Source organism: Streptomyces beigongshangae (genome assembly GCF_019710745.1).
Lineage (GTDB): Bacteria > Actinomycetota > Actinomycetes > Streptomycetales > Streptomycetaceae > Streptomyces > Streptomyces beigongshangae.
The window spans coordinates 57472-152653 of the sequence record NZ_JAHKJW010000021.1 but is presented as its reverse complement, the minus strand read 5'-3'; the positions used below and the strand labels follow the sequence as shown (position 1 = coordinate 152653).

At 74.3% G+C, this 95182-nt stretch carries 53 protein-coding genes and 2 pseudogenes (1 of these 55 cut by a window edge); 26 read left to right on the top strand and 29 right to left on the bottom strand.

The annotated features are described in order from the left end of the window. Positions 1 to 278 precede the first annotated feature (278 nt). From KM933_RS18635 to KM933_RS18615, 5 genes are read right to left on the bottom strand one after another with little or no spacing between them, the layout of a single operon-like run. On the bottom strand, positions 279 to 1427 hold the full coding sequence (locus KM933_RS18635; protein WP_221353583.1) for an FAD-dependent oxidoreductase: 1149 nt from the start codon (positions 1425 to 1427) through the stop codon (positions 279 to 281). Then, positions 1424 to 3508, bottom strand: coding sequence for a type I polyketide synthase (locus tag KM933_RS18630; protein ID WP_221353581.1), 2085 nt, complete (start codon positions 3506 to 3508; stop codon positions 1424 to 1426). Before KM933_RS18630 ends, KM933_RS18635 begins: the two co-directional genes overlap by 4 nt. Before the next feature lie 30 nt (positions 3509 to 3538). Next, entirely contained in the window at positions 3539 to 4102 is a 564-nt protein-coding gene (locus tag KM933_RS18625) for an FcoT family thioesterase (RefSeq protein WP_221353579.1), read from the bottom strand. Further along, positions 4099 to 14697 carry an SDR family NAD(P)-dependent oxidoreductase gene (locus KM933_RS18620; RefSeq protein ID WP_430727337.1) on the bottom strand — a complete coding sequence of 3533 codons (10599 nt, stop codon included), beginning with the start codon at positions 14695 to 14697 and terminating at the stop codon, positions 4099 to 4101. Before KM933_RS18620 ends, KM933_RS18625 begins: the two co-directional genes overlap by 4 nt. A gap of 32 nt (positions 14698 to 14729) precedes the next feature. After that, positions 14730 to 16328: an AMP-binding protein gene (locus tag KM933_RS18615; protein ID WP_221353575.1), complete on the bottom strand. Its 1599-nt coding sequence runs from the start codon at positions 16326 to 16328 to the stop codon at positions 14730 to 14732. A gap of 222 nt (positions 16329 to 16550) precedes the next feature. Between KM933_RS18615 and KM933_RS18610 the strand changes: the two genes are divergently transcribed. Next, positions 16551 to 17492, top strand: coding sequence for an ACP S-malonyltransferase (locus tag KM933_RS18610; protein WP_221353573.1), 942 nt, complete (start codon positions 16551 to 16553; stop codon positions 17490 to 17492). A gap of 17 nt (positions 17493 to 17509) precedes the next feature. Here the strand turns inward: KM933_RS18610 and KM933_RS18605 are convergent, their stop codons facing one another. Next, positions 17510 to 17746 carry an acyl carrier protein gene (locus KM933_RS18605; protein ID WP_221353571.1) on the bottom strand — a complete coding sequence of 79 codons (237 nt, stop codon included), beginning with the start codon at positions 17744 to 17746 and terminating at the stop codon, positions 17510 to 17512. Between the two features lie 119 nt (positions 17747 to 17865). Between KM933_RS18605 and KM933_RS18600 the strand changes: the two genes are divergently transcribed. Then, the gene (locus KM933_RS18600; RefSeq protein ID WP_221353569.1) at positions 17866 to 19380 is read left to right on the top strand and encodes an amino acid adenylation domain-containing protein; all 1515 of its coding nucleotides are present in this window, start codon (positions 17866 to 17868) and stop codon (positions 19378 to 19380) included. A 7-nt stretch (positions 19381 to 19387) separates the two neighbouring features. On the opposite strand, the gene KM933_RS18595 is transcribed toward KM933_RS18600, so the two are convergent. Beyond that, entirely contained in the window at positions 19388 to 19984 is a 597-nt protein-coding gene (locus tag KM933_RS18595) for a TetR/AcrR family transcriptional regulator (RefSeq protein WP_221353567.1), read from the bottom strand. Positions 19985 to 20084: 100 nt separating this feature from the next. Here KM933_RS18595 and KM933_RS18590 point away from each other — a divergent pair, with 100 nt between their 5' ends. Next, positions 20085 to 21701 (top strand): MFS transporter, encoded by a 1617-nt coding sequence (locus tag KM933_RS18590; protein WP_221353564.1) that lies wholly within the window; start codon positions 20085 to 20087, stop codon positions 21699 to 21701. Between the two features lie 434 nt (positions 21702 to 22135). On the opposite strand, the gene KM933_RS18585 is transcribed toward KM933_RS18590, so the two are convergent. The 6 genes from KM933_RS18585 to KM933_RS18560 all read right to left on the bottom strand — a co-directional run bounded on the left by KM933_RS18585 (position 22136) and on the right by KM933_RS18560 (position 55706). Further along, the gene (locus tag KM933_RS18585) at positions 22136 to 23371 is read right to left on the bottom strand and encodes a cytochrome P450 (RefSeq protein ID WP_308013447.1); all 1236 of its coding nucleotides are present in this window, start codon (positions 23369 to 23371) and stop codon (positions 22136 to 22138) included. A 47-nt stretch (positions 23372 to 23418) separates the two neighbouring features. Then, positions 23419 to 33597, bottom strand: coding sequence for a type I polyketide synthase (locus KM933_RS18580; protein ID WP_221353562.1), 10179 nt, complete (start codon positions 33595 to 33597; stop codon positions 23419 to 23421). Positions 33598 to 33604: 7 nt separating this feature from the next. Further along, positions 33605 to 34540: a proline iminopeptidase-family hydrolase gene (locus KM933_RS18575; RefSeq protein ID WP_221353561.1), complete on the bottom strand. Its 936-nt coding sequence runs from the start codon at positions 34538 to 34540 to the stop codon at positions 33605 to 33607. A gap of 99 nt (positions 34541 to 34639) precedes the next feature. After that, entirely contained in the window at positions 34640 to 40594 is a 5955-nt protein-coding gene (locus KM933_RS18570) for a type I polyketide synthase (RefSeq protein ID WP_430727340.1), read from the bottom strand. Between the two features lie 40 nt (positions 40595 to 40634). Then, positions 40635 to 50774 carry an SDR family NAD(P)-dependent oxidoreductase gene (locus KM933_RS18565; RefSeq protein WP_430727336.1) on the bottom strand — a complete coding sequence of 3380 codons (10140 nt, stop codon included), beginning with the start codon at positions 50772 to 50774 and terminating at the stop codon, positions 40635 to 40637. Positions 50775 to 50828: 54 nt separating this feature from the next. Further along, positions 50829 to 55706, bottom strand: a complete 4878-nt coding sequence (locus KM933_RS18560) for an SDR family NAD(P)-dependent oxidoreductase (protein ID WP_221353556.1) — start codon at positions 55704 to 55706, stop codon at positions 50829 to 50831. A 284-nt stretch (positions 55707 to 55990) separates the two neighbouring features. On the opposite strand from KM933_RS18560, the gene KM933_RS18555 reads away from it, so the two are divergent. Then, positions 55991 to 56767 carry a thioesterase II family protein gene (locus KM933_RS18555; protein WP_221353554.1) on the top strand — a complete coding sequence of 259 codons (777 nt, stop codon included), beginning with the start codon at positions 55991 to 55993 and terminating at the stop codon, positions 56765 to 56767. A gap of 85 nt (positions 56768 to 56852) precedes the next feature. Here KM933_RS18555 and KM933_RS18550 read toward each other — a convergent pair whose 3' ends face one another. The 4 genes from KM933_RS18550 to KM933_RS18535 form a co-directional block, all read right to left on the bottom strand. Further along, the gene (locus tag KM933_RS18550) at positions 56853 to 58142 is read right to left on the bottom strand and encodes a sensor histidine kinase (protein WP_221353552.1); all 1290 of its coding nucleotides are present in this window, start codon (positions 58140 to 58142) and stop codon (positions 56853 to 56855) included. A gap of 1217 nt (positions 58143 to 59359) precedes the next feature. Next, positions 59360 to 59632, bottom strand: a complete 273-nt coding sequence (locus KM933_RS18545) for a hypothetical protein (RefSeq protein ID WP_221353550.1) — start codon at positions 59630 to 59632, stop codon at positions 59360 to 59362. A 392-nt stretch (positions 59633 to 60024) separates the two neighbouring features. Then, entirely contained in the window at positions 60025 to 60270 is a 246-nt protein-coding gene (locus KM933_RS18540; protein WP_221353548.1) for a DUF5133 domain-containing protein, read from the bottom strand. Between the two features lie 225 nt (positions 60271 to 60495). Further along, a complete protein-coding gene (locus KM933_RS18535; RefSeq protein ID WP_221353546.1) occupies positions 60496 to 61176 on the bottom strand; it encodes a TetR/AcrR family transcriptional regulator in 681 nt (226 codons plus the stop codon). A gap of 105 nt (positions 61177 to 61281) precedes the next feature. Here KM933_RS18535 and KM933_RS18530 point away from each other — a divergent pair, with 105 nt between their 5' ends. Together KM933_RS18530 and KM933_RS18525 are read left to right on the top strand one after the other, a co-directional pair. Beyond that, positions 61282 to 62262 (top strand): NAD(P)-dependent alcohol dehydrogenase, encoded by a 981-nt coding sequence (locus KM933_RS18530; protein ID WP_221353544.1) that lies wholly within the window; start codon positions 61282 to 61284, stop codon positions 62260 to 62262. 39 nt (positions 62263 to 62301) lie between these two features. Next, positions 62302 to 62736 (top strand): VOC family protein, encoded by a 435-nt coding sequence (locus tag KM933_RS18525; protein WP_221353542.1) that lies wholly within the window; start codon positions 62302 to 62304, stop codon positions 62734 to 62736. A gap of 97 nt (positions 62737 to 62833) precedes the next feature. Here KM933_RS18525 and KM933_RS18520 read toward each other — a convergent pair whose 3' ends face one another. After that, positions 62834 to 63214, bottom strand: coding sequence for a hypothetical protein (locus KM933_RS18520; protein ID WP_221353540.1), 381 nt, complete (start codon positions 63212 to 63214; stop codon positions 62834 to 62836). A 491-nt stretch (positions 63215 to 63705) separates the two neighbouring features. On the opposite strand from KM933_RS18520, the pseudogene KM933_RS18510 reads away from it, so the two are divergent. Continuing rightward, a pseudogene (locus KM933_RS18510) lies at positions 63706 to 64095 on the top strand (oxygenase MpaB family protein); the annotation flags it as partial. A gap of 19 nt (positions 64096 to 64114) precedes the next feature. Here KM933_RS18510 and KM933_RS18505 read toward each other — a convergent pair. Then, on the bottom strand, positions 64115 to 64516 hold the full coding sequence (locus KM933_RS18505) for an STAS domain-containing protein (protein ID WP_308013446.1): 402 nt from the start codon (positions 64514 to 64516) through the stop codon (positions 64115 to 64117). 336 nt (positions 64517 to 64852) lie between these two features. On the opposite strand from KM933_RS18505, the gene KM933_RS18500 reads away from it, so the two are divergent. Beyond that, positions 64853 to 66784, top strand: coding sequence for a DUF2264 domain-containing protein (locus KM933_RS18500; RefSeq protein ID WP_221353538.1), 1932 nt, complete (start codon positions 64853 to 64855; stop codon positions 66782 to 66784). Positions 66785 to 67068: 284 nt separating this feature from the next. Next, positions 67069 to 67701, top strand: a complete 633-nt coding sequence (locus KM933_RS18495; RefSeq protein WP_221353536.1) for a hypothetical protein — start codon at positions 67069 to 67071, stop codon at positions 67699 to 67701. 19 nt (positions 67702 to 67720) lie between these two features. Here the strand turns inward: KM933_RS18495 and KM933_RS18490 are convergent. Then, positions 67721 to 68077: pseudogene (locus KM933_RS18490) on the bottom strand (nuclear transport factor 2 family protein); the annotation flags it as partial. 182 nt (positions 68078 to 68259) lie between these two features. On the opposite strand from KM933_RS18490, the gene KM933_RS18485 reads away from it, so the two are divergent. After that, positions 68260 to 69156, top strand: a complete 897-nt coding sequence (locus tag KM933_RS18485; RefSeq protein ID WP_221353534.1) for a LysR family transcriptional regulator — start codon at positions 68260 to 68262, stop codon at positions 69154 to 69156. A gap of 117 nt (positions 69157 to 69273) precedes the next feature. Here the strand turns inward: KM933_RS18485 and KM933_RS18480 are convergent, their stop codons facing one another. Next, entirely contained in the window at positions 69274 to 69723 is a 450-nt protein-coding gene (locus KM933_RS18480; RefSeq protein ID WP_221353532.1) for a spore-associated protein, read from the bottom strand. Between the two features lie 595 nt (positions 69724 to 70318). Here KM933_RS18480 and KM933_RS18475 point away from each other — a divergent pair. The 14 genes from KM933_RS18475 (at position 70319) to KM933_RS18410 (ending at position 84935) form a co-directional block, all read left to right on the top strand. Continuing rightward, positions 70319 to 71284: a TauD/TfdA dioxygenase family protein gene (locus tag KM933_RS18475; RefSeq protein WP_308013449.1), complete on the top strand. Its 966-nt coding sequence runs from the start codon at positions 70319 to 70321 to the stop codon at positions 71282 to 71284. A gap of 414 nt (positions 71285 to 71698) precedes the next feature. Beyond that, a complete protein-coding gene (locus tag KM933_RS18470; protein ID WP_221353528.1) occupies positions 71699 to 73027 on the top strand; it encodes an inositol-3-phosphate synthase in 1329 nt (442 codons plus the stop codon). Then, positions 73024 to 74010, top strand: a complete 987-nt coding sequence (locus tag KM933_RS18465) for a hypothetical protein (protein WP_221353526.1) — start codon at positions 73024 to 73026, stop codon at positions 74008 to 74010. The genes KM933_RS18470 and KM933_RS18465 overlap by 4 nt, the downstream gene beginning before the upstream one ends. Beyond that, positions 74007 to 75218, top strand: a complete 1212-nt coding sequence (locus tag KM933_RS40290; protein ID WP_221353524.1) for a class I SAM-dependent methyltransferase — start codon at positions 74007 to 74009, stop codon at positions 75216 to 75218. The genes KM933_RS18465 and KM933_RS40290 overlap by 4 nt, the downstream gene beginning before the upstream one ends. Beyond that, positions 75215 to 76438 (top strand): Gfo/Idh/MocA family protein, encoded by a 1224-nt coding sequence (locus KM933_RS18455; RefSeq protein ID WP_221353522.1) that lies wholly within the window; start codon positions 75215 to 75217, stop codon positions 76436 to 76438. The genes KM933_RS40290 and KM933_RS18455 overlap by 4 nt, the downstream gene beginning before the upstream one ends. Continuing rightward, entirely contained in the window at positions 76435 to 77262 is an 828-nt protein-coding gene (locus tag KM933_RS18450) for an MBL fold metallo-hydrolase (protein WP_221353520.1), read from the top strand. Before KM933_RS18455 ends, KM933_RS18450 begins: the two co-directional genes overlap by 4 nt. Continuing rightward, positions 77259 to 78860 carry a YcaO-like family protein gene (locus KM933_RS18445; RefSeq protein WP_221353518.1) on the top strand — a complete coding sequence of 534 codons (1602 nt, stop codon included), beginning with the start codon at positions 77259 to 77261 and terminating at the stop codon, positions 78858 to 78860. The genes KM933_RS18450 and KM933_RS18445 overlap by 4 nt, the downstream gene beginning before the upstream one ends. Further along, positions 78857 to 79801 carry a sugar phosphate isomerase/epimerase family protein gene (locus tag KM933_RS18440; protein ID WP_308013445.1) on the top strand — a complete coding sequence of 315 codons (945 nt, stop codon included), beginning with the start codon at positions 78857 to 78859 and terminating at the stop codon, positions 79799 to 79801. Before KM933_RS18445 ends, KM933_RS18440 begins: the two co-directional genes overlap by 4 nt. Then, positions 79798 to 81252, top strand: coding sequence for a glycosyltransferase family 4 protein (locus KM933_RS18435; RefSeq protein ID WP_221353516.1), 1455 nt, complete (start codon positions 79798 to 79800; stop codon positions 81250 to 81252). Before KM933_RS18440 ends, KM933_RS18435 begins: the two co-directional genes overlap by 4 nt. A gap of 8 nt (positions 81253 to 81260) precedes the next feature. Continuing rightward, on the top strand, positions 81261 to 82124 hold the full coding sequence (locus KM933_RS18430; protein ID WP_221353515.1) for a PIG-L deacetylase family protein: 864 nt from the start codon (positions 81261 to 81263) through the stop codon (positions 82122 to 82124). Between the two features lie 119 nt (positions 82125 to 82243). Then, positions 82244 to 83335 carry a YihY/virulence factor BrkB family protein gene (locus KM933_RS18425; RefSeq protein WP_221353513.1) on the top strand — a complete coding sequence of 364 codons (1092 nt, stop codon included), beginning with the start codon at positions 82244 to 82246 and terminating at the stop codon, positions 83333 to 83335. A 257-nt stretch (positions 83336 to 83592) separates the two neighbouring features. Further along, positions 83593 to 83964 carry a phage holin family protein gene (locus tag KM933_RS18420; RefSeq protein ID WP_221353511.1) on the top strand — a complete coding sequence of 124 codons (372 nt, stop codon included), beginning with the start codon at positions 83593 to 83595 and terminating at the stop codon, positions 83962 to 83964. Continuing rightward, entirely contained in the window at positions 83961 to 84386 is a 426-nt protein-coding gene (locus KM933_RS18415; protein WP_221353509.1) for a DUF3618 domain-containing protein, read from the top strand. The genes KM933_RS18420 and KM933_RS18415 overlap by 4 nt, the downstream gene beginning before the upstream one ends. 276 nt (positions 84387 to 84662) lie before the next feature. After that, on the top strand, positions 84663 to 84935 hold the full coding sequence (locus tag KM933_RS18410) for a hypothetical protein (protein ID WP_221353507.1): 273 nt from the start codon (positions 84663 to 84665) through the stop codon (positions 84933 to 84935). 59 nt (positions 84936 to 84994) lie between these two features. Here KM933_RS18410 and KM933_RS18405 read toward each other — a convergent pair whose 3' ends face one another. Both KM933_RS18405 and KM933_RS18400 read right to left on the bottom strand, forming a co-directional pair. Further along, complete coding sequence (locus tag KM933_RS18405; protein ID WP_221353506.1) at positions 84995 to 85660, bottom strand: hypothetical protein; 666 nt, start codon at positions 85658 to 85660, stop codon at positions 84995 to 84997. Then, positions 85657 to 86760 (bottom strand): M20/M25/M40 family metallo-hydrolase, encoded by a 1104-nt coding sequence (locus tag KM933_RS18400; protein ID WP_221353504.1) that lies wholly within the window; start codon positions 86758 to 86760, stop codon positions 85657 to 85659. Before KM933_RS18400 ends, KM933_RS18405 begins: the two co-directional genes overlap by 4 nt. 267 nt (positions 86761 to 87027) lie before the next feature. On the opposite strand from KM933_RS18400, the gene KM933_RS18395 reads away from it, so the two are divergent. Next, on the top strand, positions 87028 to 88059 hold the full coding sequence (locus KM933_RS18395; protein ID WP_308013448.1) for a LysR family transcriptional regulator: 1032 nt from the start codon (positions 87028 to 87030) through the stop codon (positions 88057 to 88059). On the opposite strand, the gene KM933_RS18390 is transcribed toward KM933_RS18395, so the two are convergent. Together KM933_RS18390 and KM933_RS18385 are read right to left on the bottom strand one after the other, a co-directional pair. Then, on the bottom strand, positions 87986 to 89257 hold the full coding sequence (locus KM933_RS18390) for a cation:proton antiporter (RefSeq protein ID WP_221353502.1): 1272 nt from the start codon (positions 89255 to 89257) through the stop codon (positions 87986 to 87988). The genes KM933_RS18395 and KM933_RS18390 overlap by 74 nt on opposite strands. A 241-nt stretch (positions 89258 to 89498) precedes the next feature. After that, positions 89499 to 90101, bottom strand: coding sequence for a TetR/AcrR family transcriptional regulator (locus KM933_RS18385; protein WP_221353500.1), 603 nt, complete (start codon positions 90099 to 90101; stop codon positions 89499 to 89501). Between the two features lie 169 nt (positions 90102 to 90270). Here KM933_RS18385 and KM933_RS18380 point away from each other — a divergent pair, with 169 nt between their 5' ends. After that, on the top strand, positions 90271 to 90831 hold the full coding sequence (locus KM933_RS18380; RefSeq protein WP_221353498.1) for a TetR/AcrR family transcriptional regulator: 561 nt from the start codon (positions 90271 to 90273) through the stop codon (positions 90829 to 90831). 88 nt (positions 90832 to 90919) lie between these two features. Here KM933_RS18380 and KM933_RS18375 read toward each other — a convergent pair whose 3' ends face one another. The 4 genes from KM933_RS18375 to KM933_RS18360 form a co-directional block, all read right to left on the bottom strand. Continuing rightward, positions 90920 to 92377 (bottom strand): GH1 family beta-glucosidase, encoded by a 1458-nt coding sequence (locus tag KM933_RS18375; RefSeq protein ID WP_221353496.1) that lies wholly within the window; start codon positions 92375 to 92377, stop codon positions 90920 to 90922. Between the two features lie 112 nt (positions 92378 to 92489). Next, positions 92490 to 93431 (bottom strand): carbohydrate ABC transporter permease, encoded by a 942-nt coding sequence (locus KM933_RS18370; protein ID WP_221353494.1) that lies wholly within the window; start codon positions 93429 to 93431, stop codon positions 92490 to 92492. A gap of 13 nt (positions 93432 to 93444) precedes the next feature. Beyond that, the gene (locus KM933_RS18365; protein ID WP_430727339.1) at positions 93445 to 94434 is read right to left on the bottom strand and encodes a carbohydrate ABC transporter permease; all 990 of its coding nucleotides are present in this window, start codon (positions 94432 to 94434) and stop codon (positions 93445 to 93447) included. Positions 94435 to 94550: 116 nt separating this feature from the next. After that, positions 94551 to 95182 carry the end of an extracellular solute-binding protein gene (locus tag KM933_RS18360; protein ID WP_221353490.1) on the bottom strand. It continues 682 nt past the right edge of the window, so only the last 632 of its 1314 coding nucleotides appear in the window; the start codon falls outside the window, past its right edge — the gene reads right to left on this strand; its stop codon occupies positions 94551 to 94553.

The following is a 95182-nucleotide window of genomic DNA, read 5'->3' as shown; positions in this document are numbered from 1 at the left end:
GGGCGGGCGCGGGGCGGTCCCGCCGGATGCGGCCCGCCCAGGGCGGCTCCGGCGGCCGGGGCGGGCGCGGGGCGGTCAGCCTGGACGCGGCCCGCGGGACGGCCCGCTCTGCTCGGGGCTCAGGCTCGGGGCTCGGGGCTCGGGGCTCGGGCAAGGCGTACGCGGCTCCGGTACGGGCCCGGGCCCGTACCGGAGCCCTCCGTCCGGGCCCCGCCCGGACATGACGTCGCCCCCCTCTCCGGGCGGAGAGGGGGGCGACGTCATGTCCGCCGGAGCGGTCAGGAGAAGCGGAGCGGGGTGAACGGCAGCACCACGGGGTCCGGGTCGGTGTCGGTGAGGTAGGAGACCATCGCGTCCGCGGTGACCGGCGCCAGCTGGACGCCCATGCGGAAGTGGCCGGAGGCCAGGTAGACGTCGGGGACGGTCGTCGGGCCGATGACGGGCAGGTCGTCGGGCGAGCCGGGCCGCAGCCCCGCGCTGATCTCCGCGAAGCGGAGGGTGNGCAGGTCGTCGGGCGAGCCGGGCCGCAGCCCCGCGCTGATCTCCGCGAAGCGGAGGGTGCCCGCGCTCGGTATCACCTCGGCCACACGGGCCAGCAGGCCGAAGGTGCCGTCGGCGGTGACGGTCTCGTCGTAGCCGCGCTCCTCGTAGGTGGAGCCGATGACCAGTTCGCCGCCCAGCCGGGGCACCAGGTAGAGCGACGAGCCCTTGGAGAAGGCGCGGGTCGTCACGTTGAGCACCGGGGGGTCCGAGTGCAGGCGCAGGATCTGGCCCTTGACGGGGCGGATCTCCGGGACGACGCCCTCGGGCAGGCCCTCGATCTGGTGCGTCCAGCAGCCGGCGGCCAGGACGAGGCGGTCGAAGGCCACCGTGTCGCCGTTGTCGAGGGTGACGGTGTGGTCGCCGACGCGGACGGCGCTGCGGCGGACGACGGTGCCGCCCAGGGCCTCGATGGCGGTGATCAGCGCCGCGTTGAGCACGCGCGGGTCGACGGAGCCGTCGTCGGGCGACAGCAGGCCGCCGAGGGCGGGCGCGAGGTTCGGCTCCAGCTCGCTGCACTCCTGCGGGCCGAGCCGCTGGGTGCGGATGCCGAGCGACTCCTGGAGGGCCTCCTGCCGTTCGAGGCCCTCCAGGGCGTCCTCGTCGAAGGCGGCGTCCAGCACGCCGTCGCGCCGGAAGCCCGCGGGCGCGAACTCCTCCAGCTCGGCCACGAAGGACGGGTAGCGATCGCGGGAGGTCATGCACAGCCGCAGGACGTGCTCCTGCTTGAGGAGTTCCTCGTGGCCGGGCGGCAGCATGCCCGCCGAGGCGTGGGACGCCTTCGAGGCGGGGGCCGGGTCGATCACCGTGACGGTGATGCCCCGGAGCGCGGCCCGCCAGGCGGTGGCCAGGCCGATGACCCCACCGCCCACGACAACGGTGTTCATGATGCACTCTCCTGGAGAAGTCGCCGCAGGTGGGAAGCCAGGTCTGCGGGGGTCGGATGGTCGAAGACGACGGTCGCCGGAAGCTGCAGCCCGGTGCCGGCCGCCAGGCGGCGGCTGAGTTCGAGGTTGCCGATGGAGTCCAGGCCGACGGCGTTGAACTCCCGGTCGGCGTCGATGTCGTCGGAGCTGTCGTAGCCGAGGACGGCGGCCGCCGACTCGCGGACGAACTCCAGGACGGCGCCGTCGCGTTCGGCCTCCGGCAGGTCGGCCAGGCGCAGGTGCAGCGTGTCGGCGGACTTGCCGGCGGGGGCGGCCGGCGCCAGGTCGGCCAGGACGGGCGGGACGTTCCCGGTGAGGGCCGCCTCGTTCAGCCGTACGGGGGCGAGCACGCTCTCGTCGCCGGCGAGCGCGGCGTCGAAGAGGGCCAGGCCCTGTTCGTGCCCGAGCGGCGCGAAGCCGGAGCGCTTGATGCGGTTGAGGTCCGCGGCGGACAGCTCGGACCCCATGCCGCCCTCGCTCTCCCACAGGCCCCAGGCGAGGGAGAGACCGCGCAGGCCCAGCGAGCGGCGGCGGTGCGCGAGCGCGTCGAGGACGGAGTTGGCGGCGGCGTAGTTGGCCTGTCCCGAGTTGCCGACCAGTCCCGCGACGGACGAGAACATCACGAACTCGCAGTCCGGGTCCTGGATCAGGTCGTGCAGGTGCAGCGCCGTGTCGACCTTGGGGCTCAGGACCTGGTCGAGCCGGTGCGGGGTGAGGGTGTCGACGGCGCCGTCGGACAGCCGGCCGGCGGTGTGGATGACGGCGGAGGGCGCCGGGAGGTCCGCCAGGGCGTCCTCCAGTGCCGAACGGTCGGTGACGTCGCAGGCCACCACGTCGACGCGGGCGCCGAGCCCGGTGAGTTCAGTGCTCAGGTCGGCGGCCCCGGGCGCGTCGGGACCCCGGCGGCTGAGCAGGACGAGGTGCTGGACGCCGTGGCGGGTGACCAGGTGCCGGGCGAGCAGCCGGCCCAGCGCGCCGGTGCCGCCGGTGATCACGACGGTCCCGGTGAGGCCGGCCCGCCGGGACGGCGGCGCGTGGCGGACGAGGCGGGGCCGGAACAGGGCGCCGTGCCGTACCGCCAGCTGCGGTTCGCCGGAGGCCGCCGCGGCGACGAGGGCGCGGCCGGAGTCGTCGGGGTCGTCGACGTCGACCAGGACGAAGCGGCCGGGGTGTTCGGACTGGGCGCTGCGCACCAGTCCCCAGACGGCCGCGCCCGGCAGGTCGGACAGGTCCTCGTGGCCGCGGGCCGCCACGGCGCCGTTGCTGACCAGCAGCAGCCGGGCCCCGGCCAGGCGTTCGTCGGCCGTCCACTCCTGCACGAGCATGAGGGCGCGCTGTGCGGCGGAGCGCACCGGCGAGTCCTGGTCCGTGCACGAGACCACGACCACGTCGGGCACGGGGGCGCCGTCGCGCAGCGCGGCGTCCAGGGCGGCGAGCGAGGAGTAGGAGTCGAACGAACGGCGGACGGACTTCAGCGCGCCGGTGAGACCGATGTGGTCGGTGCCCAGGAGCGCCCAGTGCGTGTGGTCGGCGGTGACGGACTGCTGCTCGACGCTCTTCCACACGACGCGCAGCAGCCGGGTGCGCTGCGCGGCGGCGTCGAGCTGGTCGGCGGAGACGGCCCGCCTGACGAGGGTGCCGACCGTGACGACCGGTTCGCCGTCGCCGCCGGTGAGGGCCAGGGAGATGCCCTCCTCGTTCGGCACGGTGTGGACGTCGACGGCGCTGGCGCCCGCCCGGTGGAGGCGGATCCCGCGCAGCGCGAAGGGGAGGAAGGTGCCTCCCTCGCTGTCGAGGCCCGGCACCAGCGCGGCCTGCAGCGCGGCGTCGAACAGCGCCGGGTGCAGGAGGTAGTCGTCACCGCCGGTGGCGTTCTCCAGACCGGCCTCGGCGTAGACCTCCTCCCCGTGCGACCACACGGACCGCAGGTTCCGGAAGGCCGGGCCGTACCGCAGGCCGCGGTCGGCCAGCCGGTCGTATATGTGCTCGATGTCGACCTGCCGCGCTCCCTCGGGAAGCCCAGGCCGTTTCGTACTGCTCATCGTCGCTTCCTCCGCGGTGGCCGGGCCGGATCAGTTCTCGGGCGGGTTGGTGATGGCGGCGGCGATCTCGCCGTGGCTCTCGCCGCCCTGCTCGTCCCAGTAGCGGCACCGGGTCCGCAGCATGATCAGGGCGTCGCGCAGGTCGTTGCCGTCCCAGTTCGCGATGTCGGTGATCTCCAGCCGGCCGCGGAAGTTGCGGCCGTTCATGGCGGTGCGGAAGCTGCTCTTGAAGTCGGTGATGAACACGTCGGCGAGCTGGCGGTCCCAGAACTGCTCCAGCGTCCAGCGGGAGAACGGCTCGATCAGCGACTCCTTCACCGCCATGGCCATCAGGTAGTACGACATCTGGTTGAAGCAGATGTTGAACTCGACCGAGTTGAAGTGGCCCGTGTCGTCGATGTAGCAGGACTCGGGGATCATGAAGGAGCACTCGGCGGTGAGGACCTCGCCGCCGCGGCCGTCGTCCTTGAGGCCGACCGTGGCGGAGGTGAGGTACTCGCACTTCTTGGCCCGGTACGGGGTCAGGACGCGGTGCAGCAGTTCCTTGTCCGTGTCGTAGACACGCCGTTCGGTGGCGTCGAGCAGTTGGGTCATGACGGATCTCCTGATCCTCGCGCGGTACGGAGCAGCTCGGCCAGACTCATGTTCTGGATCGCCGCGGTGCGGTCCTCGACGTCCTCGGCCGGCTCCGGTTCCGGGGCCGTCTCCGGTTCACCGAGCGCCAGGGTGTCCAGCAGGTGCCGGGTGAGGGCGAGTGAGGTCGGGTGGTCGAAGACGAGCGTCGAGGGCAGGCGTTCCCCGACGATCTCGTTGAGGGTGTTGCGGAACCGGACGGCGGCCAGGGAGTCGAAGCCCATGTCGCGGAACGAGCGTTCCGCGTCGACCTCCTCGGCGTCGGCGAAGCCGAGGGTGGCCGCGGCCTGGGTGCGGACGATGTCGAGGAGGGCCTGCTCCCGGCGGGCGGGCGTCAGGCCGGCCAGCCGTTCGCCCAGGCTCTGCGCGGGCTCGGGGGCGGCGGCGGTCTCGGCGGCGCGCCGGGCCGGGCCGCGCACCAGGTCGCGCAGCGGGTACGGCACGTCGGAGCGCCGCAGACCGGTCAGGTCGAGCCGCAGGGGCACCAGGAACGCCCGGTCGAGCGCCCCGGCGGCGTCCATCAGTGCCAGGCCCTCGTCCGAGGCGATGGGCAGGACGCCGTCGCGCCGCATGTCGGCGAGGTCGGACTCGTCCAGCGCCCCGGTCATCCCGCTGGCCTGCTCCCACAGGCCCCAGGCCAGCGACTGCGCGGGCAGCCCGTGGGCGCGCCGGTGGGCGGCGAGGCCGTCGAGGAAGGAGTTGGCGGCGGCGTAGTTGCCCTGTCCCGCGCCGCCGGTCACACCGGCGGCGGACGAGAACAGCACGAACGCCGAGAGGTCCTGGTCCGCCGTCAGCTCGTGCAGGTTGAGCGCCGCGTCCACCTTGGGGCGCAGTACCGCGGCCGTCCGCTCCGGGGTCAGGGAGGAGATGGTCCCGTCGTCGAGGATGCCCGCGGTGTGCACGACCCCGGCGAGGACGCGGCCGGAGAGCACGGCGGCCAGGGCGTCCCGGTCGGCGGCGTCGCAGGCGGCGGTCTCCACCCGGGCGCCCAGTGCGGTGAGTTCGGCGGTCAGTTCGGCGGCGCCGGGTGCGTCGGGGCCCCGGCGGCTGGTGAGCAGCAGGTCGGTGACGCCGTGGGCGGTGACCAGGTGGCGGGCCACCAGGCTGCCCAGGGTGCCCGTGCCGCCGGTGATCAGCACGGTGCCGGGCCGGTCGCCGAAGACGGTGGCGGGGGTCCCGGTCCCGGTCCCGGCCGCGCGGGTCAGGCGCGGGCGGTACGGGGTGCCGGAGCGCACGGCGAGCTGTTCCTCGCCCGTGGCCACCAGCCCGGCGGGGTCGGCCGCCGCGTCGTCGGTGCCGTCCGGATCGAGGTCGATGAGGACGACGCGTCCCGGGTTCTCCGTCTGGGCGCTGCGGACCAGTCCCCACACCGCCGCTCCGGCGAGGTCGGTGACGTCCTCGCCGTCGACCGACACGGCGCCCCGGGTGACGACCGACAGCACGTCGTCGCGGTCCTCCGCCAGCCAGGACTGCAGGAGGTCGAGGACCTCGGCGGTCCGCGCGTGCACCTCCTGCGCGGTCGTGCCGGGCTCGCAGCGGTGCACGACCGTCGGGGACGCGGTGGCGGCCCGCTCGACGGGGGTCCAGCCGAGCTCGAACAGCGAGTCGTGGGACACGTCCGTGCGCACCAGTCCGCCGGCGGCCACCGGGCGCAGGACGAGGGACTCGGCGGAGGCCACGGGGCGGCCCGCGGGGTCGGTCAGGCGCAGCGCGACCTCGTCCTCGCCGAGGCGGGTCATCCGCAGCCTGAGTCCGGCGGCCCCCGCGGCGTGCAGGTCGACCCCCGTCCACAGGAACGGGAGCGTGATCCGTTCGGCGTCGGTGGCGAGCAGCGCGGTGGCGTGCAGGGCCGCGTCGAGCACGGCCGGGTGCAGCCCGTACCGTCCGGCCTCGGCGGCGGTCCGCTCGGGCGGCGCGATCTCCGCGAAGACCTCGTCGCCGGACCGCCAGGCCGCGTGCAGGCCCTGGAACGCGGGCCCGTAGCGCAGGCCGTCCTCGGAGGCGGGCTCGTAGAAGCCGGTGAGGTCGACGGGTTCGGCGCCCGGCGGCGGCCAGGCGGCCGGCTCGTGCGCCGGTTCGGGGCCCGCCTCGGCGAGCGTGCCCTGGGCGTGCCGGGTCCAGGCGCCGTGCGCGGGGGCGTCGTCGGGCCGTGAGTGGACCGACACGGTGCGCAGGTCCGCGTCGACGACGACCTGGATGGCCACGCCGCCGCGCTCCGGCAGGACGAGGGGTGCCTCCAGCGTCAGCTCCTCCAGGCGTCCGCGGCCGACCTCGTCACCGGCGCGTACGGCCAGCTCGACGAAGCCGGAGCCGGGGAACAGGACGGTGGCGCCGACGGCGTGGTCGGCCAGCCAGGGCTGGGCGGAGAGCGACAGGCGGCCGGTGAGGAGCACTCCCCCGGTCCCGGCGACCGACACCGCGGCGCCCAGCAGCGGGTGGTCGGTGGAGACCTGCCCGTTGGCCAGCGGGTCGCCGGTGTGCTCGGCGGGCTCCAGCCAGTACCGCCTGCGCTGGAACGCGTACGTGGGCAGGTCCACGCGCCGGGCGCCGGTCCCGGCGAACCGGGTCTCCCAGTCGACGGTCGCGCCCCGTACGTACGCCTCGGCCAGCGAGGTGAGGAACTTGCGCGGGCCGCCGTCCATGCGGCGCAGCGTGCCGACGAGGGTGGCGGCCACGCCTGCCGCCTCGGCGGTCTCGCCGAGCCCGGCGAGCAGGCCCGGGTGCGGGCTGGCCTCGACGAAGATCTCGAAGCCGTCGTCCAGCAGCGCCCGCGTGGTCTCCTCGAAGCGGACCGGCCGGCGCAGGTTGGTGTACCAGTACTCGGCGTCGAGGCCCGCGGTGTCCAGCGGCTGCGCGGTGACGGTGGAGTAGAACGGCACGGACGAGGTCCGCGGCGCCAGGCCGGTCAGCTCGGTGAGCAGCCGGTCGCGGATCTCCTCCACGAACACCGAGTGGGAGGCGTAGTCCACGGGGATGCGGCGGGCCTGGACGCCGTCGGCGTCCAGCCGGGCCCGCAGCTCGTCGAGGGCCTCCGGCTCGCCGCACACGACCACGGATCCGGGGCCGTTGAGGACCGCCAGCTGGAGGCGGCCGTCCCAGTCGGCCAGGAGTTCGGCCGTGCGGTCGGCGGGCAGGGCCACGGACATCATGCCGCCGCGGCCCGCCAGGTCCTGGCGGATGATCCTGCTGCGCAGGGCGACGACGCGGGCGCCGTCCTCCAGCGACAGCGCGCCCGCGACGCAGGCCGCGGCGATCTCGCCCTGGGAGTGGCCGACGACGGCGGCGGGCTCGACGCCGGCGGCGCGCCACGCCTCGGCCAGCGACACCATCACCGCCCAGAGGGCGGGCTGGACGACGTCGACGTCGTCCAGGGGCGGTGCGCCGGGCACCCCGTGCAGCACGTCGAGCAGGTCCCACTCGACGTACGGCTCCAGGGCCTTCGCGCATTCGCCGAGGCGGGCCGCGAAGGCCGGCGAGTACGCCAGCAGGTCCACGCCCATGCTCTGCCACTGCGAGCCCTGGCCGGGGAAGACGAACACCGTCCGCGAGTCGCCGCGCTGCACGCCCTCCACCACGGAGGCGGGCGACTTGCCGCTCGCCAGCGCGTCGAGTCCGGCGAGCAGGCCCTCGCGGTCGGTGTCCACGATCACGGCCCGGTGCTCCAGGGCGGCGCGGCCGCGGACGAGCGAGGCGGCGACGTCCAGTTCGTCCAGGTCCTCGTGCGCGCGCAGATGGGCGGCGATCCGGGCCGCCTGGGCGCGCAGCGCCTCGGCGGACGTCCCCGACACCGTCAGCGGCAGGGCCGGGGGCCGCTCGCCGCGCGGTTCCTCCGGGCCCGGCGGCGGCGCCTCCTCGATGATCACGTGGGCGTTGGTGCCGCTGACGCCGAACGAGGACACCGCGGCGCGGCGCGGGCGGCCGTGCGCGGGCCACTGCCTGGCCTCGTCGAGCAGTTCGACGGCGCCCTCGGTCCAGTCGATGTGCGGGGAGGGCGTGCCGGCGTGGAGGGTGCGGGGCAGTACGCCGTTGCGTATCGCCATCACCATCTTGACCACGCCGGCGACACCGGCGGCGGCCTGGGTGTGCCCGATGTTGGTCTTGACCGACCCCAGCCACAGCGGGTCGCCGTTCGCGCGTTCCTGCCCGTACGTGGCCATCAGCGCCTGGGCCTCGATCGGGTCGCCGAGGGTGGTGCCGGTGCCGTGGCCCTCGACCGCGTCGATGTCGGCGAGGGTCAGGCCGGCGGAGGCGACGGCCTGCCGGATCACGCGCTGCTGGGCCGGGCCGTTGGGCGCGGACAGCCCGTTGGAGGCGCCGTCCTGGTTGATCGCGGAGCCGCGGAGCACCGCCAGCACCGGGTGCCCGGCGCGGCGGGCGTCCGACAGGCGCTCAAGGAGCAGCAGTCCGGCGCCCTCGCCCCAGCCGGTGCCGTCGGCGTCCGCGCCGTACGCCTTGCAGCGCCCGTCGGCGGACAGGCCGCTCTGCAGGCTCATGCCGACGAACGTCTCGGGGGTGGCCATCACGGTGACGCCGCCCGCCAGGGCGAGCGAGCACTCGCCCTGGCGCAGGGCCTGCATGGCCCAGTGCATGGCCACCAGGGAGGAGGAGCACGCGGTGTCGATGGTGACCGCCGGGCCCTGCAGTCCGAGGGTGTAGGCGATGCGGCCGGAGGCGACGCTGCCCATGCCGCCGCCCGCGGTGAACCCGGCGAGGTCCTCGGGCACGGTGGCGGAGAGGGTCGTCCAGTCGTGGTTCATGACGCCGGCGAAGACGCCGGTGGAGGTGCCCTTCAGGGAGTGCGGGTCGATGCCCGCCCGTTCGGCGGCCTCCCAGGCGGTCTCCAGGAGCAGGCGGTGCTGGGGGTCCATCGCCTGGGCCTCCTTCGGGCTGATGCCGAAGAAGGTGGGGTCGAAGTCGGCGGCGTCGTAGAGGAATCCGCCCTCGCGCGTGTAGGTGGTGCCGTGCTTGCCGGGCTCAGGGTCGTAGATCTCCTCGGTGTTCCAGCCCCGGTCCTCGGGGAAGGTGCCGATGGCGTCGGTGCCGGCGGCGACCAGTTCCCAGAGCTCCTGCGCGGAGGTCACCCCGCCCGGGTAGCGGCAGGCCATCGACACGATCGCGATGGGCTCGTCCGCCGCGGCCCGCGCGGTGGTCCGCGCCGGGGTGGCGGCGGGGGCGGCGCCGCTCACCTTGTCGAGCACGTGCTCGATCAGGTCGCGGGGGGTGGGGTGGTCGAAGATCAGGGTGGAGGTGAGCCGCAGTCCGGCGGCCGTGCCGAGCGCGTTGCGCAGTTCGACGGCGGTCAGGGAGTCGAAGCCCAGCTCGGTGAAGGCGCGGCGGGGGTCGATCGCGGTGCCGTTGCGGTGGCCGAGGACCGTGGCGATCTGCGTGCGGACCAGGTCGGAGACGATCCGTTCGCGTTCGGCGTCCGGCTTCCCGGCGAGCTGGTCGGCCAGGGTGCCGCCGGGGCCGCTCGCGGCCGCCGCGGCGGCGGTCCGGCGGGCGGGTGCGCGGACCAGTCCGCGCAGCACCGGCGGGATGCCCTCGGGACGGGCGCGCAGCGCGGCGGCCTCGATGCGCAGCGGCACCAGGGCCGGTTCGGCGGTGGCCAGGGCCCGGTCGAGGAGGGCGAGGTTCTCCTCGGTGCCCAGGGCGGGCAGGCCGGAGCGCTCGGCGCGGCGCAGGGTCACCTCGTCCAGGCGGGCGCCCATGCCCGCGTCGCCCGCCCACAGGTTCCAGGCCAGGGACGTGGCCGGCAGGCCCTGGGCGACGCGGTGGACGGCCAGCGCGTCGAGGAAGGCGTTGGCGGCGGCGTAGTTGCCCTGCCCCGGTCCGCCCAGGGCGCCGGCGGCGGAGGAGAACAGCACGAACGCGGCCAGCGGGAGGTCGCGGGTCAGCTCGTGCAGGTGCCAGGCGCCGTCCGCCTTGCCGTGGAAGACGGTGCGGACCTGCTCGGGGATGAGGGTGGCGGCCAGTCCGTCGTCGACGACCCCGGCGCAGTGGACCACGCCGGTCAGCGGGCGTCCTTCGGGGACCGTCGCGAGCAGTGCCGCCAGGGCCTCGCGGTCGGCGACGTCGCAGGCCGCCACCGTCGCCTCGGCGCCCGCCTCGGCGAGTTCGGCGACCAGTTCGGCCGTGCCGGGCCCGTCCGGGCCGCGGCGGCCGGTGAGCAGCAGGTGCCTGACGCCGTGCCGGCGCACGAGGTGGCGGGCGACCAGGCCGCCGAGGCCGCCGGTGCCGCCGGTGATCAGCACCGTGCCGTCCGGGTGCCAGGGGGCGGGCCGCGGCTCCTCCGGCACGGGCGTGCGGACCAGGCGCGGTATGAGCAGCGCGCCGTCGCGCAGGATCAGTTGCGGCTCCCCGGCGGACAGGGCGGCGCGCAGTTCGGACTCGGGGACGTCGCGGTCCGTGCCGATGAGCACGAACCGCCCGGGGTTCTCGGCCTGCGCCGAGCGCGTCAGTGCCCACAGGGGGGCGAACGCCGGGTCGTCGGGTGCGTCGCGCGTGACGATCGCCAGCCGGGTGTCGTCGCGCAGCGCGTCCTGGATCAGCTGCAGGACGTGCAGCGTCGCCGCCCGGCCGGCCTCCACGGGGGAACCGGGGAACGAGCGGGGCACGAACTCCAGGCGGAACTCCGCCGCCTCGGCGTCCGGCGCGGACGGGACCTGGATCCCGGTCCACTCCAGGTGCAGCAGGGAGCCGTCCCGCGCGCCGGACGGCCGTACGCCGTCCATCGCCACGGGCCGCTGGACGAGCGACCGTACGGTGGCGACCGGTGCGCCGGTGGGGTCGGCGAGCTCGACCGCGACCTCGTCCGGGGCCGTCCGCAGGAGGCGGACGCGTACGTCCGTGGCGCCGGCCGCGTGCAGTTCGACGCCGAGCCAGGCGAACGGGAGCCGCACCTGGCCCTCGTCCTCCGGTCCTTCGAGGGCGTGCAGGGAGGCGTCGAGGAGGGCCGGGTGCAGCCCGAAGCGCTCGCCCCCCTCGTCGGCGAGGGCGACCTCGGCGAAGACCTCGTCGCCGCGGCGCCAGGCGGCGCGCACGCACTGGAACGCCGGGCCGTAGCCGTACCCCTGGGCGATGTGGCGCTCGTAGAGTCCGGTGACGTCGATCGGCTCGGCGTCGGCCGGCGGCCACTGGGCGAACACGGCCGGGTCGGCCGCCGGGCCCTGTCCGTGCTCGGCGAGCACCCCGCTGGCGTGCCGGGTCCACTCCTCCTCGCTCCGCGCGGGCCGCGCGTGGATCTCGACGGTGCGGCGGCCCGTCGTGTCGGGCGCGCCGACGACGACCTGGACGTCCGCCCCGGCCTCCGTGGTCAGCGCCAGCGGTGTCTCCAGGGTGAGGTCCTCCACCACTCCGCAGCCCGCCTCGTCGCCGGCCCGGACGGCCAGTTCGACCAGACCGGTGCCGGGCACCAGGACGACCCCCGCGATGACGTGGTCGGCCAGCCACGGCTGCGCCCGGGTGGACAGCCGGCCCGTCAGGACCAGGGTGTCGGTGCCCGCGAGGCCGACGGCCGCGTCGAGCATCGGGTGCCCGATCGTGCCCGGCGTGTTCCCGGCGTCCAGCCAGTACCGCTCGCGCTGGAACGCGTAGGTGGGCAGCGGGACGCGGCGGGCGCCGCGGCCCGCGAAGAAGCGCTCCCAGTCGACGGGGACGCCGTGGGCGTGTGCCAGGCCGAGCGCGGTGACGGCCTGGCGCTCCTCGTCGTGCCCGTCGCGCAGCAGCGTGGCGAACACGGCGTCGGCACCCTCGTCGGTCAGGCAGTCCCGTCCCATCGCCGACAGGACCCCGTCGGGTCCCAGCTCCAGATAGGTGTCGACGCCGTGGGACTCCAGCCAGGCCATGCCGTCGGCGAACCGCACCGGCTCGCGCACGTGCCGCACCCAGTAGTCGGCGTCGAACGCGGTGACGGGCTCCCCGGTCAGGTTGGACACCACCGGGACGGCCGGCGGCAGGTAGGTCAGGGTCTCGGCGACCCGGCGGAAGTCGTCGAGCATCGGGTCCATCAGCGGGGAGTGGAACGCGTGCGAGACGCGCAGCCGCCGGGTCTTGCGTCCCTGCTCGGAGAAGCGGGCCGCGACGGCCAGTACGGCGTCCTCCTCGCCGGAGAGCACGATCGCGGACGGACCGTTGACGGCGGCGAGGGCCACCTTGTCGGTCAGGTACGGGACGACCTCCGCCTCCGCCGCCCGGACCGCGACCATCGCGCCGCCCTCGGGCAGTTCGTCCATGAGCGTGCCGCGCGCGCCGACCAGCAGGGCCGCGTCGGCCAGGGACATGGCTCCGGCGACGTGCGCGGCAGCGATCTCGCCGATGGAGTGCCCGGCGACCAGGCCCGGGGTGACGCCCCAGGACTCCAGCAGCCGGAACAGCGCCACCTCGACGGCGAAGAGCGCGGCCTGCGCGTACCGGGTCCGGTTCAGCAGGTCGGCCTGCGGCGAGCCGGGTTCGGCGAACAGGACCTCGCCCAGGGGTTCGTCGAGGTGGAGGTCGAGGTGGTCGGCGGCCTCCTGCAGCGCCTTCGCGAACACCGGGAAGGCGCGGACCAGTTCGCGGCCCATGCCGGGGCGCTGGCTCCCCTGGCCGGTGAACAGGAACGCGGTCCGGCCGGTGGCCAGGGTCGTTCCGGTGAGCAGTCCGGGCGCGGTGGTGCCCTCGGCGAGGGCCGTCAGGGCACCGCGCAGTTCGTCGTGGTCGGCGGCGACGACCGTGGCGCGGTCGCGCAGCGCGGCGCGGGTGGTGGCGGCCGAGTAGGCGAGGTCCGGCAGGGACACCCCGCCGGCGGTCTCCAGGAGCCGTTCGGCCTGGGCGCGCAGCGCCTGCCCGCCCTGGGCCGACAGGACGACCGGCACGGGGCGGCCGGCGGCGGGCGGGGTCGTGGCCCCGGGGTCCCCGGCGCTCTCGCGGGCGGCGGCGGGCGGTTCCTCGATGATGACGTGGGCGTTGGTGCCGCTCGCGCCGAACGAGGAGATGCCGGCGCGGCGCGGGGTGTCCGAGGCGGGCCAGGGGACGGGCTCGGTCAGCAGCCGGACGGTGCCCTGCGACCAGTCGACGTGCGTGGTCGGCTCGTCGACGTGCAGGGTGCGCGGCAGGGTGCCGTGGTGCATCGCCTGGACCATCTTGATGATGCCGGCGGCTCCCGCCGCGGCGCCGGTGTGCCCGATGTTGGACTTCACCGACCCCAGCCACAGGGGCTTCTCGGGTGAGCGTTCGCGTCCGTAGGCGGCGACCAGGGCCTGGCCCTCGATGGGGTCGCCGAGCATGGTGCCGGTGCCGTGGGCCTCGACCGCGTCGACGTCCTCGGGGACCAGGCCCGCGTCGGCGAGCGCGCTGCGGATGACGCGCTGCTGGGCCAGGCCGTTGGGCGCGGTGAGGCTGACGCTCGCGCCGTCCTGGTTGATGGCGGTGCCGCGGACCACGGCCAGCACCCGGTGCCCGTCGCGCAGCGCGTCGGTCAGCCGGGTGAGGACGAACACGCCCGCGCCCTCGGCGAAGCAGGTGCCGTCCGCCGCCGCGGCGAACGCCTTGATGCGTCCGTCCGGTGCCAGGCCGCGCTGGCGGCTGAACGTGGTGAACGTGCCGGGGCTGGAGATCACGGTGACGCCGCCCGCCAGCGCCAGCCCGCACTCGCCGCGCTGGAGGGACTGCACGGCCAGGTGGAGGGCGGTGAGGGAGCCCGAGCAGGCGGTGTCGACGGTGAGGGTGGGTCCTTCGAGACCGAGCGTGTAGGCGATGCGGCCGGAGACGACGCTGGGCAGGTTGCCGCCCATGAGGTAGCCGTCGAGGCCGTCCGGGGCCTCGTGCGTGCGGGGTCCGTACTCGTGCGGCTCCACGCCGATGAACACGCCCGACGGGGTGCCGCGCAGGCGGCCCGGGTCGATGCCCGCGCGTTCGAGGGCCTCCCAGGAGGTCTCCAGCAGCAGCCGCTGCTGGGGGTCCATGGCCAGCGCCTCTTTGGGGTTGATCTGGAAGAAGTCCGCGTCGAAGTCGGCGGCGTCCGGCAGGAACCCGCCGCGCTTCACATAGCTGGTCCCGGCCACGGACGGGTCGGGGTCGTACAGGCGCTCCAGGTCCCAGCCCCGGTCGTCGGGGAAGTCGGTGAGGACGTGGGTCCCGTCGTCCAGGAGCCGCCACAGGTCCTCGGGCGAGGTCACCCCGCCCGGGTAGCGGCAGCCGATGCCGACGATCGCGATCGGCTCGTCGAACACCGCGGGCACGGCGGGCCGGACGGCCGCCGCGGGGTCCCCGGCCCCCTCCTGGCCGGCGGTGCCGTGCACCACCTCCACCAGGTGGCGGGCCAGGGCCGCCGGCGTCGGGTGGTCGAACCCGACGGTGACGGGCAGCTGCACCCCCAGTTCCTCGGTGAGCCGCCGGTGCAGCTGGACCAGGCCCAGCGAGTCCAGGCCCACCGAGAGGAACGGGCGGTCGGCCGCCACGCCGGTGGTCCCGTCCCCGTGGGCGTCGGGGTCGGCGGCCCGCAGCACGGCGGCTGTCTCCGCCAGGACCAGTTCCAGCATCGCGGCCCTTGACTGCTCGGTCATGTGCATACTCCGCAACGAAGATGAGGCGTGGAGGCCATCGGGGGTGGTCAGGACGTCGCGAGGGCGGTCAGGACGGCACGGTCGACCTTCCCGTTGACGGTGAGCGGGAACTCGTCCACCGTGTGCAGCCGGTGGGGAACCATGTAGCCGGGCAGTCCGGCACGGCAGAACGCGATGACGTCCTTGGTGGACGGCTTGGGGCCGTCGGGGGCGTGGGTGACGAACGCGTGCAGCCACGGGTCGTCGTTCTCGCGCGGCAGGAGCATCGCGACCGCGCCGGTGACGCCCGGCACCTGGGCGATGCGGCGCTCCACCTCGCCCAGTTCGACGCGGTTGCCGCGGATCTGCACCTGGGAGTCGGCGCGGCCGTGGAAGTACAGCTCGCCCTCGGGGCCCACGGAGGCCAGGTCGCCGGTCTTGAACACCAGCTGCGCCGAGCCGGGGTCGAGCGGGTCGGGGACGACGACGGCGCGGGTGGCCTCCGGGTCGCGCCAGTAGCCGGAGAACAGCGACGGGGTGCGCAGGTATATCTCGCCCAGCACGCCGGGCTCGTCCACGGGGGTGCCGTCGGGGGCGACGAGCGTCATCTCCGCGCCCGCGACCGCGTGACCGATCGACAGGCGCTCGGTCTCGGGGGGCAGCGGGTTGGGGACCTCGGTGATGGACGCGGCCATCGTCTCGGTGGCGCCGTAGCCGTTGATGAACCGGACCTTGGGCCACAGCTCCTGGAGGCGCCTGAGCTCGTCCAGCGGGAAGTTCTCCCCCGTGAAGACGATGCTGCGCAGGGCGCCCTCCTCGGCGAGCTCGGCCAGCAGGCCGGGCTCGTGCTGCAGCGCCGGGCGCCAGGCCGAGGGGACGCTGTCGACCTGGGTCACCCCGGCCTCGCGCAGGTACGACAGGTAGCGGCGGGGCCAGTTGAGCCGGTCGCGCGGTACGGGCACCAGCGCGGCGCCGTGGCTGAGGGTGAAGCCGATGTCGAACAGCGCGAAGTCGAACTGGAGCGGCGCCGTGCTCGCCACCCGGTCCTCGGGGGTGATGAGTTCGGCGGCCTGCGCGCCCCGCAGGAACGCGATGACCCCGCGGTGGCTCATCACCACGCCCTTGGGCCGGCCCGTCGTGCCCGAGGTGAAGGTGATGTACGCGGTGTCGACGGGCGTCACCGTGCGGCGGCGGCGGACCCGGGGAGCGGGCGGCCGCTCCACGGTGAGGCCGTCGGGGCCGAACCGGGCGGTGCCGACCGGCTCGGGGACGCCGTCGCGCCGGCCGCGCACGGACTGCACGTACAGCGCGGGCTCGGCGGTGTCGACGACCGTCAGGAGCCGCTCGTCGGGGGCCTCGGGGCTGACCGGGACGAAGGGCAGTCCGAGGGTGGCGCAGGCCAGCAGGAGCGCCACGGCGTCGGCGTCGGTGTCGGACTCCAGGATGACGCGGTCGCCGACGTCGAGGCCGAGGGCGTCGAGTCCGGCGGCGTAGCGGTCGGTGCGCCGTTCCAGTTCGCCGTAGGTGATCGTCTCCAGACCGCCGCCGGCCGCGACCTGGACGACGGCCGGCCGGTCGGGGGTCGTCGCGGCCGCGGCCAGCAGGTACGTCCGCAGGTTGTCCACCGACGCGTGCGCCCGAGCCGGACGCGCTCCATTCGGACTCATGCGCCACCCTTCCATTCGGTTTTCCCCACCTATGCCAGGCCGTTTCTAACAGGGTGTTTTTACACCCCACAAGAACCCCTGGCCGATCACCGGCGATCTAGGGGGCCATAGGGGTTATGCCGTCATGAGGGGTCGGGCGAGGATGACCGGAAACGATAGGATCGAGCCGTCCGGCTTTACAAGAGGCAGGTCGCGGACGTGACAAATGGAGAGGGCGATAATATGTCGGCGATTGTCTTTCCCGGAATCGGCCCGACGCGGTTCGCCGAATTGGCGCGTTTCCTGGTGGCCCATCCCGTGGCCCGCCGGTTCGTCGCCGAGGCGGACCGGGCGCTGGGGTATTCCCTGGTGGACCGGTACCGGGAGGCCGAGAGCCGGGGCGACCAGGGGGCGTTCCCCGAGCCGACGCGCCTGGCCTTCCTGGTCTCCTGCCTGGCGCTGGCCGAGTGCGCGGTCGACGGGCAGGACACCCCGCCGGTCGCCTGCGCGGGAGCCAGCTTCGGCGGCATCCCGGCGGCGGTGCGCTCCGGGGCGCTGCCGTTCCCCGAGGCCGTGACGATGACGGTCGAGTGGGGCCGTCGCGTGGACGCCTACTTCGCCGCCCACCACCGCGACATCGTCACCCAGTCGTTCGCCCGCGTCCCGCTCGACCGGCTCGCCGAGATCCGCGCCGAACTGGACGCGCGCGGCGAGTGGAACGAGGTGGCCTGCCACGTCGACCACGACTTCCACATGCTGTCGGTGCGCGAGGACTCGGTGGAGTGGCTGGAGAAGCGGCTGCGGGCGGCGGGCGGCCTGCCGCTGTACGTCATGCGGCCCCCGATGCACTCGGCGCTCTTCGAGGGGCTGCGCGAGGAGATCGCGGCCGAGGTCGTCGCGAAGGCCCCGTTCTCCGACCCCTCCACCGTCATCGTGTCGGACCACGACGGGTCCCTGGTACGGACGGCGGACGGCGTGCGCTCGCTGCTGCTGAACGCGGTGACGCGCACGGTGCGGTGGCCCCTGGTCGCCGAGACCCTCAAGGGCCTCGGGGTCGAGCGGGTGCACGTGGCCGGGCACGACGCGCTGTGGGGCCGGGTGGCGGTCATGACCGACGCGTTCCGGGTGGTGGCGGTGCGCCCGGACACGGCTATGCGACCGCGCCGGCGCAGCACGATCGCATAGCCCGGACGGAGACCGGGTCAGCGCATGTCCGACAGGGTCTTCCAGAGGGTCGCGGGGGTGGCGAAGTTGTCGAGGCCGAGGGCGTCGTCGACGAAACGCACACCGTACGCGGACTCCAGCGCGGACAGCGTCGCGACCATTCCCATGGAATCGAGACCGTGATCACGCAGGCTCAGATCGGCGGTGATCTCGTCCTCCGGTTCCAGCAGAGGAAGATTCTTGCGCAGAATTTCCTCGAAAGAATTGTCCCACATACGCGCTCCCGTATTTCTGACGACGATCGCCGAATAGTCGACTGCGCGGCCACCATAAGTCCCGTGCCGCACGGGTCGGCACCCCTACCCACCCCTTTCCTTCCCGCGGAGCAAGGACAATGATCGAATCAGCCGTCACCGGACGCGGTCTGCACGAACGATTTCTGCGCGGCCTGGAGCTGTCGCCGGGCCGGACCGCGGTCCGTGTGGACGCCGAGAGCCTGACGTACGAGGCCATGCACGAGCTGGCGCTGCGCCGGGCGGGGGCGCTGCTGGCCATGGCACCGCAGCCGCCGCGGGCCGTCGCCGTGCTGGCGGACAAGAGCCCGTTCGCGTACGTCGGGATCCTGGCGGCGATGTACGCCGGCGTCACGGTCGTACCGCTCAACCCGCGGTTCCCGGCCGAGCGCACCCGCCGGATGCTCGTCGCGGCCGGGGTGTCCGCGGTCCTCGCCGACGCGGCCGGCCGGGCCTCCCTCGCGGAGACCGGCCTCGACCTGCCCGTCCTGGACGAGTCCGCGCCCGCCCCCGCGCTCGACGCGCCGGCGGCCGTCCGGCCGTCCGACGTCGCGTACATACTCTTCACGTCGGGCTCGACGGGCCGCCCCAAGGGCGTGCCGATCACGCACGCCGCCAACGACCACTACTTCACCCTGCTGGACAAGCGCTACGACTTCGGCCCCGAGGACGTGTTCTGCCAGAACGTCGACCTCAACTTCGACTGCGCGATGTTCGAGATGTTCTGCGCCTGGGGCAACGGGGCCGCGGTGCACGCGATCCCCCCGGCGGCCCACCGGGACCTGCCCGCGTTCTTCGCCGAGCGGCGGATGACCGTGTGGTTCTCCACCCCGAGCGGCATCTCCTTCATCAAGCGGATGGGCGGCCTGACCCCGGGCTCGATGCCCACGCTGCGGTGGAGCTTCTTCGCGGGCGAGGCGCTGCTGTGCGAGGACGCCGCCGCCTGGCAGGTCGCCGCGCCCCGGTCGAGGATCGAGAACCTGTACGGGCCGACCGAGGGCACCGTGACCATCACCGGGCACCGCTGGTCGCCGGAGACCTCACCGGCCCTGGCGGTGAACGGGGTCGTCCCGATCGGCCGGGTGCACGAGGGCCACGAGCACATCCTGCTCGACGAGGGCACCGAGTCGCAGACCGAGGGCGAACTGTGCATCAGCGGCCCGCAGATGACGTCCGGTTACCTGGACCCCGAGGACGACCACGGCCGGTTCCTGGAGCGCGACGGCCGGCGCTGGTACCGGACGGGCGACCGGGTGCGGCGCCTGGCCGACGGCGAGCTGGTCTACCTGGGCCGCCTGGACGCCCAGGTGCAGATCCACGGCTTCCGGATCGAACTGGCCGAGATCGACCATGTCGTCCGGCAGTACCCGGGCGTCCAGAACGCGGCCGCCGTGACCCGCCCCGCGGCGCACGGCGGGCTGGAGCTCGTCGTCTACTACACCGGCGACCGGGTCCCGCCGGCGGCCCTGCGCCAGGCGCTGGCCACCCACCTCCCCGACGCCATGCTGCCCAAGGCGTTCCTGCACGTGGCGGAGTTCCCGCTGAACTCCAACCGCAAGGTGGACCGGGCCCGGCTGGCGCGCGAGGCGGCCGCGCTCTCGGACGGCGCTTCCTGACGCACCCTCAGACGGCGCTTCCCGACCCGAACCGCCGCGCGTCCTCCATGACCGCCCGCAGCGCCTCGGCGAGCGACCTGCCCGTCGGGGCGTGTTCGGGGTCCACCACCCACTGCATCATCACACCGCTGAGCAGTGCGTGGTAGAACTGCCCGACCGCCGTCTCGGTGCCCGCGGGCGGGGCGCCGCCGCGCCAGAGGAGGTCGACCAGCCCCTTCTTCGCCTGCTGCTGCGCCTCGACGAAGAAGGTGCGGACCCTGGGCACGTGGTCGAGCTGGGAGATCGCGTCGAACTGGGCCGACCAGACCGGCCGGTGCCGTTCGAACAGCTCGATCACGCGCGTCCAGACCGACTCGAACCGCTCGACGGGGTCGTCGGGCAGGTCCGCCACGTCGGCCAGGGCGCCCTTGAGCTCCTGGGCCCACTCCTCCAGCGCCTCGATGATCGCCGCGTTGAGGAGTGCCTCCTTGGTGCCGTAGTGGTAGCCGATCGAGGCCAGGTTCGCGCCCGACGCCTCGACGATGTCCCGTGCCGTGGTGCGGGCGTACCCCTTCTGGTACAGACAGCGCTTCGCCCCGGCCAGCAGGTCCTCTCGGTGTCCCATGGGCAGAGTCTAGGGAACCCGCCGGAGAAATGTATTATACAAGCGTATTAGACAGAATCTGACATAGACAGATGACTTATACAAATCTAGAGTCACGGTCATGAGCCCCGAACGTGCGACCTTGAAGGAGTGGGTCGGCCTCGCCGTCCTCGTGGTCCCCGTCCTGATGATGTCGATGGACATGACCGTCCTGTACTTCGCGCTGCCCTTCCTCAGCGCCTCCCTGGAACCCAGCGCCACACAGCAGTTGTGGATCGTGGACATCTACGCGTTCATGCTCGCCGGACTGCTGATCGCCATGGGCACCCTCGGCGACCACATAGGCCGCCGGCGACTCCTGATGATCGGCGCGGTGGTCTTCGGCGCCTCGTCCTTCGCCGCCGCCCACGCGAGCAGCGCCGAGCTGCTGATCCTCGCGCGCGCCGTCCTCGGTATGTCCGGGGCCGTGCTCGCGCCCTCCACCCTCGCCCTGATCCGCAACATGTTCCGCGACCCCACCCAGCGCCGCACCGCCATCGCGGTGTGGACCGCCGGCCTCTCCGGCGGCGCCGCGCTGGGCCCGATCGTGTCGGGCCTGCTGCTGGAGGAGTTCTGGTGGGGTTCGGTCTTCCTCATCAACATCCCGGTCACGGTCCTGATCCTGGTCCTCGGCCCCCTGCTCCTGCCGGAGCACCGCGACCCGCAGCCGGGCCGCTTCGACTTCCTCGGCGCCGTCCTGTCCCTGGGCGCCCTGCTGCCGGTCATCTACGGCATCAAGGAGCTGGCCGACGACGGCTTCTCCTGGACGTACGTGGCCGTCCTGGCCCTCGGCGTCGCGGTGGGCGTGCTGTTCGTCCTGCGCCAGCGCACGGCACCGAATCCGCTGATCGACCTGAGCCTGTTCCGGGACCGCGGATTCAGCGCGTCCATCGGCGTCAACCTGGTGGCCCTGTTCGCGATGGTCGGCTTCCTGCTCTTCGCCACCCAGTGGATCCAGCTGGTGCACGGGCTGAGCCCGCTGGAGGCCGGACTGTGGACCCTGCCCGCGCCGGTGGCGGTGGCGGTGACGACCTCGGTGGCCGCCGTGCTGGCCAAGACGGTGCGGCCCGGCCACATCATCGGCGCCGGCATGGTGATCACGGCGGCCGGTTTCGCGATCATGACGCAGTTGCGGGCCGATTCGAGCCTGGCCATGGCGGTGATCGGCGCGAGCGTGCTGTCGGCCGGGGTGGGCATGGCGATCCCCCTGACCGCCGACCTGATCGTCTCCGCGGCCCCGCCGGAGCGCGTCGGCGCGGCCGCCGCGCTGCCGGAGACCAGCAACCAGCTCGGCGGCGCGCTGGGCGTGGCGATCCTCGGCAGCATCGGCGCCGCCGTCTACACCCGTGATGTCACCGACGCGACGGCGGGGCTGCCGCCGGACGCGGCCGAGGCCGCCGAGGGTTCGCTCGGCGGCGCGACGGAGGTGGCCGGTCACCTGCCGGGCGGCGCGGGCGACACCCTGCTGGACGCCGCGAGGGAGGCGTTCACCCGCGGCATGAACCTCAGCGCCGTGGTGGGGGGCGCCGTCATGCTGGTGGGCGCGGTGGGCGCGGTACTGCTCCTGCGCCACGTCAGGACGCCCGCCGGGTCCGCACCGGCCGCCGACGGGGCGGCCGCCGACGCGGCCGGGCCCACGGAGACGGCCGAGCCGACCGGGACTGCCGAGACAGCTGAGACGGCGGCAGCGAAGAAGTAACGGCCACGACAGCCGGACGGTCCGGAAGGCGCGGATCCGGCCGCCCCGTATCCGGGGCGGCCGGATCCGCGTCCGCGTTCGGGGGCCGTGCCCGCGCCCGGATACGGATACGGGTCCGAGTCCGGGAGGGCCTGGTCCGCACCCGTGTCCGGGAGGGCCGCAGCCAGGCCCGGCCCGCTCCCGGGACAACCGGGTTCGCTTCCGTATGCGGGAGGGCCGGGACCGCACCCCGCGCCCGCGCCCGGGAGGGCCGAATCCGGAGCCGGGCCCGGGACGACCGGGCCCGCACCCGGCCTCCGCTCCGGTCCCGGGCGGGGCCCGCCCGGGCGGGGAACCGTCGGTGCCGGACCGGTGCCGGCCATGCAGGAGGCCCTGCGCGACCTTCGCGCAGGGCCTCCTCTTCGTACGGAGTCGTCCGGGTGCCGGACGGCCGGTCAGCGGCGCAGGATCACCGGGAGCGACGTGTAGCCGGTCAGGCCCATGATGGCGCGGCGGTCGGGGGTGCCGGCCGGCTCGATGACGGAGAACGTGTCGATCAGCTTCGGGAAGAGCTCGGCGCCCTCGATACGGGCCAGGCTGCCGCCGAAGCAGTAGTGGCCTCCGGCGCTGAAGCTCAGGTGGGGGCCGTTGTTGCGGGTCAGGTCCAGGCGGTGCGGGTCCGGGAAGCGCCGCGGGTCGCGGTTGGCGGCGGCCAGCAGGGTCAGCACGAGGACGCCCTCGGGGATCTCGGTGCCGCCGATGGTGACGGGCCGCGTGGTGAGGCGGCTCGACGAGGTGGTGTGGGCGGTGTGGCGCAGCAGCTCCTCCACGGCCGACGCCGTGATGCTCTTGTCCTCGCGCCAGCGCTTCAGCTCGTCGGGGTGCTCCACGAGCGCGAGCACCCCGGTCGCGATGAGGTTGGTGGTGGCGGCGAAGCCGGCGGTGAACAGGAAGAGGATGAGCGCCAGCAGCTCGTCCTCGTCGATCTTGCCGTTGGACGCCTCCTGGACGAGCGAGGACATCAGGTCCTCGCGCGGCTGGGCGCGGAGGGTCTCGATCACCTCACGGAAGTAGCCGGTCAGCTCCTCGGCCGCGGCGTTGGCGGCGGCCAGGTCCTCGTCGTTGTAGATGCCGGAGAAGACGCGGGACCAGTCGTCGGCCAGCTTCCACAGGTGCTTGCCGTCCTCGAAGGGGAGGCCGAGCATGTCGCTGATGACCGCGACGGGGAAGGGGTTGGCCAGCAGGTCGACCAGGTCGACCGGCTCACCGTCGGCCGACTGCTTGACGAGGTCCTCGATGAGGGCGTCGGTGAGCCGCTCCACCGAGGGCTGCATCTTCTTGATCTTGCTGGGGGTGAAGACACGGCTGGCCAGACCGCGGACCCGGCCGTGGTCGGGCGCGTTGAGCGTGACCATCGAGTTCAGGTACATGCGCAGGGAGAGGTGGTTGCCCCAGTCCTCGCGCATCTGGGCGGCGGCCCGGGCGCCGCTGTGGACGTCGGGCAGCTTCAGGAACTCGGTCACCTCCTCGTACCCGGACAGCGCGTAGATCCCCAGTGAGGAGCTGTGGACACGGTTCGACGACTGCAGGGTCTCGTAGAGGGGGAACGGGTCGTCCGGGAACGGCGGCGAGAGAAGCGTGATCAACGCGTCGTCGGCCTGCTGGTGCGTGGGGGTCGTTTCGGTGGCCACTTGGGTGATCTCCTCGTTCATCAATGGTGATTCCGGTCCGGTCGCTTTCACGGCGCGGACCGTGTGTCCAGCTCGCCGTCGAGGACGTCGAACAGTTCGTCGGCCGAGAGGGAGTCGAGATCGCTCTGCGCTTCCTCGTCCGGCCGGTGGGTCTCGATCCAGTGGGTCGTCAGGGCGCGCAGGCGGTCCGCGACCCTGCCGTACGCCTCCTCGTCGGGGGTCGCCGATGCCAGCACCGTCTCCAGGCGGGCCAGTTCCGTCTCCAGCGGCGACACCGCGGGCCCGCCGCCCTCGCCGAGCTGCTCGCGCAGCCGGCCGACGACCGCGGCGGGTGTCGGGTGGTCGAACACCAGGGTGGCGGGCAGTTTCAGGCCGGTCAGCGTGCGCAGGCCGTTGCGCAGTTCCACGGCCGTGAGCGAGTCGAACCCGAGGTCCTTGAAGGCCCGTTCGGGGCGCACCGCGTCGGTGCCCTCGTGGCCGAGCACCGCCGCGACCTGCGTACGCACCAGGTCGAGCAGGAGCTGGTCGCGCTCGGCGTCGTCGGCCAGGGCCGCGAGCCTGCGCCGCAGCTCCGCGCCGCCGTCGGCGGCGCCCGCCGCGCCCGGTTCCTCGGTGCGGCGGCGCCCGGCGGGCACCAGGCCGCGCAGCAGGTGCGGCAGACGGTCGGCGCCGCGGGCCCGCAGGGCGGCCGTGTCCAGACCGAACGGGGCCAGGGCCGGCTGCCGGGTGCGCAGCGCGTCGTCCAGCAGCGCCAGGCCCTCCTCCTGCGACAGGGCGGGCAGGCCCATGCGCAGCATGCGCGTCCGGTCGGCCTCGGTCAGCTCGCCGAGGCCGGTCTCGGCCTCCCACAGGCCGAACGCCAGGGAGGTCGCCGGGAGTCCGGCCCGGTGGCGGTGCAGGGCGAGCGCGTCCAGGAACGCGTTCGCCGCGGCGTAGTTGCCCTGTCCCGCGGCCAGCAGGGAACCGCCGAGCGAGGAGAACAGCACGAACGCCGACAGGTCGCGGCCGGCCGTCAGTTCGTGCAGGTTCCAGGCGCCGTCCACCTTGGGCCGCAGTACGTCCGCCGTGCGCTGCGGCGTCAGGTCCCGGACCAGTCCGTTGTCCACGACGCCGGCCGCGTGCACGACCGCGTCGACGGGATGGCGGGCCAGCACTCCGGCGAGCGCGGCGCGGTCGGCGACGTCGCACGCCTCGATGCCCACCTGCGCGCCGTGGGCGGACAGTTCGGCGCGCAGTTCCGCCGCGCCGGGCGCGTCCTCGCCCCGGCGGCTGGTCAGGACCAGCCGCCGGACGCCGTGCGCCGTCACCAGGTGACGGGCGACCAGGGCGCCGAGACCGCTGGTCCCGCCGGTGATCAGCACCGTCGACTCCGGGGTCCAGGGTGTGTGCTCGCCGTCCACCGCGGCGGCGGGGACGCGGGCGAACCGCGGGACGAGGAGTCCGCCCCCGCGCAGCGCCGCCTCGGGTTCGTCGACGGGCGGGGGCACGGCCGCCCCGTCGTCGAGGTCGAGCAGGGCGAAGCGGCCGGGGTGCTCCGCCGCGGCGGCCCGTACCAGGCCCCAGACGGGTGCCTGGACCGGGTCGACGTCCTCGTCGGCGACCTGTACCGCGTTGCGGGTGACGACCGTGAGCCGCTCCTCGCTCCCGGCGGTGCCGGCCAGCCACTCCTGGAGGTGTGCGAGCACCCGCCCGGTGACCGCGTGCGCGGCCCCGGGTGTGTCGCCGTCCGCCCGCGGGGCCTCGTACACCGTGACGGGCACCGTCGGCGCGGACCGCCCGGCGGCCTCGGTCCAGGTGAGGGCGAACAGCGACTCGCGGTGGTCCCCGCCGGCCCGCAGCTGTTCGGCCGACACGGGCCGCGACGTGAGGGCCTCGACGGTCAGCACGGGCCTGCCGGTCTCGTCGGCGACGAGCACCTCGGTGCCCTCGCCCTTGTCGTCGTCCACCAGGCGCACACGCAGCACCGAGGCGCCGGCGCGGTGCAGCGAGACGCCGTTCCAGGAGAACGGCAGCTCCGGTGCCTCGGTGCCGTCGGCCTGGATCAGCCCCACGTGCATGGCCGCGTCGAGCAGCGCCGGGTGCAGGCCGAACCGGGCGGCCTCCGCCCCTTCCGGGAGCGCGACCTCGGCGAACACCTCGCCGGTGCTCCGCCGCCAGGCGGCCCGCAGGCCCCGGAAGGTCGGCCCGTAGTCGTAGCCGCGGGCGAGCAGGCGCTCGTAGGCGCCCTCGACCGGCAGCGGCGTCGCGTCGCCCGGCGGCCACTGCGTCAGGTCCGCCGCGGGCGGCGGGACGGACGGGGTGACGGTGCCGGACGCGTTGCGGGTCCAGGTCTCGTCGTCGAGGGACGAGTAGATCTCCACGGTGCGGGCGTCGGAGCCGTCCGGGCCGCCGACGACGACCCGGACGGCGACCCCGCCGTTCTCGGGGACGATCAGCGGTGCGGCGAGGGTCAGTTCCTCGACCGTCGCGCATCCCGTCTCCCGGGCGGCCTGCAGTGCCAGCTCGACCAGACCGGTGCCGGGCAGCAGCAGGGTGCCCAGTACGTCGTGGTCGGCGAGCCAGGGGTGGGAGTCCAGGGAGAGCCGGCCGGTGAGGACGGCCCCGCCGGTGTCCGGCAGCCCGACCATCGCGGTCAGCAACGGGTGCTCGACCGTGTCCAGTCCGGCGGCGGCCCTGGGCGGTTCGGCCACCCAGTACCGCTCCCGCTCGAAGGGGTAGGTGGGCAGGTCGACGCGGTGTGCGCCGCGTCCGGCGAGGACGGCGCTCCAGTCGACCGTCACGCCCGCCGCGTACAGCCGTGCGACCCCGGTCAGCAGGCTCTCCGTCTCGGGGCGGTCGCGGCGCAGCGTGGCCGCGGTCACCCCTTCGGCGTTCTGCTGCGCCAGGGCGGTCAGGACACCGTCCGGGCCGATCTCCAGGAACCGCGTCACGCCCTCGTCGTGCAGCCGGCGTACGTCGTCGGCGAAGCGGACGGCGTCGCGCACGTGCCCCACCCAGTACGCGGCCGAGGCCACGTCCTTGACGAGCCGGATCCGCGGTTCGTGGTAGGTGACGCTCTCCGCGACCTTGCGGAAGTCGGCCAGCATCGGCTCCATGAGCGGCGAGTGGAACGCGTGCGAGACGGAGAGGCGGTTCCTCTTGCGGTCGGTGAAGTGCTCGGCGAGCGCCGCCACCGCGTCCTCGGTGCCCGAGACGACCACCGAGCTGGGGCCGTTGACCGCCGCGACGCCCACCTCCTCGGTGAGCAGCGGCGTGACCTCCTCCTCCGTGGCCTGGATCGCCACCATCGCCCCGCCGGGCGGCAGCGCCTGCATCAGCCGGCCCCGTTCGACCACCAGGCGGGCCGCGTCGCCGAGGTCGAGGACCCCCGCCACGTGGGCCGCCGCGAGCTCGCCGATCGAGTGCCCGGCCAGGAGGTCGGGCCTGATGCCCCAGGACCGCACCAGCCGGAAGAGGGCGACCTCCAGGGCGAAGACCGCGGGCTGGGTGAACTCCGTGGTGTTCAGGGCCTCCTCGTCGCCCCACATCACGTCCTTGAGGGGCAGGCCCGTCGCCTCGCACACCTCGTCGAACGCCGTCGCGAAGGCCGGGAAGACCTCGTACAGCTCCCGGCCCATGCCCAGGCGCTGGCTGCCCTGTCCGGTGAACAGGAACGCGGTCCTGCCGTCGGTGACCTCCTCGGTGACCGTCTCGGGACCGAGGAGCACGGCCCGGTGTTCGAGGGCGGCGCGGCCGGTCGCGGCGGACCAGGCCACGTCGAGCGGGTCGTGGTCCGCGGCGGCCGCGCCGATCCGCTCGATCTGGGCCCGCAGCGCCCCGGGCGTCCTGGCCGAGACGGCGATCGGCACGACCGGCAGGGCGTGGCGCTCCCCGGGCTCCTCCCGGGCCGGCGGCGCCGACTCGATGATCACGTGCGCGTTCGTCCCGCTGATGCCGAACGAGGACACGCCCGCACGGCGCGGACGGCCGTCGTCGGGCCACTCGCGGGCCTCGGTCAGCAGCCGGACGTCGCCCGCCTCCCAGTCCACCTGCCGCGTGGGCTCCGCCACGTGCAGTGTCCTGGGGAGCGTGGCGTGCCGCATGGCCTGCACCATCTTGATGATCCCCGCGACGCCGGCCGCCGCCTGGGTGTGCCCCAGGTTCGACTTGACCGACCCGAGCCACAGCGGGCGCCCTTCGGGGCGGTCCTGTCCGTACGTGGCGAGCAGGGCCTGCACCTCGATCGGGTCACCCAGGGTGGTGCCGGTGCCGTGCGCCTCGACGGCGTCGACCTCGGCCGGCGACAGGCCCGCGTTGGCCAGCGCCTGCTGGATGACCCGCTGCTGGGAGGGGCCGTTGGGCGCGGTCAGGCCGTTGCTGGCGCCGTCCTGGTTCAGGGCGCTGCCGCGGACCACCGCGAGGACCGGGTGGCCGTTGCGGCGGGCGTCCGAGAGCCGCTCGACGACCAGGAGGCCGGCGCCCTCGCCCCAGGAGGTGCCGTCGGTGGAGGACGAGAAGGACTTGCAGCGGCCGTCGGCGGCCAGTCCGCGCTGCTCGCTGAAGTCGATGAACGACTGCGGGGTGCTCATGACGGTCACGCCGCCGACGAGGGCGAGGGAGCACTCCCCCGAGCGCAGCGCCTGGGCCGCCCAGTGCAGGGCCACCAGCGAGGACGAGCAGGCCGTGTCCACGGTCACCGCGGGTCCTTCGAGACCGAGGGTGTAGGAGACGCGGCCCGAGACGAGGCTGCCGCCGCCGTTGCCGCCCGCGTAGTCGTGGTACATGACGCCCGCGTACACGCCCGTCGGGGTGCCCTTCAGCGCGGTGGGGGCGATCCCGGCACGCTCCAGCGCCTCCCACGACACCTCGAGGAGCAGCCGCTGCTGCGGGTCCATGTCCCGGGCCTCGCGCGGGCTGATGCCGAAGAAGTCCGCGTCGAAGCGGGCGGCGTCGTGCAGGAACCCGCCTTCACGGACATAGGTCCGGCCGGGCTTGCCCGGCTCGGGGTCGTAGATGCCCTCGACGTCCCAGCCCCGGTCGGAGGGGAACGGCGACACCGCGTCGACGCCCTCCTCGACCAGCCGCCACAGCCCCTCGGGCGAGTCCACGCCGCCCGGGTAGCGGCACGCCATCGCGACGACGGCGATCGGTTCGTCGTCCGCCGCGCCCACCGCGGAGACGGCGGAGGTGCGGGTCACGGCCCCGGACAGCTGCTCCAGGAGGTGCCGCGCCAGGTCCGTGGGGGTCGGGTAGTCGAAGACGAGGGTGGCGGGCAGCCGGATCCCGGTGACGGTGCTCAGCAGGTTGCGCAGCTCGATCGCGGTGAGCGAGTCGAACCCGAGGTCGCGGAAGCTCAGGTCGGGGTCGAGGGCGTCGGCTCCCGAGTGGCGCAGGACGGCCGCGGCCTGGGAGCGGACGATGCCGACGAGTTCGGCGACGCGCTCGTCCTCGGGGAGCCCGGCCAGCCTGCGCAGCAGGGTGTCGGCCGCCGGTGCGGCGGCGTCGGAGACGCGGCGGGACCGGCCGCGGACGATCGCGCGCAGGACCGGCGGGGGCGTGTCGAAGGCCGCCGGGTCGAACCGGGCGGGTACGAGCGCCGGTTCGGCGGTGCCGGCGGCCGCGTCGAACAGCGCCAGTGCCTCGTCCTGCGCCAGGGGGCGCAGGCCGCCCTGGTCGAGGCCGTCCGCCATGCCGCTCCCGGCCCACGGCCCCCAGGCCAGGGACAGGGCGGGCAGTCCGTCGGCGTGCCGGCGGCGCGCGAGGGCGTCGAGGAACGCGTTGGCGGCGCCGTAGTTGCCCTGTCCGGGGGCGCCGAGGACACCGGCGACGGACGAGAAGACGACGAACGCGGTCAGCTCCGCGTCACGGGTGAGTTCGTGCAGGTGCCAGGCCGCGTCGGCCTTCGGCCGCAGGACCTCGTCGACGCGCTCGGGCGTCAGCGAGGGGATCACGCCGTCGTCCAGCACGCCCGCCGTGTGCACGATCCCGCCGAGGTGCCGCCCGTCGAGCAGGGCGGCCAGCGCGTCGCGGTCCGCCACGTCGCAGGCGGCCACCTCGACCCGGGCGCCCAGGTCGGTGAGTTCCGCCGTGAGTTCGGCGGCTCCCGGCGCGTCCGGGCCGCGGCGGCCGGTGAGCAGCAGGTGGCGCACCCCGTGCCGGGTGACGAGGTGGCGGGCGACGGCGGCGCCGAGGGCGCCGGTCCCGCCGGTGACGAGGACGGTGCGGTCGGGGTCCCAGACAGGGGTGTCCGTGCCAGGGGTGTCCGTGCCGGAGGTGTCCGTGCCAGGGGTGTCCGTGCCGGAGGTGTCCGCGCCGGAGGTGTCCGCGCCGAGCGGGGCGCGGGCCAGTCGCGGCACCGTCACCTCGCCCCCGCGGACGCGCAGTTCGGGCTCGCCGTACGCCAGGACGGCGGCCGGCTCGACGGGGGCGTCGGTGTCGACCAGCACGAAACGGCCGGGGTTCTCGCTCTCGGCCGCGCGCACCAGCCCCTGGGCGGCGGCATGGCCGAGGTCGGAGCCGTCGGCGGCGCCGTGGGTGACGACGACGAGGACGGCGTCGCCGTCGAGGGCGTTCTGCACGGCCTCCAGCACACCGGCCGTCACCGCGCGCACCGCGGCGGGCGTGTCGCCCTCGGTCGGCGGGCAGTGGTGGACGAGCGCCCCGGTGCCATCGGCGGGCGCGTGCCCGCCGGTGGCCGGGACCCACTCCACACGGAACAGCGCGTCCGCGACCCGGGCCCGGGCGGGCGCCAGATCGCCGGCGGTGAAGGGGCGCAGCGCCACCGAGCCGACGGAGGCGATCGGGCGGCCGGTGACGTCGGCCAGCTCCAGGGCCACCGAGTCGCCGTTGCCGGGGCGCAGGCGGACCCGCGCGGTCGTGGCGCCCTCGGCGTGCAGGGTGACGTCCGACCAGGAGAACGGCAGCGCCGTCGCGTCCTCGTTCGTCAGGTCGAGCGCGTGCAGCGCCGAGTCGAGCAGGGCGGGGTGCAGGCCGAAGTCCCCGGCGCCGACGCCCTCCGGGAGGCTGATCTCGGCGAACAGGTCGTCGCCGCGCCGCCAGGCGGTGCGCAGCCCGCGGAAGGTGGGCCCGTACTCCAGCCGTTCGTAGAGGCCCTCGACGGAGAGGGGCTCGGCGTCGCGCGGCGGCCACACGGCGAGGTCCCCGGACGGCTCGTCCGCGCCGGCGGTCAGGGTGCCCTCGGCGTGCAGGACCCATTCGCGGTCGAGCGGGGCGTCGTCGGCGCGGGAGTACACGGACACCGGGCGGCGTCCCGAGGCGTCGGGTGCCCCGACGGCGACCTGGAGGTGGACGCCGCCGTGCTCGGGCAGGATCAGCGGCACGCCCAGGGCGAGGTCCTCGACGCGGCGGCAGCCCACCTGGTCGCCGGCGCGTACGGCCAGGTCCACGTAGGCGGTGCCGGGCAGCAGGACGGAGCCGGCCACGGTGTGGTCGGTCAGCCAGGGGTGCGCTCCGGCGGACAGGCGTCCGGTGAACACCACTCCGTCGGAGCCGGGCAGGTGCACCAGCGCGCCGAGCAGCGGGTGGCCGGGCCGGTCCAGGCCGGCGGACGCGACGTCGCCGCCCAGGCCGCTCTTGTCGAGCCAGTAGCGGGCGCGCTGGAAGGGGTAGGTGGGCAGGTCCACGCGGCGCGCGCCGCGCCCGTCGAACACGGCCGTCCAGTCGACGCGCAGGCCCGCGCCGTGCAGGCGGCCCAGGGCGGTGAGGGCGGCGACGGCCTCGGGCTCGCGGCGGCGCTGCGCCGGGACCAGTACGGCGGTGTCGGCGGTGGTGGTGAGGCACCCGCGGGCCATGGCGGTCAGGACGCCGTCGGGGCCCAGTTCCAGGTAGCGGGTGACGCCCTCGGCCTCCAGGCGGGTCACCGCGTCGGCGAACCGCACCGCCTCGCGCACGTGCCGCACCCAGTGCTCCGCGTCGGTCACCTCGCCGGCCGCGACGACCGGCACCCGCGGCTCGGTGTACGTCACGTTCCGCGCGACCTCGCGGAACTCCGCCAGCATCGGGTCCATCAGCGGCGAGTGGAAGGCGTGGGAGACCTTCAGCCGGTTCGTCCTGCGTCCGTCCAGCCGTGCCACGGCGGCGGCGACGGCGTCCTCGGTCCCGGAGAGCACCACGGCGGTGGGGCCGTTGACGGCGGCGATGCCGACGCCCTCGCCCAGCAGCGGGAGCACCTCCTCCTCGGTGGCCTCGACGGCCACCATCGCGCCGCCGGGCGGCAGCGCGCCCATCAGCCGGCCCCGCGCCGTGATCAGCGCGGCGGCGTCCGGCAGGGAGAACACCCCGGCGACGTGCGCGGCGGCCAGTTCGCCGATGGAGTGCCCGGCCACGAAGTCGGGCCGCACGCCCCAGGACTCGAAGAGCCGGAACTGCGCCACCTGCACGGCGAAGATCGCCGGCTGGGTGGACTCCGTACGGGCCAGGGCGGCCTCGTCGCCCCACATCACCTCGCGCACCGCGGGGTCCAGCAGGGCGCACACCTCGTCGAAGGCGCGCGCGAACACGGGGAACGCCTCGTACAGCTCGCGGCCCATGCCGAGCCGCTGGCTGCCCTGCCCGGTGAACAGGAAGGCGGTCAGCCCGCCCGCCCGGGCGGTGCCGTCGAGGGGGGCGTCCTGCGCCAGCGCGTCCAGCGCGCCGAGGAGCTCGGCGCGGTCGCGGCCGACCACGACGGCGCGGCGGGCGAGCCCGGCGCGGCTGGTGGCCAGGGTGAACCCCACGTCCACGGGGTCCGGGGCGGGGGTGGTCCGCAGGTGGTCGGCGAGCTGCCGGGCCGCGGCCCGCAGCGCGGGCTCGCTCTTCGCCGACAGCGGCAGCGGCACGGGCACGCCGGACACCGGGCGCGGTGCGGCGGGCGCGGGCTCCGGTGCCGTCTCCGGCTCCGCCTGCTCGATGATCACGTGGGCGTTGGTGCCGCTGACGCCGAACGAGGAGACGGCGGCGCGGCGCGGACGGCCGGCGTCGGGCCACTCGCGGGGCTCGGTGAGCAGCCGGACGTCCCCGGCCGCCCAGTCCACCTGCGAGGACGCCTCGTCGGCGTGCAGGGTCCTGGGCAGCGTGCCGTGCCGGATGGCCTCGACCGTCTTGATGACGCCCGCGACTCCGGCGGCGGCCTGGGAGTGGCCGATGTTCGACTTGATCGAGCCCAGCCACAGCGGCCGGCCCTCGGGGCGGCCCTGGCCGTACGTGGCCAGCAGGGCCTGTGCCTCGATGGGGTCGCCGAGCGAGGTGCCGGTGCCGTGGCCCTCCATGAGGTCGATGTCGGCGGCCGTCAGCCCGGCCTCGGTGAGCGCCTGCTGGATCACCCGGCGCTGGGAGGGGCCGTTGGGCGCGCTGAACCCGTTGGACGCGCCGTCCTGGTTGACCGCCGTCCCGCGGACGACGGCCAGCACGGGGTGTCCGTTGCGGCGGGCGTCGGACAGCTTCTCCAGCAGCAGGACGCCCGCGCCCTCGCTCCAGCCGGTGCCGTCGGCCGCGTCCGCGAAGGAGCGGCAGCGGCCGTCGGGCGACAGCCCGCGCTGCTCGCTGAACTCGATGAACGTCTCGGGCGTGGCCATGACGCTGACACCGCCGGCCAGCGCCAGGGTGCACTCCCCAGCGCGCAGGGACCGCGACGCCCACTGGAGGGCCACCAGGGACGAGGAGCAGGCCGTGTCGACGGTGACCGCCGGGCCCTCCAGGCCGAGGGTGTAGGCGACGCGGCCGGAGACCAGGCTGCCGTCGCTGCTGGTGATGCCGTAGTCGTGGTACATGGCGCCGGCGAACACGCCGGTGCGGCTGCCGCGCAGGGACACCGGGTCCAGGCCGGCCCGCTCCACGGCCTCCCAGGTGATCTCCAGCAGGAGCCGCTGCTGGGGGTCCATGGTGAGCGCCTCGCGCGGGCTGATCCCGAAGAACTCGGGGTCGAACAGCGCCGCCTGGTGCAGGAACCCGCCGTGGCGGACGTAGCTCTTGCCGGGCTTGCCGGGCTCGGGGTCGTACAGCGTGCTCAGGTCCCAGCCGCGGTCGACGGGGAACGGGCCGATGGCGTCACGGCCCTCGTCGACCAGCGACCACAGCTGCTCCGGGGAGTCGGCCCCGCCGGGGAAGCGGCAGGCCATACCGATGATCGCGACGGGCTCGGCGGCCTCGTCCGCCGCGGCGCGCAGGCTCTCGTTGTCCTGTCGCAGGCGTTCGTTCTCGACCAGCGAGCCGCGCAGCGCCTCGACGATCTCCTCGACCTTGGCATCCACCGTCGTCTCAGCCTCCGCTCACCGTCGTGGCCCGCGCGCCGATCGCGCCGACCGAGTCGAGGAATGCGCCGAGCACCGCGTAGAACCGTTCCGGTTCCTCGAAGTGCGGGGAGTGGCTGGAGTCCTCGAGGATCTCCCAGTGGGCGTTCGGGATGAGCTCCTGGAAGGGGCGCACCGTGACCGGGGTGGCCTCGTCGTGGCGGCCGGAGATGATGAGGGTGGGCGCCTCGATGCGGTGCAGGCAGTCGATCACCGACCAGTCCCGCAGGCTGCCGATGACGTGGAACTCGTTGGGGCCGTTCATGGTGCGGTAGACCGTCGGGTCGGCGGCGGCCTCCAGGTAGGAGGCCATGAGGTCGTCGGGCCACGGTTCGACGCGGCAGACGTGCCGGCTGTAGAAGACCAGCATCGCCTCCAGGTACTCCTCGCTGTCGGTGGTGCCCGCGGCCTCGTGGCGCCGCAGCGTGTCGTCCACGCCCGGTGGCAGCTGGGCGCGCAGCACGTCCATCTCCGACAGCCACAGCGGGTACGAGGCCGGGGAGTCGGCGATGACCAGTCCGCGCAGTCCGGCGGGGCGGTCCGAGGCGTGCCAGGCGGACAGCATCCCGCCCCACGACTGCCCGAACAGGACGTAGTCGTCGGCGACGCCGAGCCGCTCCAGCAGGTTCTCCAGCTCGTCCCGGAACAGCTGCGGGTTCCAGAAGGAGGGGTCGGCGTCCGGCAGGTGGGTGGATCCCCCGTTGCCGAGCTGGTCGTAGAGGACCACGGTCCAGCCGCGTTCGGCGTAGACGGACAGGCCCTTCAGGTAGTCGTGCGTGGAGCCGGGTCCGCCGTGCACGACGACCAGGGCCGGACGGCCCGGCCCGGGCTGCCCGGTCATGCGGTACCAGGTCTTGTACTCCCGGAAGGGAACGGTTCCCTGGGACGTGGGCGTGGACGCCATTCTCAAACCACCTAAGTTCGGGTCGTTCTCTCTGCAGCGGTGCCGCGTCCCCCGTACGCGGCGTGCACATCCCCCGGGGGCACCTGGTGTCGGCCTCGCTCAGTCGGGCGTCACCAGCCACTCCTCGATGACCCGGGCGGTCACCGGGGCGTGCTCCTGTCCGAGGGAGAAGTGGTGGCCCTCGACGGTGCGCAGGGTGTGCGCGGGGTCCCAGGGCCGGGCCCGCAGCTGTGCCGGGTCGACGCCCTCGGGCGGTTCGACGAACGGCTCGGACGCCTGGACGAACAGGGTCGGCACGGGCAGGGGGACGGGGTCGAAGTCCGCCAGTACCTGCTGGAAGTAGTAGGGCATCGCGGACAGGCGGGTGGCGTCGTAGCTGCCGAAGGTCGACTCCATCGTCAGCACCTCGCCCATCAGGCGGCCGAATCCGACGTCCATCGCCGTGTCCTCGACGCGGAAGGTGTCGACGAGGACGAGTCCGGCGGGCGGTGCCCCGACCTCCTCCACCAGGTGGCGGGCGAGGACGTGCCCGATGAGGCCGCCGGAGGAGTAGCCGAGCAGGACGAACGGCTCGCCCTCGGCCGCCTCCAGCACGGCCTCGCCCAGGACCCGCGCCAGCGCCTCGGCGGACTCGGGCAGCGGTTCGTCGCGCTGGAACCCGGGCAGCGGCATCGCCGACACGTGCCGGATGTCGCGGAACTCCGAGCCCAGCCGCGCGTGCTGGTGCACACCGCCGGCCGCCATGGGCGTGGCCAGGCAGATCAGCCGGGGGCGGCGCGGGCCGTCGGCCATCTGCACCGCCCTCGGGAGGCGGCCGAGGCCGGCCGGCGAGGAGAACCGGGGCCGCAGGGCGGCGACCGCCGCCAGCAGGGTCATCCCGCCCGAGGTGTCGCCGTCCCGGACCGCCTGGCGGAACAGCTCGGTCACGGTCTCCTCCCGGTCAGCCGGGGCCTCGGCGGCGGGGCTGTCGGCGCGGGCGGGTCCGGACGCCAGTTCGTCGGCGACCAGGCGGGCCAGACCCGCCGGGTTCTTGCTGTCGAACACCGCCATCGTGGGGAGTGTCAGCCCGGTGGCGGCGTTGAGCGTGGTGCGCAGTTCCATCGCGGTGAGCGAGTCGAACCCGGTCTCCATGAAGTCGCGGTCGGGGTCGACCGCCTCGGGGCCCGCGTGTCCGAGCACGGTGGCGGCGAGGCCCAGCACCAGGTCGCGCAGGGCCGCCTCCCGGCGCTCCTGCGGCATGGCCGCCAGCTCGCGCCGCAGCGCCTGCGGGTCGGGGCCCGCGGCGCGGCGCCGCCCGGCCGGGACCAGGCCGCGCAGCAGCACGGGCAGTTCGTCCTCGGACCCGCCGCGCAGCACCCGCAGGTCCAGGCCCATCAGGACCGGGGCCGCCTCGGGTCCCGCGGTCGCCGCGTCGAACAGCGCGAGGCCGTCGGCCGAGGACAGCGCGGGCATGCCCTGGCGGCGCAGCCGCCGCAGGTCGGCCTCCGCGAGACCGCCCGCCATGCCGCCGGTCTCCGCCCACAGGCCCCAGGCGAGGGACTGTCCGGGCAGTCCCTCGGCGCGGCGGCGCAGGGCGAGCGCGTCGAGGAACGTGTTGGCGGCGGCGTAGTTGCCCTGGCCGGGCGAGCCGAGCACACCGGCCGCCGACGAGAACAGCACGAAGGCGCCCAGGTCCTGGTCGCGGGTGAGGTCGTGCAGGTTGAGCGCGCCGTCCACCTTGGGACGCAGTACGCGTTCGAGGCTGTCCGGCGTCAGGTTGGCGACGAGCGCGTCGGCCAGCACACCGGCCGTGTGCACGACGGCGGCGAGGGTGCGGCCGGTCAGCAGTGTCCGCAGGGCGTCCCGGTCGGCCACGTCGCACGCGGCGATCTCGACCGTCGCGCCGAGGCCGGTCAGTTCCCGGTGCAGGTCGGCGGCGCCTTCGGCGTCGATGCCGCGGCGGCTGGTGAGCAGCAGGTCCCGGACGCCGTACCGGGTCACCAGGTGACGGGCGACGAGCGCGCCGAGCCCTCCGGTGCCGCCGGTGACGAGCACGGTGCCGGGCCGGTCCCAGGGGGTTTCCCCCGTGGGTTCCGCCGGGGCGCGGGTCAGCCGCGGGATCAGCAGCTGCCCGTCCTGCGCCCGCAGTTCGGGCTCGTCGCAGGCGGCGGCGCGGCCGATCGTCTCCGGGTCCCCGTCGTCCGTCTCCAGCAGCGCCAGGCGCCGCGGGTCCTCCGCGCGGGCGGCGCGGACCAGGCCCCACGCGCCGGCGTGCGCGAGCTCGTCGGCGCGGGTGACGACCAGGAGCCTGCTGTCGGCGAACCGTTCGTCCGCGAACCATGTCTGCAGGGCCCGCAGGACCGTGGCGGTGACGGTCCTGACGTCCTGGGCGGTGTCACCCGTACCGCCGGGCAGCGTCAGCGCGACCGTGGCGGGCACGGGGCCGGAGAGCTGCGCGAGGTCGGTGACCGGCGTCCAGTCGGCGTCGGCCGCACCGGCGGTGACGGGCGTCCAGGCGAGGCGCAGGAGGGAGTCGCCGGACCGGGAGCGCGCGGACGCCAGCTGTTCGGCCGACACCTCCCGGGAGAGCAGCGCCTCCACGGAGGCGACGGGACGGCCCTGGCCGTCGGCGACGAGGATGCGGGTGCCGCCCTCGCCGTCGGGCGTCAGCCGCACCCGTGCGGCCGTGGCGCCGGAGGCGTGCAGCCGCACGCCCTTCCAGGCGAACGGCAGCGACGTCGCGTCGTCCTCGCCCGCGCCGAGGATGACCGCGTGCAGGGCGGAGTCGAGCAGGGCCGGGTGCAGGACGAAGCTCTCGGTGCCGCCGACGTCGTCGAGCGCCACCTCGGCGAACGTCTCGTCGCCGACGCGCCAGGCCGCCCTGAGCCCCTGGAAGGCCGGGCCGTACGCGTAGCCGAGGTCCCGGAAGCGTTCGTAGGCGTCCTCGGTGGCGATGCGCGCCGTCTCGTCCGGCGGCCATGCGCCCAGGTCGAAGGAGGCCGGGACGCCGGACTCCCCGGGGGCGCCGGGATCTTCGGATGCCAGTACGCCTTCCGCGTGCAGGGTCCAGCCGGTGCCGTCGTCGGCGTCCTCCTCGCGCGAGTGGATACCGAGGGGGCGCCGGCCCGTGTCCGCGTCCGGTGCCCCGACCGTCAGCCGCAGCCGTACGCCGCCCTCCTCGGGCAGGGCCAGCGGCGCCCGCAGGGTCAGTTCCTCCAGGACCCGGTGGCCGACCTGGTCACCGGCCCGCACGGCCAGTTCGACGAACGCCGTCCCCGGCAGCAGGGTCGCGCCGAGCACCTCGTGGTCGGCCAGCCAGGGCTGGGTGTCCGTCGACAGCCGCCCGGTGAAGACCACGGTGTCCGCGCCGGGCACCGCTATCTCGGCGCTCAGCAGGGGGTGGTCGAGCGCGGTGAGGCCCATGGCCGCCGCGTTGGCACCCTCCCAGCTCAGCGGCTCCTGGAGCCAGTAGCGGCTGCGCTGGAAGGCGTAGGTGGGCAGGTCGACGCGGCGGGCCGCCCGGTCCGCGAAGAACGCGGTCCAGTCCGGTGGGGCGCCGGTGGTGTGCAGGCGGGCGAGGGCCGTCAGCAGCGTGCCGGTCTCGGGGCGGTCGCGGCGCAGGGCGGCCACCGCGGTGGCGTCCGGCACGGTCTGCCGGGCCATGGCGGTGAGGATGCCGTCCGGCCCGATCTCCAGGAACCGGGTCACGCCCTCGCCGGCCAGCCGCCGTACGTCGTCGGCGAACCGCACGGCCTCCCGTACGTGCCGCACCCAGTAGTCCGCCGACGTCACGTCCTTGGCCAGCCGGATCACCGGCCGGTGGTAGGTGACGCTCTCGGCGACCTTGCGGAAGTCCTCCAGCATCGGCTCCATGAGCGGCGAGTGGAAGGCGTGCGACACGGACAGCCGGCTCATCTTGCGCCCGGCGAACCGTGCGGCGACCGCGGCCACCTCGTCCTCGGCGCCGGAGAGCACCACCGAGGAGGGGCTGTTGACCGCGGCGATCCCCATCCCGTCGGTCAGCAGCGGTGCCACCTCCTCCTCCGTGGCCTCGACCGCCACCATCGCGCCGCCCTCCGGCAGCGCCTGCATCAGCCGTCCGCGCGCGGTGATCAGCCGTGCCGCGTCCGCCAGCTCCAGCACTCCCCCGACGTGCGCGGCCGCCAGCTCGCCGATGGAGTGCCCGGCCAGGAAGTCCGGGCGCACCCCCCAGGACTCCAGCAGCCGGAACAGCGCCACCTCCAGGGCGAAGATCGCCGGCTGGGTGAACTCCGTACGGCCGAGGGTCTCCCCCTCGCCCCACACCACGTCCCGCAGGGGCAGCCCCGTCGCCTCGCACACCGCGTCGAACGCGGCGGCGTACACCGGGAACGCCTCGTACAGCTCCCGGCCCATGCCGGGGCGCTGGCTCCCCTGGCCGGTGAACAGGAAGGCCGTCTTCCCCTCGTGCCTCTTGCCGGTGACGACGGAGGGCGAGGGGGTTCCCCCGGCCAGTGCGGTGAGGCCCGCGAGCAGGGCCGTACGGTCGTCGGCGACGACGGCCGCGCGGTGTTCGAGGGCCGCGCGTCCCGTCGCCAGCGAGAGGCCCACGTCCGCGGGGGCCAGCTCCGGCCGTTCCGCCAGGTGGGCGTGGAGGCGTTCGGCCTGGGCGCGCAGCGCTTCGGGGCTGCGGGCCGACAGGGTCCACAGGAGGGGTCCCGCGGTGGTCGCGGCCGACGGCGCGGCCTTCCCCGCGACCGGCTCGGTGGACGATTCGCCGGCCGGCCCGGTGGGCGGCGCCTCCTCGATGATCACGTGGGCGTTGGTGCCGCTGATGCCGAAGGACGAGACGCCCGCGCGGCGCGGACGCCCTGCGTCCGGCCAGTGCCGTGCCTCCGTGAGCAGCCGGACCTCGCCCGCCGTCCAGTCCACCTGTCCGGACGGCTCGTCCACGTGGAGGGTGCGCGGCATGACGCCGTGCCGGATGGCCTGGACCACCTTGATGATGCCCGCGACGCCCGCGGCGGCCTGGGTGTGGCCGATGTTGGACTTGATGGAGCCGAGCCACAGCGGCTGGTCCCGGTCGCGCCCGTAGGTGGCGAGCAGGGCCTGTGCCTCGATCGGGTCGCCGAGCGTGGTGCCCGTGCCGTGGCCCTCGACCAGGTCGACCTGGTCGGCGGAGAGCCGGGCGTTGGCCAGCGCCTGCTTGATCACCCGCTGCTGGGAGGGGCCATTGGGCGCGCTGAAGCCGTTGGACGCGCCGTCCTGGTTGATCGCCGTCCCGCGGACGACGGCCAGCACGGGGTGCCCGTTGCGGCGGGCGTCCGACAGCCGCTCGACGAGCAGCATGCCCACGCCCTCGCCCCAGCCGGTGCCGTCGGCCGCGTCCGCGTACGACTTGCAGCGGCCGTCGGTCGCCAGTCCGCGCTGGTGGCTGAACTCGATGAACGTCTCGGGCGTCGCCATCACCGTCACGCCGCCGACGAGGGCGAGCGAGCACTCGCCCGACCGCAGGGCCTGGATCGCCCAGTGCAGGGCGACCAGGGACGAGGAGCAGGCGGTGTCGACGGTGACCGCGGGGCCTTCGAGCCCCAGGGTGTAGGCGACCCGGCCGGAGGCGAGGGCGCCCGTGCTGTTGTTGTAGGTGTAGTCGTGGTACATCATCCCGGCGAACACACCGGTCGCACTGCCCTTGAGCGTGGTCGGGTCGATGCCCGCGCGCTCCAGGACCTCCCAGGACGCCTCCAGGAGCAGCCGCTGCTGCGGGTCCATGACCAGCGCCTCGTTCGGCGCGATCCCGAAGAACTCGGGGTCGAACTCGGCGGCGTCGTACAGGAACCCGCCCTCGCGGGCATAGGTCTTGCCGGGCTTGCCGGGTTCGGGGTCGTAGATGCCCGCCTCGTCCCAGCCGCGGTCGGTCGGGAACCGTGAGACGGCGTCCGTCCCGCCGTCGACCAGCTGCCACAGCTGCTCGGGCGAGGCCGCGCCGGGGTAGCGGCAGCTCATCGCCACGATCGCCACCGGTTCGCGGGAGGCTGCCTGCAGGGCGCGGTTGCGCGTCCGCAGGTTCTCGGTCTCCTTGAGCGACGCGCGCAGCGCCGCGACGAGTTTCTGGTCGGTGTCGGCCATCGTGTCCTCAGACTTCTCGCGTCGCGTCGTCCAAGTCGCTGTCCTGCAGCGCCATGCTGATCAAGGCTTCGGCATCCATCACGTCGATCGAGTCCTGCTCTTCCTCTTCCGGCGCGGCCGTGGTGGGGGCGGCACCGGCGAGTTCGAGCAGTGCCTCCATCAGGCCCGCGTCGTGCAGCCGGGTGAGCGGGATCGACCCGAGCAGGCGGCGGATCCGCTGCTCGTGGGGGTCCGCGCCGCCGTCGTGGTCGGGTGCCAGCTCGGTGTCGAGGTGTTCGGCCAGTGCCCTGGCGGTCGGGTAGTCGAAGATCATGGTCGGTGGCAGCCGCAGTCCGGTGGCGCCGTTGAGGGTGTTGCGGAACTCGACGGCGCTCAGCGAGTCGAATCCCAGGTCGCCGAAGGCCCGCTCCGGTTCCACGGCGTCCGCTCCCGCGTGGCCCAGCACGGCCGCCGCCTGGGCCCGGACGAGGCCGAGCAGTTCGTCGAGCCGTTCACCGGCGGACAGCCCGGCCAGGCGCTGCCGCAGCGCGGCCGCCCCGCCCGCCTGGTCCGCCGACGCGACGCGCCGTGCGGAGCCGCGTGCCAGGCCCCGCAGGACCGGGGGCACCTCGGCGGCGTTCAGTGTCCTGGTGTCCAGGTTCATGGGGACCAGCGCCGGCGCGGTCAGTGCGCCCGCCGTGTCGAGGAGCCGCAGTCCCTGCTCGGGTGACAGCCCCATCAGGCCCGCGCGGTCCATCCGCTGCCGGTCGCCGTCCGTCAGGTCCCCGGCCATGCCGTCGTCGGTCGTCCACAGGCCCCAGGCCAGGGACTGGGCGGGCAGGCCGGCTGCCCGGCGGTGCGCGGCCAGCGCGTCGAGGAAGGCGTTGGCCGCCGCGTAGTTGCCCTGCCCGGGGGTGCCGATCACCCCGGCGACGGAGGAGAAGAGGACGAACGCGCCCAGGTCCATGTCGCGGGTCAGCTCGTGCAGGTGCAGGGCCGCCCGTGCCTTGGGCGCCAGGACCCGGTCCAGGCGGTCGGGGGTCAGCGAGGAGACCATCCCGTCGTCCAGGGCGCCCGCCGCGTGCACCACGCCGGTGAGCGCGCGCCCGGCGAGGAGGTCCGCCAGCGCGTCGCGGTCGGAGACGTCGCAGGCGACGACCTCCGCCTCGGCGCCCAGGGCGGTCAGTTCGTCCGCCAGCTCCGCCGCGCCGGGCGCGGCCGGGCCCCGCCGACTGGTCAGCAGGAGTCTGCGCACCCCGTGTGCGGTGACCAGGTGCCGGGCGACCAGGCCGCCCAGCGCCCCGGAGGCGCCCGTGACGAGCACGGTGTCGCCGAAGACCGAAGAGGGTCCCGACTCCGGCTCCGGGCCGGAGGCGGCCCGCAGCCTCGGCACGTGCACCTTCCCGTCCCGCACGGCCACCTGGGGCTCGCCCGCCGCCAGTGCCAGGGCCAGGTCCGCCTCCTCGTCCGCCGTGCCGGCGCCGTCGGCCAGGTCGACCAGCACGAACCGGCCCGGGTCCTCCGACTGGGCGCTGCGGACCAGGCCCCAGGCCGCCGCGCCCGCCAGGTCGGTCACGTCCTCGCCGTCGACCGACACCGCACCCCGGGTGACGACCGCCAGGGTCCCGGTCTCCGTCTGTACGGCCTTGAGCAGCGGGTGCAGCGCGGCGGACAGGTCGTCGCCCTCGACGTGCCAGACCTTCGTCCCGTCGGCCGCGGCGCCGCGCGGGGTCACGGCCGTCCACTCCAGCTGGAACAGCGAGTCGACGCGGGTGAGCGACTGCGCGGCCATCGGCCGCAGCGACAGGGAGCCGACGGAGACGACCGGCTGTCCCGCGCCGTCCACGGCTTCGAGGCTCACCTGGTCCTGGCCCGAGGAGGTCAGCCGCACCCGCAGTTCGGCGGCGCCGGTGGCGTGCAGTCCGACGTCCGACCAGGAGAACGGCAGGACGACGCGGTCGTCGTCCGACAGCAGCGGGATGGTGTGCAGGGCCGCGTCGAGGAGCGCCGGGTGCAGTCCGAAGCGGTCCGGTTCCCCGGCCAGGGCGACCTCGGCGAACGTCTCCTCGCCGCGGCGCCAGACCGCCTTCAGGCCCTGGAACGCGGGGCCGTACTCGACCCCGGCCGCCGCCAGGCCCTCGTACAGTCCCCCGATCTCCACGGGCTCCGCGCCGGGCGGCGGCCACTGCGCCGTCGTCACCGGCGGTGCGGCCGCGGCGCCCTCGGTCAGGGTTCCGGCGGCGTGGCGGGTCCAGGGCTGCCGGATCCCGTCCTCCTCGCGGGAGTACACCTCGACCGGCCGGCGGCCGGATCCGTCGTCGGGGCCGACCACGACCTGGACGGCGGTGGCCGCCCGTCCGGCGAGGACCAGCGGTGCCTCGATGGTCAGTTCCTCCAGCCGGCCGCAGCCCGCCTCGTCGCCGGCGCGGACGGCCAGTTCGACGAAGCCGGTGCCGGGGAAGAGCGGTGTGCCGGCGACCGCGTGGTCGGCGAGCCACGGCTGCGCGCCGGCCGACAGCCGTCCGCTCAGCACGGTGCGGTCCGCCCCGGCGACGGTGACCACCGAGTCCAGCAGCGGGTGGTCGGAGGGGTCCGACGCCTGTCCCGGCTCGATCCAGAACGACTGGCGCTGGAAGGGGTAGGTGGGCAGGTCGACCCGGCGGGCGCCGCGTCCGTCGAACACGGCGTTCCAGTCGACCGGGACACCGGCCGTGAACAGCTTGCCCACCCCGGCGAACAGGGTCTCCGTGCTGGGGCGGTCCCGGCGCAGCGTGGCCGCCATGACGCCCTCGGCGCTCTGCCCCGCCATCGCGGTCAGCACGCTGTCCGGCCCGATCTCCAGGAACCGCGTGACGCCCTGCTCCCGGAGGCCGCGCACGTCGTCGGCGAAGCGCACGGTCTCCCGCACGTGCCGCACCCAGTAGTCCGCCGAGCCCACGTCCTTCACCAGCGGGATGTCCGGCTCGTGGTACGTGACGTCCTCGGCGATCTTGCGGAAGTCCTCCAGCATCGGGTCCATCAGCGGCGAGTGGAAGGCGTGCGACACCTTCAGCCGGCTCTTCCTGCGGTCCGCGAACAGCTCCACGACCGCGGTCACCGCCTCCTCCGCGCCGGAGAGCACCACGGAGTCGGGGGTGTTCACCGCGCCGAGGCTTACTCCCGCGCCCAGCAGCGGGGTGACCTCCTCCTCCGATACCTGGAGCGCCACCATCGCGCCGCCCGCGGGCAGTTGCTGCATCAGCCGGCCGCGCGCCGTGATCAGCCGGGCTGCGTCCTCCAGGGTGAGCACACCGGCCACGTGTGCCGCGGCCAGTTCACCGATGGAGTGTCCCGCGAGCACGTCGGGCCGCACTCCCCACGAGCGCACCAGCCGGAACAGCGCCACCTCCAGGGCGAAGATCGCCGGCTGGGTGAACTCCGTACGGCCCAGCGCCTCCGCGTCGTTCCACATCACCTCGCGCACCGCCGGGTCCAGCTCGGCGCACACCTCGTCGAGGGCCTGCGCGAACACCGGGAACGTGTCGTACAGTTCCCGGCCCATGCCCGCCCACTGGCTGCCCTGTCCGGTGAACAGGAACGCGGTCCTGCCCTCGGCGACCGAGCCGGTGACCGTCTGCGAGCCGACCACCACCGCGCGGTGCTCGTGCACGGCGCGGCCGGTCGCCGCCGAGTACGCCACGTCCAGGGCGTCCCCCTCGACGGAGGCCATCCGCTCCAGCTGGGCCCGCAGGGCCTCGCTGGTGCGCGCGGAGACCACCAGCGGGACGGCCGGCAGCTCGCGGCGCTCCACGGCCGGTTCCTCCGGTGCCGCCGGTGCCTCCTCGATGATGACGTGGGCGTTGGTGCCGCTGATCCCGAAGGACGAGACACCCGCGCGGCGCGGACGCTCCCCCTTCGGCCACTCCTGTTCCCGCGTCAGCAGCCGTACGTCCCCGGCCGTCCAGTCCACCTGCGGGGTCGGCTCGTCCACGTGCAGCGTCCTCGGCAGCTTCTCCCGCCGGACGGCCTGGACCATCTTGATGACCCCGGCCACCCCGGCCGCCGCCTGCGCGTGGCCGATGTTGGACTTGATGGAGCCCAGCCACAGCGGCCGCTCCTCGGGGCGGTCCTGTCCGTACGTGGCGAGCACGGCCTGTGCCTCGATCGGGTCACCCAGGGTGGTGCCGGTGCCGTGCGCCTCGACGGCGTCGACCTCGGCCGCCGACAGGCCGGCGTTGGCCAGCGCCTGCTTGATGACGCGCTGCTGGGAGGGGCCGTTGGGCGCGGTCAGGCCGTTGGACGCGCCGTCCTGGTTGACCGCCGTGCCGCGCACCACCGCGAGGACCGGGTGGCCGTTGCGGCGGGCGTCCGACAGGCGCTCGACGAGCAGCATGCCCACGCCCTCGCTCCAGCCGGCGCCGTCGGCCGCAGCCGCGAAGGACCTGCACCGGCCGTCCTTGGACAGGCCCCGCTGCTCGCTGAACTCGATGAAGTTGTCCGGGGCGGCCATCACGGTGACGCCGCCCGCCAGGGCCAGGGTGCACTCGCCCGACCGCAGGGCCTGGGCCGCCAGGTGCAGGGCGACCAGGGAGGAGGAGCAGGCGGTGTCGACGGTGACCGCCGGGCCCTCCAGGCCGAGGGTGTACGAGACGCGGCCGGAGGCGATGGCGCCGGTGCTGCTGTTGTGCGTGTAGTCGTGGTACATCATCCCGGCGAACACACCGGTGGGACTGCCCTTGAGCGTGGTCGGGTCGATGCCCGCGCGCTCCAGGGCCTCCCAGGACGCCTCCAGGAGCAGCCGCTGCTGCGGGTCCATGACCAGCGCCTCGTTCGGCGCGATCCCGAAGAAGTTCGGGTCGAACTCGGCGGCGTCGTACAGGAACCCGCCCTTGTCGACGTACGTGGTCCGCGGCCGGGTGCCGGTGGGGTCGTAGATGCGTTCCAGGTTCCAGCCCCGGTCGGCGGGGAAGTCCGAGATCGCGTCGGTGCCGCTGTCCACCAGCCGCCACAGGTCCTCGGGCGAGTTCACACCGCCCGGGTACCGGCAGGCCATGCCGATGATCGCGATCGGGTCGTCGCCGGCCGGGACGGCGGCCGCGGTGACACGGCTGTCGCCCGTCGTTCCTGAGACCTCCTCCAGCAGGTGGCGCGCGAGCACGGCGGAGTTGGGGTAGTCGAACACGAGCGTGACCGGGAGCCGCAGGCCCGTCGTCCGGCCGAGTCCGTTGCGCAGTTCCATCGCCGCCAGCGAGTCGACGCCCAGGTCGCGGAACGCGCGTTCCGGGTGGACGGCCTCCGGTCCGGCGTAGCCGAGCGTGGTGGCCGCCTGGGTGCGGACCAGGGTCAGCAGCCTCTCGGCTCGCTGCTCCTCGGTCAGGCCGGCGAGCTGCTGGAGGAACCCGTCCGCGTCGGTGTCGCTGCGGGCGGCGGCGCGTGTGACGACGGGGACCAGGCCGCGCAGCAGTTCGGGCACCGGGCCGCCGGCCCGGACGGCCGCGAGGTCCAGCTTCACGGGTACGAGCGCGGCGGGTTCCTGCGCGCGCGTGGCCGCGTCGAAGAGCGCCAGGCCCTCCTCGTGGGACAGCGGGAGGATGCCGCCGCGTTCCATGCGGGACCGGTCGGTCCCGGTGAGGTTCGACGCCATGCCGGTGCTGGTCCGCCACACGCCCCAGGCCAGCGACTGGGCGGGCAGGCCGCTCGCGCGGCGGTGTGCGGCCAGCGCGTCGAGGAAGGCGTTGGCCGCCGCGTAGTTGCCCTGCCCGGGCGAGCCGACCGCGCCGGCCGCGGAGGAGAACAGGACGAACGCCCGGAGGTCCATGTCACGGGTCAGCTCGTGCAGGTGGAGGGCGGCGTCCGCCTTCGGGCGCATCACCCGGTCCACCCGCTCGGGCGTCAGGGACGCGATCACCCCGTCGTCCAGGGCGCCCGCCGCGTGCACCACGCCGGTGAGCGCGCGCCCCGCGAGGAGGTCCGCCAGCGCGTCGCGGTCGGAGACGTCGCAGGCGACGACCTCCACCTCGGCGCCCAGGGCGGTCAGTTCGTCCGCCAGCTCCGCCGCGCCGGGCGCCGCCGGGCCCTGGCGGCCGGTCAGCAGCAGCCGCCGCACCCCGTACCCGGTGACCAGGTGCCGGGCGACCAGGCCGCCCAGCACACCCGTGCCGCCGGTGATGAGGACCGTGTCGCCGAACGCCTGCGCCGGCTCGTCCGCGGGCTCCGCCTCCGGCGCCACCGCGGTCCGGGCCAGCCGGGGGACGAGGGCCACGCCGTCGCGTACGACCACCCGGGGCTCGCCGGTCGCCAGTGCCAGCGCGACGGCTGTGGTCTCGTCGGTCTCGTCGGCGCCGTCGGCCAGGTCGACCAGGACGAACCGGTCGGGGTCCTCGGTCTGGGCGCTGCGGACCAGGCCCCAGACCGCCGCGGCGGCCAGGTCGGCGACGTCCTCGCCGGCCACGGGGACGGCGCCGCGGGTGACCACCGTCAGGCGTCCGGCCGCGGCCTGCAGCGCCTCCAGCGTCCGGTTGACGGCGGTGCGCACGTCGGAGCCGCCGGGAACGCGGAACACCTCCGTGTCCGCGGCGGGCGCCTCGGCCCCGGCGGCCCGGGTGGCGACGGGGACCGGGGTCAGGGCCACGTGGTAGAGCGATTCCGTGCGGGGCCTGGCGCTCGCGGCGGTGAGGGGCCGCAGCACCAGGGACTCGACCGTCGCGACGGGCCGGCCGGTGACGTCGGCGATGGCCAGGGACGCCACGCCGTCCTGCACGGGGGTGACGCGCACCCGCAGCGCCGTCGCGCCGGAGGCGTGCAGTTCCACGCCCGACCAGGAGAACGGCAGCATGGCGGTGTCGTCGGACCCGGCGGCGGACAGCCCGATGGTGTGCAGGCCCGCGTCGAGGAGGGCCGGGTGCAGCCCGAAGGCGTCCGCCCGGGCGCCGTCCGGCAGGCTGATCTCGGCGAACACCTCGTCGCCTGCCCGCCAGGCCGCCCGCAGGCCGCGGAAGGTGGGTCCGTAGGCCAGGCCCACCGCGACCAGTTCCTCGTAGAGGGTGTCGACGTCCAGGTCCAGCGGCTCGGCCCCGGGCGGCGGCCAGGCGCTGAGGTCGCTGCCGCCGCCGGGGGTGCCGGGGGCGAGCAGACCGGTGGCGTGCCGGTTCCAGGGCAGGTCGATCGCGTCCTGCTCACGGGAGTACACCGTGACCTCGCGGCGGCCCGCCTCGTCGGCGGCGCCCACGACGACCTGCATGGCCGCCCCGCCGCGTTCGGCGAGGACCAGGGGCTCGTGGAGGGTGAGTTCCTCGATGCGGCCGCAGCCGACCTCGTCACCGGCCCGTACCGCCAGTTCCACGAATCCGGTGCCGGGGAAGAAAATGGACCCCTGGACGACGTGGTCGGCCAGCCAGGGCAGGGTGCCGACCGACAGGCGTCCGGTGAGCACCACCTGCTCGGAGTCCGCGAGCATGACCGCCGCGCCGAGCAGCGGGTGCCCCAGCGCGCCCAGGCCCATCGAGGCGGGGTCGGCGCCCGCCGTCCGGTCGGTCAGCCAGTACCGGGTGTGCTGGAAGGGGGTCGTCGGCAACTCCGCCCGCCGGGCCCCGCTCCCCTCGAAGACCTTCTCCCAGTCGACGTCCACGCCGTGGGTGTGGGCCTCGGCCAGGACGGCCAGGAAGCGGTCGAGACCGCCGGTGTTGCGGCGCAGGGTGCCGATCGTGGTCTGTTCCATGCTCGGCGCCAGCACGGGGTGCGGGCTGGCCTCGACGAACAGGTCCATGCCGCGCTCGGTCAGCAGCCGGACCACCCGGTCGAACTCCACGGTCTGGCGCAGATTGCGGTACCAGTAGCCGGCGTCGAGTTCGGTGGTGTCCAGCAGCGCGCCGGTCACGGTGGAGTAGAAGGGGATCTGCGCGGCGCGCGGCCGTACGGGTGCCAGGACGTCGAGCAGTTCCTGCTCGATGCTCTCCACCTGGGCGGAGTGCGAGGCGTAGTCCACCGGGATCCGGCGGGCCCGCACGCCGTCCGCCTCGCAGGCGGCCAGCAGTTCCTCGAGGGCTTCGACCTCGCCCGAGACCACCGTCGACGTACCGCCGTTGACCACCGCGACGGAGGTCCGCTTCCCCCAGCGCCCGATCCGCCGCTCGGTCTCCTCGCGGGGCAGCGCCACCGACACCATGCCGCCCTGGCCGGACAGGGCCAGCAGCGCCCTGCTGCGCAGCGCCACCACCCGGGCGGCGTCCTCCAGCGACAGCGCCCCGGCCACGGCCGCCGCGGCGATCTCCCCCTGGGAGTGGCCCACCACGGCCACGGGCTCGACCCCGTAGTGCCGCCACAGGCCGGCCAGCGACACCATCACGGCCCACAGGACCGGCTGGACCACGTCCACCCGTTCCAGCAGGGCCTCGTCGTCGAGCGCCGCGCTCAGCGACCAGTCCACGAACGGCGCCAGCGCCTCCTCGCACTCGGCCATCCGCCGCGCGAACACCGGGGACGCCGCGATGAGTTCGCTGGCCATCCCGACCCACTGCGAGCCCTGGCCGGGGAACAGCATGACCGGGCCCGTACCGGGCCGGGCCTGGATCACGGGGGCCTCCCCGCCGGCCAGCGCGGCGAGGCCGCGGGCCAGTTCCGCCGCGTCGGCCCCCACGACGGCGGCACGGTACTCGCGTCCGGCCCGCAGCGCCGCCAGCGACCGGCCGACGTCCGCCGGCCGTGCGTCCGCCGTCAGGTCCTGCAGCCGCCGCGCGTACGCGCGGACCCCCGCCTCGGTCTTCCCCGAGACGAGCCAGGGCACCGCCGGAAGGGCGGTGCCCTCCTGCGGCTCCGCCTCCTCCTCGACGGGGACGGCCTCCTCCAGGACGATGTGCGCGTTGGTGCCGCTGGCCCCGAACGAGGAGACGGCGGCGCGGCGCGGGCCCTCGCCCCGCGGCCACGGGCGGGCCTCGGTCAGCAGCCGGACCTCGCCGGCCGACCAGTCCACCTGGCCCGTCGGCTCGTCCACGTGCAGGGTCTTCGGCAGGGTCCCGTGCCGCAGCGCCTGGACCATCTTGATGATGCCGGCGACGCCCGCGGCGGCCTGGGTGTGGCCGATGTTCGACTTCACCGACCCCAGCCACAGCGGCCGGTCGGCGTCGCGTTCCTGGCCGTACGTGGCGAGCAGGGCCTGCGCCTCGATGGGGTCGCCCAGCGTGGTGCCGGTGCCGTGCGCCTCCACGACGTCCACGTCGGCGGCGGACAGGTCCGCGTTGGCCAGGGCCTGCTGGATCACCCGGCGCTGCGAGGGGCCGTTGGGTGCGGTGATGCCGTTGCTGGCGCCGTCCTGGTTGACCGCCGTGCCGCGGATGACCGCCAGTACGGGGTGGCCGTTGCGGCGGGCGTCGGCCAGCCGCTCGACCACCAGCATGCCCACGCCCTCGCCCCAGCCGGTGCCGTCGGCGCCGGCGGCGAACGCCTTGCAGCGCCCGTCCGTCGACAGGCCCCGCTGCCGGCTGAACTCCACGAACGTCACCGGTGACGACATGACCGTCACACCGCCGGCCAGCGCCAGGGAGCACTCCCTCGCGCGCAGCGCCCTGACGGCCAGGTCCAGCGCGACCAGCGACGACGAGCAGGCGGTGTCGACCGTCACCGCGGGTCCTTCGAGACCCATGGTGTAGGCCACCCGGCCGGAGACCAGCGCCCCGGTCACGCTGCTGCTCGGATAGTCGTGGTAGACCAGCCCGGCGTACACGCCCGTCGCGCTGTTCTTCAGCGACAGCGGGTCGATCCCGGCCCGCTCCACCGCCTCCCAGGAGGTCTCGAGCAGCAGTCGCTGCTGGGGGTCCATCGCCTCCGCCTCCAGCGGGCTGATCCCGAAGAACTCGGGGTCGAAGTCGCCCGCGCCCTCCAGGAAGCTGCCGCGGTCGACGTAGCTGGTGTTCTCGCCCGCCCCTTCGGGGTCGTACAGCCGGTCCAGGTCCCAGCCCCGGTCGGTGGGGAAGTCGCCCACCGTCTCGCGGCCCTCGGCGACCAGGTCCCACAGTCCCTCCGGGGAGGTCGCGCCGCCGGGGAAGCGGCACGCCATCCCGACGATCGCGACCGGTTCCCGCTCCCGGTCCTCCACCTCGCGCAGACGCCGCCGAGTCTGCTGCAACTCACCGGTGGCAAGCCGCAGATACTCGCGGAGCCGGTCGTCGTTGGAGTCCTTCGACATCGTCATCAACCCATTCGTAAAAGTTCACAGGCAGAGGTACGGGCAGAGGTGGGGCAGGGTCCGTCAGGACAGTCCCAGTTCCTTGTTCAGCACCTCGAACAGCTCGTCGTCGGAGGCGGGCACCGCGCCGTCGGCCGGTGTGTCCGCTCCGCTCCGGGCGTCCCGCGCCCGCCGTGACACCGCTTCGAGCCGGGCGGTCACCCTGGAGTGGGCCTCCTCGTCCGACGCGAGGTCGGCCACGGCCGCCTCCAGCCGGTTCAGTTCGGCCAGCAGCTCCGCCACCCGGTCGGTCTCCTCCGGCCGCAGCCCGTCGTACAGGAGGTCGGCGATGGCGAGGCAGGTCGGGTAGTCGTAGGCGAGGGTCGGGGGCAGCGACAGCCCGCTGTCGGCGTTGAGGGCGTTGCGCAGTTCGACCGCCCCCAGGGAGGTGAGGCCGAGTTCGTTCAGCGCGCGGTGCGGTTCCACCTCGTCGCCGCCGCCGTGCCCGAGGGCGCGGGCCACATGGCCGCGGACGAGCTCCAGCAGGAACTTCCTGCGCTCCGCCTCGTCCAGTCCGGCCAGCCGCTCCCAGGTGGCCCGGCCGGATCCTGCGGAGGCGCGGCGGGCCTGGACGCGCACCAGGGCGCCGAACACGGCGGAGAGCGTCCCGGCCTCCGCCTGCGTCCGCATCGCCGCCAGGTCGAACCGGACCGGGACCACCGCCGGGGGCCGTCCGGGCAGCAGCGCGGCGTCCAGCAGCGCCAGCCCCTCGTCCGGGGACAGCGGCGACAGCCCGGAGCGCTGCATCCGACGCAGCTCGGCGTCGTCCAGCCGGTCCGCCATGCCGCCGACCTCGGTCCAGGGCCCCCAGCCGAGGGTCACCGCGGGCAGTCCCTCGGCGGCGCGGTGCCGGGCGAAGGCGTCCAGCCAGGCGTTCGCGGCGGCGTAGTTGGCCTGTCCGGCGCCACCGAGCGTGCCGGCCACGGACGAGAAGATCACGAACGCCGAGAGGCCGTGGTCGCGGGTGAGTTCGTGCAGGTGCCAGGCGGCGTCCACCTTCGGCCGCATGACCGCGTCCAGCCGCTCGGGGGTCAGCTCCCCGATCAGCACGTCGTCGAGCACACCGGCCGAGTGCACGACGGCCGTCAGGGGCCGTTCGGCCAGCAGCGCGGCCAGGGCGTCCCGGTCGGTGACGTCGCAGGCGGCCACCTCCACCTCGGCGCCGGCCCCGGTCAGTTCCGCCACCAGTTCGGCCGCGCCCGGCGTGTCCATGCCGCGCCTGCTGGTCAGCAGGAGGCTCTTCACGCCGTGCCCGGACGCCAGGTGCCGGGCGGTCAGGGCGCCGAGTCCGTTCAGGCCGCCGGTCACCAGGACCGTGCCGTGCGCGCCCCAGTCCGGGGTCCCGGCGTCCGTCGCCGGGACCCGGGCCAGCCTCGCCACCAGGATCTCGCCGTCGCGGACGGCGATCTCGGGCTCGTCGAGGCGCAGCGCCTCCTCGGGGAGTTCGGCGCCGGCCTCCAGGTCCACCAGGACGAACCGGCCGGGGTGCTCGGACTCCGCGGCGCGCACCAGGCCCCACACCGCCGCGTGCCCGAGGTCGCCGCCGTCGGTCGCGCCGCGGGTGACGACCACGAACCGGGAGGACGCGGACCGTTCGCCGGCCAGCCACTGCCGGACGGCGGTGAGCACCTGCCCGGCGAGTGCGCGGAACCCCTGCGGGGTGGCCTCGTCCGGCGGCGGGCACTCGTAGAGCACCTGGTCGGGCGCCTCGGCGGCGGGGGCCGGGGCGGGGAGCCAGGTGAGGTGGTAGAGCGACTCGCGGCCACCGGTGTACGCGCGCACCTCGTCCGCGGAGACGGCGCGGGTCCCGACGGAGTCCACCGACAGGACGGGACGGCCCTCCCCGTCGAGCTGCACCGACGCCCCGCGCCAGGTGTGGGCCAGGGTCCGTCCGCCGTCCGAGGACAGGCCGGCTTCCCGTGCCGCGTCGTCGAGCAGCGCGGCGTACGTCTCGTCGTCACGCGGCCAGGGGGTTCCGCCGGTCCCGGCGGTCAGGGTGCCGGTGGCGTGCTTCACCCAGGGTGCCTGGTCGTCGCGGCGCGCGTACACCCCGACGGTCCCGGCCTCGTCGGCCAGCACCCGCAGGGTCACGGTGTCCTCGGCGTCGGCCATGACCAGGGGTGCGTGGACGTCGAGTTCCCCGACCCGGCCGTGGCCGGTCCGCTCGGCGGCGAACAGCGCCAGCTCCAGGAACACCTCTCCGGGCACCACGACCACGCCGAGGGCGTCGTGGTCGGCGAGCCGGGGCTGGGCGGCCACGGAGAGCCGTCCGGTGAGGACGATCCCGCCGCCGTCCGGCAGGGCGACCCCCGCGCCCAGCAGGGGATGCTCGACGGACTCCAGCCCGGCGGACGCGAGGCTCTTCTCGGCCGTGCGCCAGTAGCGCTTGTGCTGGAAGGGGTAGGTGGGCAGGTCGACCCGGCGGGCGCCGCGTCCGTCGAACACGGCGTTCCAGTCGACCGGGACACCGGTGGTGAACAGCCTTCCGACCCCGGTGAACAGGCTCTCCGTGCTGGGCCGGTCGCGGCGCAGGGTGGCCGCCATCGTGCCGTCGGCGCTCTGTCCCGCCATCGCGGTCAGCACGCTGTCCGGGCCGATCTCCAGGAACCGGGTGACCCCGCGCTCCTGGAGGCTGCGCACGTCGTCGGCGAACCGCACCGCCTCCCGTACGTGCCGCACCCAGTACTCCGCCGATCCCACGTCCTTGGTGAGGTGGATGACCGGCTCGTGGTACGTGACGCTCTCGGCGACCTTGCGGAAGTCCTCCAGCATCGGGTCCATGAGCGGCGAGTGGAAGGCGTGCGAGACCTTCAGCCGGCTGGTCCTGCGGCCGGTGAACAGCTCGACGACCGCGGACACCGCGTCCTCCGCGCCCGAGATCACCACGGAGTCGGGCGTGTTGACGGCCGCGATGCCCACCCGGTCACCGAGCAGGGGCGCGACCTCCTCCTCGGCCGCCTGCACCGCCACCATCGCCCCGCCGGACGGCAGTTGCTGCATCAGCCGGCCCCGTGCCCCGATCAGCCGTGCCGCGTCCTGCAGGGTGAGCACACCGGCGACGTGCGCGGCCGCGAGCTCTCCGATGGAGTGCCCGGCCAGCAGGTCGGGCCTGACGCCCCACGACTCCACGAGCCGGAACAGCGCCACCTCCAGAGCGAAGATCGCGGGCTGGGTGAACTCGGTGCGGCGCAGGGCCTCCTCGTCGTGCCACATCACCTCGCGCACGTCGAGCAGGGCGCAGACCTCGTCGAACGCCGCCGCGAACACCGGGAAGGTCTCGTACAGTTCGCGGCCCATCCCGACCCACTGACTGCCCTGGCCGGTGAACAGGAAGGCCAGCTTGCCCTCGGTGACCGAGCCGATCACGGTCTCGGACCCGACCCGTACCGCGCGGTGCTCGAACAGGGCACGGCCCGTCGCGGCCGAGTACGCCACGTCCAGGGCGTCCCCGTCGACGGAGGCCAGCAGGTCGAGCTGGGCCTGCAGCGCGGCGGGGGTCCTGGCGGACACCACCAGCGGGACGGCGGGCAGTTCCCGGCGTTCCGCCGGTTCCTCCTCGGCCGCCGCCGGCGCCTCCTCGATGATGACGTGGGCGTTGGTGCCGCTGATCCCGAAGGAGGACACCCCGGCCCGGCGCGGACGCTCGCCGCGCGGCCACTCCCGCGCCTCGGTCAGCAGCCGGACGTCGCCCGCCTCCCAGTCCACCTGGGGCGTCGGCTCGTCCACGTGCAGGGTCCTGGGCATCGTGCCGTGCCGCAGCGCCTGCACCGTCTTGATGATGCCCGCGACGCCGGCCGCGGCCTGCGTGTGCCCCATGTTCGACTTGATCGACCCCAGCCACAGCGACTCCGTACGGTCCTGCCCGTACGTCGCCAGCAGGGCCTGCGCCTCGATCGGGTCACCCAGGGTCGTGCCCGTGCCGTGCGCCTCGATCAGGTCCACGTCGGCCGCGGACAGGTTCGCGTCGGCCAGGGCCTGCTGGATCACGCGCTGCTGGGCGGGGCCGTTGGGTGCGGTGAGGCCGTTGCTGGCGCCGTCCTGGTTGACCGCCGTGCCGCGCACCACCGCCAGTACGGGGTGGCCGTTGCGCCGTGCGTCGGAGAGCCGCTCCAGCATCAGGACCCCGACGCCCTCGGAGCAGCCGATGCCGTTGGCGGACGCGTCGAAGGACTTGCAGCGGCCGTCCGTCGCCATGCCGCGCTGCTCGCTGAAGTAGACGAACATCTCGGGGGTCGACATCACCGTCACCCCGCCGGCCAGCGCGAGCGAGCAGTCCCCCGCACGCAGTGACCGGATCGCCGTGTGCAGGGCGACCAGCGACGAGGAGCAGGCGGTGTCCAGGGTCACCGCGGGTCCTTCGAGGCCCAGCGTGTAGGCGACGCGGCCCGAGACGATGCTGCCGCCGTTGCTGCCGCCCGCGTAGTCGTGGTACATGACCCCGGCGAACACGCCGGTCGGGGTGCCCTTCAGCGAGGTCGGGTCGATCCCGGCCCGCTCCACCGCCTCCCACGACACTTCGAGCAGCAGCCGCTGCTGGGCGTCGAGCTCGACGGCCTCGCGCGGGCTGATGCCGAAGAGCTCGGCGTCGAAGTCGCCCGCGTCGTAGAGGAACCCGCCTTCGCGGGCCGCCGTCTTCCCGGGCTTGCCGGGCTCCGGGTCGTAGATGTCCTCGACGTCCCAGCCCCGGTCGGACGGGAAGTCCGACACCGCGTCGACCCCTCGGTCGACCAGGTCCCACAGGCCCTCGGGCGAGGTCACGCCGCCCGGGTAGCGGCACGCCATCGCGACGATCGCAATGGGTTCCCGCTCACGTTCCTCTATCTCCGCGATGCGTCTACGGGCTGCACGCAGATCCGTAGTCGCGCGCTTGAGGTAGTCAAGAAGTTTCTCCTGGTCACCCACAAAGCCACCCCGGGTCGAATGGCGTCGATCACCTCGACGCGCGCTTGCAGGGAACGCTACGCAGGGTGATGAGGGGCCCCAACCCCTGATCGCCCCTAACGTGCCCGCCCGTTCCGGCCGCTCCGGTTTCGCGGTTTCCCCGGGCTTCTCCCGGCTTCTCCCGGCGCCCCGCGACGGCCCGCCCCTTAGGGGCGGTTAAGGGCTTGCCGTCCCCTCCGGGGACATGAACGCTGGGCGCAGGCTTGAGGCGGAGGCTTCAGTCGGACCGATCCAAGGAATGCCCGATGTCTGTCACTTCCCCTTCCAGCTCCCCTTACAACGCCTCGGACTGGATCCGCGATTTCCATCCGGCGGACCCGGCGGCCCCGAGGATGATCTGCTTCCCCCACGCGGGCGGCGCGGCGAGCTACTACTTCCCGGTCTCGCGGGCACTGGCCGGCCGGGTCGAGGTCCTCGCCGTCCAGTACCCGGGGCGCCAGGACCGGCACACGGAACCGCCCCTCACCGACGTCCACGCCCTCGCGGCACACGCCTTCCGCGAGCTCCCGCGGGACGGGCTCGACCGGACCTGGCTCTTCGGGCACAGCATGGGGGCCGCGGTCGCCTTCGAGGTGGCCCTGCTGATGGAGCGTGAGCACGGCGTGTCCCCCGCCGGGCTGATCGTCTCCGGTCGCCGCGCCCCGTCCCGGTTCCGCGGCGAGACGGTCCACCGCCAGGGCGACGAGGCGCTCATCGCCTCCGTCAAGGCGCTCAACGGCACCGATCCGTCCGTCTTCGCCGACCCCGAGACCCGGCGCCTGGTCCTGCCGACCCTGCGGGCCGACTACCAGGCCATCGAGACCTACCGGCCGGCCGGTGTCCCGCGCGTCGCGTGCCCGCTCTTCGCCTTCCTCGGCGACGCCGACCCGCTGACCACGATCGACGAGGCCGAGGACTGGCGCCGCCACACCGAGGGCCCGTTCACCCTCCGCGTCTTCGAGGGCAACCACTTCTATCTGACGCCGCGCGCCGGCGAGGTCGTCGCCGAGATCTCCCGGCTGATCGTGCCGCCGCAGGCGTAGGCGCGCGTCCGCCCCACCCTGCCCCGCCCCGGTCGGCCGCCCGACGGCCTCCTCGCACCGGCGCGGACCGGTGCGGAGACCGCGGTCAGGACGGCTGCTGCACCGAGGACGGGCGGGCGGGCGGGGCGGGAACCCCGCTGGGCAGCTCGATGACGGCGGTGGTGGGCCCGCCGGGCGGGCTGGTCACGGAGAGGCTGCCGTCGAAGGCCCCGAGCCGGCGCTCGATGCCCGTCAGGCCGCTGCCCCCCGCCGGGTCCGCGCCGCCCCTGCCGTCGTCGATCACCGTGATCCGCAGCATCCCGTCCTGGTGGCGCATGTCGATCCACGCCCGGCTCGCCCGGGCGTGCTTGGCCACGTTGGTCAGCATCTCGGACACCGAGAAGTACGCGGCCGCCTCCACCGGTGCGGCCATCCGCCCGATCGGACCGATGTCCACCTCGCACCGCACCGGGCTGCGCAGGGCGAGCGCCCGCACCGCGTCCCCCAGGCCGCGCTCGGCCAGCACCGGCGGGTGGATGCCCCGCACCAGCTGGCGCAGTTCCTCCAGCGCCTCCACTGACGACCTGCGGGTCTCGGCCACCAGTTGCGCGGCCTTCTCCGGGTTCGTGCGCAGCAGGTGCTCGATGGTGCCGAGGCTCATCCCCACCGCCACCAGCCGGGCCTGCGCCCCGTCGTGCAGGTCGCGCTCGATGCGGCGCAGTTCGGCGGCGGACACGTCCACCGCGTCCGCCCTGGACTCCTGCAGCCGCTCGATCCGCATCTGCAGCCGCCGTTCGTGGGTGGGCGCGAGGAACGCCCGGGTGAGCAGGCCGTGCACCCGCAGGAGGGCGGGGTCGTAGCGCACTCCCAGCGCGATCAGCACGGCTCCGAGGCCCGCCGCGGCCAGCGCGCTGAGCTGGTCGTCCACCGGGACGAACCCGTACCAGTAACCCACGTCGCGCAGCGGCCACCACAGTCCGGCCGCCAGGACGAACCCGAGTGCCCCGTACCCCACGAGCCCCAGTGCGAGGATGCCGAGCGTGAACCCCGCGACCGGGTCGACGATCATCCAGGTCAGGTCCCGCCACGTCGCCGGGTCCCTCAGCAGCCACCGGCAGCGCTGCACCTGCCCGACGAGTCCGCCCTCCACCGGCGGCAGCGGCCGGTAGGGCACCTCGATGTCGACCCCGCACCACTGGCGGGCCAGCAGGCGCCGTAAGTCGGCGTTGGCGCGGGCCACGTGGGTCACCCACGGTGTGGTGAGGACGCCCAGCCCCAGCGGGAGCAGTACGAGCGAGACCACCGTCAGGCAGAACAGCACCAGCGAGCACACCATCGACAACATCGCCAGGCCCAGACCCCTCACCGCGGCCATCAAACCGGCCCGCACGTCCATCTTGCTCCCGCCTCTTTCCCGTACCGGCATCACATGAGCGCACCCCGGCACCCGCCGGGTCGCAGTCAACCACTGTCGCACCCCGCACCCCTGCGCCGGCACCGGTTCCGGACCCCTAACCACCGGTGTATTCAGGCTGGTCGGGCTCGCCGGGTGCCGCGAACCGGGTGCCGCGGGACGTGGAGCCGTTTTTGTGCGCGCGAATTGGACTTGATCCGAAGGTTTTCGCAAGGTGTACACCGAGGGCTTACGGCATGTCCCCGTCCCGTCCCCGCACAGCGGAGGCTCCTTGCGCCGCTCCGCGGCACGCTGAAACCTGGCGGGCCGGGCTGCGGCGGAGCACCGGCGGCGGCCGGACGGCGCAGGCAACTGCTCCGGAGGTCCCCGTGTTCGAGTCCGCCGCCCGTGTGTTCGCGCGGCCCAGTACCGACGAGCCCGTCACGGGGACCCGGACGCTGCTGGGGAAGGCCGTGGTGCTGGGCGGGGGTCTCGCCGGGCTGCTGGCCGCGCGGGTGTTCTCGGACCACGCCGAGAGCGTGGCGGTCGTCGAGCGGGGCACCCTGCCCCCGGCCGCGGCTCCCCGGCCGGGCACCCCGCACGACGGACAGCTGCACCAGCAGCGTGACGCCGGTGGCGAAGAGCAGCGACAGGAAGACCTTGAAGGCCCCGGACGGCAGCAGGACGGCCATGGTGCGGCGGGGACACCTCCGAGTCACCCTGCCTGCCGGAGGCGTTCCCGTAGGAGACGATCAGCAGGAACCACACCCCGACCAGCGCGGCGGTGAGCAGGGACTCGGCGGTGAGCCCGGGAGGGTGGGGCTGAGGAGGACGGGCACGGCGTCGAGCGCGGTGACGGCCGCGTAGGCGACGACGAGGCCGGTCGGGGACTCCAGCCAGACGACGCACCGCTCCCCCGGAATGATCCCACGGGAGTGCGGGGCGGTGGCGGTGCGGGCGGCGGCGTCCGCGATGTCGCCCGGCGCGATCCGCTCGTCCTCGGCGGCGACGATGATCGGCCGGTGGTCGACGATCCAGGGCTCGGCGTCACTGGGCAGAGCCAGCAGCTTGTCGAAGATCAGGGGTGGCCTCTTCTGGGGCGGCCGTGGTGGGCGACGGGCGGCTGCGCGGCGGGGATCCCATGACGGGGTCCGGCGCGGTGCCGGAGCGGATCACACCGGAGGCGGATCGCGCCGGAGACGGATCACACCGGAGGCAGATCACAGGGGAACGAGTTCCAGCAGCTCGTAGACCACCGGACCCTCCGGTTCCCGCACCGTGGTGGCGGCGACCGGTGTCAGGGCCTGGGCCTCGGCCGCCGCCGGCCGCGCCAGTTCGGCGTGGCCGGCCCGGCTGCTCAGCGCGATCAGCACCCTGCCGCCGGGGGCCGTGTGGTGCCGGGCCTCGCGGAAGTACCTCCGGTGCGCCTCGTACCCGGGGTCGGCACAGGCCGCCTCGTGCACGTTGACGGCGAGTTCCGGCGGCGCCCACATGTTGTTGGAGTGCCAGTAGACGACATCGAAGGCGGGCGCGTCGCGCAGCCCGTCGAAAGAGGTCGCTCTCGACGCAGGTCACCTTGTCCGCGACGGCGAAGCGCTCCGCGTTTCTTCCGATCCGCCTTTCGGCACTTCCCTCATTCGACCTCTGTTCATGGGACGGAGAACGGGAGAACGGGGAACCGGCGAAAGGCTGGACGGCCCGACGCGCGGACAGCGTCCGCACAGCACTGGAACAATTAATTCCGTTTCAGCGCCGGACGGCGCCCGGGCATGCGTGTGCCGGGCCTGTCGGAGAACAGGGAAGCGATCCCTGTTCTCCGACAGGCCCGGCAGACGGGCTCCGGCCGCTCCGGTCGGCGGCCGGCCGTTCCCGGTGTCCTCGCCCGCTACGCGGCCAGCGTCTCGTCCTCCTGGGCGAGGCCCTGCCGGTTGGTGCGGTACTGCTCCAGCACCAGGTCGGCCCTGCGCAGGGCCTCTTCGACGGTCCGCGAGGCGGTCATGACGCACAGCGTGTAGGTGGAGTCCTCCAGGGCGCGGCTGGTGCGGCCCGTGGGGCGCACGTCGTGCTCGATCCGCGCCTCGGCGAACTGGGCCAGTACTGTACGCAATTCCTTCTCCGCCGGCACCATCATGGTGTTTCCTCTCCACACAGCACAGCTCGCACATGGGCGACCGCCACGGCGAGAATCCATACTTTCATCAGTGGCATCTTTGACACTGCGCGACACCGAGGGGCGTCGGGTACACCCCTAGTGCCCCGCACTCAAGGGTCTATACCTGCACCGGCCGAACATCCGCCACAGGAGTGAAGCCCGAGCCGGTCGAGCCGGTCCGGCGGGGACGGACGCCGCTTCGCGTCAGCCCCTGGAGGTCCGCTGCCCCGGAGGCTCCCCGGACGCGAGCGGAAAACTGCTCAGCGACAGGTCGCTCGGCGGTGGCAGCGCCCCGCGCGCCGGTCCGGCGCGGAACGACTGGAGCAGGTACGCCACCAGACGCCGGGACGCCGCGCGGTCACCCGGCAGCGCGGTGACCAGACCGCAGTGGGACAGCAGGGCCACGGAGAGGTCGGAGGGGTGGAAGTCGGGTCGCAGCGCACCCGCCGCCTGCGCCCTGCGGACCAGGGTCGCGAGGTCCCGCTCGGCCTGTTCCCGCACCCGCGCGTGTTCCGTCCTGCCGCTCGGGAAGGCCGCGACGAAGGCTGCCGGGAACCCCCGTTCCTCCCGCTGGAGTTCGCAGACCGTCTCGACGAACCGCTGGAAGCCCCGCCACGGGTCGGGGTCGGCCAGCGCCTCGGTGAGCGCCCGGCCGCAGATCTCCGTCTGCTGCGCGAACGCGGCCCGTACCAGGTCGTCCCGGGTCGGGAACCGCCGGTACAGCGTCGCCACGCCGACCCCGGCCCGGCGTGCCACGGCCGCCACGGGCGCGTCGATCCCGTGCTCGGCGAAGACCGCGCGGGCGGCGACGAGGATGCGCGCCCGGTTGCGCCGGGCATCCGCCCGCAACCCGCCGGGACCCGCGATCCGAGAGGATTCCCCCACCGCTGTCTCTCACCTCCGCTTCCGAGGGGCGGTCCCGCCCGTCCGGCAGCCTACGCTCGGCGCCCTGATCCCCCGTGAGGCCGCTGACAGGTGAAGGTGAGAACGATGGAGGACCGCACGATGAAAGCCGTGCTGTTCGACCGCTTCGGCGGTCCCGAGGTGCTCTACGTGGGCCGGGTGCCGCGCCCCCGGCCGGCACCCGGTGAGGTACTCGTGCGCGTGCGTGCGTTCAGTGTCAACGGTGGTGAACTGGCGGCCCGTTCCGGCCGCGTCCGGATCGTCACCGGCCGGAGGTTCCCGCAGCGCGTCGGGCTGGACTTCACCGGGGAGGTCGCCGCGCTCGGCGCCGGTGCGACGGGCGTCGCGGTCGGCGACCGGGTGTGGGGCGTCCTGGGCCGCTCCGCCGGTTTCGGCAGCGCCGCCGAGTACGTCACCGTGCCGGCCGAGCGGCTCGGCCGGGTCCCGGACGCACTGGACCTGGTGGCCGCCGCCGCACTGCCGGTGGCCACCACGGCCGTCACCGCACTCCGTGACAGGGCGGCACTGCGTCCCGGCGAACGGCTGCTCGTACGGGGCGCGGCGGGCGGCGTCGGCAGCGCCGCCGTCCAGCTCGGGCGGGCGTACGGCGCCGAGGTCACGGGCCTGGCCCGCGCCGCCAACCTGGACTTCGTGCGTGCGCTCGGCGCCCACCACGCCGTCGACCACCGGACCGTTCCGCCGGCGGAGCTGGGCCGGCCGGGCCCGTTCGACGTGGTCCTGGACACGGCGGGCACCGGCCTGCGTGCCTTCCGGCGTCTGCTCGGTCCGGGCGGGCGCATGGTCGCCATCGCCTTCGACCTGACACGGCCCGCCGCCTCACTGGGGTACATCGCCGCCAGCGCGGTGCACGGCCGCGGCCGGGTCCGCTTCTTCAGCGGCAACCCCCGGCGAGCGCTCTTCGACGACCTCGCCCGCGAGGTGACGGAGGGGAATCTGCGCCCGTCGGTGGACAGGGTCTTCCCCCTGGAGGAGACGGCGGAGGCGCACCGGGCGCTGGAGGCGGGCGGGGTGAGGGGCAAGTACGTGGTCAGGGTCGACCGGGGCTGACGCCCCACCGACGAAGACCCCGTTTGCCAGGGTGCGCCGATGTCACCGGTCAGGCGGTTCCAGGTCACCTTCGACTGCGCGGAGCCCGAGCGCGTCGCCCGCTTCTGGTGCGAGGTGCTGGGGTACGTCGTACCGCCGCCGCCGGAGGGGTTCGCCGGCCGGGACGATTTCGACCGCTCCCTGCCGGCCGAGCAGCAGGGTTCGGCGTTCGCCTGCGTCGATCCCTCAGGGGTGGGCCCGCGGCTGTTCTTCCAACGCGTCCCCGAGGGCAAGGCCGCCAAGAACCGGCTGCATCTCGACGTACGGGTCGGCACCGGGCTCGTCGGCCAGGAGCGCCTCGCCGCCCTCGAAGCCGAGTGCGCGCGGCTGGTGGCGCTCGGCGCGACACGGGTGCGCGTGCTGCTCGCCGACGGCTACGACGAGTCGTGCATCGTGATGCAGGACATCGAGGGCAACGAGTTCTGTCTCGACTGAGCGGCCCGTCGGCGGTACCGGCGGGCCGTCGCGCGATGCGGGGTCCGGGCGACGGGGTGGACTCCCCCTCGGTGCGGGGACCGGCCGCCCGGGGCGGTCACCAGCAGGGGCTGCCGTCGTCCTCGCGCCAGGACACGTCCGTGACGGACACCGGCGTGGTGAAGTAGCTGCCGTGGTGCCTGCTGACACATCCCGTGTACGTGGGCCCCTGGCCCCCGTCCCGCACGAGGGTGTACGTCATCGTCATGTCCCGGGACGTGTTGTTGTAGTAGATGTGACCGCGGGCGCTGCCGGACCATTCACCGTCGGTCACCAGCGACGGGGGCATATCGGTGTCGCCGTACCAATACTCGGGCCAGACGCAGAACGTGCCGTCCGCGCAGTTTCCAGGGGACCAGGCCGACGCGCTGGGGGCGGCGGCCATGACACCGAGGAAGGCTGCGGGTATTGCCGCGAGGGCGATTGACTTCAGACGCATGGAAACTCCCATTCTGAAAGATCTCCCGCACGCTAACAGCGTGGATATTGAAAGGTCAAGCATCGAGTTTCCGCCCTTCGGACGCCCCTGCACCCCCTGAACAGGGGTGAATTGGACGCGCCGGACGACCGCACGCGAAAGTCTGTGGTCATCCCTGGAAAATCGCGGACCGGCACCCCGGGACGGTCGTTCCGAAATATCCGCTTCAAGGGCCTTCGCCAGAACATTGCCGACCGATTTCGGTCTGCCGCACCGCGGAAATACGCACGGTCGAGCGATTCGCTCACCCGATCGTGAATTCTTCCGTTTTCGCGTGCGGTATCCGCAATGCTCGGAAAGGCGGCGCGTGACCGGTGCCGCCCGGACCGGCAGCAGGTGGGGGAGCGCATGTCGCAGGAAGCGGGACGACACACGGGCGTGGACGGCCGGGGGCTGCTGCTCGCGGCCGGGCTGGCCGATCTGGCGGTGAGCACGGTGGGATCGGCCCTCGGGGCGTGCACCTGACCCGCCAGCTGATCGACCTGTAAGAGGAGGTGGTGCCCGGCACCCTCCTCGACCCGGTCGTCGGCGCCCTCGTCCGTCACCTCGTCGGCGACACCTGCGCCGACTGGCTCCAGGTCCCCCGCACCCGGTGGGACACGGCGGTCAAGGCCGTGCCCCACCTCCTCGGCGTCCTGGAGTCCGTCGAGGACGGCTCCCCGTTCGGCGCGTGAGCCCTGGACCGCCTCGGCCACCTCACCACCGTCCTCGAACTGTCCTCCCTGACCCGCGGACGCGTCATGCACTACGCCATCCCCGAGCAGCTCAAGAAGGACTACGGCTGCTCCGGCGCGGTGCCGCGCACCCGCCGGTGGACCCCGCCGGCGGCCACGGTCTCCTGACGCGGTCAGCGGTCAGCGGTCAGGTGTCGGAGGCGGGTGCGGACGTGGGGAGCGCGTCCGGCACGGTCGGGTACACGCGCAGTACCGCGTCGGCGCCGACCAGTTCCAGCAGCCGCACCACCTGGCCGGGGGCGGCGGCCAGTCGCAGGTCCGTGGCGCGGCACAGCATCAGCAGCAGGTTGAGGAAGGTGGAGTCGGCGAAGGTCACCGCGGCCAGGTCCAGGACCAGGACGGGGACGGCGGCCGCCGTCGACTCCAGCCGGGTGCGCTGCCTGGCCAGCGAATCGATGTCGAGATCGCCGCGGACCGTCACCACCCAGGCGCCGTTGCGGGCGTACTGCTCCCCCAGGACGGCGAAGGACGCGGCCCGCGGCAGCGGAGCACGACTGCCGTAGGCGGAGGCCGGGGTCTGGGGATCCACCCGCTCAGTATGCTGCAACACGCCTGCCCGCCGCACCCGAGTCGCGGCGCGGAAGGGGCGGTCTCCCACCCGACGCGACCCTCCCGTACTCCGCGGTACGCCACCCCCGCAACTCTGTTCGCCGGGTCATCCGTGGTCGTACGTCCCGACGCGTGCGCGTGGGGCGGGACGTGCCGGTCGTCGGGGTGGACCGGATCGCCCGAACGCCCCGTTGACCGTTCGGCCGCGGGCGTCGACCATTCCCGTGTCCCGAACAGCCCGTTCCGCGGGAACGCGCCGGGTGTCCGGCGCCGGCTTCCTCCGCCCCGTACGACGCGAAAGGTCGGCGTTCCTGGCATGAGCATCCGCATCCCCTTCGAACTCCCTCCCGAGGACCGGGTGTCGAGCCCGTGCACCGGTTTCACCCGGGTCCACTGGGAGGCCGTCGCGGACGGGCTCCTGGCCGCCGCGTGGCAGTGGGGCACGCCCGGCTGTGCCCTGCTCGACCTGCCGGGACGGCCTTCGCGTTCGGGGGTGCGCTCCGACGGTCTGGAGGGCTTCGCCCGGACGTTCCTCGCGGCCGGCTTCCGGGTCGCGGGCGCCGGCGGCGACGACCCGCACGGCTGGCTGGAGCGGTACGCGCGGGGCCTGGCCGCGGGCACCCGCTCCCCGGGCCGCGACGACGCCGAGTCCTGGCCGCTGATCCTCGACCACGACGTCCAGGGCCAGCCCATGGTCGAGTCGGCGTCGGTCGCGCTCGGTCTGCGCCTGACCGCGCCCTGGCTCTGGGAGCGCCTGGACCCCGGCGTCCAGGACCGGGTCGAGGAGTGGCTGCGCGGGTCCCTGCGGCACGTGCCCGCGCCCAACAACTGGTACCTCTTCCCGTACGCGGTCGCCGGGTTCCTGGAGTCGGTCGGACGCGGCGACGCCGGGACGGCCGCGGCGCGGCAGCGGGCGCTGGAGCTGATGGAGGGCTGGTACCGGGGCGAGGGCTGGTACGCCGACGGGGACGGCCGCGCCTTCGACCACTACAACGGCTGGGCGCTGCACCTGTATCCGGTGCTCGACGCCCTTCTCGGCGCGGACACGGCCCTCCTGGCCCGGTACGGCGGCCGGCTGCGCGAGTACCTCGACGGCTTCGGGCTGATGTTCGGCGCGGACGGGGCGCCGCTGCACTTCGGCCGGTCGCTCGTGTACCGCTTCGCCGCCTCCGCGGCGGTGGGGCTGGGCGCGCTGACCGGGTACACGCCGCTGACGCCGGGCGCCTCGCGCCGGCTGGCCGGCGGGAACCTGCGCCACTTCCTGGAGCGCGGGGCGCTGACCGGGGACGGCCTGCTGAGTCCTGGCTGGTACGGCCCGCACGAGGCCACCCTGCAGTCGTACTCGGGCCCGGCCTCGCCCTACTGGGCGTCGAAGGCGTTCGTCGCGCTCCTCGCGCCCGCCGGCCACCCGCTGTGGACCGCGACCGAGGAGCCCGCACCGGTGGAGGAGGCCGACCGGGTGCTGGCCCTGACCGCGCCCGGACTGCTCCTACAGGCGACGCGCGACGACGGGATCGTACGGCTGCACAACCACGGCAGCGACCATGTACGGCCGCACGAGGGGGAGTCGGCCGCCGGGGACGACCCGCACTACGGCCGGCAGGCCTACTCGACCCGGACGGGACCCACCGCGCCCGGGAACACCGCGGACAACCACCTCTCGGTGGAGGTGGACGGCCGGCGCAGTGTGCGGCGCCGCATCCGTCCGCTCGGCGCGGGGCACGGCGACGGGTGGGGCTGGGCGGCGTCGTGGCACCGGCCCGTCTTCGCCGGCGGCCCTCCGATGGTCCCGGGACTGCGGGTGGAGAGCGTGACGATGGTGCGGGGGGCGTACGAACTGCGGGTGCACCGCGTGCTGGGGGCGCCGCCGGGAACGCGCCTCACCCACACCGGGTGGGCCACCGGCCCCCGGGAGCCGCTGGTCTCGGCGCTGCACGGCCTGCACGGCTGGGATCCCGGACCGGAGACGGTCCGTGCCCCGCAGGGCACCGCCTATGTGCCGTGGGCGCTGATGCCCCGTCTCGGCGGCACGGCGAACGGCACCACTTCCCTGCACGTGTGCCTGGCCGTCCTCAGCGGTGCCTGCGGCCCCGGTGGTCCCGCTCCCCTCGCGGAGGCGGTCACGCGCGTGGCCGCCGACGGCACCGGTGTCGAGGTGGCCTGGGCGGAGGACGGTGCGTGCACACGGGTTTCCTTCGACCCGGTCCGGGTGACGCACGGGACGGGCCGGGTCCCGTCGGACGGCTGAGCCGGGACACGGTCCGTGCGGCGGAGGACGATGGCTCCACCGACCGTGCGCCGTGCGACGCTTCCGTGCGCCGGGGCGTGCGACTGGATTCGCTCCGGCGTCCGGGGCGGGGAACCGCACGCCGGGTATTTGTCCCGCGAGGACGGGAACAGCGGGGTCGGCGGAGGGCTGTCACTGTGACACATGTGCCGTGGTCGTCCGACCCCCCAGACGCTTCGCGACCGTCCCGGTCGACCCGGTCGACCGGGTCCGCCCGGTCCGCCCGGTCGAGCAGACGGCACACCGTGCGCCGGTTGCGGGCCCAGGGGCTGTACGGGCCCAGGTTCCGTGACGTCCTGCCCGGCTTCGCCGGTGCGGCGGTGGTCGTGTGCGCCACGGCCGCCGGTCTCGCCGCGGGATACCGTGCCGTCGGGATCGCCGCCCCGGTCACCGGTGTCGCCCTCCTGGCCTTCGCCGTCGCGGTGGAGATCCGGCGCCGGCGGCCGGACGCACGCCGGCGGCGTGGTCGCTACACCGCGGACGAGCTGCGTGAACTCGACGTCCAGGGCCTCGCGGTGGCCGTCGCGCGGATGCTGCTCAGGGACGGCTGGCGGGTCCGGCTGCTGCCGGCGCCGGACCGGCCGCGGCTGTACGCGCGGGACGCGGACGGCCGGCGGCTCGACGTCGCCTTCCGGCCGGTGGCGGAACCCCTGCCCGACGAGGACCGCCCGCGTTCCCCCACGCGCCGGAGCGGCGCCGAACCGGATCTGTGCCTGGTGGTGCACCGGGGCACCTTCCGGACGCGCGACGTCCGCTGGGCACAGCGCCAGGGGAGGACCCGTCTCCTCGACGGCCCCGCGCTGGAACGCTGGGCGCAGGGCGCGAGCCTGCACGAACTGCTCGCGCCGGGACCGCGGGACGGGACGCCGGCGAACTGAACCGCGCCGCTCCGGACCCTCAGGTGTGCCGGTGGTAGACCTTGTTGGCGATGCGCCAGCTGTCGTCGACGCGGACCAGCAGGAAGAGGTCGGTGAAGGTGTCGCCGCCGTGCCGGAGCGTCATGGCCGCGCTCGCGACGGTGCCGTGGACGTCGACGGTGTCGACGCGGCGGGAGCGGGCCGGCTCGTCCGGCGCCGGGCGGCCCCGGAAGAGGGCGCAGTACTCGTCCAGGGACCACGAGACGAACGCGCCGTCCCGGACGCCCTCGATATGGGCGGTGGGCAGGAACGCCTCGCGGAAGTGGCCGGGGCGGCCGGTGGCGTGCCCGCGGACGTAGGCGCGGAGCGGCTCGAGAACGGCGTCCCCCACCGCGGTGCGTCCCGGGCCGGGGACGGCGGTCATGTCCTGTGCCGTCGTGTGCTGTGCCCTCGTGTGGTGTGCCGTCGTGTGCTGTGCGGTCATGTCCGCCACCGTGGCGCACCGCGGTTCCCGCGACAAGCGCAGATCCTGCGGGGCATCCCTGCGAGGGCCGCATACCCACTGGTCATACTGGTCTCGTGGAACTGACGGTGTGGCGGACCTTTGTGACGGTGTGTCGGCTCGGGTCGCTGTCGGCGGCGGCCGCCGAACTGCATCACACGCAGTCGGCCGTCTCCCGGCAGATCGCCGGCCTCGAACGGCAACTCGGCGTGACCTTGGTGGAGCGCCATCCGCGCGGTGTGCGTCCGACGCCCGCCGGTGAGGTGTTCCGGCGCCACGCCAAGGTCACGCTCGACGAGGCCGACCGTGCCGTCCGCGCGGTGCGTGAGGTCCAGGACGGGGCCGTGGACCGGCTGCTGGCCATCGGCGCGACACCGTCCCTGGCCGCCGGGATCGTCCCCGAAGCCGTCCGGCACCTGCTGGAACGGGGAGGGTCCCACCGGTGGAGCCTGCTGCCCGGTCTCAGCGCGGCCCTGCACCACCGCGTGGCCGACGGCGACCTCGACATCGCCGTCGTCACCGACACACCACCCGGACTGCCCCACGACCCGCGGGTCGACCGGCGCTTCCTCGGCCTCGACGCGATGGCCGTGGTGCTGCCCACCGGCCATCCGCGGGCCGGACGCGGTCCCGTGCACATACGGGCGCTGGCCGGGGAGACCTGGGCCGAGGACAACGACGGCTCGGCGGCGCTCCTGCGCCGGCACGCCGCCCGCGCCGGGGTCGACGCCCGGATCGACCTCGCCGCCGCCGATCTGCCGGGCAAGCTGGCCCTGGTCGCGACCGGGCACGCCGTCGCACTGGTCCCCGGGATCCTGACGGGCACGCTGCGGACCGACGTCGTCCCCGTGCCCCTCGTCGATCCCCCGACCCGCGGCATCTACGCGATCACACCGCGCCGCGACCCCCATCCTTCCGCGGCGCTCCTGCGCGACCTGCTGGCCGGAGCCTTCGGCCCGCTGCACACCACCTGAGCCGGGGCGGGACGCGTCGCGGCACGGCCGCCGCCCGGGGTTCACGGGCGGCGACCGCGCCGAGGAGCCCGGCCCACGGACTGCCCCACCGCACCGGCGGGACAGCGGGTCAGCGGGTCAGCGGGTGAAGGTCCTCCTGTGCTCCTTCTTGGCGGCACAGTTGGAGTCGGTCACCTGCACGTGGACGTTCTTGATGCTGCCGCCCCAGTCGACGCAGTGGGCCTTGCCGTACACGTAGGCCGGTCCCGCGTACGAGGTGTACTGCCCGTAGTCCTCGGCGTACTCGTCGGTGTCGGGGACGTAGATCCAGGTGGACATGTCCACGGCGGTGCCCGGTGTGCTGCGGATGGTCGCGACGCAGTTCTCGCCGTTGGCGGCGTTGTACGTCAGGTAGACGGTGCCGAGGGAGCCGACGGGCGCCGAGTTCACGGTCTTGTAGGCGCTCCCGCAGACCTTCTGCGGGGTGGTGTTGGGCGCGGCGGAGGCGGGCGCCGCCAGCGCGGTGGTGGCGCCCAGGGCCAGGGACGCGAACGCGGCACCGGCCAGGACGGAACGGCTGAACCTCATATTTCCCCCTTGTGATCCTTTGCGATCCTTGGAGACGTTTGCTCCTGCCTGATGTGACACGCAGGAGGGCGGAACGGTTGTGCGGCGTCGGCGAAGAAGTCCGCTCCGGCCGGTGCCGGGCCGACGCCGGTCCCGGGTCGCGGCGCGGGCCGCGGGGCATCCGGTCCCCCGGTCCCCCGGTCACGCACGGCGTCCGCCGGCGGAACGATCCGCCGTCGGGGGCCCGCGTCCGCGGGAGCTGGTGCTAGCGTGAGTCCATGACCGCGTACCCGATCCTGTGCGAGACCCGGCCGATGAGCCGTGTCGCATGCGGTGTGTGCGCTCCCCGCGGTGTGAGCTTCCTGCGCCGCCGCGGCCGGGTCGGGTCTCCCCCGGCCCTCTCCTGTTCCTGTCGCTGACCCGACGCCCCCGCCGGGTCCGGCGCCCCGCGCACCCGCCCTGCGCCGGCCCTCCCCGCTCGTGGTCCGCCCCGCACCCCTGACCCGGTGCTCCCATCCCCTGCGCCCCGCGGGGCGGCCCTCGCCAGCTTCTGGACGACTTCCCGTTCGACGGCCGTGGCCGCCCCGATCACCAGGAGATGTTCCCGTTGACCCTCATCACCCCGACCGTCCTCCCCTCTCCTCCGGCTCCTCCGGTCCTGTCGGCCCCTCCGGTCCTGCGCGACCACCGCATACCCGCCGACGGCCTCTACGAGGGCACCCGCGTTCTCGACCGGCTGCCCTCCGGAGTCCCCGAACGCCCGTACACGCACCTGGAGTTGGTGCCCCAGGCGAGAACGATCGGCGCCGAGGTGCGGGGGGTGGACCTGTCCCGGCCACTGACGGACGCACTGCGCGAGGAGCTGAACCGCGCGCTGCTGGAGTGGAAGGTGCTCTTCTTCCGCGGCCAGCACCTCACCTCCGGCGCCCAGCGCGACTTCGCCCGCAACTGGGGCGAGCTGGAGACCAATCCGCTGCTCGCGACCGGTGACGCCGCCGAGGTGGTGCGCTTCGACAAGGCGGCGGGGGGCGCGCCGACGTTCGAGAACGTCTGGCACACGGACGTCACCTTCCGGGAGCGGCCCGCGATGGGCGCGGTGCTGCAGCTGCGCGAGGTGCCGCCCTTCGGCGGCGACACCATGTGGGCGGACATGGCCGCGGCCTACGACAACCTGCCGCAGGACGTCAAGGACCTCGTCGAGGGCGCCCGCGCGGTCCACGACTTCCTGCCGGGCTTCGCCCGCTTCTACCCGGCCGAGCGGCTGGCCCCGTACCAGGAGCAGTTCCCTCCGGTCGAACACCCCGTGGTGCGCCGGCACCCGGAGACCGGGCGGCGCATGCTCTTCGTCAACACCTCGTTCACCACCCGGATCACCGGCATGGAGCGCGCGGAGAGCGACCGGCTGCTGCGGCTGCTGTTCCAGCAGGCCCATGTCCCCGAGTTCCAGGTGCGTTTCCGCTGGCAGCGGGGGGACGTCGCGTTCTGGGACAACCGAGCGACCCAGCACTACGCGGTGAACGACTACGCACCGCACCGGCGGGTGGCCGAGCGGGTGGCGATCGCGGGGGACCGCCCCTTCTGATCCCCGCCCGCCGCTCTGTCCGGTCTCTCCTGTCCGTCCGACCTTTCTGACCTCTCCGACTTCTCCGACCTCTCCGACGGCCCGCCCGGACCCAGGTTCCGGCGGGCCGTCCCATGCCCCGCATTTCACTCGTTCGGCCCTGCCCTTCCGGTGCCGCGGGTGTCACGGGAAGAGGGCTCGCCCCGCGCTTTCGCGGGGCGGGGCCGCACCGGCGGGAACGAAACCCGGAATCCGGATGCTTTTGCGCGCATGCGCTCTCCGCCGGTTGCGCGGAGTCTGGGTGGCGTCGCCGCGGCAGCTCGTACCGCCGCGTGGACGACAGCTTCCGCGGACCGCGGAGGACCGCCGGCCGTCTCCCCGTCTCCACACCGGGGCGCGGCCGTGTCCCGGCGGGCGAGTCGAACGGAGAGAGCAATGAGCGGACCGATCGAGGGACGGGCTCCCCGGCGCGGGAGGGCGGGTGTCCCGGCCGGCCGGCTGGGCGCCGCCGTCGTGGGGCTGGGCGGCGCGGTGGCCACCACCGCCGTGGCCGGGGTGGAACTGCTCAGGCTCGGTGTCTGCGGCCGGGACGGGCTCCCGCTGGCGGCGCGCACGGACCTGGTGCCCTACGAGGACCTGGTCTTCGGCGGCTGGGACGTGTCGGCGGACGACCTGGCCAAGGCGGCCCATCTGCACCGGGTCCTGGAGCCGGCCCAGATCGAGGCCGTGGCCCCCCAGTTGCAGCGGCTGCGGCCGTGGCCGGCCGTGGCGGACTCCGATTACTGCCGTGCGGTCACCGGCGCCAACGTCGTGGCCGTGGACGGCCTGCGGGAGCGGACGGAGCGCATCCGGGAGGATCTGCGCGGCTTCCGCGACCGGCAGGGCCTGGACGAGGTGGTCGTGGTCAACCTCGCCTCCACCGAGCGGCTGCCCGACCCGGCGTCGCCCGCCCTCGCCTCGGCCGAGGCGTTCGAGGCGGCGCTCGACGCCGGTGACGAGGCGGTCACCCCCTCCATGCTCTACGCCTACGCGGCCCTGCGGGAGGGCATGGCGTACGTGAACTTCACCCCGAGCGCCGGGGCCGGTGTGCCGGCCCTGACCCTCCTGGCCGAGCGGGCGGGCGTACCCGTCGCGGGCAAGGACGGCAAGACCGGGCAGACCATGGTCAAGACGGTACTCGCCCCCGCGCTGCGCTCGCGGGCCCTGCGGGTGGAGGGCTGGTACTCCACCAACCTGCTGGGCAACCGCGACGGACAGGCCCTGGAGGACCCCGACTCGCTGGCCAGCAAGACGGCCACGAAGGAGTCGGTGCTGGACGCGGTGCTCGGTTACCCGGTGGAGGACCACAAGGTCCGCATCGAGTACTACCGGCCGCGCGGCGACGAGAAGGAGGCATGGGACAACGTCGACCTGGTGGGCTTCCTCGGGCGCCGGATGCAGATGAAGATCGACTTCCTGTGCCGGGACTCCGTCCTGGCGGCTCCGCTGGTGCTGGAACTGGTCCGGCTGCTGGCCGAGGCGCGCCGCCGCGGCGAGCGCGGGGTGCAGGAGCAGTTCGGGTACTTCTTCAAGGCCCCGATGACCGCGGACGGGAACGTACCGGAGCACGCCCTGCACCGTCAGGAGCGGATCCTGCTGGACTGGCTCGACGGGCAGGACGGGCAGGACGGGCAGGACGGGCAGGACAGGCAGGACAGGCAGGACGGGTTGGACGGGTTGCACGAACCGGCCCGCGGGTACGCCGTGCGGAGCGCACGGTCGTGACGCAGACCGCTTCCCGCCCGGCGGGGCAGGACGTCGTGGAGGTGCCGCGCGCCGCCCTGCGCGCGGTCCTTCCGCTGCTGCGCGAGATCGGGGACCTCAAGCGGGTCCGTACCGCCGGCAGCGGCGCCTCGGTCGCCGAGCGCGCCTTCCGCCGGGCGTGGGCACAGTTGGTGCGCGGTGAGGAGCCCGCCGACGTCGCCGCGCGCGCGTGCGCGGCCGCCGTGGCCGGGGCACGTCTGGCCGGGGTCGACGGCCCGGTCCTGCGCAGGTGCGGGCTGACGGCGGACGAGGCGGTGGCCGTGCTGGAGCGGTCCGTCGCGCAGCACGCGGACCGCGTCGGCCCGCTGACGTCCGCGCTGGTGCGCGGGACGCTGCCGGACCTGGTGGAGGAGCCGTACGGGGCGCGGGACTTCTCCGAGGGGCGGGAGCCGTACGGCGGCCCCGTCCCGGAGTTCGCCGAGGCGCTGTGCGCCCAGCCCCGGGCCGGCGCCACCCGTCCCGGGCGTCCGCGCCTGATGGTGGAGCCGCCCGAGAGCCACGGCGACCACTGCTGGGCGGTGGCGGTCCACGGGGTGCTGCTGGCCGAGGCGTTCGGCGCGGATCCCGGGGATGCCTTCCTGCTCGGTCTGGCGCACCACCTGCACAACGCCGTCCTGCCCGACGCCGGCTTCAGCGGGGAGGAGCTGCTGGGCGGGCACCTGCCCGCCGTCGTCGCACGGCTGACCGAGGAGCGGCTGGCCGTGCTGCCCGGTACCCTCACCGCGCGTCTGCGGCCCCTGCTCGCCCTGCGGGAGGAGGCGGGGGCGCCGGCCGCACGGGCCTTCCACGCCGCCGACGTCCTCGACCGCGTGCTGCAGGTCCGGCACCACGCACGGGCCGCCGCCTTCACCGCCGAACAGGCGCTGGACGATCTGGACCTGGTGCACCCCTGCGCGGTGTCCGGGTTCCACCAGGCCGTCCTGGGCGCGGCGGAGGCGGGGTGAAGGCCACGGCGGGGCGCGCGGCAGCCGGGCGCGCGCCCGCGCCGACGCCGGTCGTGCCGGACCTCGTCAGCCCCGGCAACGGGGCCCCGCTGCGGGCCGACGGCCCCGGACTCCTGTCCGACGGGGAGCGGCGCTGGCCCGTCGTGGCCGGCATCCCCTGGCTGCGCACCGGCCGCGAGGAGCTGCGCGAGCGGGCGGTGCGCAGCATCGGGGCGGGCGACACGGACGGCGCCGCGCTCGTCCTGCTCAGCGACGCCGACGACTGGTGGGACGGTCCGGTCCCCTCCCCCGGCACGCTGCGTGCCGCGCTGCGCGCCGCCACCCTGCGCGAGGCGGTGACGCTGCTGGGCATGGGCCGGGTCGGTGACTACTTCCTGCACCGCTGGAGCGATCCGACCTGGCTGGCCGTGCTCGCCCTGACCGCCCGCCACTCCCCGGGCACCCTGCCGGTGCTGGAACTGGCCTGCGGCGCCGGCCACCTGCTGCGGGAACTGGAGCTGCGCGGGCACCGGGACCTGACCGGCGTCGACGTGGTCTTCGCCAAACTGTGGCTGGCCCGGCACTACGTCGTCCCTTCGGCGCGGCTGGTGTGCGCCGACGTCACCGCGCCCTGGCCGCTGCTTCCCCCGGACCGCCCGGCCTATGTGGCCTGCCACGACGCGCTGTACTTCCTGCCCCGCAAACGGGAGGTGGTCCGCCGTGCTCTGGCGTACGCCGACGGCGGCGGTGTCGTGCTGGGCCACTGCCACAACTCCCTCGTCCCGGGGCCGGTCTCCGGTCTGCCGCTGGATCCGGCCGGCTGGCGCGCGCTGCTGCCGCACGCCCTGTGCTACGACGACGCGGACCTGACCCGTGCCCTGCTGGAGGAGACGGTGCCTCCTCCGCGCCCGCCCGCGGAGCTGGCCGGTTGCGAGGCCCTCGCCCTGGTCGGCGCCCCGCCCCCGCCCGCCGGGTACGGTCCCCTCTCCCCCGACCGGCCCGTACCGGGGCGGCCCCTGCGGCCCAACCCGCTCTACCACGACGGGGTGCTGCACTGGCCCGGGGCGCGCTGGCGGGACGAGTACGGCCCCGGCGCCGCCGCCTACCTGCCCGAACGCGCCGACCTCTCCCCCGGCCTGCTCGCCGACGCGCGGGCCGGACGGCTGACGCCCGAGGTGACCGCTCTCGCCCGCCGCCGGGTGCTCCTCGACCTGCCGGAGCGCTGGTGAACACGGACGGAGTGAACCCGGACGGGGCGAGCACGGATGAGGCGGACACGGGCGGGGCGGACACGGGCGGGCAGGCCGCCGTCCCGGCCGAGTGCCGGTGGGCGGTCACCGGCTGCGGCTGGGTGGCCCGGGACCACTTCCTGCCCGGCCTGCTGGAGGCGGCGGCAGGCAGCGCGGGCGGTGTGGTGCCCCGCCTCGTCGCCGTGACCGACCTCGACCCCGCGGCCGCCTCCCTGCTGGCCGCCCGTGTGCCCGAGGCCCGGTCCGCGGCCGGCCTCGTGGACCTGCTGTCCGCGTACCGGCCCGACGCGGTGTACGTCGCGACGCCCAACCACGCCCACCGCGCCGCGGTCGAGACGGCCGCCGCGTCGGGGGCCGCGGTGCTGTGCGAGAAGCCGCTGGCCGCCGACCTCGCCGAGGCCGAGCGGCTGGTCACGGCCTGCGGACGGTCCGGCACGCTCGCGGCGACCGCCTACGACCAGCGCTTCCACCCGGCCCACCGGGCCGTGCGCGACGCGGTGGCCGCCGGGGCGCTGGGCACCGTCACCGCGGTGCGGATCACCTACGGCTGCTGGCTGCCGCCCACCTGGTCGCCGGACGGCCGCCCGTACGACAACTGGCGGGCCGATCCGGCGCGGGCGGGCGGCGGGGCCGCGCTCGACCTGGCGCCGCACGGGCTCGACCTGGTGGGCGTCCTGCTCGGCGGGGACGACGTGGCGGACCTGACGGCGCTGGTGCAGCACCGGGTGCACCCCTACCCGGTCGACGACGGCGCCGTGCTGGCCGGCCGGACCGGCGGCGGTGTCCTCACCACCCTGCACCTGGCGTACAACACCCCCGACGCGCTGCCGCGCCGCCGCCTGGAGGTGGTGGGCACCGGCGGACAGCTGACCGCCGTCGACACCCTCGGCCAGGACGCCGGGGGCACGCTGTGGCTCACCGGCGCGCGCACCGCGGACCGCGCGCCCGTGCCCGTGCCCTTCGACACCGGTACCTCCCCCTTCGCCGCCCAGGTGCGGGAGTTCTCCGCCGCCGTGGCCGCGGTACGCGCCGGGACCCCGGTGGAGCGCGCCTGGCCCTGGCCGCTGCGACGCGACCTCGCGCTGCACCGGCTGCTGCTGGAGGCGCTGTCCCGCGCCGGTGCCACCGCCCCGCGCGACCCCGTACAGGTACCGGCGCCCGACCCGGTCCGGCCCGTCCTGGAGGAAGGCCGACGATGACCCTGACGATGTACGCCTGCGCCGACTGCGGACACTGGCAACGGTGGTTCGGGTCCCCGCCCGCCTGCCCGGTCTGCTGCGACGTGCGCAACGCGCTGCCCGCGGAAGGCTGGGACTTCCGTGAGGAGAAGGCCGTCGGGGACCTGCTGGCCGCCGACTGGGACCGGCCCGTCCCGGGCGTCACCGGATTCCGTACCGTCCCGTCCTTCGGCCTGGGGTCGACGGGCTGGCTGATCGAGGCCGAGGGCGGCAACGTCGCCTGGGAGGCGGCTCCCTACTACCCCCGGGAGGCGCTGGCCGAGATCGAGCGGCTCGGCGGCGTCACCCGGCTCGGCGCCAGCCACGTCCACGGGTACGGGGCCCTGTGGCAGCTGCAGCAGCACTTCGACCCGCCGGTGGTGGCCATCGGTGTGCAGGACCTCACCTGGACGAAGGCGTTCCGGGTCACCTGGCCGGTGGACGAGAGCCTGGAACTGGCGCCGGGCCTGACCGTCCACCGCACCGCCGGCCACTTCCCGGGCCACTGCGTGCTGCACGACGCGCGCCGGGGGATCCTCTTCTGCGGCGACACGCTCAAGGTCGACCTGGACGGCACCGTGCCCCGCGCCCTGTCGTGCCACAAGGCCTACCACGCCCGGGTCCCGCTCTCCCACGGCGAGGTGCGCCACTACCGGTCGGTGATCGCCGGGCTGGACTTCGGGGCGGTGGCCACCCCCTTCGAGTTCGCCGCCCCCGTGACCACCGCGGACGTACTGCGCCTGTTCGACCAGCAGTTGACCGGCCGTCCCAGTACGGCCGCCCTACCGATGGGACCCGGACGATGAACCCCGCTGTGAAGCCCACCGCGAACTCCACCACGGACTCCGTGACGGACTCCGTGACGGCCTCCGTCACGCGGTCCGCAGGGGGTCCCGCCGCGCGGTCCGCCGGGAACCCCGCCGCCGAACACCCGGTGGTGCGGGCCTACCGCGACGCGCTCGCCCCCGGCGAGCAGCGGGACTTCGACATCGGCGCCGCGGACCGCACCGGCCTGCCGGTCGTCGCGGCCGACCACCTGGACGCGGCCGGCGTCCGCAAGGGGGCCTACGGGTACGGGGCGGACACCGCCCAGGCCCGCGTCGGCGCCTACGGCGAACTCACCGAGACGGTGCTGCTGGCCCGGCACCTGGCCCGCACCGGACGCCGCCGCGCCTCGTACGCCGAACTGGTGCGCGAACGCGGCCGGGACCGGGTCGCCGATCCGGTGGAACTCGTCCTGCCCGCCGGCGCGGACTACGGCCCCGGCCGCCCGCTGGACTGGGTGCCCGCGCACCGGCTGCGTACCGGTGAGGAGGTGCTGGTGCCCGCCGAGTTCGCCGCCGCCTGCGGCTCGGACCTGCCCGGCGCCCCTCCTCCCGGCGGCCGGCTGATCACGCCGATCACCAACGGGCTGGGGGCCGGTGACACCCCGGAGCGCGCGGTGTCCCACGCGCTCCTGGAGATCCTCCAGCGCGACGGCAACGCCACCGGGCACCGCGCGATGGACGAGGGTGTCGTCATCGACCTGGACGCGGTGACCGATCCGGTCACCCTGCGCGTGCTCGACCGGCTGCGGGACGCAGGCGTCGAGGTGCTGCCCAAACTCGCCTCCACCCGCTTCGGCCTGGCCGACGTCCACGTGGTGGGCACGGACGCCGCGCACGGCCGCGGCACGGAGGACCTCGCGACACCGCTGACGCTCACCGCGTGCGGCGAGGCGGCCCACCCGGACCGGGAGACCGCGCTGCGCAAGGCGCTCTCGGAGTACGTCTCCTCCCGCGCCCGCAAGGTCTTCTCGCACGGCCCGCTGCCGCTGGTCGCCCGGATCGCCCCGCCCGGTTACCTGGAGCGCGAGATGTCGTCCCCGCTGGCGCCCCAGGAGCCCCGGGCGCTGCGGGAGATGACGGCGTGGGCCGCCATGGACGCCGTACGCCTGCGGGAGCTGCTGGAGCCCACCGTGCTGTCCCGGCGTTCCGGCGTGGCCTTCTCGTCGCTGCCGACCGTGCCGGCCGGCTCGCTGGACGAGCCCGCCGCCCTCCTGGAGGACCTGCTGCTGCGGCTGGCGGACTTCGACGTGCTGGTGGTCGCGACGGGCGGCTGCGGCGTGCACGCGGTCAAGGTGCTCGTGCCCGGCATGGAGGTGGAGACGATGTCGTACGCGCGGATCGGGGAACGCGGCGTACGGCGCCTGGTCGAACGCGGCCACCCGCTGGCCGGGGTGGGCCTCCTCCCGCACCCCGGGGCACGGCCGGTGCACCTCACCGCCGGGGCCCGCGAACGGCTGGGCGGCCCGGCCTGGTTCGACGTCGACGCGGCCCGCAGGACGGTGGGCGGGCTGTACCCCCTCTACCGCGAACCCGACCGCCACGCGGTGGCCCGTACGGCGGCGGGGGCGGTCCGGTGAGCGCCCCCGCCGGCGGGCTGCGCTACGCCTACAACACCAACGGCATGACCTCGCACCGCCTGGACGACGCGCTGGCGCTGCTGGCCGACACCGGGTACGCCGGGGTCGCGCTCACCGTGGACGTGGCCCACCACGACCCGTTCGCCCCGCGGCTGGTGTCCCGCACCGCGGCGCTGGCCCGCCGGCTGGACCGGCTGGGGCTGGGCAGCACCGTGGAGACCGGGGCGCGTTTCCTGCTGGACCCGCGGCGCAAGCACGAGCCGACGCTGGTCACCGCCGATCCGGCCGGGCGGGCCCGGCGCCTGGCGTTCCTGCGCCTGTGTGTGGACATCGCCGCCGACCTGGGCAGCGAGGCGGTCTCGTTCTGGGCGGGTGTGCCGGCCCCGGGCACCGACACCTCTCCCGGCGGAACGGCCTGGGGGCACCTGGTCGAGGGGGTGCGCGCCGTCGTGGCGTACGCCGCCGGGCGGGGCGTGGTGGCGGCCTTCGAACCGGAGCCGGGCATGCTCGTCGAGGACTGCGCGGGCTGGTCCCGCCTCGCGACCCTCGTCCCCGGCCTGCGGCTGGCGCTGGACACCGGGCACTGTCTGGTGACCGGCGGGCTGTCACCGGGTCGGGCGGTGGTGCGGCACGCCGGGGACCTCGGTGCGGTCGCCGTGGAGGACATGCCGCGCGGCCGGCACGAGCACCGCGCCCCGGGCGAGGGCGACATGGACCTGCCGGCCGTCCTGGGCGCGCTGCGCGCCGTACGGTACGGCGGTCTGGTGAGCCTGGAGCTGTCGCGCGACGCGCACCGCGCCGACACGCTGGTGCCCGCGGCGCTGGAGGCGGTGCGACACGCCGAACTCACCGGAGCCGCCGGGGTCGGCGGAGTCGGCGGAGTCGGCGGGACCTCCGGCGCGGGTGGGTCCGGCGTCCCCGCACCGGAGCGCGTGCGATGAGGATCTGTTTCGTCTCGCGCCGCTACTGGCCGGCCGTGTCGGGCATGAGTGCCTACGCGGAGAACCTGCTGCGGTCCCTGACCGCGGCGGGCCACGAGGTCGTCCTGGTGTCGCAGTACCGCGGCGACCGGCAGGGCCGCGCCGTCTACGGCGGCGGCCCCCCGCCGCCCGAACGGGTCCCCGCCGGTGTGCGCGCGGTCGCCCTGGAGTCGCTGGGCGAGCAGGCCGTCGGCGACGGACTGCCCGCGGACTTCGAGGCCGACGTGGCCGCGTTGTGCGACACGATCGCCGGCCTGCACGCCCACGAACCGCTGGACGTGCTGCACGCGCAGTACGGCTACCCGCCGGGCCTGGCCGCGCTGGAGTCCTCCGAGCGGCTCGGGATCCCGGCCGTGGTCTCCATCCAGGGCGGTGACGGCCACTGGGTCGGCACCTGCTGCCGCACCCACCGGGCGGCGATCCGCAGGGTGCTGTACGACACCCCGGCCCTGCTGATCGGCTCGCCGTCCTTCCGGGCGGAGGTCGCCGCCCGCCACCGGGTGCCTGCCGAACGCTTCACCGTCGTCCCCGGAGCCACCGACACCGACAGCTTCCGGCCCTCGCCGGGGCGCCCGCCGGGCACGGTCGGGGACCCGCCGGTGCTGCTGTACCACGGCCGGATCGACGTCCGGAAGGGCGTGCTTGACCTGCTGGAGGCGGTGCGGCTGCTCCTGGCCGGGGGCAGGCGGCTGCGGCTGCTGGTCTCCGGGACCGGTCCCGACCTGGACGTCCTGACCCGCCGGGCGCGGCGGTCCGACCTGGCCGGCGCCGTGGAGGTGCTGGGGCCCACCGGCTACCACGACGCCCCCGCCGTCTACCGCAGGGGCGACGTCTTCGTGAGCCCCACCTGGGCCGAGGGTTTCTCCAACACCATCCTGGAGGCGATGGCGAGCGGACTGCCGGTGGTGTCGACCGACACGGTCGGGGTGGTGGACTGCGTACGGGACGGTGTCAACGGGCTGCTGGTGCCGACGCGCGATCCCGGCGCGCTGGCGGAGGCCGTGGCCCGGCTGCTCGACGACGCACCGCTGCGCGGCCGCCTCGCGCGGACGGCCCTGCGGCAGGTGGTGTCCGAGTGGTCGTGGCCGGTGGCCGCCGCGCGCATCGGTGCCGTGTACGAGGAGGTGTGCGCGGCGTGGCCGACGCGGCGGGCGGAAACGGCGTCCGGGGAGGGCGCGTCCGGCGGGGCCGGGCACCCCGGCGGCGCCGGCCCGGCCGTGAGGCTCCCCGACGGAGACCGGGCCGCGAAGTCCGCCGTCGGCGGCGGCCCGGCCACGGAGCCCACCGGGAACGACCGGACGGCGGACCCCACCGGGACCAGCCGGACCACGGAGCCCACCGGGAACGGCCGGACCGCGGAACCCGCCGTGGACCTGTCCTGCCGGTTCCGCTACGAACCCCACCTGCTGTGACGGCGCCCGTGCCCGCTTTCCCGTCCGTGCCCGCGCCCGCGCCGGGCGCCCCTGCGGCCGTGGCCGTCAGCCCGCACCTGGACGACGCGGTCTTCTCCGCCGGAGGCGTCCTGGCGCTCCTGGCCCGGGCGGGCTGGCGGGTGTGGGTCGTCACCTGCTTCACGGCGTCGGTCGAGGACCCCGGTCCGTTCGCCCTGTCCACCCAGCTCGACAAGGGGCTGCCGGCCGACGTCGACTACATGGCCCTGCGCCGCGCCGAGGACCGCGCCGCCCAGCGGGCACTCGGCACGCGCCCTCCGGTGCACCTCCCCCTGGCCGAGGCCCCGCACCGGGGCTACGGCAGCGCGGCGGAGCTCTTCACGCCGCCCCGTCCCGGCGACACGGCGGAGTCGGACCTGGTGCGGCTGCTCGTCCCCCACGTGGCGTCGGCGGACCTGGTCCTGGCCCCCCTGGGGATCGGGGACCACGTCGACCACCTGCTCACCGTCCGGGCGGTCACCGCCGCCGCGCCGCTCCCGCGTGTCGGCTGGTGGCGCGACGCGCCCTACGTCGTACGGGGGCCGGACTCCACCGGTGCGCCAGGGCGGGGCGCGCCCGGGGACACCGCCGAGGTGACCGCCGACATCGGTGCCGTCCTGGCAGCCAAGACCGCCGCGGCGCGGTGCTACACCACTCAGCTCGGCTTCCAGTTCGGCGGTCCCGGGCGCGCGGGCGCGGTGCTGTCCGCCCTGGCCCGGTCCGAGGCCGCGCGCGCGGGTGCGCCGTTCGTCCACGGCGAGACGCTGCGAGCCGGACGGACGGCCCGGCAGATGCTGCACCGGGCATCGGACCGGCTTCGGGACACCGCCGAGGCGGACGCCCGAAGGCGATGACCCACCGCCGCGCTCCGGAGCCGCCACCCGACCGCTCACAGCCGGTGACACAGGGGGCGCAGGGCGCATTCCCGTCGGCCGCCACTCTTCGAACAACCTCGACGGGTTACTCGGACCCCATGACAGATCCGTACATTCCCGACCGGAACGACCATACCGAACACCGGCGTCCGGCGCGGCACGGGCCCGCCTCCTCAGACGACCGCCCGCCGTCGCAGGAGGCGGGCCCGGGACCCGAGGTCGAGCGGGCCGCGCCGGACTCGCCCGCGAAGCTTCCGTCGGGATCGTGGGGCGCCGTGCTGAAGGGCAGTCTGCGCGAGTTCAAGGACGACGACCTCACCGACCGCGCGGCGGCCCTGACGTACTACACCGTACTGTCGCTGTTCCCGGCGCTGCTGGTGCTGGTGTCCCTGCTGAGCCTCGCGGGCAGGTCGACCACGGACAAGCTGCTGGAGAACGTCGGACAGCTCGCCCCCGGCGCGAGCCGGGACATCATCACCCGGGCCGTCGAGCAGTTGCAGAACAGTTCCGGTACGGGCTCGGTCGTGGCGATCGCCGGTGTGGTCCTGGCCCTGTGGTCGGCCTCGGGTTATGTGGCGGCGTTCATCCGGGCGGCGAACGCGGTCTACGACATCCCCGAGGGCAGGCCCGTCTGGAAGATCCTGCCGGTCCGCCTGGGAGTGACCCTGGTCCTGATGGTGATAGCCGTGATCAGCTCGCTGATCGTGGTCTTCTCCGGCGGACTGGCCCGGCGGGCCGGGAACGTCCTGGGGCTCGGGGAGACCTTCCTGACGGTGTGGTCGATCGCCAAGTGGCCCGTCCTGGTCGTCCTGGTCGTCCTGATGATCGCGATCCTGTACTGGGCGACCCCCAACGCCAAGGTGCTCGGCTGGCGGTGGATCACGCCGGGCAGTCTCCTGGCCCTGGTGATCTGGCTGGCGGCGTCCGCCGGCTTCGCGTTCTACGTGGCCAACTTCGGCTCGTACAACAAGACGTACGGCACCATGGCAGGCGTCATCATCTTCCTGATCTGGCTGTGGATCACGAATCTGGCGATCCTGCTGGGTCTGGAGTTCGACGCCGAGACGGCACGTCAGCGGGCCATCGCCGGAGGGCACCCGCCGGAGGCGGAGCCGTACACACAGCCGCGCGACACCCGCAAGTGGGACGAGCAGGACCGACGGCGGATGGACCGCACGGACGGGACCTGAAACCGGTGCCGTGCCGTGCGGCCGCACGGTGGCGTCCCGGGAGCCGCGTGCGCGCCCCGGCTCCTGCGCCGCAATCCGCGCCGTCGACTCGGCACACTTTGCCCTGATCGGGGTACTCGCGCTCACCGAGCGGCCAGGCACCGAGTCCTGCCTGGCCGGCACACGCACGAGACGGGTTGAAGGTGGTGATCGCTGTGTCGAGTCAGCAGCCGTACCCCACGGGTTCCGGCCGCAGCCACAGCTCCGGGGACGAACCGGTGGGTGAGCTGGTGCAGCGCGCATCGCAGCAGCTGACGGAGCTGGTGCGCGGTGAGATGCGTCTGGCGCAGGCGGAGATGAAGGAGAAGGGCAAGCGGTACGGCAAGGGCGGCGGTCTGTTCGGCGGCGCCGGCCTGTTCGGATTCCTCGCCCTGGAGGCGCTGGTCGCGACCGCGATCGCCGCCCTGGCGGTGCCGTTGCCGGTGTGGGCGGCGGCACTGATTGTCACGGTGGTATTGGGTGTGATTGCCGCCGTCCTGGCAATAACCGGAAAGAAGCAGGTCAGCCAGGCCGCACCGCCGACACCTGAGCGAACGATCGACAGTGTGAAGGCCGACGTGGCCGAGATCAAGGAGAGTGCGAAGCGATGACCCAGCCGCCCCACGAGGATCCCCCCGCGACCCCTGAACAGCTGCGGGAGCAGATCGAGCAGACCCGTCACGAGCTCGGCGACACCGTTCAGGCGCTCGCCGAGAAGACCGACGTGAAGGCCCGCGCCCAGGAGAAGGCGGTCGCCCTCAAGGAGCAGACGGCCGCGAAGGCCGCCGAGTTGAGCGGTCAGGCGAAGGCGAAGGCGTCCCAGGCCGCCCAGCTGGTCCAGGAGAAGCTGCCGGACCCGGTCAAGGAGAAGGCCGCCGTGGCCGCCGACCAGGTCAAGGCCAAGGCCGGGCAGGCCGGGCAGATGTGGCAGGACAAGGCGCCCGAGCCCGTGCGCGACAACCGCAAGACCCTGCTCACCGCCGGTGCCGTGGTGCTGGTGGCCTACGTGCTGCTGCGTCGCAGGCAGAAGTAGGAGAGCGGTTCCCGAAGGCCCCGGAGGTGGCGTGCACGCCGGTCGGCCCCGTGTTCGGCGCACTCAGCGGTGCGCCGGCACGTGACCCGTCCGCACCGGCGTGCCGCGGCCCCCGACCGTGACGAGGACGCGTCCGACGTCGCCCCGAGGTCCTGGCCCCGGGCGAAGTGGTGGCGACGGTGACGGTGGCCGTGGGCGGCACGGCGTCCGCCGGGTCCTCGCCCGGCCGGGCCGCGCGCACCGGCCGCCGCCACCCCTCCGCAAAGGACGATGATCATGCCTGCTCGTCATGTGACACCCGCTCTGATAGCGGGCGGTACCACCGGCCTGGTCCTTCTGCTGCGCTGGACCGCCACCCGTCTCACGCGCCGCGAGGGCCGGCGGTACGACGCGAGCTCGGCCCGTGCACCGTGGCGCCGTACCGCGCCCGGTGCCGAGCCCCTGGCGGAGTCCTTCTCCGTGGACGAACGCGCCGCCCTGGAAGAGGCCGAGAAGCACGTCCACCGGTACTGGAAGCTGCTGCACGACCAGCTTCCCCCCGGCAAGTAGAGCCAACCGCCCCACCCTGCCCGTCCGCACCGCCTGCACCACCCGGCCGATGTGCCCCGTCACGGCGAGAGCTGCCAGGCATCGGCGCGCGGGACGAGAGCGAAGGCGCGGTGGAGTCGCCTCTCGGTCGCCTTGAGCTGCTCGACGCCTGCGCCGATCCTCCTCCAGCCCCGGTTCTCCAGTCTCACCTCGCCGGGGCTCCGCGTCCGCCCGCTCATGCCGTGCCGGTTCGCGCGGTACACGTCGCCCGCCCCGTCGTCGAGCTGCCTCAGAGCGGCCGCCCAGGATGCCTGGGTCCTGCGGTCGGGGACGGGACCGTACGCGCGGGCCCGGTCGAGGCTGTCGAAGAACCGGCCGAAATCGTATGTCCAGCCGTTCCTGGTGCGGAGGTCCTGAACGTGGGCTGCTCCGTCGATCACGCTGATGAGTTCCGTCTCGCCACCCGATCTCCACCACAGGACGACGTTGTTCGCGATGTAGGAGGGATCGGCCGTCAGCGGCGGCCGGGTGGTCGCCGTGGCGCTGTCCGCCGGCCCCGGCGTCGACGCGGGGGCCGGAGTCCGTGCGGACGTCGGAACCGGTGCGGGTGTCGAGGTCCGCGCCGGGGCCGGGCCGGCCGCCGGCGTGGCCCGCGGGTGGTCCGAGCAGGCGCCCAGCGCCGCGGCGGTGACCGCGCCGAGCAGCAGGGCGCCGACGGGCGGCAGACGACGCGCGGGCCGGTTCATCCCCGGGTCCTGGTGACGAGGCGGGCCAGCAGGAGGGTGCGGGGAACCATCCGCGCGATGTCGACGTGCTCGGTGGCGGCGTGGGCGCCCCCGCCCACCGCGCCGAGGCCGTCCAGCGTCGGGCAGCCCGCGGCCGCGGTCCAGTTGCCGTCCGACGCGCCGCCGACGGCGGCCGCCCGCGGCGGTTCCTGGCCCAGTTCCGCCGCGAGGCTCCCGGCGAGGGCGAACAGCCGGGCGGACGAGGCCGGTTCCATGGGCGGACGTTCCGGGCCGCCCAGGATCTCCAGCCGGGCGCCGGGGTGGCGGGGCGTGAGGGCGTGCATGAGCGCGTCGACGCGTTCCTGCGCGGCCGCCGTCGGTACGCGTACGTCCACCGACACCCGCGCCTGCGCGGGCACCGTGTTGCGCGTGCTGCCGGCCGTGAGCAGCGTGGGGGTGACCGTGGGGGTCCCCAGTACGGGATGGGCCGCGCCGGCGACGTCCACCGCGGCCCCGATACCCACGAGGGCCCGCACCTGGTGCGCGGCCTCGACGGCGGCGTTGACCCCCTTGTCCGGCTCCTGCCCGGCGTGGGCGGCTCTGCCGTGCACCACCACCTCGTACCGTGACGTGCCTTTGCGGGCGGTCTTGAGCGCGCCCTCCCCGTCGGCGGACGCCTCCAGCACGAAGGCCGCCGCACATTCCGCGGCCGCCTCCTCGACCAGTTCCCGCGAGGTCGGGGAGCCCACCTCCTCGTCGCCGTTGACCAGCACGCACACCCCGTCCGGGGACGGCAGCAGGGCGAGCGCGTGGAACATCTGCACCAGACCGGCCTTCATGTCCAGCACCCCCGGCCCCCGGGCCGTCCCGCCGGACACCGACCAGGGCCGTTCCTCGATCGAACCGACCGGCCACACCGTGTCGTGATGCCCCAGCAGCAGCACCCGCGGGGCGCCGAAGACCCACCGCAGATGGGTCACCCCCTCGACGACGATCCACTCCGGCCCGGTTCCCAGCAGTCTCGCGCCGAGGGCGCCGACCGCCTCGGCGCTGCGCGCCACCGCGGCGTGGTCGGCCGAGAAGGACTCGCACCTGACGAGCTTCTCCAGATCGGTCAGCATCGCCGGCAGGGCGGGTGAGGACCCCCGGTTCACCGGCCCCGCCCCGATCCGTCTCTTCCTCGCGACAGCACGGTTTCCCCCTTCACCTCTCGTGGACGATCGGCGCGGCGGCGCGCTCCCCTCCGGTGCGCCGCCGCGCGATAGACGTTAGGGTCGGGCGAGGCATGACACCAGCGACTGGATCGCATGGCATTCATGCGTCGAGCGAATGTGTCCGGGCCGGACGGCGATGCCCGTGAAGTCCTGGACGGCGGGGGTGGGGAGACCGTGTTCGAGATCGACGCGCTGCGGTTGCTGGTGACGGTGGCCGAGACCGGGTCCTTCACGCACGCCGCCGTCCGGCTCGACTACACGCAGTCCGCGGTGTCCCGGCGGATCGCCGCGCTGGAACAGCAGGCGCGCGGGCCCCTGTTCGAGCGGCTGCCGAGGGGCGTACGGCTGAATCCCGCCGGGCGGGTGCTGCACCGGCACGCGCTGGAGGTGCTCGACCGGATGGCGCGGGCCGAGCGGGAACTGGCCGTACTGCATGCGGGGCACGGCGGGTTGCTGCACGTCGGCGCGTTCGCCACCGCCCACATCGAGGTGGTGCCCGCCGCGCTGCGCGGGCTGCGGCGGACCAGGCCGGACGTCGAGGTCGTCGCGGTCGAGGGCCCGACCGGCACGCTGGTGCGGCGTCTGGCGGAAGGGGCGCTGGACTTCGCCGTCGTCAGCGACTACCCCTCCGGGCTGCCGTCGGCGGACGGCGTCACCACGACCGAGCTGTGCGAGGACGAACTGCTCGTCGCCCTCCCGCGCGAGCACCGCCTGGCCGGATCCGCGGTGGTCGGCCTGCGCGGACTGCGCGACGAGGCGTGGCTGCAGAGCGCGTACGGCGATCGTCCGACCACCCTCGCCGACGCCTGCGCCCGCGCGGGCTTCGCTCCGCGAAAGATCATCCGGATCGCGGAGTGGGCGGGGAAGTTCGGTTACGTCGCCGCCGGACTCGGCGTGGCACTGGTCCCCTCGCTGGCCGCCCGGGCCGTCCCGGACGGACTCGTCCTGCGCCGGCTCGACGACCCCTCCCTGCGCCGTACCGTCCACGTGGCCCTGCCCGCCGACCCCCTGCCGGCGGCACTGGAACTGCGGGAGTCGCTGCGCGAGGCGGTTCGCCGAAGGACCCCTCCCGCGGGTCCCGCGGGCCCCCGCCCGGCCGACGGGGGCGGGCCCGGAGTACCCGCCCCTTCCCTCACGCGCTCTCCTGCTGCGGGGACGAGTCCGTCTGCAGCCTGTCGAGGCGGGACACCACCGGTCCCGCCGTGACGCCGTGCAGGACGACCGAGACCAGTACGGTGAACGTCACCACCGCCCACAACTCCCGCTCCGGCACCGGGAAGGCGTGCTGACCCAGTCCGTACGCCAGGTAGTACAGCGACCCGATGCCGCGGATGCCGTACCCCGCGACCACCCACCGCTCCTTGTTCCCCAGCCGGCTGCCCAGCAGCCCGGCCCATCCGGACAGCGGCCTGATCACCAGGAGCACCACCAGGGCCGTGACGGCGCCCTGCCAGGTCAGGGCGGCGAGGCCGCCCAGCGCGATGAAGGCACCCAGCAGGAACAGCACCGCCGCGGTGAACAGACGCTCTATCTGCTCCACGAAGTCGTGCAGGATGTTCTGGAAGCCGTGGGCGCGCTCGGCCGCCCGGATCGTGCAGGCGGTGGTGAACACGGCGAGGAAGCCGTAGCCGCCCACCACCTCGGTCAGCCCGTACGACAGGAAGGTGGCGCCCAGGGCGACGAAGCCCTCCCGGTGTTCGGACAGGCGCAGCTCCGGCGAGCGGGGCCGGAAGAACAGCCAGCCCAGCAGCCGTCCGGCCAGCAGTCCGCCCAGCACACCGACGACGCACTTGAAGGCGACGTCCTCCAGCACCCAGGTGCCGACCCAGTCCGTCGACCAGCCACTGCCCGCGGCGGCGGCCAGTGCCACCGCCGCGTACGTCAGGGGAAAGGCGAGCCCGTCGTTGAGGCCCGCCTCGCTGGTGAGGGCGAAGCGCACCTCGTCCTCGTCGTCCTCGTCCTCGGTCGGCTCGCCCACCCGCACCTCCGAGGCGAGCACCGGATCGGTCGGGGCCAGCACGGCGGCCAGCAGCAGGGCGGCGGCCGGCGGCCAGTCCAGCAGCCACCACGCCACGAGGGCAGTGACCACGACGGTCAGCGGCATCGTCACGCCCAGCAGCCGCCAGGTCGTGCCCCAGCGCCGTCGGCCGACCGGCCGGTTGAGCGCCAGCCCGGCCCCCATCAACGCGATGAGCACACCGATCTCGGTGATGTGCTCCGTCAGCAGCCGGTCGTCCACCGGATCGATCTCGGGCAGAGGCAGGGGCAGCAGGTACACGGCGATGCCGCCCACCAGGAACACCAGGGGCAGCGAGAGCGGCCGCCCCGCCACCAGCCGCGGCAGCACCGCCGCGCCGAGCGCGCCCACCCCTATGCATGCGAACAGTCCATCGGCCATCGTCACTGCTCTGTGCCCGTCCTTCCACCACGCCACCGAGCGGCTCCGCGCGCGCCGCGCGGAACCGGGGCCCGGCACCGCCGTACGGTCACCTGTCCGCAGGTGGCGGCAGCGATCATGCCCCCGGCCCGCGTACCCCGTAGGCGGTAGGGCAATGCGATGCCGACATCACACGCATCGGGTGGCATGAGCCCATGAACGGGTTGATGAGCGACCCAGGAGCCCGGCAGCTCAGCGGTACAGGGGCTCAGGCGCGCGTCAGCGCCCGGCGCCAGTGTCCCGTGACGTGGGCCCGCAGCAGCTCCGTGTCGACGCGTCCGGGATCGACCAGCCGCTGCATACCGATGCCCCGGAGCTGCGCGACGACCGCGAGCGCGGTCGGGCCGGACGCCACGTCGGCGCGGATCGCGCCCTCGGCGATACCGGCGGCGAGATCCTCCTCCAGGTCCGCGAGGAACGCCTCGTCGCGCTCACGGAAGACGGGGGCCAGGTCCGGCGCGGACGCGGACTCGGTCCACAGCTTGAGGAAGACCCTGTTCAGCACGCCCATGCGGCCCAGTTCCCCGATGTAGCCGTCGATCAGTCGCAGCAGCCGGTCGAGGCCGGGCGGCAGGCCCTCCAGGCCGGGGACGAATCCGGCCTGGGCCGAGCGCGCCAGGTGTTCGACCAGTGCCTGCTTCGACCCGAAGTAGTGGGTCACGATCCCGCGGCTGTAACCGGCCCGCTCACCCACGCGCGCCAGCGTCAGTGCCCCCACCCCCTGCTCGTCGACCAGTTCGGCGGCGGCGTGCAGCAGCGCGGCCTCGGCCTCTTCACGGCGCTGCTTCTGGGTGCGGCGGGCGGTGGTCATGGCACGGACCCTACAACAAACTTGTCATCCAGCCAACAAGAAGATAAGAATGGCGGCGCCGACGGACGGTCGCGGGCACCCGCCCGTGTCCCGGACCGCGCCGCGGCGACATGCGCGCGGGAAGCGTGCGCGCGGCAGGCATGCCGTGGACCGGAACGGAAGGCGTCGCATGATCCGACCCCCTCGGCGCGCCCCGCGCTCGGACGCCCGGGAGAACCGCGCCCGCATCGTCGGGACCGCGCGTGCGGTCTTCGCCGACGACCCCTCCGCGACCCTCCAGGCGGTGGCGAAGGCGGCCTGCGTCGGCCAGGGCACGATGTACCGCCACTTCCCCCACCGCGAGGCCCTGCTGCTGGCCGTCTACCGGGACGAGCTGGAGGTGCTCGTCGCCGCCGCGCCGCGCCTGCTGGACGCGTACGGCCCCCTGGAGGCGCTCCGCCTCTGGTTCGAGCGGCTGACCTTGGACGCTCACGACGGTCACGGCCGTGGTGCGGTGTCCCTGGCCGTGGACGCCGCCACGCGTGCGGGGCGGCACCATCCGCCGCTCGTCGCCGCGCTGGACCTGCTGCTCGAAGCGGGGAAGGAGGCGGGGCAGGTGCGGCCGGACGCCGGAGCCGACGAGATCCTGCGCCTGGGGTCGTCCCTGTGGCGGGCGGACGACGGGCCCGTGTGCCCGGACCGCGGCCGGCGCATGCTCGGCGTCATCGTCGACGGCCTGCGGACCCGGTAGGAAGCCCCGGTGGGGCAGCCTCCGGGAGCGGACCCCGGTCGGCCGGTCGCGGGTGTGTGCGCCCACGACCTGCCGGACCGGGCCGGGCTCACCGGTTCGCGCCGCCGTCCGGCAGCGTGCCGGTGCGGGCCACGTCGGCGTACCACCGGGCGCTGGCCTTGGGGATGCGCTTGCCGGTCGGGTAGTCGACGTACACGGCGCCGAAGCGCTTGCTGTAGCCGTAGCCCCACTCGAAGTTGTCCAGCAGGGACCACAGGAAGTAGCCGCGCACGTCCGCGCCGGCCAGGATCGCCCGCTGCACGGCCGCCAGGTGCCCGTGGAGGTAGGCGATGCGGTCGGGGTCGGTCACCTCGCCCTCCGGGTTGACGTAGTCGTCGAACGCCGCCCCGTTCTCGGTGATCATCAGCGGCATCGCCGGGAAGTCCGCCTTGAGCCGCATCAGCAGGTCGTACAGACCGCTCGGGTCGACCGCCCAGCCCATCGCGGTGGTGGAGCCCGGGGGACGGTGGAAGGCGACCCGGTCGGCGCCCGGCCAGGGGCTGTGCTCGCTGGCCCCGTGGCCGTCGGAGCCGTGGCCGGCCCCGTCGGTGGCGGCCGAGACGACGGTGGGCGTGTAGTAGTTGACGCCCAGGAAGTCCAGCGGCTGGTGGATCGTGGCGAGGTCGCCGTCCTGCACGAAGGACCAGTCGGTGAGGCCGGCCGTGTCCTGGAGGAGGTCCTGCGGGTACCGGCCCTCCAGCATCGGGCCGGTGAAGACGCGGTTGGCCAGCGCGTCGATCCGGCGGGCCGCGTCCAGGTCCTCGGCGGCCTCGGTCAGCGCGCGGACGTGGTGGATGTTCAGCGTGACGGACGCCTGGGCGCGGGAGGGCAGTTCGGCGCGCAGGGCCTGGACGGCCTTCCCGTGCGCGAGGTTGAGGTGGTGTGCCGCGCGCAGGGCCGCGACCGGTTCGGTGCGCCCGGGGGCGTGCACCCCGGAGCCGTATCCGAGGAAGGCGCTGCACCAGGGCTCGTTGAGGGTGATCCAGGTGCTCACCCGGTCCCCCAGCGCCCGGGCCGCGAGGGTGGCGTAGTCGGCGAACCGGTCGGCGGTGACGCGCTCGGGCCAGCCGCCCGCGTCCTCCAGGTGCTGCGGCAGGTCCCAGTGGTAGAGCGTGACGACCGGCTCGATGCCCTTCTCCAGCAGGGCGTCGGTCAGGGCCCGGTAGAAGTCGAGCCCCTTCTGGACGGCCGGGCCGCGGCCGGTCGGCTGCACCCGCGGCCACGACAGGGAGAACCGGTACGCGCTCACGCCGAGGTCGGCCATGATCGCGACGTCCTCGCGCCAGCGGTGGTAGTGGTCGGTGGCCACGTCGCCGGTGTCGCCGTTGCGCACCCTGCCGGGTGTGTGCGAGTAGGTGTCCCAGATCGAGGGGGTGCGGCCGTCCGCGGTGGCGGCGCCCTCGATCTGGTACGCGGCGGTCGCCGTGCCCCAGGTGAATCCCTGCGGGAACCGGACGGGGATGGTGTTCTCCGGGGCGGGCGCGACACGTCGGGTAGCGGTGGTCACGTGAGTCCTTCCAGATGTACTGCGGGCGGGAGGGGCGGAGCGGCTCGGCGCGGACGGCGGGCCGCGGGAAGGGAGGCCGGCGGGCCGCGGGAAGGGGGGACCGGCGGGGCACTCATCCCTTGACGGCGCCCTGCATGATCCCGCCGACGATCTGGCGGCCGAAGACCACGAACAGGGCGAGCAGGGGCAGCGTGCCGAGCAGGGCGCCCGCCATGATGAGCGACTGGTCGCGCACGTATCCCGCGCTGAGCTGGGTGAGCGCGACGGGGACCGTCGGGTTGGTCATGTCGAGCACGATGAACGGCCAGAAGAAGTCGTTCCAGGCGTGCACGAACGTGATCATGAACAGGACGGCCATGGGGGGCCGGGCGATGGGCAGCACGATGCTCCAGAAGATGCGCAGGGAGTGCGCACCGTCCACCCGCCCGGCCTCGACGAGTTCGTCGGGCAGTGCCTCGGACAGGTACTGCCGCATGAAGAACACCCCGACGGCGCTGACCAGCGTGGGGAAGATGACGGCGGGCAGCTTCTGGCCCCAGCCCAGCTCCGTCATCATCATGAACAGCGGTACGACGCCGAGCTGGGGCGGCACCATCATCGTGCCGATCACCAGCATGAGCAGGACGTTGCGGCCCTTGAAGCGCAGTTTGGCGAAGGCGAAGCCGGCGAGGGTGGCGAACAGCACCGTGGACAGGGCGATCACGCCGGCCACGATCAGGCTGTTGAGCATGGCCTTGCCCAGCGCGGCGTCCTGCCATGCCTTGCCGAGGTTCTCCAGGAGGTGGGGTCCGGGCAGGAACGGCGGGGGCGTCTGGGTGACGCGCGTGTTGTCGGTCGACGCCGCCACCATCGTCCAGTACAGCGGGAAGAGCGAGAACAGCGCCGCGATCCCCAGCAGGATGTAGGCGACGGGACCCGCGTGGTGCTGGCGTCCGGCACCGGGGTGCCGGAACAGCTGCCGGTTCCGTTTGCCGGGCGGAGGGCTCTTGCGTACCTCGCGCGCGGTCTCGGGACGGGCGTCCCCGGTCCGGACCGGGATGCTGTCTGTGGTCATGGGGATCTCCCGGTCAGGCCCTGCGCGCGAGGACGCGCCTGACGATTCGTTGGACGACGAACACGACGATGAGCAGCAGGAACATGGCCCAGGCGACGGTCGCGGCCCGGCCCATCTGGTAGTTCTTCCAGCCCTCCTCGTACAGCAGCAGCCCCAGCGTCTGGTACTGGTTGTCCGCTCCGCCGGTGATGCCGTTCGGGCCCTGGCCGAAGATCAGGGGTTCACCGAAGAGCTGGGTGGCACCGATCGTGGACAGGACGATGGTGAACACGATGGTGGAGCGGATGCCCGGGACGGTGACCTTGAGGAACTGCTGCCACCGCGAGGCGCCGTCGATGGCCGCGGCCTCGTAGCGGTCGCGCGGGATCGCCTGCATGGCCGCGAGGTAGAGCAGTGCGTTGTAGCCGGTCCAGCGCCAGATGACGATCGTCGAGATGGCCGTCTGCGCGGCCCACTTGTTGTTCTCCCAGTCGATGTTGTCGACGCCGACCAGGCTCAGCATCCAGTTGATCATGCCGAAGTCGCGTTCGAAGAGCATCGTGAACACGAGGGCCGCGGCGCCCACCGACGTGGCGTAGGGTGTCAGGGCGGCGACGCGGAAGAACGTGGAGCCGCGCAGCCGGTAGTTGAGCAGGTGTGCCAGCCCGAGGGCCATCAGCAGCTGCGGCACGGTCGACAGGACGCCGATGGTGAACGTGTTCAGCAGCGCGTTCCAGAAGCGGTCGTCGTCCCACAGGGCCGTGTAGTTGTCGAAGCCGACCCACTCCATGAGGTTCAGGGTCGACAGCTCGACGCGGTGCAGGGAGATCCACGAGGTGTAGATCAGCGGGTAGAAGCTGAAGGCGGCGAAGACGATGAAGAAGGGGGCGACGAAGGCGTACGGGGCGCCGCGCACGTCGAGGCGGTGCAGCAGTGTGCTGCGGCGCTCGCGCTCCGTGCCGGTGCCGGTGCCGTCCGACGGAGCGGTGCCGGGCGCACCGTCCGGGGGTGTCGAGGTGGAGATGGCCACCGGAAGGCATCCTTCCTGGAGGATGGGAGGGGCGGGCAGGGCCCGGCGGCCCACACGGGCCGCGCGTGGGGCGCCGGGCTGCTGCGGAGGTGGGCGACGGTTGCCCGAGGTCAGCCGGCGGCCTTCTCGATACGCTTGTCCGTGGTCTCCCACGCTTCCTCCGGGCTCTTGTTCTGCGCCTCGATGAGGGTCAGGCCCTGCGAGAAGATGTCCTTGATGGTGCCGTCCTTACGGCCGAGCACCTGCTCGTCGGGGATCTCCTTGGCCGCGGCTCCGAAGATCTGGCCGATGGGTGCGCCGCTGAAGTAGTCGGACTTGGCGTCCACCACCTCGGGCTTCTCCAGCGCGGTCTGCGACGAGGGGAAGTTGCCGATCTTCTTGAAGAGGAACGCCTGCTGCTCGGGCGCGGTGAGCCAGGCGACGAGCTCCTGCGCCTCCTTCTTGACGGGACTCTTCTCCATCACGCCGAGGAACGATCCGCCCCAGTTGGCGCCCTTGGGGGCCTTGGCCACGTCCCACTTGCCCTTGTTCTTCGGCCCGGCCTTCTCGCTGATGTGCGCGAGCATCCACGCCGGGCAGACGGTGGTGGCGAAGGTGCTGTTGGCCAGACCGGGGTCCCAGCCGGGCTGGAACTGGCGGAGCTTGGCGGTCAGGTCGGACGTGGCGGCCTCGGAGGCCAGCTTCCAGGCGTCCTTCACGACGGGGTTGCTCCCGTAGACGAGCTTGCCCTGCTTGTCGTAGA

Coding starts and splice junctions, on each gene's coding strand:
- KM933_RS18480 (WP_221353532.1), bottom strand. CDS start 69,723: ATGAGGTTCAGCCGTTCCGTCCTGGCCGGTGCCGCGTTCGCGTCCCTG.
- KM933_RS18540 (WP_221353548.1), bottom strand. CDS start 60,270: ATGATGGTGCCGGCGGAGAAGGAATTGCGTACAGTACTGGCCCAGTTC.
- KM933_RS18450 (WP_221353520.1), top strand. CDS start 76,435: ATGACCCTGACGATGTACGCCTGCGCCGACTGCGGACACTGGCAACGG.
- KM933_RS18520 (WP_221353540.1), bottom strand. CDS start 63,214: ATGCGTCTGAAGTCAATCGCCCTCGCGGCAATACCCGCAGCCTTCCTC.
- KM933_RS18470 (WP_221353528.1), top strand. CDS start 71,699: ATGAGCGGACCGATCGAGGGACGGGCTCCCCGGCGCGGGAGGGCGGGT.
- KM933_RS18405 (WP_221353506.1), bottom strand. CDS start 85,660: ATGAACCGGCCCGCGCGTCGTCTGCCGCCCGTCGGCGCCCTGCTGCTC.
- KM933_RS18385 (WP_221353500.1), bottom strand. CDS start 90,101: ATGACCACCGCCCGCCGCACCCAGAAGCAGCGCCGTGAAGAGGCCGAG.
- KM933_RS18625 (WP_221353579.1), bottom strand. CDS start 4,102: ATGACCCAACTGCTCGACGCCACCGAACGGCGTGTCTACGACACGGAC.
- KM933_RS18610 (WP_221353573.1), top strand. CDS start 16,551: ATGTCGGCGATTGTCTTTCCCGGAATCGGCCCGACGCGGTTCGCCGAA.
- KM933_RS18425 (WP_221353513.1), top strand. CDS start 82,244: ATGACAGATCCGTACATTCCCGACCGGAACGACCATACCGAACACCGG.
- KM933_RS18370 (WP_221353494.1), bottom strand. CDS start 93,431: ATGACCACAGACAGCATCCCGGTCCGGACCGGGGACGCCCGTCCCGAG.
- KM933_RS18590 (WP_221353564.1), top strand. CDS start 20,085: ATGAGCCCCGAACGTGCGACCTTGAAGGAGTGGGTCGGCCTCGCCGTC.
- KM933_RS18410 (WP_221353507.1), top strand. CDS start 84,663: ATGCCTGCTCGTCATGTGACACCCGCTCTGATAGCGGGCGGTACCACC.
- KM933_RS18605 (WP_221353571.1), bottom strand. CDS start 17,746: ATGTGGGACAATTCTTTCGAGGAAATTCTGCGCAAGAATCTTCCTCTG.
- KM933_RS18525 (WP_221353542.1), top strand. CDS start 62,302: ATGTCACCGGTCAGGCGGTTCCAGGTCACCTTCGACTGCGCGGAGCCC.
- KM933_RS18575 (WP_221353561.1), bottom strand. CDS start 34,540: ATGGCGTCCACGCCCACGTCCCAGGGAACCGTTCCCTTCCGGGAGTAC.
- KM933_RS18445 (WP_221353518.1), top strand. CDS start 77,259: ATGAACCCCGCTGTGAAGCCCACCGCGAACTCCACCACGGACTCCGTG.
- KM933_RS18380 (WP_221353498.1), top strand. CDS start 90,271: ATGATCCGACCCCCTCGGCGCGCCCCGCGCTCGGACGCCCGGGAGAAC.
- KM933_RS18500 (WP_221353538.1), top strand. CDS start 64,853: ATGAGCATCCGCATCCCCTTCGAACTCCCTCCCGAGGACCGGGTGTCG.
- KM933_RS18600 (WP_221353569.1), top strand. CDS start 17,866: ATGATCGAATCAGCCGTCACCGGACGCGGTCTGCACGAACGATTTCTG.
- KM933_RS18630 (WP_221353581.1), bottom strand. CDS start 3,508: ATGAGCAGTACGAAACGGCCTGGGCTTCCCGAGGGAGCGCGGCAGGTC.
- KM933_RS18545 (WP_221353550.1), bottom strand. CDS start 59,632: ATGTGGGCGCCGCCGGAACTCGCCGTCAACGTGCACGAGGCGGCCTGT.
- KM933_RS18555 (WP_221353554.1), top strand. CDS start 55,991: ATGTCTGTCACTTCCCCTTCCAGCTCCCCTTACAACGCCTCGGACTGG.
- KM933_RS18615 (WP_221353575.1), bottom strand. CDS start 16,328: ATGAGTCCGAATGGAGCGCGTCCGGCTCGGGCGCACGCGTCGGTGGAC.
- KM933_RS18435 (WP_221353516.1), top strand. CDS start 79,798: ATGAGGATCTGTTTCGTCTCGCGCCGCTACTGGCCGGCCGTGTCGGGC.
- KM933_RS18415 (WP_221353509.1), top strand. CDS start 83,961: ATGACCCAGCCGCCCCACGAGGATCCCCCCGCGACCCCTGAACAGCTG.
- KM933_RS18550 (WP_221353552.1), bottom strand. CDS start 58,142: ATGGACGTGCGGGCCGGTTTGATGGCCGCGGTGAGGGGTCTGGGCCTG.
- KM933_RS18595 (WP_221353567.1), bottom strand. CDS start 19,984: ATGGGACACCGAGAGGACCTGCTGGCCGGGGCGAAGCGCTGTCTGTAC.
- KM933_RS18530 (WP_221353544.1), top strand. CDS start 61,282: ATGGAGGACCGCACGATGAAAGCCGTGCTGTTCGACCGCTTCGGCGGT.
- KM933_RS18400 (WP_221353504.1), bottom strand. CDS start 86,760: ATGCTGACCGATCTGGAGAAGCTCGTCAGGTGCGAGTCCTTCTCGGCC.